The organism is Pseudomonas sp. LBUM1656, from assembly GCF_059716065.1.
This window is the reverse complement of sequence record NZ_CP166800.1, coordinates 6,180,518-6,293,188: the sequence shown is the minus strand read 5'-3', so window position 1 is coordinate 6,293,188 and position 112,671 is coordinate 6,180,518. Positions and strand designations below refer to the sequence as shown.

Here is a 112,671-nt window from a genome sequence, read left to right as displayed (position 1 = left end):
GATCAACGCTCCGGCAGAGCCAGCACCCGCGCCACCGCCCAAAGCGGTCGAGCGTCAAAGTGAAGGTTTCTGGGAGCACTTCGGTGCCGCGTTGGGCGTGGACCTCAAAGGCCTCGACCACGACGCCCGCGAAGCACTGGCGCTGAACGCTGCACGCCTGCTCAAGCAAAGCGTCGGCGGTTTGCAGCAGAGCCTACGCACCCGCAGCGAACTGAAAAACGAACTGCGCCTGGCCCAGACCCTCGTTCAAGGCACCCACAAAAACCCATTGAAATTCGCCGTCGATGCCGGTGAAGCGCTGGGCATTTTGTTGCAGCCGAACAAGCCGGGTCAGTTGCCGGCCGAGCAGGCGATCTCTCGCTCCTTCCGTGATTTGCAGGCGCATCAGGTTGCCTTGCTGACCGCCAGCCGCGCCGCCGTTCGCGGCACGCTGGATCACTTCTCGCCAGAGCAGTTGACCTTGCGCTTCGAGCGCGACAACAAGCCGATTCTGGCCACATCCGGCAGCCGCTGGAGAGCGTACGGCCGTTATCACCAGGCCCTGCGCCAGGACGATGACTGGAGCGAGCGCCTGCTGGCCCGCGACTTTGCCCAGGCTTACGAAGAACAGATCCGCCTGATTTCCACCCTTCACACCGACCACCAAGGATGATGCGCATGTCTCGCTGCTCGACCGCTTTTTTCAAGACGCTGACGGCGTTCGCGGCCCTGGTGCTGCTGGCCGGCTGCTCGTCGCTGTCGCCGTATTCCCACGTCACCAAGCTAAACCTGAAGCTCACCGCCAGTGATCAGCTGAACCCGGACCTCAACGGGCGTCCGTCGCCGATCGTCGTGCGTCTGTTTGAGCTCAAGCACCCGGTGACCTTCGAGAACGCTGACTTCTTCAGCCTGTACGAGCGCGCCAAGGAATCCCTGGCCCCGGACCTGGTGGCCAGCGAAGAACTCGAGCTGCGCCCGGGTGAAACCATCGAACTCAAGCTCAGCGTGGAGGAGGGCAGCCGCTACGTCGGCATCCTCGCCGCCTACCGCGACCTGCCGGAAACCAAATGGCGCTACACAGTGCAAGTCACCCCGGTGGAAGTCACCGACGCAGACCTGACCCTCGACCAGGCCGGTATTCGCAACAGCAACGAAACGCTCGCCAAGGCGGATGACTGATCATGAATTCCCATAAAGTCATTTGGCAGGAAGGCATGCTGCTGCGTCCGCAGCACTTCCAGCATAACGACCGCTATTACGACCACCAGATGAAGACCCGCACCCAGTTGCTGGGCAGTTACACCTGGGGCTTCCTGAACCTGGACATCGACCTGCAGTTCCTCAACATGGGCAAACTGGTGATCAGCCAGGCCTCGGGGATTCTGCCGGACGGCAGCCTGTTCGAACTCGGCGGCAACACCGAACCGCTGGCCCTCGACGTGCCGCCGAACACCGGCAATACGCCGATCTACCTGGCGCTGCCGCTGGTCACCGGCAACCACATCGAAGCCCGTCGCCCGGAGCAATCCGATGTGCTGGCGCGCTACACCGCGTACGAAGCGGAAGTCGCCGACTCCAACGCCGGCGACGATTCCGCCAGCCAGGTCAGCTGCGGTCGCCCGGACTTCAAACTGTTGCTCGGCGAGCAGCAGAGCGATCAGGCCTACGTGAAGCTGAAGATCTGCGACGTGCTCGACACCACGCCCGACGGCGTGATCAGCCTCGATCCGGATTTCGTGCCGACCTACATTCAGGCGCACGCCTCCAGCTACCTGCTGTCGTGCCTGAAAGAAGTGATCAGCATGCTCGGTCACCGGGGCGACACCATCGCCGAGCGCATCCGTTCCAACGGCAAGGTCGGTGGCGCGGAAGTCGGCGACTTCATGATGCTGCAACTGATCAACCGCACCGAACTGCTGCTGCGTCACTACCTCGGCCTGGAGCAGGTTCACCCGGAAGAGTTGTACCGCACGCTGCTGACCATGCTCGGCGATCTGGCGACGTTCTCCAGCGACAGCAAACGCCCGCGTCTGGACAGCCGTTACCAGCACAGCGACCAGGGCGCGAGCTTCCGCAAACTGATGGAAGCGATTCGTCAGGTGCTGTCGATGGTGCTCGAACAGCACGCCATCGAACTGGTCCTGCAAGCACGTCAGTACGGGATCATCGTTTCGCCGTTGCACGACCACAAACTGCTGGGCTCGGCGTCGTTCGTGCTTGCGGCCAGTGCCAACTGCGACTCCGAAGAATTGCGCCACCGCTTGCCGGCGCACCTCAAGGTCGGCCCGGTGGAACGTATCCGCCAACTGGTCAACCTGCACCTGCCGGGCATCAAGGTCAAACCGTTGCCGGTGGCCCCGCGGCAGATCGCGTTCCACTCCAACAAAACCTATTTCATTCTCGAACTCAGTTCCGAAGACCTGGCACAACTCGAGCGCTCCGGCGGCTTCGCGTTCCACGTGTCCGGCGAATTCGCCGAGCTTGAACTGAAATTCTGGGCCATCAGGAACTGACCGACATGATCAAGGACATGGAACATAACCAGGACGATAAAACCGTCCTGCTCGACCGCCAGGGCCACGGCCCGGCGCAGAGTCCGCTCACCGATTTCGCTGCACCGCCGCGTTTCGAACAGCTTGAAGAACGGATGATTTACGCCGCACGTTTGCGCCCGGCGGAATCCTTCAACATCAGCCTCAATTCGCTGGTGGCCGCTGCGTCCGATCTGTTGTCGGAAGTGGTGCGGCTCAAGCACAGCGACACCCGCGAAGACATGTATGCGCTCAACGAGCGACTGACCGCCGGGCTGAAACTGTTTGAAGTGCGGGCGCTGCACAACGGCGCCGAAAGCAGCCAGGTGATGGCCGCGCGTTACGTGCTCTGCACCGTGGTCGACGAAGCCGTCGTGACCACGCCGTGGGGCAACGAAAGCGAGTGGTCGCAGATGAGCCTGCTCAGCAGCTTCCACAACGAAACCTTCGGCGGCGAGAAGTTCTTCCAGCTGCTGGATCGCCTGTCGAAAAACCCGGTCAAGCACCTGCCGATGCTGGAGCTGATGTACCTGTGCCTGTCGCTGGGCTTCGAAGGCAAGTACCGCGTGCAAGCCCGCGGCATGCTCGAACTCGAAGGCATCCGCGACGCCTTGTATCGCCAGATTCGTCAGTTGCGCGGCGACGTGCCACGCGAGCTTTCGCCGCATTGGGAAGGCTTGAACGATCAGCGCCGCAGCCTGGTGCGCATCGTGCCGGCGTGGATGGTGGTGCTGTTCACCGTGGTCTGCCTGGTGGTGATGTATTCGGGTTTCGCCTGGGTCTTGGGCGAGCAACGCGAAACCGTTCTGCAACCTTTTCAGCAGCTAGATCCGGCCGCGGTCCAGCCGCAGTCGCAGCCGTAAACAGGGACGTGTGATGAAAAAGTTTTTCAAGAAAGTCGGCGCATTCTTGCGCAAGACCTGGGTCTGGACCTTGCTGGTGGTGCTGTTTGTCGCACTGCTGGTGTGGTTCGCCGGGCCGCTGCTGGCCGTTGATGACTATAAGTTCTGGGAAGGTTCGACCTCCCGCCTGCTGACCATCAGTGTGCTGTTCCTGATCTGGGGCCTGACCATGGTCTTCGTCAGCTGGCGCGCCGGTGTGCGTAAAAAAGCCGTCGAAGACACCGAAGACGGCCAGGACCGCATCCGCCGTGACGAGCTGATCGACGAAGAGCAGAAAGAGCTTCGCGTACGCTTCAAGGATGCGTTGAAAACCCTGAAGACCTCGAGCCTGTATCGCGGTCGCAGCGAACGCTGGCGCAGTGACTTGCCGTGGTATTTGCTGATCGGCCCGCAGGGCAGCGGCAAGACCAGCCTGCTGGACTTCTCGGGCCTTGAGTTTCCGATCAACAAGATCGACCGCAAGCTGACCCGCGACACCCTCGGCACCCGTCATTGCGACTGGTATTTCGCCGACCACGGTGTGCTGATCGACACCGCCGGGCGTTACCTGACCCAGCCGGATGCCGAAGTCGATGGCAGCGCCTGGAGCACCTTGCTCGACCTGCTGCGCAAGCGTCGCCGCAACCGTCCGTTGAACGGCGTGCTGGTGACCATCCCGGTTGAATTGCTGCTGGGCAACACCGAGCAAGACCTCGACACCCTGGCTCGCCAGGTGCGTGCGCGTCTGCAAGACGTGCATCAGAAACTGCATGTGGATGTGCCGGTGTATCTGGTGCTGAGCAAGGCGGACAAGCTGCTCGGTTTCGACGAGTTCTTCGACCAACTGACCCGCGAAGAAAGCGATCAGGTGCTCGGCACCAGCTTCCGCAAAGAACAGAGCGGCACCGACGTCGCCGTCCTGCGCGCCGAGTTTGAAGAGCTGCTGCGTCGCTTGAACAGCCAGGTGATCATGCGCATGCACCAGGAGCGCGACACCCAGCGCCGTGGTCGCATCCTCGACTTCCCGCATCAACTGGGGCAGATCGGCGAGCGCCTGTGCCTGTTCGTCGACATGGCGTTCACCGGCAACCGCTACCAGCGTGTCAGCCAATTGCGCGGTTTCTACCTGACCAGCGCACCGCACCTGACCCAGGAAATGGACCAGACCACCGCCGGCATCGGCGCCAGTCTGGGCATGAGTGCCGGCATGCTGCCGACCTTGCGCAGTGGCCGTTCGCGGTTCATTCACCATTTGCTCAGCCGGGTGATTTTCCCCGAGGCCGACCTGGCCGGTCTGGACAAGCGCGAACGCAGCCGCATCCATTGGGGCCAACGTGCCCTGTACGTCGGCGCACTGGCGGCACTGGCATTGTTCGGCATGCTCTGGGCGGGCGGTTTCTCCGCCAACTACGAGCGTCTGGAAAACCTGCGCAACCTGGCCACCAACTGGACCCAACAGCGCTCGGCTCTGACCGCGCGTGATGATTCCATGGCGGTGCTCAAGACTCTCGATACCAGCTACGCGGCGACTCAAGTCTTCCCGAAAAAAGGTGATGTGTCGTACCACGAACGTGGCGGCCTGTACCAAGGTGAAGAGGTCAATCCGGTGGTCAAGGCGGCGTACGAGCGTGAGCTCGAAGCGCAATTGCTGCCGAAGGTCGCGACCCTGCTGGAAGGGCAGATCCGCGCGAATATGAAGGACCGCGAACGCCTGCTCAACAGCCTGCGCGCATACCTGATGCTGAACATGAAGGATCGTCGCGATGCGGCGTGGCTCAAGGATTGGGTTGCCACTGACTGGTCCCAGCGTTACGCCGGCAACACCGCGGTGCAGAACGGTTTGAACACGCACTTCGAGCGTTTGCTCAAGCAACCGTTTATCTACCCGCTGAACGATCAACTGGTGGCGCAAGCGCGTCAGGTGCTGCGCAGCGAGTCGCTGGCCAACGTGGTTTACCGGATGCTGCGCGAGCAGGCCCGCAACCTGCCGGAATACCGTCTGAGCCAACACATGGGGCCGCAGGCTTCGCTGTTTGTCGGCACCGACTACGTGATCCCGGGCTTCTACACCCAACAGGGTTATCAGCAGTATTTCTCGGTCCAGGGCAGTGCGCTGGTCACCGACATCCTGCGTGATAACTGGGTGCTGGGCGAAGGCTCGGGCATCAGCGGTATGGACTTGCGTCGCTTGATGGTCGAGCTGGAGCAACTGTACTTCCGCGACTACGCCAACTTCTGGAGTGAAGCGGTCGGCCAGGTTGCGTTGCCACCGATCAACGATGCGGGCGAGGGCGCCGAGCAACTGGCGGGCCTGACTTCCGCCAATTCCCCAGTGCTGCAACTGCTGGTGGAAGTACGCGAGAACACCCGTTTCCCGGCAGAAGCCGAACCGGTTGATCAAGCCGCTGATGCCGCTGCAGCGCTGGGCGAGCAGAAAGGCAAGTTGGGCAAGCTGGGCAAACTGGCGTCTGCCGCAGCGGACCAGGCCTCGGAAATGGCAGCGATGAAAAACCTGCCGGACACCGCGAAGAAATCCCTGCAACGTCGCTTCGAACCGCTGCACCGTTTGCTGGATGACAACAACGGTCCGGCCGCTGATCTGACCCCGGCACTCGCGGCGCTCAATGACCTGCAACTGCAACTGGCGAGCCTGGCGCGTGCCAGTTCCCCGGATCAGGCCGCGTTCGAAATGGCCAAGACCCGCATGAGCGGCCAGCGTGATGCGCTGAGTGCCCTGCGCAATGCATCGAATCGTCTGCCGCGTCCGGTCAGCGTGTGGTTCAACGTGCTGGCCGAAGACACCTGGCGTCTGGTGCTGAACGATTCCTACCAGTACCTGAACCAGCGTTATCAGAGCGAGCTGTACAGCTTCTACGGCAAGGCGATCAACAAGCGTTACCCGTTCAGCGCCCACAGCACCAGCGACGTCGCGATCAGCGATTTCCGCGAGTTCTTCAAGGCGCAGGGCATCAACGATCGCTTCTTCGAGACCTACATGCGTCCGTTCGTCAGTGGCGACCCAGGCAACTACCGCCTGCGCACCATCGACGGTCACAGCATGCCGATCTCCAAGGTCTACCTCGACCAGATGGCCGCGGCCCAAGTGATCCGTCAGAGCTTCTTCTCGGTCAACCCGGCCGAGCCGCAAGTGCAGTTCAAACTGGAGCCGTACACCCTCGACCCGGCCGTCAGCCGGTCCGAGTTCAAGTTTGGCGACAAGACCATCGAATACCGCCACGGCCCGATCGTGCCGGTGTCGTTCAAATGGCCGACCGACGCTGAAGACGGTCGCACCAGCCTGGTCCTCGACAAAATGGCCGGCCGCCCGATCGGTATCGAAAAGAACACCGGCCCATGGTCGCTGTTCCGTCTGTTCGACCTGATGCAGACCGAGTACCTGAGCGGTCGCGACGTGCTGGTGCTGAAAGCTGACGTGGGTGGCCTGCGCGCCAATTACCTGCTCAGCAGCCAGCGCACGCCGAACCCGTTCGACATGGGCGTGCTGCGCACCTTCCGTATGCCGGTGCAGCTCTGATGCTGGTTGCCAGTCCCTGGCGCAGCGCTGCGCGTACCGACGCCGGCAAGGTTCGGGCGCGCAACGAAGATGCTTTTCTCGACTGTCCACAGCAGGGGCTGTGGGTGGTCGCGGACGGCATGGGCGGTCATCAGGGTGGCGACATCGCCAGCCAGTTGATCGTCGCCAGCCTGGCGGAACTGCCGGTGCAGGATGACTTCGACGAACGACTCAAAGGCATTCGCCAGTGCCTGCACTGGTTGAATCGCCGCTTGGGTCAGGAGTTGACCGTCACCGCCGGGCGTCACGACAGCATCATGGGCAGCACCGTGGTGGCGCTGCTGGTGGAAGGCAATCGCGCGGCCTGCATCTGGGCCGGCGACAGCCGTTGCTACCTGTGGCGCGGCCAGCGGTTGTATCAGCTGTCCAAGGACCATTCGCTGCAACAGCAACTGATCGACGAGCAAAACATGAGCGTCGAAGACGCCCGTGCGCATCCATCGGCCCATGCCCTGACCCGTGCGGTCGGCGCTGCTGATGTGTTGACACTGGACGTGCTCGAACTCGAGGTTTACCCCGGCGATACGTTTCTGTTGTGCAGCGACGGTTTGTACCAAGGGCTCAGCAGCGATGCCTTGGGCAACGCCCTGAGCCTGACCGCGCCGCACGTTGCGCTTGAGCGTCTGTTCGACGGCGCCCTGCGTGGCTCGGCCCGGGACAACCTGACTGCCGTGGTGATCCGACAATGACCCAACTCATGCCGCCGCTCGACGACCTGCTGGTGACCGACGAGGAAGCCAATAACCTGACTTACTTTGCGTTCGCCAAAGCTCACAAGGCAGAACCCGCGCTGGCGCCGACCAAGGCCAGTGTCGGCGAAATGCCAGACGTGCTCGCAGGCCGTTACCGCATCGAGCGCCTGCTCGGTGCCGGCGGTATGGGCGCGGTTTACCGCGCACGGGACTTGCTGAGCGAACAGTTCGGCGATCCCGACCCTTACATCGCGCTGAAAATCCTCAGCGAAGAATTTGCCGAATCGCCGGACGCCAGCGCTTTGCTCTACAGCGAGTTCGCCCTCACCCGACGATTGCGCCACGACAACGTGCTGCGACCGCACACCTTTGAAGTGGACACCGATTGCCAGCGTGCCTTCATCACCATGGAACTCATGCGTGGGCTGACCCTGGACAAATTGCTCTGCGAGCGGCCCCTGGGCCTGCCGTGGAAAGAACTGCGCGACATCGCGCTGCCGCTGCTCGACGCGCTGGCCTACGCCCACGCTCGCGGCGTGCTGCACGGTGACATGAAGCCGAGCAACGTGATGCTCAGCGAAGAAGGCGTGCGCCTGTTCGACTTCGGCCTCGGCCAGGCCGAGGAGGGCATCTTGCCCGGCCTGCCACACCTGAGCCGCGACCGCTTCAACGCCTGGACCCCAGGCTACGCCGCGCCGGAACTGCTCGAAGGCCAACCGCTGTCGGCCAGTGCCGATGTGTACGGCGTGGCCTGCGTGCTCTACGAACTGGCGGGCGGCAAACACCCGTTCCGCCGCTTGTCGTCGATCGAGGCCCGCGACGCGCACCTCGACCGCGAGCTCCACGCGCCACGGAATCTACCGAAGCACTGCTGGCCAGCCCTGCGAACGGCGCTGGCTTTCGATGCGGCCAAGCGCACCACCACCGCCGCCCAACTGCGTGACGCCTTGGGCGCCACTTCGTCTTTGCTGCAACGCCTGCGACTGCGGGCGTAACGGATGACTACCGAACAGGGAGCAAGCAATGTTCAACCCGTCTAACGAAACGCATTTCAGCCTGACCGTGGAAGACTACGTGGGCGACCTGCAAGTGCTGTCGTTCACCGGCACCGAAGGCATCAGCCAGCCGTATCGCTTCGACCTCGAACTGGTCAGCGAAAACCCCGATCTGGACCTGGAAAAACTCCTGCACAAACAGGCGTTCCTGGCGTTCGATCCGCAGGGCTCCGGCATTCACGGCCAGATCTACCGCGTCGCTCAAGGCGATGCCGGCAAACGCCTGACCCGCTACAAAGTCTCCCTGGCGCCGCAACTGCAATACCTGCATCACCGCACCAACCAGCGCATCTACCAGCAGATGTCCGCGCCGAAAATCATCGCGCTGATCCTCGATGAGCACGGCATCAAAGGCAACGCGTACAGCTTCCAGCTCAGCCAACCCTGCCCGGACCGCGACTACTGCGTGCAATACGACGAAACCGACCTGCACTTCGTCCAGCGCCTGTGCGAAGAGGAAGGTATTCACTACCACTTCCAGCACAGCGAGAAAGGTCACCTGCTGGTGTTCGGCGACGACCAGACCGTGTTCCCGAAACTCGGCCAGCCAACGGCGTACGTGCAAGGCAGCGGCATGGTTGCCGACGAGCCGGTGATCAAAGGCTTCAAACTGCGCCTCGAAACCCGCACCGGCCGCGTCACCCGCCGCGACTACGACTTCGAAAAACCGCGCCTGCAACTCGAAGCCGCCTACAAGCCTGACGGCGAAAGCACCGAACCGGATCTGGAAGACTACGACTACCCCGGCCGCTTCCTCGACCGCGCGCGCGGCAAATTCCTCAGCCAACGCGCCCTCGAACGCCACCGCGCCGACTACCAGCAAGCCGAAGGCAAAAGCGATCAGACCACCCTGGTCAGCGGCCACTTCCTGGAAATCTCCGACCACCCGCGCACCGAGTGGAACGACCTCTGGCTGCTCACCGAAATCGTCCACGAAGGCAAACAACCGCAAGTCCTCGAAGAGTCCGTGACCAGCGACACCACCGACAACAAAGACGACTTCCACCAGGGCTACCGCAACCGCTTCCTCGCCACCCCGTGGGCCGTGTTCTACCGCCCCGCGCTGCAACACCCCAAACCCCGCGTCCTCGGCAGCCAGACCGCCATGGTCACCGGGCCCAAAGGCGAAGAAATTCACTGCGATCAGTACGGCCGCATCAAAGTGCAATTCCACTGGGACCGCGAAGGCCAGGCCGACGACAAAACCAGCTGCTGGATGCGCGTGTCTTCGAGTTGGGCCGGGGATCGGTATGGCGCGATTGTCATTCCGCGTATCGGGATGGAAGTGCTGGTCACGTTCCTTGAAGGGGATCCCGATCAGCCGTTGGTGACGGGGTGCCTGTACCACAAGGAAAACCAGGTTCCCTACGAGTTGCCGGCGAACAAGACTCGCACCGTGTTCAAAACCCTCAGCTCACCGGGGGGCGGCGGGTTTAATGAACTGCGAATTGAGGATAAGAAAGGAGCCGAGCAGATCTTTATTCATGCCCAGCGGGATTGGGATGAAAACATTGAGCATGATCAGAAGATTCGCGTCGGTAATGAACGCCACGATACGGTGGTCAAGAACACCTACACCGAACTCAAGGCTGAAGAGCATCGCACCACGATTGCCGACCGCAAGGTTGAAACGCGGCTGGATGATCACCTGACGATTGGGCAGAACCAGCATGTGAAGCTCGGAACTGCGCAGCTGACCAGCGTTGGGAAAGAGATTCATCTGAAGGCTGGGGCGAAGATTGTTATTGAGGCTGGCAGCGAACTCACCATTTTGGGGGGCGGGAGCTTTATCAAGCTGGATGCTGGTGGGGTGACGGTTGTTGGGCCGGTGGTGAAGATCAATGCCGGTGGTTCGGCGGGCAGCGGCACGGGGATTGGCATCAAGCCACCGGTATTGCCGGGAGCAGCGGATAAAGACAAGGCCGGGAGTTTGATGGATCAGGCGTTGGCCAATCCATTGCAGGAAACACCACCCGGACAACTGCGTCTGCGCATTGCGCCGTTGCCGAACATGCCCGGTTATGCCGATGAGCCCTATCAGCTCTACGCGGATGGCGCGCCGATCAGCAAAGGCTTCAGTGATGAGCAGGGCAACGTGGTGTTCCAGCACATACCCGGTACCCGCAACTATGTCGTGGAAACCGTCAACGGCCATCGTTTCAGCATGGACATGAGTGAAGAGTCTACCGACCAGACGCGCCACCGCACTGAACGGCTGGGGCGCGAAGGCTACCGTGATTTTCCTGAGGGAGCGGCATCGCTGGAAGCTGCGAACATCAGCGACGTGTTTCGCCATCTGTGGGCGGATCAAAGCGAGCCGAAGGCGTAAAAGGAGTTACTTGAATGACCTACCTCGATCAAAAATTATCGCTTTCGGTTGCAGAAAGCAGCGCGACCCTGAGTGCCGACTGGTTCGCGCACAAAAACAATCCGCTGAGCCCGCCACGCCCGGCGGGCAACATCGTCACCCCGCTGGTGTGTGGCGAAGAAGCGTTCGGCAAAGTGTATGAGTGCATACAGAAGGCCAAGCGCAGCATCGACCTAATCAGCTGGGGGTTTGACCCGGGCCTGCGCCTCAATCGCGGCTCGGCCGACAGCCTCAGCCTGGGCGAATTGCTCAAGAAAAAGGCTGATCAGGGCGTGGAAGTGCGCGTGCTGATCTGGAACAACCGACTGGCCCAGCTCGGGGAAAACTCGGTCATCGGTGAAGGCTGGAACGGCTCTGGCGGAACGTCGATGGGCTCGGGCATGACCCAGGGCCAGCCTGCGGACACCAGCGGACGAGAAGCCAAGCGCCAGAAACTCCTGCAAAAGCAGCAGGAAGAGCAGGCAAAGCTGGCCAAGCTTTCACCCAGCGACGAAAGTGGCAGGCGTGCTTCGCGTGACAGGTTGATCAAGATCCAGATCGACCTGGATGCGCTGGACAGTGGCTACACCAAGGGCAGTGATTCGGGCGGAACAGTGCAAGACCCGAACGAGCAGATCAAAACGCGTGACTGGCACCGCTGGGTGCACAGCAGTGAGGCACGCAATATCGAATTTCGCACGCGGGACTTCAACTGGGCGGGCGAACTGACCTACGACGACGAAAACGGCTTGCGGGTCCATTACGGGCGTCTTGCCATTCTGTGGCGGTTGATGAAAAGCGAGTCCCCGGATGTGCCTTTTATTCAGATGCTCGCACTCGGCCTGTTCCCCAGCCATCACCAGAAAACCCTGGTGATCGACTACATGGACCCGCAAACGGCCGAAGGCTTCGTCATGGGGCACAACCTGCAACGCAACTATTGGGACACCACGGAGCATGCCTTCGACGACCAGAACGGCAAGCGCGACCAAGGCTTCGGCCCCTGGCAGGACCTCTCCCTGCATGTGCGTGGCCCGGTGCTGTTCGACCTCAACCACAACTTTTGCAATGCCTGGGACAAGGGCACCAACTGGATAAAACGTGCCTTCAGCGGCTCCTTGATCGACCAGCGAAAAGTGGTCAAGCCATTGAGCCTCATCTGCAATGGTGGCGAGCCTGCACAAATCTGCCGAACCCAGCCAGAAGAAGGGCCGGAAACCACCATTCTCGAAGTGTATGAAAAGGCACTGGGCAACGTGCACCAGTACGCCTACATCGAGAACCAGTATTTCCGCTACAAACCCCTGGCCGAACGCCTGAAAAAGACTGCGGCGGACTACACTGCCGCGGGCAAGCTTCAAGATCTGTACCTGTTTGTGGTGACCAACAACCCGGAAAGCGGTCACTTCTCAAGCACCACTCACGAGACGCTGGATACCCTCGGGCAGGGAGAGCTGATGCCCTTGGCTCACCGCGATCTCAAATACGACCAGCGCCAACTCGCCCTCCGCGAACGTGAGTTGACGGCCCGTCCCAGCTCACCTCAGCGCGATCGGGACCTGGCAGACGTTAAAGCGCAAATGGCCAAGGAGAACATCGACTCCAGCCGCGCCGACGACCTGATCGAAACGGATCCCAACAAGCACTACAAGCAGGCAGCGGCGCGTGAGCGGGAACCCGAACTGATCCCGCCGAAGGGGCTCAAAATCATCGTTGCCACGTTGGTCAGCTGCAAGGACGGTGGCGCTCCGGTGGCCGCGAAAAACAGTGCAGAGCGGCAAACGGATAAGGCCATCGAAGAACACCTCGGGCCTGAACAGGGCACGGCGCAGTACAAGTCGATTTATGTGCACAGCAAATTGCTGTTGGTTGATGACCTGTTTTTCACGTTGGGTTCGGCGAATATCAACTTACGCAGCTTGCAGACTGACTCTGAATTGAACATCGCCATGCCTAGTCCGAAAACGACGCGGACTTGGAGAGAACGGTTGTGGGCTATGCATTCGGGGAAGGCAATTCAGACCAACAAAGGCAACTTTATCGAAAATATCTCAGACGATTACGATAATTGGGAGCAGGTGGTTACCGATAATTGGAGAAATCAAAAAAGTAACTTACCACTCAAAGGGAATTTGGTCAGATTTTGGGATGTGGTGACACCTTATGCAAAAGCAGTTGATTAAATCGATTCTAGTTTTATTTTTTTGGTTTTTTGGAGTTGCAGCCATGGCTGAAGAATTCAAGTGTACCCACGAGCTAGATATCGCTCCATCTCTCGATCCTCAAGCGGATCAATTGTTCAAACAAGCTAGATCTATTAGCAAAGAGCGTCTTCCAAATTGGTCTGAAGTTGCTAGGCTCTATCAGCAGGCGGTTGAAAAAAATCATTGGAAAGCCATGCATAACTTGGCTGAGCTATATCTGCGTGGGGATGGGGTGAATAAAGATACTAATAAAGCTGTAGATCTATACATGGATATGGTGAAGTTGCAAGTGCCGCTAGGTTACTATGATATGAGTGTGATGACTCAACGTGGTATCGGTGTAGTTCAATCCGATAAAGATGCCATGATGTTCTTGCTAAAAGCCGGAGATATGGGTAGTCCGCTGGCGCAAAGTAGGCTGGGTAGCATCTACATATACGAATTAAAGAAAATTAAGCTTGGTGAGTCTTATCTGCGTTGCGCTGCACATCAGGATGATGCGGAGGCAAACTATGAACTTGCTGCATACTACAAAATAGTTGATAGAAACTACCCTGTTGCCATGCATTACTATCAGCGTGCCGCTTCTCTCGGTATGAAAAAAGGAGCGTTGCTGATTGAGAATACTTTTACGGATGGCGAATTTGGCTATGCGAAAAACGAAAAAGTAGCGAAAGCTTATAGCAATATCTCTAGTCAGCTATACAAAAATCCAGATCTGCGGTTTCCTGATTTAGCGAAAGATTATCCACTGCCGCCACACCCTGTTCAGGGCTATCACGGCGATAAAGACATCAACTGGAAACCTACTGGGCGTGATGACGATTATTAAAGCATTCCTGGCTGCGGCCTTTTTAAGTGCCAGTGGACTTGTTGTGGCTGACGAATTCAAGTGTGTCCATGAACAAGATACTGCTCCTCCTTTGAATCGACAGGCGGAGCGGTGGTTTCAACAAGGGCGCTCTATCAGTAAAGAGCGCCCTACAAATTGGACGGAAGTCGCTAGGCTCTATCAGCAAGCGGTAGCAAAAAATCATTGGAAGGGTATGCACAATCTTGCCGAGCTTTATTTGCGTGGCGACGGGGTTGTCAAGGATACAAATAAAGCTATCGACCTATATATGGAGATGGTGAAGTTACAGGTGCCCTTGGGGTATTACGATATGAGTGTGATGACTCAGCGAGGAGTGGGGCTGGGCCAATCGGATAAAAATGCGATGATGTTCTTGTTAAAGGCAGGAGATCTAGGCAGCCCTCTGGCCCAACTTAGACTGGGAAACATATATATATATGATCTGAAGAAATACAAGCTAGGTGAGTCTTATTTACGCTGCGCTGCGCATCAGGGCGACGCAAAAGCAAATTATGAACTGGGTGGCTATTATGAGGTGGTGGATAGGAACTATCCCGTGGCAATGCATTACTATCAACGCGCTGCTTCCTTGGGGGAACGTAAAGGAGCAATGGAAATCAAGGATACATTTCGCGAAGGTAAGTTTTCTTATAAAAAAGATGAGAGGCTAGCCAAGGCGTACTACGAAGTGTCGAGCCAATTATCAAAAAATCCAGAACTTCGTCTTCCTAATCTAGCCAAAGATATTCCTCTTCCTCCAAATCCGGTTCAGGGTTATCACGGCGATAAAGATATCAATTGGAAACCTACTGGACGTGATGACGATTATTAAAGCATGGCTGGCGGCTGGCTTATTATCTGCCAATGGACTTGTGCTGGCTCACGAATTCAAGTGTGTCCATGAACAAGATACTGCTCCGCCTTTGAATCGACAGGCGGAGCAGTGGTTTCATCAGGGACGTTCTATTAGTAAAGAGCGCCCTGCAAACTGGACGGAAGTCGCTCGGTTCTATCAACAAGCGGTAGAAAAAAATCATTGGAAGGCTATGCACAACCTCGCCGAGCTTTATTTGCGTGGCGACGGGGTAGTCAAGGATACAAATAAAGCTATAGACCTATACATGGAGATGGTGAAGTTGAATGTGCCCTTGGGTTATTACGACATGAGTTTGATGACCCAGCGAGGTGTAGGCGTTGTGCAGTCCAATAAAGATGCCATGCTATTTCTGCTAAAGGCAGGCGACATGGGAAGCCCATTGGCTCAGACTGTGTTGGGGAATACATATATTTATAAGCTGAAAAAAGTTAGTTTGGGCGCAGCATATTTGCGCTGTGCAGCTCATCAAGATGATGCGAAGGCTAACTATGAGCTGGCTGAGTATTACGAAGTCACTGATAGAAACTATCCAGTCGCCATGCATTTCTACCAGCGTGCGGCTGCATTAGGATATGCGAAAGGGTTCTTGGCAATTGAAAATACTTTTAATTTTGGAAAGTTCGGATATAAGAAAGATGAAAGGCTAGCTAGCAATTACAGTGCGGTGTCTAGCAAGCTTTATAGTAACCCCGAACTGTTGTTTCCAAATCTCGCCAAAGATTATCCACTTCCGCCACACCCTGTTCAGGGCTATCACGGTGATAAAGATATCAACTGGAAACCGGCTGGGCGTAATGACGATTATTAAAGCATTGCTAGCTGCGGCCTTATTAATTGCCAGTGGATTTGTTGTCGCCGACGAATTCAAGTGTGTCCATGAACAGGATACTGCTCCGTCTTTGAATCAACAGGCGGAGCAGTGGTTTCAACAGGGACGCTTTATCAGCAAAGAGCGCCCTGTAAACTGGGCGGAAGTCGCTCGTTTATATCAGCAAGCAGTAGTGAAAGACCACTGGAAAGCCATGCACAATCTGGCAGAGTTATATTTGCGCGGTGATGGTGTACTGAAAGATACCAATAAAGCTATTGATCTTTACATGCGGATGGTTGATTTGAAGGTCCCTCTAGGTTTTTACGATATGAGCGTAATGACGCAGCGTGGCGCAGGCGTTGTGCAGTCCGATAAGGATGCGATGTTGTTTCTTGTTAAGGCTGCCGATTTGGGTAGTCCGCAGGCTCAAACCAGGATTGGCTATATATATATCTATGATAAGAGAAAAGAAGCTGCTGGACTTGGTTATTTAAAGTGTGCTGAAAAGCAAGATTATGCGGATGCAGCTTACAAGCTGGGGTCGTATTATGAAGTTGTGGATGAAAATTATCCTGTTTCCATGCACTACTACCAGCGTGCTGCTGCACTAGGAGAGCCAAAAGGGGTAACAGAAATCAGAAATGTTTTTGAACAAGGTCTGAACGGTTATCCGAAGAATGCCAAATTAGCGAAAGTCTATGATGATATATCGAGTCGCTTTTACCGTGATTCTGACCTACGTTTACCTAATTTAGCAAAAGACTACCCGCTCCCACCGCATCCTGTTCAGGGCTATCACGGCGATAAAGATATAAAATGGAAACCTACTGGGCGTGAAGACGATTATTAAAGCATTGCTGGCTGCGGGCTTGTTAAGTGCCAGTGGACTTGTTGTGGCCGCCGAATTCAAGTGTGTCCATGAACAAGATACTGCTCCGTCATTGAATCAACAGGCGGAGCAGTGGTTTCAACAGGGACGCTCTATGAGTAAAGAGCGCCCTGCAAACTGGGCGGAAGTCGCTCGGCTCTATCAACAGGCGGTAGAAAAAAATCATTGGAAAGCTATGCACAATCTCGCCGAGCTTTATTTGCGCGGTAACGGGGTTGTCAAGGATACAAATAAAGCTATAGACCTATATATGGAGATGGTGAAGTTACAGGTGCCCTTGGGTTATTACGATATGAGTGTGATGACCCAACGAGGCGTTGGCGTTGTGCAGTCTGATAAGGACGCCATGCTCTTCCTAATCAAGGCGGCTGATCTAGGAAGCCCACAGGCGCAAACTAGAATCGGATACATATATGTATATGATAAGAACAAAGATGCCGTCGGCCTGGATTATATAAAGTGCGCTGCTAAGCAAGGTTATGCCGATGCTAATTACAAATTGGGCACGTACTATCAGGGGATAGATAAAAATTATCCAGTAGCCATGCACTATTATCAGCGCGCTGCTGCCTTCGGGGAGGATAAAGGAGCTATGGAAGTTATGGATGTTTTTCAAGAGGGGCTAAACGGTTATCCGAAGAATGCCAAATTGGCGAAAGTCTATGATGATATATCGAGTCGCATCTACCGCGATCCTGACCTGCGTTTGCCTAACTTGGCAAAAGACTACCCACTCCCCCCGCATCCTGTTCAGGGCTATCACGCCGATAAAGACATCAACTGGAAACCCACGGGACGTGATGACGACTACTAATCCTGCGACGAAATGAGAGACTCTGCGTCAGAAAAAAGCATCCCGCTCAAACTCGCGGTGCACAGGTTTTCGACTCAAGCATGTCCATGAAGGACTCGACGAATGAAGGAGCACTGTAATGCGTAAAACCTTAGGGATTTTGGCGGGTGTGTTGTTGGCCCTTTCGATATTCAGTACGGTGCTGGGGCTGGGGGGGATTGCTGCCGGAGCGACCGGCAGCGGAAGCGTATCCAGCGGCCTTGATGTTGCCTTCACCGTGGCGTGGGTGTTCTTTGTCTTGAGTCTGTTAAGCGGAGTAGTCGCTGTTTTCTGCCCGAAAGACAGTCGTCCGTAGAGCGGGGAAGGGATGGGTTTTTTAGGCTGAACTCATCCCCCCCAGTTTGCTATTTCGCGTTGGTCCGATGCTCCGTCGGATTCGGCGAATCAATATGATCCAGCGCTCGCTCCACCAATAACCGAACCCCATCCGCCAATCTGCTTAGCGCCAAGGCTAAGGAGCGCCGTGCTCCGTCCACATCGTCGGCCAGGTTGGCGGCGATGGCGCTGATGGACAGCAGGTCTTCCGAGGCGTTGGCCAGGAGGGCTTCGGTGTCGATGTCGGGGGAGACGGCGAAGAGGTTGCCTTTGCGAGGCTTGGGTTTATCGCCGGGTGGTGGGGCGAAATGGTGGTCGAGGGCGCGTTCGGCGGCTTCGTGGAGTTTCTTCGAATCGAGGGATTCGTAGGGGGATGTGGCTTCGTTTTGTGGTGGATTAGGTGTTGGCTTGATCATAGATGTATCTCCTGGAATTAAGAGACCGACACCGTTTCGCTTTGCACTTCGAAAGTGGTGGCAGCTGTGCGTTGGTGTGCAAGACCGATCCAGGAACCGGCAGACCCGAAGATCTCCGACGCACAGCTGCCATAACGATCCGCGAGCATAGGAAAACGCTCGACGAATAGCCATAAGCAATTGCGCACCTGGATTCGGACTTGCACGTCCGTGTCACCGATTTTGCGGTGACGAACAAAGCCTATCGATGAAGCCAAACCCTGCCTAGTTCACGAACAGCACCACGTGTTGAAGGAAATATCCGATGGAGTCGAGCGTAGAAAAATCAAAACCTTCACGCTTTTAAACACCCTCGTTTCGTCAATGACTTGGTAGTCATCAGCGTCAAAAACTACGGCATCTTCTTCTATCGCTGCACAACAGTGGCGTTCTCGCTTGAAGCCGCTACACTGCGCCGGCCGTTCACTTTTCTCTTGAGGCTGTGCGCATGAAATTTCGTTTTCTTCTGTGGATGCTGGGTTTGTTGATGGGTAAGGCCAGTCGGACTAATCCTGCGTTTCAGCAGCAGTTGGGTGACAAGGAATTGGTGTTCCAGCTACAGACCCTGGACGGGAAAGTGGCGCGGCATTTCTTTGTGAAGGATCAGCGCATTACCAGCAAGTCGGGCGTGTATGCCGAGCCGGCGTTTGCGATTGCGTTCAAGGATGCGGCGTATGGCTTTGCCACGATGCAGGCGAAGAACAAGCAGTTGGCGTTTATGACGGGGATTCAGGACAAGTCGATTCAGATCAAGGGGAATCCGGCGTTGGTGATCTGGTTTCAGGGGTTGACCAAGTATTTGAAGCCTCGGAAGGCGAAGGCTAAAGCCAAGGTATGAAGTCTTTCAGGTAGACCGGGTTGGATTCATCGCGAGCAGGCTCGCTCCCACAGGGTTTAGGCGATCCCCTGTGGAGCGTCTTCAGCCATCCGACTCAGAAGGCTCGCGGGCGTCGAGTGGCTGGGCCCGGTAGGTCTTGTAGATCTGCTGGACTTGCGGGTTGTCCAGGTTCTCGTAGGTGATGTCTTCCTTGTCCAGGCCATCCAGGCCCCTGATACCACCGATGGTCTCTGGCCACTCGTCGCGACTGGATATATCGACTACGAACGGGTTGAGGTAGTTATCGAGATGCCTCTCGCGAGGCTCTCGGATTTCGTCGCTGAGTGCCCGCAGGTAGTCGTCTTTGCTTGTTTTTGACCAGTCGATGGCGAACCCGGCTCGATAACAGAGTTCCATGAAGACTAATAGAATCGTGCGCCCATTGCCGTCCAGGAAGGGGTGGGCGAAAGCCAGCTGGCCCATCACCCCGCCGGGATGGTCTCTGAAGCGTTTCTTGTCAGCTGCTAGCTTGAGCGCATAGTCGACAGACATTTTGATGGAGTCCGGGCGCTCGAAGACGGTACTGCGGGGATCGTCGAGCGAGCCCTTGAAGACTGCCAGATGAGGAACAAGCTCGTTCCGGTCTTTTCCTGCCCAGTGATAGAAGCCGGAGAACAGGATTTCGTGAACATTGAGTACTGTCTTGTAATCGATTGGCTTTTTCTTGGCCAAATAGGCAAGCGCATCTTCGATACTCAATTCGAACGAAAGATGTTCTGACTCTTTTACTTCAGTGGGATCTTTCAGTTGCAGCGAGTTTTGAAGTTATCCAGCCGTTTCGAAGTCGCCGAACGGATCAAAACTCATGCGCTACGTTTCTGTGCGCGCCTTTCCTGAAGATAGCGCCCTTGGAGCGCCAGGATTTCAGACTTGCTCAGAACGCCCTTTCTCTTGAGATTGACGAGCAATTGCTCGATGCCATCCAACTCGACGACATCGCCAGCCAAACGGGTAATGCTCACGGCCATACGGCTCATGCCGTCACGTCCAGCGGTGACCTTGTTTTCTTTCGCAAGCTTACGGACTTGGCTTGCAACACTGACAGCAGCAGTTTGGGTCATCGGAAAGCCCTCTATTTGCAGTCAAATCATAGCAGGGCGCCTGCTTATTGTCCTCGCTGGCTCATAGCCAACGATCAGGTGAAAAGCGTGCCTTCCATACCGCCGAGCCGGCGTCTGCGATTGCGATTGCGTTCAAGGATGCGGCGTATGGCTTTGCCACGATGCAGGCGAAGAACAAGCAGTTGGCGTTTATGACGGGAATTCAGGACAAGTCGATTCAGATCAAGGGGAATCCGGCGCTGGTGATCTGGTTTCAGGGGCTGTCCAAGTATTTGAAGCCTGGGAAGGCTAAGGCTAAAGCCAAGGTTTGAGGTGGTCAGGTAGACCGAGTTGGATTCTTCGCGAGCAAGCCCGCTCCCACATTTGATCGAGTGTGGGAGCGGGTTTTTTTATGCTTGGCTGAATTGCGAAGCCAGTTCGCGCAGCAGCACTTCAGCCTCAAGCACTTTGCTGACGACGTCGTTGGCCTTGTCGCGGGTCAGGCCTACGCGTTCCAGCAATGCGTCGGGGATGTCTTCGTCGGGGCCGGAGCCGATGCCGCGGCTGCGCAGCAGGCGTACGGCCAGGCAGACGAGGTTCGGGTATTCAGCGTAGGCGCCGTCGTAGGTTGGGTCGTGCTGGAAGCGCAGAGCGGTGGCGAGTTCGTCGGGCATGTCCCAGTAGCGCATCAGCCACGAGCCGATCTGTTCGCGGCTGATGCCGAGCAGGTGTTGCTCGACGTAGCTGTGGCACAGGTGCGGGTTGACTTCGAGGTGGCGGCAGATCAGCGAGAAGTGCGGCGGGAAGACGTGGGCCAGCAGCAGGTAGCCGAAGTTGTGCAGCAGGCCGGCGAGGTAGGTCAGGCCGGCTTCCGGGCGCTGGGCGCGGGGCATGGCGCGGGTCAGGCCTTCGATGACGGCGGCGGTGTAGATCGATTGCTGCCAGTACGGCGTGGTGTGTTGCGGGTGGTCTTTGGGCAGGCTCAGGGTTTTGCCCAGGGCCAGGCCCAGCGCGAGGTTGATCACCAGGTCGAAACCCAGCACGCGCACGATTGCGTCTTCCACTGAACGAATTTTGCCCGGCGACGCGTAGTACGGCGACGCAGCCCAGCTGACGACTTGGGCGGCCAGCGCCGGGTCGGTTTCGACCACGCCGGTAATGTCGTCGATGGTGGCGTTGGGGTCGACGCGCAGTTTTATGATCTTCTGTGCGGTCTCGGCCAGCGGCGGAATTTCGATGGTCGCTTCCAGGCGTTGCTGGATGCGTCGCGCGGTGAACGCCTGGACGGCCTGGGTGATTTCCTCGCGGTCATCGTCGGGGCGGTCGAGGTTCGGACGGATGCTGGTCAGGTTCTCGCCGAAGTTGGCGGCGCTGGCCTTGGTCAGCATGGTCTTGAAATCTTCGCTGGTGATTTCCAGCAGCAGGCCCGGCTCGCCCGAGTTGATCAGCAACTTCGGTACGCGCAGCAGGCTTTCTTCGTACAGGCACGGCGAACTAGTCAGCGCCGGCAGGCCGGGCAGCAGGCTCAGGTTGTGCTTGCCGAGCATTTTCACCAGCCGTTCGGTGGGCACGGCGGTGAGGCGGCGGCCGGTCAGTTCGGCGAGTCGATTGAGGTCCAGCAACTGGCTTTGCGGGAACAGCACCATCAGGGCGCCGACCGCGTCGTCCACCAGCACCGCCTGCACTTTGCGCGAGGCGTTGAGGCCGTGGTGGTCGAGCACTTCTTCGTAGGCAATGCCCAATTTGCCCAGCAGCAGCCGAATAACAGACGGAGCGTGCAGGGTGTCGGGGGCGAGGGCAGCTTCTGTCATGGTCTGTATCCGTATTCAAACAATTGCAGGAGTATAACCAGCTTGTTTAAAAGCATCGTCGACAAACTGCGACGGTGCTCACACTTGGCCGTATTGCTGCCCATGGCGCAGCCAGCGGTCCAGCAATGGGCTGACGTGGTCCGGCCAGCGCTCCAGCAAGGCCTGGGCGGCATCGCGCACGGCGGGCAGCAAGTCGGCGTCGCGCATCAGGTCGGCGACCTTGAATTGCAGCAGGCCGGTCTGGCGCGTGCCGAGCATTTCGCCGGGGCCGCGCAGTTCGAGGTCTTTTTCGGCGATGACAAAACCGTCGTTGGTTTCGCGCATGATGCCCAGGCGCTGACGGCCGATCTGCGACAGCGGCGGATGGTAGAGCAGCACGCAATGGCTGGCGGCGCTGCCTCGACCGACGCGGCCGCGCAATTGGTGCAGCTGCGCGAGGCCGAGGCGTTCGGGGTTTTCGATGATCATCAGGCTGGCATTCGGAACGTCGACGCCGACTTCGATCACGGTGGTGGCGACCAGCAGTTGCAGGTTGCCCGCTTTGAATTCGGCCATCACGGCGGCTTTCTCAGCGGGCTTCATGCGACCGTGGATCAAGCCGACCTTCAACTCGCCGAGGGCTGCGGTGAGGTCTTCGTAAGTGGTTTCGGCGGCCTGACAGGTCAGCTCTTCCGACTCTTCAATCAGCGTGCACACCCAATAGGCCTGACGCCCTTCGGCACAGGCGCCGCGTACGCGCTCGATGACTTCCACGCGCCGTGTATCGGTGACCAATACCGTGTTGACCGGGGTTCGGCCGGGCGGCAGTTCGTCGAGGATCGAGGTGTCGAGGTCGGCGTAGGCGCTCATGGCCAGCGTTCGTGGAATCGGCGTGGCGGTCATGATCAGCTGATGCGGACACATCCGCCCGCCGACGCCTTTCTGGCGCAAGGCCAGGCGCTGCTGCACGCCGAAGCGGTGCTGTTCGTCGATGATCGCCAGCGCGAGGTTCTTGAATTGCACTTCGTCCTGGAACAGCGCGTGAGTGCCGACCACCATTGGTGCGCCGCTGGCGATCTGCTCCAGCGCGGCCACGCGATTCTTGCCCTTGAGCTTGCCGGCCAGCCACGCGACTTCAATGCCCAGCGGTTCGAGCCAGCGCTTGAAGGTGATGAAGTGTTGTTCGGCGAGGATTTCGGTGGGCGCCATCAGCGCGACCTGGTAACCGGCCTCCAGCGCCTGAAGCGCGGCGAGGGCAGCAACCACGGTTTTACCCGCGCCGACGTCGCCCTGAATCAGGCGTAGCATTGGCTCGTGCTGACTGAGGTCGTAGGCGATTTCGTTGCCGACCCGTTGCTGTGCGCCGGTTGGCGTAAAGCCAAGATTGGCCAGGTATTGCGCCGGCAGCCTGGTGGCTTTCGGCATCGCCGGTGCGCGCAAGGAACGCATGCTTTCGCGCAGGCGTTGCTGGGACAGCTGATGGGTCAGCAGTTCCTCAAAAGCCAAACGGTGCTGCGCCCAATGATGACCGAGGGCGAGTTCGTCGACGTCGGCATCGGCGGGCGGGTGATGCAGGTAGCGGATCGCATCGGCCAGCGGCGCGAGTTGATAGTCGCGAGCGAGTTCGGTCGGCAGCCAGTCGGGCAGGCTGGTCGGGCCGAGCATCGTCAGGGTTTGCATGCACAACTGGCGCAAGCGCTGCTGGGTCAGGCCTTCGGTGAGCGGGTAGACCGGGGTCAGGGTTTCATCCACCGGCGGCGGCTCGTCACCGGTAATGGCGCGATATTCCGGGTGGTAGATTTCCAGTCCCGAGGCACCGGGCCGCGCTTCGCCGTAGCAGCGAATTCGCGTGCCGCGTTTGAGGCCTTCTTTCTGGGCGTTGCTGAAATGGTAGAAGCGCAGGCTGAGCCCGCCGGTGCCGTCCTGCAGACGCACGACGAGACTGCGCCGACGACCCATGACCACGTCGGCGCCGCTGACGGTGCCTTCGATCACGGCGTCTTGCCCCGGTCGCAAATGGCCGATCGGGACCACGCGAGTGCGGTCCTGATAACGCAGCGGCAGGTGGAACAGCACGTCCTGGAGATTCTCCAGGCCGACCTTGGCCAGTTTCTCGGCCATGGCCTCGCCGACACCCTTGAGTGCCGTCACCGACACTTGCGACAACTCGGTCATGACAGCGACTTAAGCCGCAGCCACCGGCGCGGGCGGCTTGGCCACCGAGCACAGGCGAATGGAGTCAGCGAGGATTTCAATCGCTTTCGGCCGCGGGAAGCTCGCCCGCCACGCAATGGCTACGGTGCGGAACGGCACCGGCGGCGACAGTGGGCGCACTTCGATCACGCCGGGGGCGTAGTGATGGCTGTCGACTGCCGACAGCGGCAGGATCGAAATGCCGAGGCCGGACGCGACCATGTGGCGGATGGTTTCCAGGGAGCTGGATTCCACCGTGGTGTGCTTGGCGCCGTCGTTGCCTTTGGCCAGGGTCGGGCAGGCTTCCAGCACTTGATCGCGGAAGCAGTGGCCTTCGCCGAGCAGCAGCAGGCTCTTGTCGTTGAGCAGGGCGGCGTCGATGGATTCCTTTTGCGTCCACGGGTGCTGGGCTGGCATCAGGACGTAGAACGGCTCGTCGTAGAGCTGCAGGGTCAGGACGTCCGCTTCGTTGAACGGCAGGGCGATGATGATCGCGTCGAGCTCGCCGTTGCGCAGTTTGTCGCGCAGCACGTGGGTGAAGTTTTCTTCGATGTACAACGGCATCTGCGGGGCGACCCGGTGCAGTTGCGGGATCAGGTGCGGGAACAGGTACGGGCCGACGGTGTAGATCGCGCCGACTTTCAGCGGGGCGGTCAGCTGGTTTTTGCCAGCCTGGGCCAGTTCGCGAATGCCTTGGGCCTGTTCCAGGACTTTCTGTGCCTGGGCCACGATGCCTTCACCGACCGGAGTCAGGCGCACGGCACTCTTGCTGCGCTCGAAAATCAGCACACCGAGTTCGTCTTCAAGCTTTTTCACGCCCACCGACAGGGTCGGCTGGCTGACATGGCAACGCTCGGCCGCGTGGCCGAAATGCTGCTCTTGGGCGAGGGTAACGATGTAGCGTAATTCTGTGAGAGTCATAGCAAGCGTCCATGAAGTTGCGAGCCAAGCATACCGGCTGCAATCGATAGACGCACGTTATCAGAGTGCATGTGGTGAGTGACACTGGGTAATGCCGGTTTGCCGCTGGCGGATATGCAAAAGGCACCTTTCGGTGCCTCTGTGGCTGGAATCTTCCGGCTGGTAGATAACCTTGTGGGAGCGGGCTTGCTCGCGAACAGGGTGTGTCAGTCAAAGTTGATGGCGACTGTCACACCGCTTTCGCGAGCAAGCCCGCTCCCGCATGGGATCAGCGGTGTCTTAACGGCGGCGTTTTTCCAGGGAGTAGAGGAACGGCGCCGTGATTTCGATGGTGCCATTGGTCAGCATGTCGGCCGGTGGCTTGGGCAGCGGTTGGGCGCGGCGGATCATGTCCAGGGTGGCCCGGTCCAGATCGGCAGTGCCGGAGCGGCCCACCAGTTCGAACGACAGCACATTACCTTCGGCATCAACGACGAAGCGCAGACGGTTGGTGCCTTCCTTGCCCCGATTCTGTGCGCTCGCCGGGTACTTTTTGTACTTGCCCAAATGCGCGAGCAGGGTGCCTTCCCAACTGGCTTTGGCCGCCTGTTGCGCGGGCGATGGGCCCGGTGCCGGTTGCGCGGATTTCTCCGTCGGTGCCTGGGTCGGTTGCGCGTCGCTAGGTTTCTCCTCGGACGGCTTCTCCTTCGGCGGCTCCGGCTTTTTCTCCACAGGCTTGGGCGGTTGCGGCTTCGGCTTGGGTTTGACCGGTTTCGGCACAACGATCTCGGCCTTCGGCACTTCGGCCAGTTTCGGGATCGGCAGTTCTTCCACCGGGGCCGGTGGCTGTGGCGGCGTTATGACCTTCGGCGGTGCCGGCGGTGGCGGTGCCGGAACCGGTGCCAACTCGACCATCATCGCCTGCGGAGGCAGCTCGATGGGTGGGCGCGCGGTCCAGTTCATCGCCAGCGCAATGGCCAGCGCATGGACGCCCAGCACCACGGCCAGGCTCCCGCTGTAACGCGTCAGCTTATGGCGCGTCGTGATCATTTCTTGACTGCCGTCTCGAGCCCGACCAGACCGACCTTCAGGTAACCGGCGGAGCGCAGGTTGTCCATCACGCTCATCAGGTCGCCGTAATCCACGCCTTTATCGGCCTGGAAGAAGATCGTCGTGTCTTTCTTGCCTTTGGTTTTGGCGTCGAGGGTGGCGCCGAGTGCTTCGGCCTTCACTTCTTCTTCGCCGAGGTACAGGCGCTGGTCAGCCTTGACGCTGAGGAACACCGGCTTCTCCGGCCGTGGCGCCGGTTTGGCGCTGGAGGCGGGCAGGTCGACCTTGATGTCCACGGTGGCCAACGGAGCGGCCACCATGAAGATGATCAACAGCACCAGCATCACGTCGATGAACGGCGTGACGTTGATTTCGTGGTTCTCGGCCAGATCGTCGTCTGCGCCTTCTTTCAAATGCAAGCCCATGGCTGATTACCCTGCTTTGACCATGTGGGGTTGCGCGGAACGCTCGGTGGTCGGCAGGTGATCGAGGTCACGGCTGACCAGCAGCAGGACTTCAGCCGAGGCATCGGACACTTGTGCCTTGTAGCCAGCGATGGAGCGAGCGAAGACGTTGTAGATCACAACGGCCGGAATCGCTGCAACCAGACCCAGTGCGGTGGCCAGCAGGGCTTCAGCGATGCCCGGTGCTACGACGGCGAGGTTGGTGGTCTGGGTTTTGGCGATGCCGATGAAGCTGTTCATGATGCCCCACACGGTACCGAACAGGCCCACGAACGGCGCGGTGGAGCCGATGGTGGCGAGGACGCCGGTGCCGCTGCTCATGTTGCGGCCGCAAGCTGCAACCAGGCGCTCGAGACGGAAGGCAACACGTTCCTTGATGCCTTCTTTCTCGCGGCTGTTGACCGACAAGCGCATCTCTTCCAGGGCGTCATGCACCAGCAGATTGGCGAGAGTGCCTTGCTTGGTCGCGGTCACGCTGGCTTCTTTAAGGGTGGTGGCTTTTTTCAGGTGGACGATTTCAGTGCGCAGACGACGCTTGGCGCCCATCAGCTCGAAGCCCTTGGCGATCCAGATGGTCCAGGTGATGATCGAAGCGATGGCCAGACCGATCATCACGATTTTCACGATAATGTCGGCGTTCTGGTACATACCCCAAGGCGAAAGGTCGTGGGCCATGCCCAGGGTATTGTCGGCTTCGAGGACTTCAGGAACGTCTTCGGCATCTACTGCCTGGGCCGGGTCGGTGGCGGCTGGCGCTACGGCAGGAGCGGCATGATCAGCCGGGGCTGGAGCAGCGGCGGCGGCCGGAGTAGCCGGAGTGGCTGGCGCTTGTGCATCAGCGAAAGCGGCGGTCGGTGCCAGCATCAGGCTGAGCAGCAGGGCGGCCACTGCGCTCCAGGCGCGAGGTCGTTTGGTTGGCGAAGCGGGGAATTGATTGCGTGTCATGCTGGCCGGACCTGAAATAGAAAAACGGTAAATGCTCTTCCAGGCCTCGTAAGGCCGAGAACAAAAGTGGCGTGCATTATTGCAAGTAATTCTTGTTAACAAAAGTAATAGAGTATCTTTTTTTCCTTGATTGCTAGCCGCTCGTCCTTTACCGGCGCTAGTCTGTGCCTTTCTGATGGGAGTTTTCTGATGTCTGCGCCTTCTGTTTTGATTGCCGGTTGTGGTGATGTCGGCAGTCGTCTGGCCACGCAATTGCTGTCTTGCGGGTGGGAGGTTCATGGCCTGAGGCGTGACGTCTCGCGCCTGCCCGAGGGGGTCATTGGCGTTGCCGGCGACTTGTTCAATAAGGACTGTCCTGAGACGTGGCCCATCGGTGCGGTGGATTACCTCGTGTATTGCGCGGCGGCTACCGATCACGATGAGGCGGGTTACCGTGCCGCCTATGTCGAGGGCTTGCAGCATGTACTGGAATGGCTGAACGACTATGGGCAGGTGCCAAATCGCTTGCTGTTTGTTTCCAGCAGCAGTGTGTATGGGCAGCAGGAGGGCGAGTGGGTTGACGAGACTTCGCCGACCATTGCAGCAGGCTACTCGGGCCGATTGATGCTGGAGGCTGAACAAGTGGCACTCCAGAGCGGCATCCCGGCGAGCATCGTGCGCTTGACCGGCATTTACGGCCCCGGCCGCGAATGGCTGCTGACCCAGGTGCGTCGCGGCTATCGCGTGGCCGTTGACCCGCCGCTCTATGGCAACCGCATCCACGCCGATGACGCGGCGGGGTTGATGGCGTTTCTGCTTGAAGCGGATAGGCGCGGGGTCGCGTTGGATGACGTCTATATCGGTGTGGACGACGCACCTGCGCCGCTGGCCGAAGTGGTGGGCTGGTTGCGTGAGTATCTGGGTGTGACTGAATGGGCTGAAGATCAGAGCGTGCGGCGTACGGGCAGCAAGCAATGCAGCAATGCGCGGGCGAAGGCCTTGGGCTGGACGCCGAAGTACCCAACCTATCGCGAAGGCTACGCCGCGATTCTCGAAGGTCGCGGCTGACTCCCTGTCCCCACATACAACTGTAGGAGCCGGCTTGCTGGCGATGAGGCCGTAACATCCAACATCTCTGTTGGCTGATACACCGCCATCGCCAGCAAGCCGGCTCCTACATTGGTTTTGCGTGGGGCTTGCGGGTTACTGCTTTTCCAGCAACCACTTGCGCTCACCCGGCGTGAACTGAGGCATTTCATCCGCCTGCGCCGTGTTCACCGCCTGCACAATTTCCAGCTCCTTGCCCTTGCGCGCAAAGATCCAGGTATTGCCTTGGCCGTTCACTTGCAGCCACATGTTGTCATTGCCACCGCTCATCGACGCGCAATCGCCCGCCAGGCACAGGGCATAACGATCGGCACCCGGCAGGCCGGCAACTTGGCCGTCAGCCTGGAACTGCACGGTATTGCCTTCGCCCGGACCGTTGACGATTTTCCAGCTGCCGCCCATGTAGGCGGTGTACAGCGCGCGTTCGAAGCTCGCGCCAATCGGTGCGCCATCGGGCACTGGAATCAGCGCGCGATCGAAGACCTGCTCCGGCTCGTTTTCGCTGGCGGCCTGGCTCAGTTGCTTGCCGTCGCGCTTCAGCTCGCTGGCGGAGCTGCCATAAAAGTCGACTTTCCAGGCGCCGGACTCTTCGCCCAGCAGCTTGCCGTCGACGTTTTCAAAACCGTTGGTGTAGCGGGCCTGAGCGGCCTTGGTGTTGACGTCCCATTCCAGGTTCGGGCCGTAAGCCTGGAGCGCTTCACGCAGGGGGCCGCCTTTGGACGCAGCGTCGATCGCCACCTGATTGATCCAGGTGCCGCTGATGTCACGGTCGGCAGGGTTGCTGGCACAACCGCCCAAGAGAAGGGCGACCAGCGAGAGAGCTAGCGCTTGGCGCATGGTGGAATCCTTTCAGAAACGAAGTCGGCGCAACCTGAAAGGCTGCGCCGGATGTATTACTCGATGACCAGAATGGCATCCATTTCAACCTGCGAACCCTTTGGCAGGGCAGCTACGCCGATGGCGGCGCGGGCAGGGTATGGCTGGTCAAAGTACTTGCCCATGATCTCGTTGACCTTGGCGAAGTGGCTCAGGTCGGTGAGGAAGATGTTCAGTTTGACGATGTCCTTGAACGAACCGCCAGCCGCTTCGGCTACGGCTTTGAGGTTCTCGAACACCTGGACGGTCTGGGCTTCGAAGCCTTCAACCAGTTCCATGGTTTTTGGGTCCAGAGGAATTTGACCCGACATGTAGACGGTATTGCCAGCCTTGATCGCCTGGGAGTAAGTACCGATGGCGGCCGGGGCCTTGTCGCTGGTGATAACAGTCTTGGTCATTGATGACTCCTTGTAATAGGTTGGCTGTGTGGGCGAGCTATGCACGCATGCGGGTGATGCGAATCACTCCGGTCAGTGCGCGCAGTTTCTTGATTACGCGGGCCAGGTGCACGCGGTCGTGCACGCTGACCACCAGTTGGACCACGCTGATGCGACCATCGCGTTCGTCCATGCTGATTTTCTCGATATTGCCGTCGGCCGCGTTGACGCTGCTGGCCAGCAGGGCGATCAGGCCGCGCTGGTGTTCCAGTTCGACGCGCAGCTCGACGTTGAATTCGCCGGTGACATCCTTGGCCCACGAGAGCTGGATGCATTTTTCCGGGTTGTGGCGGATTTCGCTGATGTTGCGGCAGTTGTCCAGGTGCACGACCATGCCTTTGCCCGCAGACAGGTGACCGACAATAGGGTCGCCCGGGATCGGTGTGCAGCACTTGGCGTAGCTGAGCACCAGGCCTTCGGTGCCGCGAATCGCCAGCGGGCCTTCCGGACTTGGCAGCTGTTCGCCTTCGCCGAGCAGGCGGCGCGCGACCACATAGGCCATGCGATTACCCAAGCCGATGTCTTCGAGCAAGTCTTCGATCAGTTCGAGACGGTATTCGGTGAGCATCGCCTTGACGCGGTCGGCCGGTACTTTTTCCAGCGAGCTGTCGAAACCGTTGAGCACCTTGTTCAGCAGGCGTTCGCCAAGGCTGATGGATTCGGAGCGGCGCTGCAGTTTCAGCGCGTGGCGGATGTGGGTCCGCGCCTTGCCGGTGACCACGAAGTTGAGCCACGCCGGGTTTGGCCGCGCGCCGGGAGCGCTGACGATCTCGACCGTGGAGCCGCTTTGCAGCGGTTCGGACAGCGGTGCGAGACGACGATTGATCCGGCAGGCAATGCAGCTGTTGCCCACATCGGTGTGCACCGCGTAAGCGAAGTCGACCGCCGTGGAGCCCTTGGGCAGCTCCATGATCCGGCCCTTGGGCGTAAACACGTAGACCTCGTCCGGGAACAGGTCGATCTTTACACTCTCGATGAATTCCAGCGAGTTGCCAGCTCGCTGCTGCATTTCCAGCACGCCCTTGACCCACTGGCGGGCGCGGGCATGCGTGCCTTTGGGCTGCTCGTCGCCGCTGGATTTGTACAGCCAATGGGCAGCGATGCCGTTGTTGGCCATCTCTTCCATTTCACGGGTGCGGATCTGGATCTCGATCGGAACACCGTGCATGCCGAACAGAGTGGTGTGCAGCGACTGGTAGCCGTTGGCCTTGGGGATCGCGATGTAATCCTTGAAGCGCCCCGGCAACGGTTTGTACAAATTATGCACAGCACCTAGCACGCGGTAGCAGGTATCGACCTTGTCGACGATGATCCGGAACGCATAGACGTCCATGATCTCGTTGAAGGCCCGACGCTTGCCGCGCATTTTCTTGTAGATGCCGTAGAGGTGTTTCTGACGACCGCTGACCTCGCCCTGGATGCCATCGATGGCCAGGCAGTGGCTGAGGGATTCTTCGATCTTGTTGACGATTTCCTTGCGGTTGCCCCGGGCGCGTTTGACTGCCTGGTTGATCCGCGCGGAACGCATCGGGTGCATGGCTTTGAAGCCGAGGTCTTCGAATTCTATGCGGATGGCGTGCATGCCCAGCCGGTTGGCGATGGGCGCATAGATTTCCAGGGTTTCCTTGGCGATCCGCCGGCGTTTTTCACCGGACAGGACTTCCAGCGTGCGCATGTTGTGCAGGCGGTCGGCCAGTTTGACCAGGATCACGCGAATGTCGCGTGCCATGGCCATGGCCATTTTCTGGAAGTTTTCGGCCTGGGCTTCGGCTTTGGTCTCGAAGTTCATTTGGGTCAGTTTGCTGACCCCGTCGACCAGCTCAGCCACGGTTTCGCCGAACTGCGCCTGCAGCGCTTCCTTGGCAATACCGGTGTCTTCGATCACGTCATGCAGCATCGCAGCCATCAGGCTCTGATGGTCCATGTGCATGTCGGCAAGAATATTCGCCACCGCGAGAGGATGCGTGACGTACGCCTCACCGCTGCGGCGGCGTTGGCCGTCGTGGGCTTGTTCGGCGTAGAAATACGCTCGGCGGACCAGATTAACCTGGTCCTTGCCGAGGTAGGTCGATAAGCGATCGGCGAGGGCGTCTATGCTCGGCATGATAACTCCTGCCGTTCGCTGTGACCCCGCGCCGTGCTACGTCGACCAGGCATAGGCTTAGACGGCCTCGTTGGACTCGTCCTCGAACGCTGCGAACAGCGGTTCGTCTTCGACGATTTCAGCATTGGCGATGAACTCGTAGCTCATCAGGCCTTCAGCGATTTCACGCAAGGCTACAACGGTAGGCTTGTCGTTTTCCCACTGAACCAGTGGCTCTTTGCCGCCGGTGGCCAGTTGACGGGCACGCTTGGTGGACAGCATGACCAGCTCAAAACGGTTTTCCACGTGGTTCAGGCAGTCTTCAACGGTTACGCGGGCCATGGTATTCCTCGGAGCGAATGCAATATGCGCGCTGCCCGGGTGGGCGAGCGGACTGAACAGTTTAAAAAATCACCAGCGATTAGGGAAGCGCTGATTTTTTGACCAAGCCCTTCAACGCGCTGCAAGTGCCAATGTAAAGCCCTTGCAGCGGTTTTGGGAAGGGCTGATTAGCCGAGCAATTCAGCCAAAAGTTTTCCGTTACGCTGCTGCTGACGCTTCTGATGCAGCTGATTGGCACGGAAAATCGCCTGCAAATCCTTCAGGGCGTGGGCGAAATCGTCGTTGATGATCAGGTAGTCGTAGTCGACGTAGTGACTCATTTCGCTGACGGCTTCGCGCATCCGGCCTTCGATGACTTCGTCGCTGTCCTGACCGCGATTGTTCAGACGTTGATGCAAGGCTTGCAGCGACGGCGGCAGAATGAAGATCGAGCGGGCCTGGGGCATCAACTTGCGCACCTGCTCGGCCCCCTGCCAGTCGATTTCCAGAATCAGGTCGTGGCCTTCGTCCAGGGTCTGCTGCAGGTGGCTTTGCGAGGTGCCGTAGAGGTTGCCGAATACCTCGGCGCGCTCAAGGAAGTCTCCGTGCTCGATCATCTTCACGAACTCGCCGCGTTCGACGAAGTGATAGTTCACGCCGTTCACTTCACCGGGGCGCATGGCGCGGGTGGTGTGGGAGACCGAGACGCGGATCTCCTGGTCAGCGTCGGTCAGGGCCTTGACCAGGCTGCTCTTGCCCGCACCCGAGGGGGCGGAAATGATGTACAGGGTGCCGGTGCTGTGGGTCATGTCAGGGTTGCCTTACTCAATATTCTGCACTTGTTCGCGCATCTGCTCGATCAACACTTTGAGGTTGACCGCCGCTTGGGTGCTGCGCGGGTCGAAGGCTTTGGAGCCCAGTGTGTTGGCTTCGCGATTGAGCTCCTGCATCAGGAAGTCCAGGCGCCGACCGGCAGCGCCGCCGGATTTGAGCACCCGGCGAACTTCGATGATGTGAGTGCTCAGGCGATCCAGTTCTTCGGCGACGTCGCTTTTCTGCGCGAGCATGACCATTTCCTGCTCCAGCCGCTGCGGATCCATCTCGGCCTTCATGTCGGCAAAGCGGTCGAGGACTTTCTGGCGCTGGGTGGCGAGCATCTGCGGGACCAGTTCACGCAGGGTCACCACGTCTTCTTCAATGGAGGTCAGGCGATCGTTGATCAACCGTGCCAGCTCCGCGCCTTCGCGCTCGCGGCCAGCCTTGAGTTCTTTCAGGCCTTCATTGAACAGCGCCAGTGCTTCGGCATTCAGGGCTTGCGGGTCGGTGGCGTCGCCCACCAGCACGCCGGGCCAGGCCAACACTTCAAGCGGGTTCAGCGCCGCCGGATTCTTGATCAGGCTGGCGATGGTTTCGGCAGCGGCAACCAATTGTGCGGCGCGCTCGCGGTCCACTTGCAGTGGTTTGTCGGTGTTTTCTTCGGTGAAGCGCAGGGTGCATTCGAGCTTGCCCCGGGAGATGCCCTGGCGCAGCGCTTCGCGGACCGCACCTTCGAGGTCGCGAAACGACTCCGGCAGGCGCAGGTGGGGTTCCAGGTAGCGGCTGTTGACCGAGCGCAATTCCCAGCTCAGGGTGCCTTGGGCGCCGGCTTTTTCAACGCGGGCGAAGGCGGTCATGCTGTGCACCATGGAGGTACCTCGCAATTCAGGTTTGCGTTACCAAAGGTTTCGCAAGACCCGATATCTGTGAATTAAAGCCGACAGGCAGCAAAGGCGCAGGATTGTAGCGCAGTGGGGCGGATGCGCCCAAACACACGGAGTGACAAAGGGCTGCAGGCCGTCGGTAAAGTGCTGTTCTAAGCTCTAGTCAGCGCCTTCAATCGTCGGGCAGATTTTTTAGAAGTGCCCAGTCTTGGCGCGCGGCTCTATAATGCTCGGCAGTTTTCCGTCCCCGTACAGGTATTCCCTATGAAACGTCCAAGTGGTCGCGCTGCCGATCAGCTCCGCTCGATCCGCATTACCCGCAACTACACCAAACACGCCGAGGGATCTGTACTGGTCGAGTTCGGTGATACCAAAGTCATCTGCACCGTCAGCGTCGAAAACGGCGTGCCACGTTTCCTCAAGGGGCAGGGCCAAGGCTGGTTGACCGCCGAATACGGCATGCTGCCGCGCGCCACTGGCGAGCGTAACCAGCGTGAAGCCAGCCGTGGCAAACAAGGCGGCCGCACCCTGGAAATCCAGCGTCTGATCGGTCGCTCCCTGCGCGCTTCGCTGGACATGTCCAAGCTGGGCGACGTCACCCTCTACGTTGACTGCGACGTGATCCAGGCTGACGGCGGCACCCGCACCGCGTCCATCACCGGCGCCATGGTTGCACTGGTCGATGCCTTGAAAGTGATCAAGAAGCGCGGCGGCCTGAAAGGCGGCGACCCGTTGAAGCAAATGATCGCTGCTGTTTCGGTGGGCATGTACCAGGGCGAGCCGGTGCTCGACCTCGACTACCTGGAAGACTCGGCTGCCGAGACTGACCTGAACGTCGTGATGACCAGCACTGGCGGCTTCATCGAAGTTCAGGGCACTGCCGAAGGCGCACCGTTCCAGCCGGAAGAGCTGAACGCTATGCTTGAACTGGCGAAGAAAGGCATGACCGAGATCTTCGAACTGCAAAAGGCCGCACTGGCCGACTGATCGGATGTTCCACGCAAGGAGGACACCATGAGTGACGAGCAGCAGCTACTTCCCATCCCGAGCAAAGAAGTTCGGCAGTGGGCAATGTTTTGTCACTTGTCCGCCTTGCTGGGGATCTGGATTCCGTTCGGAACGCTGATCGGCCCGTTGATTCTCTGGCAGATGAAGCGCGAGATGGACCCGTTTGTCGATGCCCAGGGCAAGGAGGCGCTGAACTTTCAGATCACCGTCGCCATTGCCTCCGCCATCTGCTTCCTGCTGATGGTGGTGATCATCGGGTTCTTCCTGTTTGGTCTGGTGGCGATTGGTGCGTTGGTGCTGACGATCATCGGTGGCGTGAAAGCCAATGAGGGGGTGCCTTATCGGTATCCGTTCACCTGGCGGTTGATCAAGTAAGCCCCGACACAGATCTCTATGTGGGAGCGGGCTTGCTCGCGAAAGCGGTGGGTCAGTCAACTTCAATGTTGAATGTTAAACCGCCTTCGCGAGCAAGCCCGCTCCCACAATAGAAAACCAGCGCGCACAAAAAAGCCGACACTGCTGTCGGCTTTTTTGTGTCTGCGAAATAACGCTTAGATGGTCAGCGTCCAGTCGTAGTCCACGATCAGCGGTGCATGTTGCGAGAACCGTGGCTGACGTGGCAAGCGTGCGCTGCGTACGAAGCGACGCAGGCCCGGAGTCAGCAACTGATAGTCGAAACGCCAACCGAGGTTGAGCATTTCAGCCTGTTCGTTATCCGGCCACCAGCTGTACTGGTCGCCTTCACGGCTGACTTCACGCAGGGCATCGACATAACCCATGTTGCCGACAATCTCGTCCATCCAGGCACGTTCAGGTGCCAGGAAGCCCGGGGATTGCTGGCTGTCACGCCAGTTCTTGATATCCAGCTTCTGTTGCGCCACGTACAGCGAGCCACAATAAATGTACTCGCGACGTTTGCGTCGCTGTTTATCCAGATAACGGGCGAAGTCGTCCATTAGCTTGAACTTCTGGTTCAAGTCTTCATCGCCGTTCTGCCCCGAAGGGAGCAGCAAGGTCGCGATGCTGACCTTGTCGAAATCGGCTTGCAGGTAGCGCCCGTAGCGGTCGGCCGTCTCGAAGCCGAGACCGCTGATGACTGCCTTCGGTTGCAACCGCGAATACAAAGCCACGCCACCCTGGGCGGGAACTTCGGCTTCGCAGGCATAAAGGAAGTAGCCATCCAGTTGGAAGGCTGGATCGTCCAGTTCAAAGGCGGAGGCGCGGGTGTCCTGCAGGCAGATGACGTCGGCATTCTGTGCTTGCAGCCAACTGAGCAAACCTCGCTCCACTGCAGCCTGAATACCATTGACGTTCACACTGATGATCCGCATAAATGGCCCCAAAAATCGCGTGCGTGTATGATACACGGCGTCAACCTAATTAGCTAAATCCGTGGTATTTGGGGTTTTTTTCATGCAAGCGTATCAGCGCGATTTCATTCGTTTTGCCATCGATCGCGGCGTTTTGCGCTTCGGCGAGTTCACCCTGAAGTCCGGACGCACCAGTCCTTACTTCTTCAATGCCGGCCTGTTCAACTCGGGTTCGGCCCTGGCGCAGCTGGGTCGTTTCTACGCGGCAGCCATCGTCGAGAGCGGTATTTCGTTCGACGTACTGTTTGGCCCTGCGTACAAAGGCATCCCTTTGGCGGCGACCACTGCGGTGGCCCTGGCCGAACACCACGACCGTGACCTGCCATGGTGCTTCAACCGCAAAGAGGCCAAGGCCCACGGCGAAGGCGGCAGCCTCGTTGGCGCCCCGTTGAGCGGCGAAGTGCTGATCATCGACGACGTGATCACCGCGGGCACCGCCATCCGCGAAGTGATGCAGATCATCGCTTCCCAGGACGGCGCCAAGGCTGCGGGCGTGTTGATCGCCCTGAACCGTCAGGAGCGTGGCAACGGCGAGTTGTCGGCGATCCAGGAAGTGGAGCGTGATTTCGGCATTCCGGTGATCAGCATTGTTTCGCTGAACCAGGTGCTCGAATTCCTGGCAGATGATCCACAACTCAAGCAACACCTGCCAGCGGTTGAAGCCTACCGCGCCCAGTTCGGCGTTTAACCGCTATCCCCCTGTGGGAGAGGGCTTGCTCGCGAAGAGGTCATCACATTCGACATCTTCGTTGACTGCTACACCGCTTTCGCGAGCAAGCCGCTCCCACAGGGGATAAAAAAGACCCCGCTCAGGCAGGCTGAGCGGGGTCTTTTGTTTTTACCGTTAGCGAAGCCTTCGCCATTTTCCAATCAGCTTTAGTGCCAATCCCAAGTTGAACAACGCAAACACCAGCAGCGCCAGGACGACCATCACGTAAAGCGTTCGATCCACGTCGAAATCCCACAGATCCAGTGTGCTGCTGCTGATGACTCGCACGGCGGCCGGTAGATTGACGTAGAACAGCGCCATGAACGCGCTGGTCATGGGCAATGCGCAGGCGAGCAAGACATTGATCACCTTTGCCCTACTGCGTTTTCTGGCCTGCTGGCCTGATTGGCTTTCATCCAGCTCCAGCGCTTCATGCAGCCTTGGCCAAGCCAGGTTGAACATGAAGGTGGTCAGGGTCAGCAGCAAGCCGCTGACCGCGACGATGTCACTGAACGGCATTCAGGCCGAGTGTCTGGCACAACAGCGCGTGGGAGTCTTCGCTTATCTCGAATTGCCCGGCACTGCCTTTACGCTTGATGATGGGTTTGAAGGTCGGCTCGTTCTGTGTGATCAGCATGTTCAGTTCATCGCGGATGACATCCGAACTGATCACCACCAGATACACCGTCTGAGCATGTTCCGCAGACTCGATCACTGCTCGCATGCTGTGTCGCAAGATCTCGTCCAGTTGGTTGCGAAAGCGTGAGACCGTGTTTTTCAGCAGGGTTTTGCTTTGGCTTTGGGTCAGCTGGAAGATCGTCGATATCTGCGATTCAGTCGGCAAGGTCTGCCCGAAATAGCTCTGAATCAGATACAGCAGGCGATCCTGCTTGGCCTCATCCGCTCTGCTGGGCATGCCTCCTTCGACCAGCATTTTCAAGTATTCGGTCAGACTCGCCTTGGCTATTCGCTGTAGGGCGTGAGCGATTTCGCTGTCGGAAATCCTCAAAGTCTTTTTGACCGGTTCCTTTTGCTCCTGCTCGAAAGCCTGGGCGTCGATCGTGAACGAGATCTGCATGGCTCAGCCTCCCGTGGTTATTTGGAAGGCTCGTCTGGGTACGGATCTGCGACGGCGTCGCCTTGGCCTGTGAGGATATTCCAGCCATTGAGGACGTGAGTGCTTGGTTTGAAGTCTGGGCACGGCGGAAGCGAAGTCTTCGACTGATTGGTGTATTCACGTCCGCAGTCTGCGCACTCATAAGTGCCTGCGGATACATCGCTGCCGTAGGGAACGTGGTCTTTTTGCATGGGGAAGATCTCCAGTGGATTCACGGAAGATCCTAAGCGGATGTATGCCGGCGGGATGTCGGACGTTTCGCTGAGTCAGGTCGGACGTTTCCGGCGCGCATAAAAAAGATCGCAGACTTCGTCAGCGCCTACAGAATATTCGTACATCCGTAGGTGCCGGCGAAGGCTGCGATCTTTTGCCGTTCTTGAATCAGTGACGCTTGCGATTGCTGATCAAAGTTCCCACACCGGTATCGGTGAAGATCTCAAGCAGAATCGCATTCGGAACCCGACCATCGATGATCAACGAACTGCCGACGCCGCCCTGAACCGCTTCCAGCGCGCAACGGATCTTCGGCAGCATGCCGCCGTAGATGGTGCCGTCAGCGATCAGGTCGTCGACTTGCTGGGTGGTCAGGCCGGTGAGGACCGTGCCCGACTTGTCCATCAGGCCGGCGATGTTGGTCAGCAGCATCAGCTTTTCAGCCTTCAGCGCTTCGGCCACTTTACCAGCCACCAGGTCAGCGTTGATGTTGTACGACTCGCCGTTGGCGCCGACGCCGATCGGCGCGATCACCGGAATGAAGTCACCTTTGACCAGCAGGTTCAGCAGGTCGGTGTTGATCCCGACCACTTCGCCCACCTGGCCGATGTCGATGATTTCCGGTTGGGTCATCTCTGGCGTCTGACGGGTAACGGTGAGTTTCTTAGCACGAATCAGCTCGGCATCTTTACCGGTCAGGCCGATGGCGCTGCCGCCATGACGGTTGATCAGGTTGACGATGTCCTTGTTGACCTGGCCGCCGAGGACCATTTCCACCACGTCCATGGTTTGCGCGTCAGTCACGCGCATGCCATCGATGAAGTGGCTTTCGATCGACAGACGCTTAAGCAGGTCGCCGATTTGCGGGCCGCCGCCGTGAACCACCACCGGGTTGATGCCAACGGCTTTCATCAGCACGATGTCGCGGGCGAAGCCGGTTTTCAGCTCCTCGCTTTCCATCGCGTTGCCGCCGTATTTGATCACCAGCGTCTTGCCGACATAGCGGCGAATGTAAGGCAACGCTTCGGACAGGACCTTGGCGGTGTTGGCGGCGGCTTCGCGTTCGAGGGTCATTCAGGGCTCCGGCACTTCGATAAAAGGCGCTTCAATAAATCAAAACGGTAGTTGGAGATCAGGTGCAACACGCTTCAACTGGACTTTGAAAACGTCCTTGATGCGCTGCAATTCCGCCTCGTCATCAGCCTCGAAGCGCAGCACCAGCACCGGTGTGGTGTTGGACGCGCGCACCAGGCCCCAGCCTTTGGCGTAGTCGACTCGCACGCCGTCAATGGTGGTCAGGTCGGCGCCTTCGCCCCACTTCGCGTCGTGCAATGCATCAATGATGCTGAATTTGCTCTCTTCGGTCACATGGATATTGATTTCCGGCGTAGAAATATCGTTCGGGAAGGTCGCAAACAGCTCTTCCGCGGTGGATTTTTCCTTGCTGAGGATCTCCAGCAGACGCGCAGCGCTGTAAATGCCGTCATCAAAACCGAACCAGCGCTCCTTGAAGAAGATGTGCCCGCTCATTTCGCCGGCCAACAGGGCGCCGGTTTGTTTCATTTTCTTTTTGATCAACGAGTGACCGGTCTTCCACATTAGCGGACGACCACCGTATTCCTTGATCAGCGGCGTCAGGCGACGGGTGCATTTGACGTCGAAGATGATTTCCGCGTCAGCGTTGCGCGCCAGCACGTCGCGGGCGAACAGCATCAGCAGGCGGTCCGGGTAGACGATGCTGCCGGTGTTGGTCACCACGCCGACGCGGTCGCCGTCGCCGTCGAAGGCCAGGCCGAGGTCGGCGTCGGTTTCCTTGACCTTGGCGATCAGGTCGACGAGGTTTTCAGGCTTGCCCGGGTCCGGGTGGTGGTTCGGGAAGTTGCCGTCGACATCGCAGAACAGCGGGATGACTTCGCAGTTCAGGGCTTCGATCAGTTGCGGGGCGATCACGCCGGCGGCACCGTTACCGCAATCGACCACGACTTTCAGGCGGCGAGCCAGTTTGATGTCCTGGACGATTTCGGTGTTGTAGCGATCGAGGATCTCGACCTGGGTGACGCTGCCCTTGCCGCTGCTCAGGTTGTTGGTCTTGAGGCGTTCGTGCAGGGCCTGGATCTGTTCGTTGGCCAAGGTGTCGCCAGCGATGACGATCTTGAAGCCGTTGTAGTTCGACGGGTTGTGGCTGCCGGTGAGCATCACGCCGGATTTGCCGGCCAGGACGTTGGCGGCGTAGTACAGCGCTGGCGTTGGCACAAGGCCGACGTCGCTGACGTGGCAACCGCTGTCGGCCAAGCCTTTGATCAATTGTTCAACGAGTTCCGGGCCGGAAAGACGGCCGTCGCGGCCAACGGAAACGTTCGGTTCGTTTTGAGCGAGGCTCTGGGCGCCGATAGCGCGACCGAGCCAGTAAGCCGTCTCAGCGTTCAGGAATTCCGGGACGGTGCCGCGGATGTCGTAGGCGCGGAAGATGCTGTCGGGGAACTTGGGGGCGACTTGGGCTGGGGTGCTCATTACTGGAAATGCTCCATCTCGAAGGTGGCTGTACCTGTCTGCGAAGAACTCGTCAGCAGGCGCAAACTGAAGGGTATGACGGCGTTTTCCACTGAGAGTTCGTGGTGTGTAAAGGCCATGCCACCTGCGTTTGCGGGGTAATGACCGGTCAATGCCTTGATTTTGGGGGGCAAACCTTCCAGATGAACGTTGTGCGAATTGTGACGAGGAGGCTTGCTTGCGCTTGGGTGCGCGGCACTCACAAAATCTTGGGGCCGCTTCGCAGCCCAGCGGGAGCAAGCTCCCTCGCCACAGGGTTTTTTATCGGATCAATGGCTGCCGGAATGCCCGAAACCACCGGCGCCGCGCTCGGTTTCAACGAACTCTTCGACCATCTCGAAATGCGCTTGAACCACAGGCACCAAAACCAGTTGAGCCAGACGCTCACCGACCACCATGTTGAAATCAGTCTGGCCACGGTTCCAGCACGAAACCATCAGCGGGCCCTGGTAATCGGAGTCGATCAAACCGACCAGATTACCGAGCACGATGCCGTGCTTATGGCCCAGGCCGGAGCGCGGCAGGATCAGCGCGGCCAGACCCGGATCGCCAATGTAAACGGACAGGCCGGTCGGGATCAGCACGGTTTCACCCGGCTTGATCACAATGTCTTTTTCCAGCATGGCGCGCAGGTCGAGGCCGGCGGAGCCTGGCGTGGCGTACTGCGGCAGCGGGAATTCGGTACCGATGCGGGGGTCGAGGATCTTGGCTTGCAAAGCGTGCATGTAAATTAAACCTGGTTCAGACGTTCGGCGATAAAAGTGATCAGCTGGCGAGCAATCTTGCTCTTGCTGGTCTGGGCGAAAAGTGTGGCGTGTAGCTGGCGGTCGATCACGCTGCATGCGTTTTCTTCGCTGTTGAAGCCAATACTCGGGTTGGCAACGTCGTTGGCGACGATCAGATCGAGGTTTTTGTCTTTCAATTTGCGGGCAGCGTAGTCGAGCAGGTGTTCGGTTTCGGCGGCGAAACCGACACTGAACGGACGGTCGGGGCGCGTGGCGATGGTGGCCAGAATGTCCGGGTTGCGCACCATTTGTAGCAACAAGCCGTCGCCGTTCGTAGGGTCTTTCTTGAGTTTCTGTGGGGCGACGACTTCCGGACGGTAATCCGCGACCGCTGCCGAGGCGATAAACAGGTCGCAAGGGATCGCGGCTTCACAGGCGGCGAGCATGTCGCGAGCGCTGACCACGTCGATGCGGGTGACACGATCCGGCGTCGGCAGGTGCACCGGGCCGGTGATCAGCGTGACGCGGGCGCCGGCTTCCACCGCGGCTTCGGCCAGGGCGAAGCCCATTTTCCCGGAGCTGTGGTTGGTGATGTAGCGCACCGGGTCGATGTTTTCCTGGGTCGGGCCGGCGGTAATCAGCACGTGTTTGCCGGTCAATGCCTGACGTTTGAAGCAGTCCGCCGCGCACTGCGCGAGGTCGGTGGCTTCAAGCATGCGGCCGAGACCGACGTCACCGCAGGCCTGGCTGCCGGACGCCGGGCCAAAGGCTTTGATGTCGCGGCTTTCGAGGATTTGCAGGTTGGCCTGGGTCGCCGGGTCGCGCCACATGGCCTGGTTCATCGCCGGGGCAACGGCAACCACGGCGTCGGTGGCCAGCACCAGCGTGGTCAGCAGATCGTCGGCAATGCCTTGGGCCAGACGGGCGATCAGGTCCGCCGTAGCGGGGGCGATCAGCACCATGTCGGCCCACTTGGCCAGCTCGATGTGGCCCATCGCGGCTTCGGCCGCCGGGTCCAGCAGGTCGAGATGAACCGGGTGGCCGGACAAGGCCTGCATGGTCAACGGGGTGATGAACTCGCTGCCACCACGGGTCATGACCACGCGCACTTCGGCGCCCTGGTCGATCAGGCGGCGAACCAGGTCGGCGCTCTTGTAGGCAGCAATACCGCCGCCGACGCCCAGAACGATGCGTTTCCGATACAGCCGCTGCATAGGTCTGCCTTTCATTTCGTTGATGACTGCGTGGCGATACCCCCTCCCCAGGAGTGAAATCGCTCGCAAAAAAGATGGGCTACGATATCACAGCGACCGCTATGGAACAGCGGCGCCCACAGACCAGGGAGGTGCAATGAGTATTCGCGATTGGCCAGCGGCGGAACGGCCGCGGGAGAAGTTACTGGAGCAGGGTTCGGCGAGCCTTTCGGACGCCGAGTTACTGGCCATCTTTCTACGAACCGGCGTATCCGGCAAAAGCGCGGTGGATCTGGCGCGACACCTGTTGCAGCAGTTTGGCAGCCTGCGCACGTTGCTGGAGGCCGACCTTCGGACCTTCAGTGGTGAACTCGGGCTTGGGCCGGCAAAGTTCGCGCAGTTGCAGGCGGTGCTGGAAATGGCTCGCCGACATCTGGCAGAACGGTTGCGGCGTGATTCGGTGATGGAGAGCCCGCTGGCGGTGCGTGACTATCTCAAGTCGATGCTGCGTCACGAGCCGCATGAGGTCTTCGGCTGCCTGTTTCTGGATTCCAAACACCGGGTGCTGGCGTTTGAGGTGCTGTTTCGCGGCTCCATCGACAACACCAGCGTGTACCCGCGACAGGTGGTCAAGCGCGCATTGGCCCACAATGCCGCTGCATTGATCCTCTGCCATAACCACCCGTCGGGCAATCCCGATCCCAGTCAGGCCGATCGGCTGCTGACCAAGCGTCTGCAAGAGGCGCTGGAGCTGATTGATGTGCGGGTGCTCGACCATTTCATCATCGGCGACGGTGATCCGCTGTCGATGGCGGAGTATGGGTGGATGTGAGGGGATAGACGCGGACTCTGTAGGAGCCGGCTTGCTGGCGATCCAGGCGACGCGGTGTGGCTGATTAACCGCGGTGATGCCATCGCCAGCAAGCCGGCTCCTACAAAGGTTTGCGGTGTTATTTGATGTTGACCTTGGAGTAGTCCTGGCGGCCGAACGGGCTGACCGAGTAACCCTCAACATCCTTGCGCGTCAGCGCGAAGGCAGTCGGGTGCGCCAGCGGCAGCCACAGCGCTTGCTGTTGAATCTGCGCCTGGGCCTGTTCGTAGAGCTTCGTACGCACCCCTTGCTCGCCGGTGGTCTTGCCGGCGCTGATCAGCTTGTCCAGGTCCTGGTTGCAGTAACGGGCGAAGTTGGTGCCGGACTTGACCGCGGCGCAGGAAAACTGCGGCGTGAGGAAGTTGTCCGGGTCGCCGTTGTCGCCGGCCCAGCCCATGAACAGCAAGTCGTGCTCACCGGCCTTGGCGCGGCGAATCAATTCGCCCCATTCGATCACCCGGATTTCGGCCTGGATGCCGATTTCCGCGAGGTCCGATTGCAGCATTTGCGCACTGAGGCTCGGGTTCGGGTTCAGCAGACTGCCGGAAGGTCGGGTCCAGATAGTGGTCTGGAAACCGTCCTTCAGCCCGGCCTTCGCCATCAAGGCCTTGGCCTTCTCGACGTCATGCGGATAACCCGGCAGGCCTTTGGCATAGCTCCAGGTGTTCGGCGGGTATGGGCCGTTGGCAGGTTCGGCGGTGTCTTCGAACACGGCTTTGACGTAGCTGGCCTTGTCGAACGCGAGGTTGATCGCCTGGCGCACTTCAGGTTTGTCCAGCGGCGGATGCTGGCTGTTGATGCCGACGAACGCAGTCATGAAGGCGTCAGTCTTTTCGACTTTCAGGGTCAGTTCTTTCAGCGCTGCCTGTACGTCCAGTGGTTTTGGCGACAGGGCGATCTGGCACTCGTTGCGACGCAGTTTCTGCAATCGCACGTTGGCATCCGGCGTGATGGCGAAGATCAGCGGGTCCACCGATGGCTTGCCACGGAAGTAATCCGGGTTGGCCTTGTAGCGGATCGAGGCATCTTTCTGGAAGCGCGTGAAGATGAACGGGCCGCTGCCGATTGGCTGACTGTTGAGCTTCTCGGGCGTGCCGGCCTTCAGCAGCTTGTCGGCGTATTCGGCGGAATAGATCGAGGCGAAGCCCATGCTCAGGGTCGCGAGGAAGGTCGAGTCCGGGTGATCGAGGGTGAAACGCACGGTCAGCGGGTCCAGTGCGTCAATCTTCTTGATCAGCGCCGGCAGCTGCATCGACTGGGCATGCGGGAAGCCGCTCTGGGCGACTTTGTGCCAAGGGTTCGCAGGGTCAAGCATGCGGTCGAAGCTGAATTTCACGTCTTCGGCGGTCAGCTCACGCGTCGGGCTGAAATATTCGGTGCGGTGGAATTTCACCTGCGGGTGCAACTTGAACACATACGTCAGGCCATCGGGCGTGACTTCCCAGCTGTCCGCAAGGCTGGCGACCACTTTGCCGCTGGCCGTATCGAAGTCCACCAGACGGTTCATCAACACGTCGGCCGAGGCATTGGTGGTGGTCAGCGAGTTGTATTGCACCACGTCGAACCCTTCCGGGCTGGCCTCGGTGCAGACGCTCAGCGCGGCGGCATGGGCCAATGGGCTCAGCAGAAGAGGGGCGAGCAGCAGCGGTAGGGCAGCGAGGCGCATGGTCGGATTCCTTTACAGATCGAAGGCCCATCTGCAAGTGCAGTCTGGAAAAGGCCTACCCTAGTGGGCTCTTTTGCAAATGACTATCCCCTTTTTCATTTTCAGGGGACTATGTGCGCTTGTTTTCGGTGAGGCGGGCCGAGGAAAACCCGGAATCGGTCGGTTGGCCGATTCTCTGCGACGAGCGGTCTTAATCGACGACAGCCTTTATCCAAGGCGCTTGGCGCCGGAAAAACGGGGAATTTATCAAGTCCGCGCACACGGAATGTTGTTGCTCTTCAGTCTTTCTGGTATAAAGCAGCGCTCTTTTCTAGGGGCCCGGTTCCTTCACTGTAGGTGTAGCCGGTAAGACCTCTAAAGAAACGCGGCGCCTGGCGCCAAATGACTGAGAGATTAAGCGGCCAACCCATGCCGGGTTGGGCATGTGGTTTTAGAGGGCTGAGGCATGTCGAGAGTATGTCAAGTTACCGGTAAGGGTCCGGTGACTGGGAATAACATTTCCCACGCAAACAACAAAACCCGTCGTCGTTTCCTGCCGAACCTGCAGCATCACCGCTTCTGGGTTGAAGAAGAGAAACGTTTCGTGCGTCTGCGCGTATCTGCCAAAGGCATGCGTATCATCGACAAGCGTGGCATCACTGTCGTGCTGGCCGAAATCCGCAAAGCCGGCAAGATCTAAGGGAGCTAATCATGCGTGAATTGATTCGTTTGATTTCGAGCGCCGGTACTGGTCACTTCTACACTACCGACAAGAACAAGCGTACTACTCCGGACAAAATCGAAATCAAGAAATTTGATCCGGTTGTTCGCAAGCACGTGATCTACAAAGAAGGCAAAATCAAGTAATTGATTTTTCCCTCTTACGAAAAAGGCCCGTATCGCGAGATACGGGCCTTTTTTGTTGCCTGCGGTTTATGCGTTGCCTGTTAGTGCCCCTTCGTCGGAACGCCGCCCGGAGCAAGCCCGCTCCCACATTGGATCGCGGTCTAATGTGGGAGCGGGCTTGCTCGCGAAAGCGTCGGCCCAGACAACAAAAAGTCCTCAAGCCTTCTGTTCAAACGCCACATAGATCTTGCGGCAAGTCTCCAGCACTTCCCAAGTGCCGCGGAACCCGGCCGGAATCACGAAGCGATCTCCGGCGCGCAAGGTCTTGCCGTTGCCTTCGTTGTCACGCAGCACTGAAACGCCCTGAATGATTTCGCAGTACTCATGCTCGGTGAAGTTCACATGCCACTGGCCAACAGCGCCTTCCCACACGCCCGCATTCAACTGGCCGCAAGGGCTGTTGTAGTGGTTGTAGACCACTTGCTCGGGATCGCCCTTCAGGATTTTCGCCTGGTCCGGTTTGTAGCGCTCGGGCTCGGTAGTGGCGAGGCTGAAGTCGACGACATCCTGGATATTCATTGTTGTAAGTCCCCGTGTTTGCGGCGCGATGGCTGGAAAGACCCAAAGTCTATGTTTATTAAAATGAACATCGCAAGGCCGTTTGCCGGCCTTATGTCAAATATATTGAAACATGAGGGGCGGCTGGTTTAGGGTGGCGGTTGCCTTGGGCCGAAAAATCAGGCTGGCGGGGCAGAATTCCTGACAGCGCCCGCGAAGATCGCAGGGCGCTCGTATTCAACAAGAGGAGGACACTCGAATGACCACCCTGACTCGTGCCGATTGGGAACAGCGGGCTCGCGATCTGAAGATCGAAGGCCGTGCGTACATCAATGGCGAATACACCGATGCCGTCTCCGCCGAGACCTTCGAGTGCATCAGCCCGGTCGATGGCCGTCTGCTGGGCAAGATTGCCAGCTGTGACGCCGCCGACGCCCAACGTGCCGTTGAAAACGCTCGCGCCACGTTCAATTCCGGTGTCTGGTCGCGCCTGGCGCCGACCAAACGCAAAGCCACCATGATCCGTTTCGCCGGCCTGCTGAAACAGCACGCCGAAGAGCTGGCCCTGCTTGAAACCCTGGACATGGGCAAGCCGATCAGCGATTCCCTGTACATCGACGTTCCCGGCGCGGCGCAAGCCTTGAGCTGGAGCGGAGAAGCCATCGACAAGATCTACGACGAAGTCGCCGCGACCCCCCATGACCAGCTGGGTCTGGTGACCCGCGAGCCAGTCGGCGTTGTCGGCGCGATCGTGCCGTGGAACTTCCCGTTGATGATGGCCTGCTGGAAACTCGGCCCGGCGCTGTCCACCGGTAACTCGGTGATCCTCAAGCCGTCGGAAAAATCGCCGCTGACGGCTATTCGCATCGCCGCGCTGGCCGTTGAAGCCGGCATTCCGAAAGGCGTGCTCAACGTGTTGCCGGGTTACGGTCACACCGTCGGCAAGGCCCTGGCCCTGCACAACGACGTGGACACCCTGGTGTTCACCGGTTCGACCAAGATCGCCAAGCAATTGCTGATCTACTCCGGCGAATCGAACATGAAGCGCGTCTGGCTGGAAGCCGGCGGCAAGAGCCCGAACATCGTGTTCGCCGATGCCCCGGACCTTCAAGCCGCCGCCGAAGCGGCGGCCGGTGCCATCGCCTTCAACCAGGGCGAAGTCTGCACCGCCGGTTCGCGTCTGTTGGTCGAGCGTTCGATCAAGGACACTTTCCTGCCGTTGGTGATCGAAGCGCTGAAGACCTGGAAACCGGGCAACCCGCTGGACCCGGCGACCAACGTCGGCGCGCTGGTGGACACCCAGCAGATGAACACCGTGCTGTCCTACATCGAATCCGGCCATACCGATGGCGCCAAACTGGTGGCTGGCGGCAAGCGTACGTTGCAGGAATCCGGTGGCACCTACGTTGAGCCGACGATTTTCGACGGCGTGACCAATGCGATGAAAATCGCCCAGGAAGAGATCTTTGGCCCGGTGCTGTCGGTCATCACTTTCGACACCGCCGAAGAGGCCGTTGCGATTGCCAACGACACGCCTTACGGCCTGGCCGCTGCGGTGTGGACCAAGGACATCTCCAAGGCTCACCTGACCGCCAAAGCGCTGCGCGCCGGTAGCGTGTGGGTCAATCAATACGATGGCGGCGACATGACCGCACCGTTCGGTGGCTTCAAGCAGTCGGGCAACGGCCGCGACAAGTCACTGCACGCGTTCGACAAGTACACCGAGCTGAAGGCGACCTGGATCAAGTTGTAAGCACCACGCAACGAAGATCCCCTGTGGGAGCGGGCTTGCTCGCGAAGGCGCCGTAACAGCCAACGACGATGTTGGATGTGATGACCTCTTCGCGAGCAAGCTCGCTCCCACATTTGTTTTGTGTCGTCTGTGAAAAATAATATCCACAGGAGCGTGGAACATGCGGTGGGCGACTTATTTCGCCGTGTTGGCGTCTGTCTTGAGTGTCGGCCTGGCCCTGGGTGTCAGCATGCCGCTGGTGTCGTTTCGCCTGGAAGGCTGGGGTTACGGTTCGTTTGCCATCGGCGTAATGGCCGCCATGCCAGCAATTGGCGTATTGCTGGGGGCGAAGATCTCGAGCCATCTGGCCTCGCGGCTTGGCACAGCCAATCTGATGCGCCTGTGCTTGTGGGCTGGGGCTGTATCCATCGGCTTGCTGGCGCTGTTGCCGAGTTATCCGGTCTGGCTAGTGTTGCGGCTGATGATCGGAGTGATCCTGACCCTGGTCTTCATCCTCGGTGAAAGCTGGATCAACCAGCTCGTGGTCGAACAATGGCGCGGGCGGTTGGTGGCGCTATATGGCAGCAGCTATGCACTGAGTCAGCTCGCCGGGCCGTTGCTGCTGGGCGTTCTGGGCACCGAACACGATTACGGATTCTGGGTCGGCGTCGTATTGCTCACGGCGGCGCCGTTTCTGTTGCTGGGCCGTAGCGGCGCACCGACCAGCGAAGCCTGCAGCGTGACCTTCAGCGACTTGTGGGGCTTCTGCCGAGGCCTGCCGGCGATTGCCTGGGGAGTGGCGCTGTTCGCCGCGTTCGAAGCGATGATTCTGACCTTGTTGCCGGTTTACTGCCTGCGTCAGGGCTTCACCACCGACATCGCGCTGGCGATGGTCAGCACCGTGGTGGTGGGTGATGCCTTGCTGCAACTGCCGATTGGCGCACTGGCGGATCGTCTGTCGCGACGCACGTTGTTTACCGGTTGCGCTGTGGTGCTGATGCTCTCGAGCCTGGCGATTCCGTTGCTCATCGACACGTTGCTGATCTGGCCGTTGTGGGTGCTGTTTGGCGCCAGTGCCGGAGGATTGTTCACCTTGTCGCTGATCCTGATCGGCGAACGTTATCGTGACGATGCGCTGGTGCGGGCCAACGCGCATATTGCGCAGCTATGGGGCATTGGTTGTCTGATCGGGCCGCTGGCCGCCGGTGCGGGCAGCCAGTGGATCAGCGGGCATGCGTTGCCGTTGCTGATGGCGGCGGGGGCGTTTGGATTGGTGATTTTGCTGAGGCGCCAAGGCGCGTTTGGCACGGTTGCCGAGCCTGCCTGACTCCAAACTGCCAGTCACTTAAATCCCCCTGTGGGAGCGGGCTTGCTCGGGTAGAAACCGGAGACATCCTTTACGTTTTAAACCGGAGACATCGTTTACAGGTATGAAATACGGTCAGGAGGTGCCTGACCATGCCCTGGAATCGAGAGTCCCCAATGGATCAGAGAGTGAAACTCGTAGGCGACTGGATGTCCGGCGCCTACTCCAAATGTGAGCTGGCACGGCATTACGGTGTCAGCCGGCCCACTTTGGACAAGTGGTTGGCTCGCTATGCTGAATGTGGCATCGACGGGCTCAAAGAGCTGTCCAGACGTCCGCACCACAGCCCCCATCAAATCAGTGAGCATGTCCTTGAGTTGTTGATCGCTTATAAGCGCGAGCATCCGAGTTGGGGGCCTGAGAAGTTGGTTCACAATCTAAAAAAAGCGCACGCAGAGCTGTCTTGGCCGGCGCTGAGCACCGCTGGCGAATGGCTCAAGCGTGCAGGTCTGGTGCAAAAGCGACGATTCCTTAATCGCCCACCGACGGGCCCTATTCCGTTACGCGAAGCCACGGAGCCCAATCAAACATGGGCGGCGGATTTCAAAGGCGACTTCGCCCTGCAATCAGGTCAGCGCTGCTTTCCCTTGACGATCTCCGATCATGTCAGCCGATTCCTGTTGCTTTGTCGGGCGCAAAGCAGTGTGGCTGGGGCGCGTGAAGGATTTGACTGGGCCTTTCGAGAGTATGGGTTGCCCAATGTCATTCGCACGGATAACGGCTCACCCTTTGCCTCGACCGGCGTGTCGCGCATCTCCAGTTTGGCGGCCTGGTTCATACGCTTGGGCATCTATCCTGAGCGTATCCAGCCCGGACGTCCTGACCAGAATGGCCGCCATGAACGAATGCACCGAACCCTCAAGGCTGCGCTGCTTAAGACACCTGAACATAACTTGGTACAGCAGCAGTTGGCGTTTGAACGGTTTCGCCACGAATACAACTACGAGCGCCCTCACAAGGCACTGGCAATGAAGGTTCCAGCGGATGTTTACGTGCCATCCAGCCGCCTCTACGACGGACATGTGCCGGAGGTGAATTACCCTTCACAGTTGCTGGTCAGGAAAGTCCGGCAAAACGGCTCAATGAAGTGGAAAGGCAGAATGGTATTTGTCAGCGAATCGCTGGTGGGTGAGGCACTGGGGCTGAAGGAGGTGGAAGATGAAGTCTGGGAAGTGTATTTGTGCGATTACCTTTTAGGTCGTTTGAAAAGCGGTGAAAACCGCCTTTCAAACTCACAAAAACGTAAAGGATGTCCCCGGTCTCGATTGTAAAGGATGTATCCGTTTCTACATCGCGAAAGCGGTGGGTCAGTCGACATCATTGTTGGATGATCCACCGCTTTCGCGAGCAAGCCCGCTCCCACAGGGTTTTTTATTGTCTATCAGAGCATCCGTTCCAGGCCCACGGCGGTGCTCATCCACGCATTGAACCGGCGCCACAAGCTCCCCGGTTCCTTGGTTAACGTGTGCATTTTGCCGTCGTCTTCCGTCTCCCAGACGACCCGGTCATTTTCCAGTTTCACCTGATAACTCAAGGGCGGCGCCATACCCTCCATGGCCGCTTTGCGCACGTGTGCAGCGAGTTCGGGGCTGTCCACCAGCACCCCGACTTCGGTGTTCCACAGCACCGAGCGCGGGTCGAAGTTGAACGAGCCGATGAAGGATTTCTGCTGGTCGAAGATCATCGCCTTGCTGTGCAGGCTGGAATCGGAACCCCGGTAAGACTTGCTGTAGAAAATATGGGGCCCGCTGCCGCCTCCTTCGCCCGGCTGGCGGCGCAGTTCGTACAACTTCACGCCGTGTTCCAGCAGCGCCCGGCGATAGGGCGCATAACCGCCGTGCACGGCCGGCACGTCCGTGGCTTCCAGCGAGTTGGTCAACAAGTGCACCGACACCCCGGCATCGGCCCGTCCAGTGAGATACACCAGCCCGGGCTGCCCCGGTACGAAGTAAGCCGAGATCATGATCAGCTCCTTGCTGACGCCCGTGAGCTCAGGCGCCAGTTGCGTGGTCAGCAGCAAATGCGGGTCAGGCTCGCCGTCTGACAGGACCTTGCTCGGTGCATCCCACAACGCCTGGTTCCACGCCCAGATCAGCTCCCGGCGCCAGATGTCCATGCGTGGGTGTGTGGTGTAAGTCATGAGCTGCTGATACAGCGCGTGATTCTGCTTACGGGTCTCTTCCAGCGATTCTTCCAGGCGCGTGCGGGTATTCTGCAGGTCCTTTTGCGTCGGTTTGCTCGACAGGAATTCGTCGATCGGTTTACTCAGTGCGCTGTTCCAGTACTGGTCGAAGCTGTGACCAAGCTGTTCCGCCACCGGCCCGACGCCGAGCATATCGATGTCAGTGAAATTCAGGTTGGGCTCGGCATCGAAGTATTCGTCCCCGAGGTTACGGCCGCCGACGATGGCCGCGCTGTTGTCTGCCAGCCACAGCTTGTTGTGCATGCGCCGGTGTTGCAGCGACAGATTGAACAAGCGGCCCATGGCGCGCGTCACGCCCGTGGCGCGGCCCAAGTGCAGCGGGTTGAACAGGCGGATCTGGATCTGCGGGTGCGCAGCGAGGGTCGCGATGATCCAGTCCAGACCGTCGCTGGTGGTGTCATCGAGGAGGATTCTTACCCGCACGCCGCGGTCGGCGGCCTTAAGCAATTCGTCCACCAGCATTCGCGTACTGATGCCGTCATGCACGATGTAGTACTGCAAGTCGAGGCTGCTTTGGGCGTTGCGGATCAGCTCGGCGCGGGCCATGAAGGCTTCGCTGCTGTTGGACAGCAAGCGAAAACCGGACCGGCCCTCATGGGGTGCGGCCTGAGCCTGGATTGAACGACCGAAGGCCGAATCGCTGGCGGGCAAGGCCTGGCTCGGTTCGCGCGGAACATCGAAGCTGGCGCAACCGCCCAGGAACGAGGCGAGTAGCAGAAGAGCGAGCAGGGGCTGTCTGACTCTCACGTGGGATCGTTCCGATTGGCGGCAAATGTCGGCATATGGACGCTGGATTCCTGAGAAAGGTCAGTCAGTGACGTATTCCGATTCCGCCAGCAGTTTGATCGCCGCGGCACCGACCTTGCGCACCGCCTCTTCGATCAGCGGTGTTGGCTTGGCAGCGTAGTTCATCCGCAGGCAGTTGCGGTACTTGCCCGAGGCGGAAAAGATGCTGCCGACGGCAATCTGTACGCCCTGATCGTGCAGGGCGCGATTCAGTTTCAGGGTGTCGAAGCCGTCCGGCAGTTCAACCCACAACATGAAGCTGCCTTGTGGGCGACTGGCGCGGGTGCCGGCGGGGAAGTAGCGTGTCACCCAGTCGATCATCAGGTCGCGACTGCGCTGGTATTGCGTGCGCATCCGCCGCAAATGCGGTTCGAAATGCCCGGCCTTGAGAAATTCGGCAATCGCAATCTGCGGTTGTGGCGCCGTGGAACCGGTGCTGATGTATTTCATGTGCAGCACCCGTTCCAGATAGCGGCCCGGCGCGACCCAGCCAATGCGCAGGCCGGGCGCCAAGGTCTTGGAAAAGGAACTGCACAGCAGTACGCGCCCGTCTTCGTCGAAGGATTTGATCGTGCGCGGGCGCGGGTAGCTGTAGGAAAGCTCGCCATACACATCGTCTTCGATAATCGCCACGTCGAAACGCTGTGCGAGCAGCAACAACGCGCGTTTGCGCGACTCCGGCATGATGTAGCCCAGCGGGTTATTGCAGTTGGGCGTCAACTGTATGGCCTTGATCGGCCACTGCTCCAGGGCCAGTTCGAGGGCATCGAGGCTGATCCCGGTGATCGGGTCGGTGGGGATTTCCAGGGCTTTCATGCCCAGGCCCTTGAGGGTCTGCATGGCGCCGTGAAAGCTCGGCGAGTCCACCGCCACAATGTCGCCCGGCTCGCAGATGGCGCGAATGCTGGTGGACAGCGCTTCGTGGCAACCCGTGGTCACCACCAGGTCATGGGCCGTCAACTGGCAGCCGGAATCGAGCATCAGGCGGGCGATCTGTTCGCGCAGTTCGAGGGTGCCGTAGATGTTGTCGTAATACAGGCCGGGCATGTCCTGCCGGCGGCTGATCCGCGCCAGATTGCGCAGCAACGGTTTCATGGTCGGCGTGGTGATGTCCGGCATGCCGCGCCCGAGTTGCACGACGTCCTTGCGCGGGACCGCGCGAATCAATTCGAGCACCTGATCCCACTGCGAAATATCCACTGGACGCTGGGCCGGGCGGCCTATGGCCGGCAGCTCCGGCAGTTCGCGACCCACCGGTACGAAGTAGCCGGACTTGGGTTTTGGTGTTGCCAGCCCGCTGTCTTCGAGCACGCGATAGGCCTGCTGCACCGTGCTCAGGCTGACCCCGTGCTCGACACTCAACGCCCGCACCGACGGCAGCCGGTCACCGGGGCGATAGAAGCCCTGTTCGATACGCGTGCCGAGCAGTTCGGCGAGGTTGACGTAAAGGGTCATGGCGCAGTCTCGGGGTGGGTGATTCGGTTAACCAGTACAGATGGGGCGAAATTATAGGATTCAGACGCTAAAGTGGAAAATCTGTATGGAATTAATACAGATACTTTGAATCTGTAACGCTTTTCGCCGTCCGCGCATCATGAAAGCTCTGGCTACCCAAGTAAACAGGAGCAATCAAAATGAACGGCTTGAGCGATGTGCGGCTGACGATACACAGTCAGGAACTGGCGGCAGGGCAAATCAACGGCGCACGCGAGGCGGTCATGCGCAACGCACCGGCCGGCCTGAGTCGCTGGGGCCTGTTCTGGCATCGTCTGCACACGCGCAAGGCGTTGCTGGAACTGACGCCGCAGCAGCTCAAGGATGTCGGGCTGAGTCGGGAACAGGCGCGGGAGGAGGGGCTTAAGCCTTTCTGGCGGATCTGAGTCTTGTACACTCCTTGATCGTTCCCACGCTCTGCGTGGGAATGCCGCCCCGGACGCTCTGCGTCCGCTGTGACGCAGAGCGTCACTGGATGCATTCCCACGCGGAGCGTGGGAACGATCAACAGGCGCTGAAAATTTTTCAGACCAGTTCTTTCAGCCGATGCCACAACATCCCCAGCGCCAACAATGGCGAGCGCAAATGCTTGCCCCCGGGGAAGGTGATATGCGGCACCTGGGCAAACAGATCAAACCCGCCACCCTGCTGCCCGCTGATCGCCTCGGCCAGCAACTTGCCCGCCAAATGCGTGGCATTCACCCCATGGCCAGAGTAAGCCTGGGCGTAATACACATTCGGCTGGTCCTTCAGCCGGCCGATCTGCGGCAGTCGGTTGGCGCCGATGCCGATCATCCCGCCCCATTGATAGTCAATCTTCACCCCGCCCAGTTGCGGGAAAACCTCCAGCATCTTCGGCCTCATGTACGCGCCGATGTCCTTCGGATCGTGGCCTGAATAGTGGCAGGCGCCGCCGAACAGCAAGCGTCGATCTGCCGAGAGGCGGTAGTAATCCAGGGCCACCCGTTGATCGCAGACCGCCATGTTCTGCGGCAGCAGTGAGTGCGCCAATTCTTCACTCAATGGCTCGGTGGCAATGATATAGCTGCCGGCGGGCAGCACTTTGCCGCTGAGTTCGGGGTTGAGTTCGTTGAGGTACGCGTTGCAGCCCAGCACCAGCGTCTTGGCGCGAACCGATCCTTGGGCGGTATGGACTTTGACCTCGGGGCCGTAATCGATGCGGGTCACCGCCGAGTGTTCGAACAGCTGCGCGCCGAGCTGCTGCGCGGCGGCCGCTTCGCCCAGCGCCAGATTAAGCGGGTGAAGATGGCCCGAACCCATGTCGATCAGGCCGCCGACGTAGCGGTCCGATCCCAGCACCGTGTGCATTTCATTGGCTTGCAACAGCCGGGTTTCGTAGCGGTAGCCGAGGCCGCGCAGCTCTTCGGCATCTTCGGCGAACCCCTCGAGGTCGCGGGGCTTGTTCGCCAGGTCGCAGTAACCCCAGGTCAGGTCGCAAGGGATCTGAAAACGCTCGACGCGCTGGCGGACGATTTCCACCGCTTCCAGGCCCATGAGTTTCATCTGGCGCACGCCGTCTGCACCGATCACGCTGGCGAACTGATCGAGGCCATGGCCGACGCCACGAATCAACTGCCCGCCATTGCGTCCGCTGGCGCCCCAGCCGATCTTGTGCGCTTCCAGCAGCACCACACTGAAGCCACGCTCGACCATTTCGAGCGCCGTGTTCAGTCCGGAAAACCCGCCGCCGACCACGCACACGTCCGCCTGCAGGTCGCCTTGCAGCACCGGATAATCGGGCTGCGGCAGGCTGCTGGCGGCGTAGTAAGAGGCGGTGTGCTGGGCACGGGCATTCATGTGAGCGTCCCTGATTCGTGTGTCTGGAAAATTTGACGGAGCATAAGCCGGACCTTCCGACGCGGGCAACATTGGTCGGTTGATGCTGTCTGGATCGCGGCTTTTGCGTCAGAATCCCGGTCTATCCCGCTTTTGGTTACCGCTTCGATGAGCTGCAACAGTCAGAAAATCCGCACGCTGCGCCAGCAGATCCCCTCGTTCGAGTGCGTGCCCGGCTGCCATGACTGCTGTGGACCGGTGACCACCTCGCCGGAAGAAATGTCCCGTCTGCCGCGCAAGACCCGGGCCGAGCAAGATGCGGCGATGGATGAGCTCAATTGCGTGCACCTTGGGCCCAACGGCTGCACGGTGTACGACGAACGGCCGCTGATCTGCCGGTTGTTTGGTACCACCAAGACCTTGCCGTGCCCGAATGGGCGGCGGCCGGTCGAGCTGATTCATCCTCGGGTGGAGAAGCAGATTCATGAGTACATGGCTTCTACCCGGCAGGTCCTCGTCTGAGGGAAGACCGAGTCGCCTGTAATCGCTAGCAGGCTAGCTCCCACACTGGCTCTGTGTCGTACACCGAATTTCTGACCACTGAAGATCAACTGTGGGAGCTAGCCTGCTAGCGATGGGGCATGAATAGACACCACAAAGTCTCAATCCGGAATCGGCAGGCACAAACTCTCCTTCACCTCTTCCATCACGATATAGCTCTTGGATTCGCGCACATGCGGCAGCTTGAGCAGGATATCGCCCAGCAACTTGCGGTACGAAGCCATCTCGGAAATCCGCGCTTTCACCAGGTAGTCGAAATCCCCTGACACCAAATGGCACTCCAGCACATGCGGAAGCTTCAGCACCGCACGTCGGAACTCTTCGAAAGTGTCGCCGGATTTGTAGTCGAGGCTGATCTCGACGAACACCAGGAGACTACCCTTGAGATGCTGCGGATTGAGCCGGGCGTTGTAGCCCATGATGATTCCTTCGCGCTCCAGCCGCCGGACCCGCTCGGTACACGGCGTGGTCGAGAGCCCGACCTTTTCCCCAAGTTCGGTGAAGGAAATGCGCCCGTCCGCTTGCAGGATCCGCAGGATGTTGCGGTCGATCTTGTCCAGCTCACGTTTGGTCTGAGTGTTGGTACGCATAGGGGATGCGCCTCCGTGAAAAGGGTTTTTGCCGAGAATTCTCGCCAAATATAGGCAGTTATATAGTGAAAAGCACTGCCTAATCTTTTTTACACTGCGCACATCAATGCTCTACAACTACGAACGTCAGCGGCAAGCCGCGATGAGGGATATGAAAATGCGCGTTATGGTCTTGGGTAGCGGCGTCATCGGTACCACCAGTGCTTATTATCTGGCGCGTGCCGGGTTCGAAGTGGTGGTGGTGGACCGTCAGCCAGCCGCTGCCATGGAGACCAGTTTCGCCAACGCCGGGCAGGTATCGCCGGGTTATGCCTCGCCGTGGGCCGCGCCGGGCGTGCCGCTGAAAGCCATCAAGTGGCTGCTGCAGCGCCACGCACCGCTGGCGATCAAGGCCACCGCCGACATCGACCAATACTTGTGGATGGCGCAGATGTTGCGCAACTGCACCGCCAGCCGTTACGCGGTGAACAAGGAGCGCATGGTCCGTCTGTCCGAGTACAGCCGTGACTGCCTCGACGAACTGCGTGCCGAAACCGGCATTGCCTACGAAGGCCGCAGCCTCGGTACGACCCAACTGTTCCGCACCCAGGCTCAGCTCGACAACGCCGCGAAAGACATCGCCGTTTTGAAAGAGTCCGGCGTGCCGTTCGAACTGCTCGACCGCGCTGGCATTGCTCGGGTTGAACCGGCGCTGGCCGGCGTCACCGATATCCTCGCCGGTGCCCTGCGCCTGCCGAACGACCAGACCGGCGACTGCCAGATGTTCACCGTTCGACTGGCCGAAATGGCCGTGAAACTGGGCGTGGAATTCCGTTTTGGTCAGGACATTCAGAAACTCGACTTTGCCGGTGATCGCATCAATGGCGTGTGGATCGACGGCAAGCTGGAAACGGCCGACCGCTACGTCCTGGCACTCGGCAGCTACTCGCCGCAACTGCTCAAGCCGCTGGGCATCAAGGCCCCGGTGTATCCGCTCAAGGGTTACTCCCTGACCGTGCCGATCACCAACCCAGCGATGGCCCCGACGTCGACCATTCTCGACGAGACCTACAAGGTCGCGATCACTCGTTTCGACAACCGCATCCGCGTCGGTGGCATGGCTGAGATAGCCGGTTTTGACCTGTCGCTGAACCCGCGTAGACGCGAAACCCTGGAGATGATCGTCAACGACCTTTATCCTCAGGGCGGTGATCTGGCCCAGGCGAGTTTCTGGACTGGTCTGCGTCCGACTACCCCGGACGGCACGCCGATTGTTGGTGCCACACCGTTCAAAAACCTGTTCCTGAACACCGGTCACGGCACACTCGGCTGGACCATGGCGTGCGGCTCCGGTCGCTTGCTGGCTGACCTGATGGCGAAGAAATCGCCGCAGATCAGCGCCGAAGGCCTCGATATTTCTCGCTATGGAAACAAAACCCAGGAGTCCGCAAAACATGTCAATCCAGCGCCAGCTCACCAATGAGCGCATGAGCCAGATCGTTGTCCACAGCGGCACCGTCTATCTGGCAGGGCAAGTCGGCGACGACATGAGTGCCGGGATTGAACAGCAGACCCGTGAAACCCTGGCCAATATCGAGCGTTTGCTCGACCTGGCAGGCACCGACAAGAGTCGTTTGCTGTCGGTGACGATTTACCTGAAAGACATCGACGCGCATTTCGAAGGCATGAATGCGGTGTGGGACAAGTGGCTGCCAAAAGGTGTCGCCCCGGCCCGCGCAACCGTTGAGTCGAAACTGTGCGAACCGGAAATCCTGGTTGAGCTGTCGGTTGTAGCCGCTCTGCCATAAGCCTGTCAGAAAGATCCCTCTCCCGGTGCGGTTGGCGGTTCACGCCGTCAGCCAGCGCCGGTTTTTATTTCCATGACCGCCTAGAAGTCTGCCGCCATGCGTCCAGCCCGTGCCCTGATCGACCTTCAAGCCCTGCGTCACAACTACCAGATCGCCCGTGAAGTCTCGGGAGCCAAAGCCCTCGCCGTTATCAAGGCGGATGCCTACGGCCATGGTGCGGTGCGTTGCGCCCAAGCGCTGGAAGCCGAGGCGGACGGGTTTGCCGTCGCCTGTATCGAAGAGGCTTTGGAGCTGCGCGCCGCCGGCATTCGTGCGCCGGTGTTGTTGCTGGAAGGTTTTTTCGAAGCCGATGAGCTGGCGCTGATCGTCGAGCATGATTTCTGGTGCGTGGTGCATTCCTTGTGGCAGCTCGAAGCCATCGAGAACGCCGCGTTGAGCAAGCCGATCACGGTCTGGATCAAACTCGATTCAGGCATGCACCGGGTTGGCTTGCATCCAAAGGATTATCAGGCGGGTTATCAACGGCTGCTGGCCAGCGGCAATGTGGCGAAAATCGTTTTGATGAGCCACTTCGCCCGTGCCGATGAGTTGCACGAGCAGGCCAGCGCCGAGCAGGTTGCGGTGTTTGAAGCGGCGCGTCAGGGGTTGTCCGCCGAGGTCAGCCTGCGCAATTCGCCGGCGGTGCTGGGATGGCCTCAGATCCCGAGTGACTGGGTGCGCCCGGGCATCATGCTCTACGGCGCCACGCCGTTTGAAGAAGCCAACGCCGTGGCGTCCCGTCTGCAACCGGTGATGACCCTGGAATCGAAAGTGATCTGCGTGCGTGAACTGCCGGCCGGCGAGCCGATCGGTTACGGCGCCAAATTCATCACCCCCAAGCCGATGCTCGTCGGCGTAGTGGCCATGGGTTATGCCGATGGTTACCCGCGTCAGGCACCGACCGGCACGCCGGTGATGGTCGCCGGGCAGCGCAGCCAGTTGATCGGCCGGGTGTCGATGGACATGCTTTGCATCGATCTGACCGATGTGCCGCAGGCCGGCCTGGGTTCGACCGTCGAGTTGTGGGGCAAAAACATCCTCGCCAGCGAGGTGGCTGCCGCCGCTGACACGATCCCCTATCAGATCTTCTGCAACCTGCGCCGGGTGCCAAAGCTCTATTCCGAGGGTTAGCGGTCAGCAGGCCGTACCGGAAGTCGTTTGGCTGAACAGGATTCAGGCCAAAGTGTTGTAAATACTGAACGCTGTCGCCATGATAACGCTCAATATTTCTACAACCTGAATCCCTGGAGGCTCCAGCATTGGACGTCGGTGAACGACTGCAATCCATCCGTAAGCTCAAAGGTCTTTCCCAGCGTGAGCTCGCCAAGCGCGCGGGCGTCACCAACAGCACGATTTCCATGATCGAGAAGAACAGCGTCAGTCCCTCGATCAGTTCGCTGAGGAAGGTACTGGGCGGGATTCCCATGTCCATGGTCGAGTTCTTTTCCGAAGAAATCCTGCAGGAAAAACCGACGCAGATCGTCTACAAAGCCAACGAGCTGATCGATATTTCCGATGGCGCAGTGACCATGAAACTGGTCGGTCGGGCGCATCCGAGCCGGGCTATCGCGTTCCTCAATGAAATCTACCCGCCTGGCGCCGACACCGGTGACGAGATGCTTACCCATGAGGGCGAGGAAACCGGCATTCTGGTGGAAGGGCGACTGGAACTGGTGGTCGGGCTCGAAACTTTTGTGCTCGAAGCTGGCGACAGCTACTACTTTGAAAGTACCAAGCCACACCGTTTCCGTAATCCGTTCGATGCGCCTGCGCGACTAATCAGCGCAGCTACTCCAGCGAATTTCTAAGAAAAGAGGCGTCCCGCCAGTATTGCGGAGGTGCCCGAGTTGTTTTTCCGCCACGCATAAGACCCCTTCGACTTTGGGGTTGTTTCAGTGCGGCGGGCTTACCGTTATACTTGCGCCCGCCTGCGAACCGTGGCCGTGGGCGTGACTAGCCACCATTGAGGGTGAACGCGTGAACCTAATTATGAAAATGCTGGCTGCACCAGCAACCGTATTGGCCCTATGGGCTGTCAGCGCTCAAGCTGCGACGAACGACGATATTGCCAAACGCCTTGAGCCCGTCGGCCAAGTCTGCGTTCAGGGTAAAGAGTGCAAGGGGATGGAAGTCGCTGCTTCGGCGGGCGGCGGTGATGCCAAAACCCCTGACTCAGTGATTGCAAAACATTGTAACGCTTGCCACGGTACAGGCCTGCTGAACTCGCCAAAAATCGGTGATGCCGCAGCTTGGGGCGACCGCGCCAAGAAAGAAGGCGGCCTTGACGGCTTGCTGGCGAAGGCGATCTCCGGCGTCAACGCGATGCCCCCTAAAGGCACCTGCGCCGACTGCACTGATGCCGATCTCAAAGGCGCGATCCAGAAGATGTCCGGCCTGAAATAAGCCTTCATCTTCAGCAAAAAAGCCGCTTGCGAGCGGCTTTTTTGTGCCTGCGATTTGTGTTCGAGGACTATTCTTTGCAGCAAAGGCCCGGCAAGCTCGGTCCAACCCCAATTCACGGAATGTAAGGGAGGATCAGATGGTGCAGCTGTGTTCTATCGAGCAGGCGGTTGATGATGTGTTGGCACGGTTGCCGGCGCATATCCACATGGGCCTGCCCCTCGGTCTGGGCAAACCCAACCACTTCGTCAACGCGTTGTTCCAGCGCATCGCGCAACTGCCCGAACGGCAGCTGACCATTTACACCGCCCTGTGCCTGGGTCGTCCTGCCTTGGGCGACGGTTTGCAAAAACGCTTTCTCGAACCCTTCATCGAGCGAGTGTTCGGCGATTATCCGGAGCTGGATTTCCTCGCCGGCCTGCACAAAGACAACCTGCCGGCGAATATCCATGTTCAGCAATTCTTCATGCAGCCCGGCAGCCTGCTCCATAGCGCGTCAGCCCAGCAGGATTATGTCAGCAGCAACTACAGCCACGCCGCGCGGGACATCAACGGGGCCGGTTTGAACTTGGTCGCGCAACTGGTGGCCAGCCATTCCGAGCATCCCGATCGCCTCAGCCTGAGCTGCAACCCGGACATCACCCTCGACCTGTTTCCGATGATCGCCAAGCGCCGGGAAGCGGGGGAGACGATTCTGTTGGTAGGGCAAGTCCACAACGACTTGCCCTACATGCCGGGAGACGCCGAAATCGGCATCGACGCGTTCGACCTGTTGATCGACGAGAAGGACAACACCACGCTGTTCTCCACGCCGAACATGCCCGTGGGTTTCCAGGATCACTTCATCGGCCTGCACGCCAGCACACTGGTGCGCGACGGCGGCACCTTGCAGATCGGCATCGGCGCCATGGGCGATGCCTTGACCGCAGCATTGCTGGCGCGCCAGGCCGACAATGACGGTTACAAGGCGTTGCTGGCTGATATCAATCTCAGCCAGTGGGCGCAGTTGATTGACCGCGAGGGCGGCATCGATTCGTTCGCCAAAGGCCTTTACGGTTGCAGCGAGATGTTCGTCAACGGCTTGCTGGTGCTGGCTGACGCCGGGATCATTCGGCGCAAGGTCTACCCGGACGTCCCGACCCAGCAACAGGCGAATGCCGGCACCCTCGACGAGGCCGCACAAACCGACGGCATCAGCGTGCATGGCGGGTTTTTCCTCGGGCCGCGCAGTTTCTACGAGCGCTTGCGCGAGCTGCCGCAAAGCAAGCGGCTCGAATTCAACATGACCCGCATCAGTTACATCAACGAGCTCTACGGCCAGGAAGAACTCAAACGCTTGCAGCGCCTGGATGCGCGCTTCATCAACACCGTGTTCACCATGACCTTGCTCGGTGCGGGCGTGGCCGATCAGCTCGAAAGCGGGCGAGTGCTCAGCGGTGTTGGCGGGCAATACAACTTCGTTGCCCAAGGCCATGCGCTGGGAGGCGCGCGGTCGGTGCTGCTCCTGCGTAGTTGGCGCGAGGCGGGCGGAGAAGTCAGTTCGAACATCGTCTGGGAATACGGCCACTGCACGATCCCGCGGCATCTGCGGGACATTGTGGTCACTGAATACGGCATCGCCGATCTGCGCGGCAAGACCGATGCGGCGGTGATCGAGGCGTTGCTGAATATCAGTGACTCACGCTTCCAGTCGGGGTTGATCGAGCAGGCACAGAGCGCTGGCAAGTTGCCGAAGGGTTTCCGTATCGATCCGCGTTTTGCCGACAACAGCCCGGAGCGCTTGCAGGCGATTCAGGCGCTGCATCCGAATTTGTTTCCGGAGTATCCGCTGGGGTGTGATTTCACCGCTGAAGAGCGGGACTTGTTACGGGCGCTGAACTGGCTGAAGAGCAAGTTCAAGCTCACGGAGATTCTGGAGCTGGGCAAGGCTGCGCTGGATGCGCCTGAGGCTTCGCAATACCCGGAGCATCTGGAGCGGATGCAGCTGACGAACCCGGAAGGGCTGAAAGAGGATTTGTTCCAGCGTTTGCTGCTCACCGGCCTCAAAGCCACCGCGCAATAACAGCCAACACAAACCAACTGTGGGAGCCAGCCTGCTGGCGATGGCTGTCTGTCAGTCATGAAGATGTTGACTGACACGACGCCATCGCCAGCAGGCTGGCTCCCACAGGGGAAATGCGGTGTTGCGGGTTATTCGATGAAGGTGACAACGCCATCCTTCAGCGACTGCACACGGGCCAACGACTCAACCCGATAACCCTGTGCATCCAGTTCCGCACGACCACCCTGGAACGACTTCTCGATCACGATCCCCAAACCGGCCACGGTCGCGCCGGCCTGTTTGATGATCGAGATCAGCGCCTGGGACGCCTTACCGTTGGCCAAAAAGTCATCGATGATCAGCACGCGGTCGCTGCTGGTCAGGTGGCGCGGGGAGATCGCCACAGTGCTTTCGGTCTGCTTGGTGAACGAGTAAACGGTCGCCGACAGCAGATTTTCAGTCAGGGTCAGGGACTGATGCTTGCGGGCGAAGATCACCGGCACGCCGAGGTTCAGGCCGGTCATGATCGCCGGGGCAATGCCGGAGGCTTCGATGGTGACGATCTTGGTGATGCCCGAGTCCTTGAACAGCGCAGCGAACTCGTCGCCAATCAGCTTCATCAGGGCCGGGTCGATCTGGTGGTTCAAAAAGGCGTCGACCTTCAGGACCTGATCGGAAAGCACGATGCCTTGTTCGCGAATTTTCTGGTGCAGTGCTTCCATGAAGCGTTCCTCTACTGGCGCCGGGTGCGCCCAGCTTGTAAAAAGTGTTTGGTTAAAAAGTAGGCAATTCTAGCGCTTTAACATCGCGCGTATATCAGCCAATGCGGTATTTCCGCGAACCGCTTTAACTTCGACCGGCGTGTCATCGTTGCCTTCCCACGCCAGGTCGTCCGGCGGCAGTTCATCGAGGAAGCGGCTCGGCGCGCAATCGATGATCTCGCCGTATTGCTTGCGCTTGGCGGCGAAGGTGAAGGCCAGGGTCTGACGTGCGCGGGTAATCCCGACGTAAGCCAGGCGGCGTTCTTCTTCGATGGTGTCGGCTTCGATGCTGGAACGGTGCGGGAGGATTTCCTCTTCCATGCCCATGATGAACACGTAAGGGAATTCCAGACCCTTGGAGGCGTGCAAGGTCATCATCTGCACCCCTTCGGCGCCGTCTTCCTCTTCCTGCTGACGTTCCAGCATGTCACGCAGCACGAGTTTGCCGATGGCGTCTTCAACGGTCATCTCGCCTTCTTCGTCTTTCTCCAGGGTGTTTTTCAGCGCCTCGATCAGGAACCACACGTTGCCCATGCGGTAATCGGCGGCCTTGTCGCTGGAACTGTTGGTGCGCAGCCAGTTCTCGTAATCGATGTCCATGACCATGCTGCGCAGCGCGGAGATCGGGTCTTCGCCGGCGCACTGCTCGCGGACCTTGTCCATGAAGCGCTTGAAGCGCGACAGGCGATCGGTGAAGCGCGCATCCAGATGTTCGCCCAGGCCGATTTCGTCGGTGGCGGCATACATCGAGATTTTTCGCCCGGTGGCGTAGTTGCCCAGCTTCTCCAGCGTGGTCGAACCGATTTCCCGGCGTGGCACGTTGATCACCCGCAGGAAGGCGTTGTCGTCGTCCGGGTTCACGATCAGGCGGAAGTAGGCCATCAGGTCTTTCACTTCCTGACGTCCGAAAAAGCTGTTGCCGCCGGACAGTCGATACGGAATCTGGTGGTGCTGCAGCTTCAGTTCGATCAGCTTGGCCTGGTAGTTACCGCGATACAGGATTGCGAAATCGCTGTACGGCCGGTCCGTGCGCAAGTGCAGAGTCAGCAGTTCCACGGCCACACGCTCGGCTTCGGCGTCTTCGTTGCGGCAGCGGATCACGCGGATCTCGTCGCCGTGGCCCATCTCACTCCACAGCTGCTTTTCGAATTCGTGGGGATTGTTCGAGATCAGCACGTTGGCGCAGCGCAGGATGCGGCTGGTGGAGCGGTAGTTTTGCTCGAGCATGACGACTTTCAGGGACGGGTAATCGTCCTTGAGCAGCATCAGGTTTTCCGGGCGGGCGCCGCGCCAGGCGTAGATCGACTGGTCGTCGTCGCCGACCACGGTGAACTGATTGCGCGTGCCGATCAGCAACTTCACCAGCAAATACTGGCTGGCGTTGGTGTCCTGGTATTCGTCCACCAACAGGTAGCGGACTTTGTTCTGCCATTTTTCGAGGATGTCGGCGTGTTCCTGGAACAGCTTCACCGGCAGCAGGATCAGGTCGTCGAAGTCCACCGCGTTGAACGCCTTGAGCGTGCGCTGATAGTGGGTGTAGACGATGGCGGCGGTCTGTTCCTTGGGGTTGCGCGCGTTTTCCAGGGCTTCGGGCGGCAGGATCAGGTCGTTCTTCCACGAGCCGATCATGTTCTTGATCTCGTCGACGCCGTCGTCGCCCGAGTATTCCTTCTGCATGATGTCGGTCATCAAGGCTTTGACGTCGGTTTCGTCAAAGATCGAGAAGCCCGGCTTGTAGCCCAGGCGCACATGTTCCTTGCGGATAATGTTCAAGCCCAGGTTGTGGAAGGTGCACACCGTCAGGCCACGGCCTTCGCCGCCCTTGAGCAGGGTGCCGACCCGTTCCTTCATCTCGCGCGCGGCCTTGTTGGTGAAGGTCATGGCGACGATGTACTGGGCGCGGATGCCGCAGTTCTGGATCAGGTGCGCAATTTTGCGGGTGATCACGCTGGTCTTGCCGGAGCCTGCACCGGCGAGCACCAAAAGAGGGCCGCCGACGTAGCTCACGGCTTCTTGCTGCCGGGGATTGAGTCGGGACATACGAAATCAGGGAGTCGTTTGTGAAATGGGCCGGCATTTTAACAGGCTCAGCGAATTGTGCTGCTCTCTCCGACTTGTGACGCAACACGCTTTCTCTAATTGCCGGTTTTGATACTTTCAAGCAGGATGCGCGGTGTATTTGCGGCTAATGTTCGTATTCCAGACACAAAGCCACGTTTGATAACTGATGTCATTTGGTCATTGGTTGATGGCGCGGCATAATGCCTGCCGCCTACATCTTTGCAGAGTCTAGGGAGCTAGCTTGTCTACGCCTGTCGAACCCTTGCGTTTGCTGCTACTGGCTGAAGAGCCGGCGTGGACAGCGTTGTTGCGCGAGTGTCTGGCTCCGATGGGGAGCTCGGCCGTGCTCATCAGCGCGCCGAGCTGGGAGTCGGTCAGCAGTCTGTTCGATGACAACCGCAGCGCGGTGTTGTTGACGATTCCTGCGCTTCAGCCGCTTCCTGGCCGTTGCAGCTTGCCGACGGTGTTATTGCTGGAGCACGAGCCACTGACGCCGCCCGATGGCGTGAGCGACTGGCTGGTGCGTGATCATCTCGATCCTGGCATGTTGCGTCGCTGCCTGCGCCATGTGCGTGAACGCGGCTTGCTGGAACACACCCTGCAACGCCTGGCCGAGCAAGACCCGCTGACCGGCATCGCCAACCGCCAGGGTTTCCAGACCTTGCTGGCCGCGCGTCTGGCGGAAAACGACGGCCGTGGCCTGGCCCTCGGTCACCTTGACCTCGACAACTTCCGTCACGCCAACGATGCCCTCGGCCACCAGGCCGGCGACCGCTTGATCCTGCAAGTGGTCGCGCGGCTGAAAAGCCAGCTGGAGGCCGGCGATCAACTGGCGCGGCTGGGCAGCGATGAATTCGCCCTGCTGATCGACACCCGCCGTGCGCCTCAGCGTGCCGAATGGATGGCCGAACGCATCACCGAAGCCCTGGCCGAGCCTTACTGGGTCGATGGCGAAAGCCTGTTGATCGGCTCCAGCCTGGGCATCGCCCACGCCCGGGCCCAGGCCGGTGCCGACCCGTTGATGTGGCACGCACACATCGCCATGCAGCAGGCCAAGAGCACTCAGGGCTGCACTTTTCATATCTTCAACGAACGCATCAACCGCAATGCCCGCAGCATGGCCGACCTCGAAAGCGAGCTGCGCCGGGCTTTGCGTCGCGACGAGCTGGAATTGCATTACCAGCCTCGCATGAACCTTGAGGACGGTCAGATCGTCGGCCTCGAAGCCCTGGTGCGCTGGCGGCATGCCGAGCGCGGCTTGCTGGCGCCCAGCGAGTTCGTGCCACTGGCCGAGCAAAGCGGCTTGATCGTGCCGCTGGGTTACTGGGTGATTTCCCGGGCCCTGCGGGACATGCAGGCGCTGCGCGAACGCGGTTTGCCGGCGCTGCACATGGCGATCAACCTGTCGTTCCGGCAGTTTCAGGACAGCCAGTTGCTGTCGACCCTGAGTCGGCTGATTGCCGAACGCGGCGTCGAGGCGCAATGGCTGGAATTCGAACTGACCGAAACCGCCGTGATGCGCCGCAGCGATCTGGTCAAGCAGACCATGGACGCGCTCGGGCGCCTGGGCGTGCGCTTCTCGCTGGATGACTTCGGCACCGGGTTCTCGTCGTTCGTGCACCTCAACAGCCTGCCGATCGCCTTGCTGAAGGTCGACAAGAGCTTTGTCGGGGGCATGGAAGAGCGCGAAGAGAACCGCAAACTGGTGCACGCGATGATCAACCTGGCGCACAACCTCAATCTTGAAGTGGTGGCCGAAGGCGTGGAGACGGCCGAGCAACTGGATTTGTTGCGCGGGTTTGGTTGCGATCAGGTGCAGGGGTATCTGATCAGCAAGCCATTGCCGTTGGCGGAGTTGGTTGAATATCTGACGTTTGGCAGCAGCCAGCAGCCCGCTCTGGGAGTGGTGGTTTAACCCGAATCCAATGTGGGAGCGGGCTTGCTCGCGAAAGCGGTGTGTCAGTTAACGTAGATGTCGACTGACACGCCCCCTTCGCGAGCAAGCCCGCTCCCACAAGGGGATCTCAGTCTGGCTGGGCGATCTGGAAACTTGTTCCTGACGACGGCTCCCGCCGAATCATCCGCTTCATTTTCCACTCAAACGCCAGCGTCAAACTCACCGCTGCGCACGCCAACCCCAGCGCCAATCCCCACCAGACGCCCGTCGGCCCCCAGTTCATATTGAACGCCATCCACCACGCCGCCGGCGCACCGATCAGCCAATAGCATCCCAGCCCGACCAGGAACGTGGTCTTGGCGTCCTTGAGCCCGCGAATGCAGCCCATGGCGATGGTTTGCGTGCCGTCGAACAGCTCGAACCATGCGGCCACCGCCAGCAGGCTCACAGCCAGATTGATGACGTCTCGGAACGCCGGGTCGTTGTGGTCCAGGAACAAGCCGATCAACTGATTCGGCAGGAACCAGAAGACCATGGCAAAGCCCAGCATCGACGCCGCGCCAAAGGCGATCCCGACCCGACCGGCCAGGCGCGCATCCAGCAACTGCCCGGCGCCGTAATGCTGGCCGATGCGCATGGTGATCGCGTAAGACAGCCCCGCCGGGATCATGAACGCCACCGAAACAATCTGCAGGGCGATCTGGTGCGCCGCCAGTTGCGTACTGCCCATGGTGCCCATGCACAGCGCGGCGAACGCAAACAAACCGACTTCCACCGCGTAGGTGCCGCCGATGGGCAGGCCGAGGCGCCACAGTTCTTTCAGGTACTGACGGTTAGGCCGCGACAGACCCTGACGCAGTGGATACGCGTCGTAAGCCGGATGCCGACGGATGTGCAGCGCCAGCGCCACGGCCATCAGGTTGGCGACAATCGCCGTGACCAGCCCGATACCCACCAGGCCCATTTTCGGCAGGCCGAACATCCCGGTGATCAACGCATAGTTGAGCAGGAAGTTGGCCACGGTGCCGCCGAGGCTGATGACCATTACCGGTGTCGCCCGGCCGATGGCGCTGGTGAAGCCGCGCAGGGCCATGAAGCTCAGGTAGCCGGGCAGGGCGAACGGCAGGATCAGCAGAAACTGCCCGGCGGCCTGGACGTTGGTTTCGGTCTGGCCGAACAGCAGCAACACCGGTTTGAGGTTCCACAGCAGCAGACCGGCTACCAGCGCCATCAACCACGCCAGCCACAGTCCGGCCTGGGTCAGTCGCGCGGCGCCGACGATGTCGCCCGCGCCCTGACGGATCGCCACCAGGGTGCCGACCGCCGCAATCACGCCGATGCAGAAAATCGACACGAACGAATAGGTCGCTGCGCCCAGGCCACCACCGGCCAGCGCTTCCGGACTCAGGCGCGCCATCATCAAGGTGTCGGTGAGGACCATCAGCATGTGCGCCAACTGCGAGGCAATCAACGGCCCCGCCAGCCGCAGGATGGCCCAGAGTTCGGTACGTGCTGGATGCTGCATGGTCATCACGCCTCGATTTCAGTGTAAACAGGAGAGAGCCGATTCTCGGCGCTCCGCGGGCTTTTCACAAAGGGATAAAAAGGATGGGTGGCATGAGTCAGACTCATGCTGACAAGTTTCTGCTAACGTGGCGTGACCGCGCTATAGGAGCTTTCCGAATGTCCCGTCGTCTTCCTCCCTTGTATGCCCTGCGCGCATTCGAAGCGGCGGCGCGGCATAGCTCGTTTACCCGTGCCGCTGAAGAATTGTCGATCACCCAGAGTGCGGTGAGTCGCCACATTCGTACCCTCGAAGAGCATTTTGCCTGCCGGCTGTTTCATCGCAGCGGACGCAACCTGCAACTGACCGAGTCGGCGCGGCTGATCTTGCCCGGCATTCGTGAAGGTTTTACCGCGCTGGAACGTGCCTGCAACACCTTGCGCGCCGAAGACGACATCCTGCGCATGAAAGCCCCGTCGACGTTGACCATGCGCTGGCTGTTGGCGCGGCTGAGCCGTTTCCGCCATTTGCAACCGGGCAACGAAGTGCAATTGACCAGTGCCTGGATGGACATCGACACCGTGGACTTCAACCACGAACCCTTCGACTGCGCCGTCATCCTCAGCAACGGCCATTTCCCGCCGGATTGGGAAGCGACGTTGTTGTTTCCAGAGGAGCTGATTCCAGTGGGCGCGCCGAATCTGCTGAAGGATCAGCCGTGGGACGTGGCGCGTCTGGCGAGCACCGAACTGCTGCACCCGACGCCGGACCGCCGCGACTGGCGAACGTGGCTGGCGCGCATGGGGTTGGCCGATGAGGTATCGCTCAAGGGTGGCCAGGTGTTCGACACGCTGGAGCTGGGCATGATCGCCGCTGCGCGGGGCTACGGCGTGTCCATGGGCGATTTGCTGATGGTGGCGGAGGATGTCGCTCAGGGTCGCCTGAGTTTGCCCTGGCCGACGGCTGTCGCCAGCGGAGAGAATTATTACCTCGTCTGGCCAAAAACCCGCCCGGGAGGTGAACGTTTGCGCCGCCTCAGCGATTTCTTGCAAGGCGAGGTCCGGACCATGGATTTACCGGAGGTCGAGCGCTTGAGCTGAATCGTTAGAGCCTCTGCAATAGAGGCATTGCGCCATATCCCCGCTAATTGCTCAAGTATTCAGGTTTGCCGCCGAAAATCTGCAGGTGGGACCTTCGTGCTGGTTCCAGGTAATTCCCCTTATTAGAATTTTGCCGAGTGCGCATCGTGATCAGGATGATCCGGTCACTCGGCCAGGAGCTGTCATGTCTCAACCTCGTGCCCGGATCGCCTCACAGCTTGGTCTTGCGCTTGCCGTGATACTGGCGATTGTCATCACTGGCAGTACCGTGTTCGCTTTGCGCTCGCTGGACACCGCCAACCTCGCCACCCGCGAAGAGCACCTGGCCAGTGAAGCCCGGTTGCTGGCCGATCAGTTGAGTACCTTTCACGGCACGTTGCGTGAGAGCACCCAGCGTCTGGCCGGCCTGTTCGAGAAGCGCTTCAGCGCGGGCTTGAGCGTGCACCCGGACGAGCCGGTGGCCGTGGCGGGCGCGCAGACGCCTGGATTGCATCTGGGCAGCGAAGTGTTGAACAACAACTTCAAGGAAGTGGACGAGTTCAAGCAAATGACCGCGGGCGTTGCGACGGTGTTCGTGCGCAGCGGCGAAGACTTCGTTCGGGTCAGTACCTCCCTGACCAAGCAGGACGGCAACCGGGCCATCGGCACCTTGCTGGATCACGCTAATCCGGCCTATGCGCGCTTGATGGCGGGGCAGAGCTACGTGGGTCGCGCCTTGCTCTTCGATCGCTCCTACATGACGCAGTACACGCCCGTGCGCGACAGCAGCGGTAAGGTGATTGCCGTGCTGTTCGTAGGATTCGATTACACCGACGCGCAGAACGCGCAGTTCGAGAATCTGAAGCGCTTCCGTATCGGCCAGACTGGCTCCCTGGCGTTGCTCGACGAGCAGAAAAAGTGGCTGGTGCCGATTGCAGGCGTGCAAGCGCTGGATCAGGCAGTCCCGGCCATCGTCGATCTGGCGAAAACCCCGGGCAAGGGTGACTTCTGGAGCGACAAGTCCGAAGACTTCTACAGCGTGGCGGTGCCGTTCGAAGGCGGCCCATGGTCGGTGGTGGCGAGCATGCCGCAAGCCGAAATCAGCGCCGTGACCTGGAGTGTCGGCATTCAATTGGCGATCGGCAGTCTGCTGGCGATGTTGATCGCGGTCGGCTCGGCAGTCTGGCTTTTGCGTAGCAAACTTGCGCCGCTGGGTGATCTGGTGCGTCAGGCGGAAGCCCTGGGTGCCGGTGATTTGAGCGTGCGCCTGAGCGTATCGAGCAATGACGAAATCGGTCAGCTGGCCCGTGCCTTCAACCAGATGAGCCAGGCCTTGTCGACCATGGTCGAGCACATCCGCAAGGCCTCGGGCGAGGTCAACAGCCGTGCCCAGGCGTTGTCCGGCCTGTCCGGTGGGGCCTATGAAGGGATGGAGCAGCAGTCGGGCGAAATCACCAGCATGGCCGGCGCCGTGGAAGAGTTCAGCGCGACTTCGCTGAACATCGCCGACAACATGGGCAACACCCAGCGTCTGGCGCAGGAAAACGCACAGCAAACGCAGATCGGTCGTACGTCGATGGATGAAGCGTCTTCGTCGCTTGAGCAAATTGCTGGCGCGTTGAACAGCACAGCAACAGTGATCAATACCTTGGGTCAGCGTTCCCAGGAAATCGGCGGCATTGTCGGGGTGATTACCTCGATCGCCGATCAGACCAACCTGCTGGCGCTGAACGCGGCCATCGAAGCCGCCCGTGCCGGTGAGCAGGGTCGTGGTTTTGCGGTGGTCGCCGACGAGGTTCGCAACCTGGCTTCGCGTACGCGTCAGGCCACGGATGAAATCTCCGGGATGATTCAAAGCATCCAGCAGGAAACCGGCAACGCCATCAGCACCATGGAACAAGGCAATGTGCTGATGCAGGAAGGCTTGTCACGCAACGCCAACGTGGCCTCGGCCCTGGCGCGGATTGATGAGCAGAGCCGTTCGGCGGGCCAGCAATTCGCGGCGATCACCACCGCAACTCAGGAGCAGAGCAGCACCGCGACGTTGCTCAGCAGCAACCTGCAAAGCATTGCGCTGGCGAACAGTGAGCAGCGCGAAGTGGTGTCGAACCTTGCCGTGACTGCCAAAGAGCTGGAGAAGCTGGCGGCAGACTTGCGCCAAGAGGTTGACCGGTTTCGTTGAGTCGCTGCTGAAATAGCCTTCGCGAGCAAGCCCGCTCCCACATTGAATCTCCAGTGAACACAGAACATGTGTACGACAGAGATCAAACTGTGGGAGCGGGCTTGCTCGCGAAGGGCTCAACTCAATTCTCGGACTTATCCCCAAGCCCCGGATCAACCCGCTTGCCGATATCCTTCAATCGCGCCAACTGATCCACCATCGACGGCGCTTCATCCAGACTGCTGACAAACGTCCACAGATACGTCATCACCGCATACACATGCCCCGCCTTCACCGCCGGCGACAGTGCCAGCTGACTGATGGCGATCACAAACAGCACCGCCGCCACCGAGCCTACGAACAGATAGGCGATTGCCTCACGGTCCGAGAGCCAGATTCGCAGCCGCGACAGCACTCGATAGTGGCGCTGCAACGTATCAGCGCCGACTTTCTCGACCAGCCCGATCTCTTTCTCCAGCCGATCATTCAACCGCTCATGCAGCGCCTGATTGCGCCGGGCGAACCGTGGGAGCAAGGTCATGCACAACAGCAACGCCACCAGGCAGGCCAGACCAATCCACGGCTCGATCACCAGCAGCATCACTGCCGCGCCGACAATCGACACCAGCGCCGTGGCAATGGTCGGCACGTGCTTCTCGAAGAAATCCACGAATTCGCGCGCCAGCACCACCCGCGCCGCCGATGTGGAAGTGCTTTGGTTTTGCAGGCGCTGATTGAGGATGACCGGCACGGCGAGGTCGGCGTAGATTCGCGTAAACGTGCGCGTATCCACCGCCCTGCGTGCGGCCCCAACCACCCAGAACGCCAACACCACCAGCGCGTAGAACAGCGCACTGGTGGCATCGCCGCGGATGATCGAGTCCACGGCGAACCCGGCGAACAGCGGATACGCCAGCAGCAGCGCGTTCTCCAGCGCCACCAGCGATAACGTGAAAAACAGCTTTCCAGGATAGGCTCTGGCAATGGCCTTGAGCGTCTGGCTGGCGGATTGCTGACCGAGTTTTTTGCTTTCATCGATCAGGATGTGTGGGGTGACGGCTGTCATGGGTGCACCGAAAGGAAGATAAACGCTACTATTGAGCGACTGCTCAAGTATCCTTGAGCGACCGCTCAAGAAGCAAGCGCCGTCCATCTACCCGGCGTCACGAGGTTATTTCCAAATGTCGCGCACTGAACGCAAAGACCAGATCATCGCCGCCGCCCTGGAGCTGTTTCGCAGCAAAGGTTTCGCCGATGTGTCTACCCGTGATCTGGCTGAACACGCCGGGTTGTCACGCAGTCACGTCTATCACTACTTCACGGACTGGAAGGAGTTGCGACGCGAAGCCTTCGTACGTTTTGCCAACGAACAGCTGGAAGAGGTCCGCGCACCGCTGACGGGCGTTGCACCGCTGACGGCTCTGCAGGGGTTTCTGAAGGATTGTCTGCCGGCCTCCGCCGACGATGGCTGGGCGCTGTGGCTGGACGCGTGGGATGAAGCGATGCACGACGCCGAGCTGGCCGCTGCTTACCTGGTCGTCAACAAACAATGGCAGGCGATGCTGGCGCAGATCATCGAGCACGGTGTCGTCACTGAGGTGTTTCGCTGTGCTTCTCCGGAACGGGCAGCGCGGCAGATCTTTGCGCAAGCGATGGGCTACGCCGATGACCTGTTGTTGCAACCTTCAGCCAAGGCCGCCGAAGCGGCCCTGGATGAAGTCTTGGAAGTCGCCGCGTTGTTACTGGGGTTTGCCCAGGCAGACGACTAATCGCACTTGGCGTTGCTCGACACTTCCTTGCTCGCCAGTTTCAACTGTTTGCCCAGCTCCGCCGCGTTGGTGCTGCTGTAAACCCGGCCGCCGGTGTTTTCAGCGATGCAACGTGACGGGCCACCGGCACCGATTTTCACCACGTTGACCCGCAAGCGCGGTTGTTCCCTGGCGATTTGGCGCGAGACCGCGCAGACGTCTTTCTGGCAACCGTCCTCACCGTCGACGAACATCACGATCACCGCATCGTTATTGCGCCCGTCGACGGTGCTCGCCGCGTGGGCCAGGCTGTCGGCCAGCGGTGTGCCATCGTTGGGCACCAGGCCTCGAATCCCGTTGATCAGCCGCTGGCGGTCGCCAAACTTGAACACGCCCTGGTCCGGTGTGCTTTCGCAGCCGGCGAAGGTGATCAGGCGCGTGTCGATCTTCGGATCGAGCCCGTTGATCATGCCGGCCAATGAGTCCTTGGCGACGTCCATGCGGCTGGGCTTGGCGAAGATCTGCGTGGTGCGGTTCACATCCAGGTACTTATTGAGCTCATTGCCGAAGAACCAGTCCTCGTCGGCTTTCACTGACTTGATGTTCAAATCCATCGAGCCCGAGGTGTCGAGCACCACCACGAATTGCGGAATCTCGGCGTTCGGCGCTTTTTTGCGGCAAGCGAAGTTGTCCAGCGTTGGTGCCGGTGGCGGGGCGACGACCACTGGTTTTGGCGGCGGAACAGGCTTGGGTGCCGGTACTGGTTCTGGCACGGGTTCCGGTTCTGGTACCGGTTCCGGCACTGGTTCCGGCTCAACGACAGGCTCGGGAACAGGCTCAACCGGTTTCTCGACCGGTGTCACCACCGGCGCTACAGGTGGGACCACGACGACGGGTTCACGGTGCATAAACCACCAGTAAGCCCAGAGCGCCAGAAGCAGCAACAGCAGCGCCAGCAAGGCCGCCGCGATCCACCAGCCACGGCGCGACGGCGGTACGACGGGCACCACCGGAACAACCGGCGGCACGATCGGTTTGGGCGGACGCTGGTTCCAGCGCACCACCAGCGGCTCGCCGTTGAGGCTGTAGAGTTTGTCCAGCTCGGGGGTGCCGAGCAGGCTGCGCAGGTCATCCGCTACGGTGGGCTGACCGCGTTTTTGCAGTTCGTCCGCCAGCTGTCCCAAGGACGTCTGACGCACTTCATAGGTTTCCAGCAAGCGTCGTTGCGCGTCCTCGTTGAGGTCGGCATAGGGCGTGGGTTGGCCACCCAGTTCGGTCCACCATTCCAGCACGTCACCGCTGCCCATCCGCGGGATGGCGAAGAGGCTGGCGACGGTCGGCGGAAAGTGTTTCTGGATGAGGGCGACTTTGGCTTGCAGCGCACTCATCCCCTCCGGTGTGGCTTGCGCATCCCTGATAACCCGCTGCATGACGACGATTCCTGAAAAGGGTGCAGGCCTCCATCGGAAGGCCTGCGGGGTGAAAAGTTACTCTTCGTAACCGAGGCTGAATTGCAGCTGATTCACTTTCTTCTGCAAGGCCTTCAGTTGTTCCTGCTTGGCGGCCAGCGTCGCGGGCGAGGCCTTGGTCACGGGCGCCGCCTGCGAGGCCTTGAGCTGCTGTTCGAGCCCGGCAATCTGCTTCTGCACCTGGCTTTGATTGCCATGGCGGGCCTTGAGCGAGGACAGCAACTGGCCGAGCGACTGGTTCAGCGCCGCCTGGGATTTCTGCTGGCTGGCCAGATCAGTCTTGGTGCTGAGCTGCTGGGCCTGAATGTTCTCGTACACCTGGCGGAACATCGCGTTTTCCTGCCGGGACGCGGTCAGTGCCAGTTCCTTCTGCTTGACCTGATCGCTGTAACCACCAGAGTAGTCGCAGTTCATCTTGGTCAGCATGCTGCTGTCGCGATTGGTCGCATCGCATTCGCCTGGCTTGGTCGCGCAACCGCTCAAAGCCAGGACGGCGGTGAGGACCGCCAGCTGTCGTAGAGTCATGTGCTTAGCCCAGAGTGATCGCGGAGCGCTGGTTGTACAGACCGTCGACTTCCTTTTGCAGGGCGGCGACTTTCTGGTTCATTTTCATAATGCTCACGTCCACTTGCTTGATCTCGGCGCCGGCGCCTTGCGCACGCTCGGCGTCGGCCACTTTGGTGTACTCGGTGACCTTGTTGCGCATGTTGCCAAGGTCTTTACGCAGGCGCGCGATGTTCGAATCGATCTCGGCGATTTGCACTTGGGCCTTGGCCTTGTCGACTTTTTTGTTGGCGATGTCCTTTTTGATCTGGGCGATTTGCGCCTGATCATCACTGATCACTTGCTGAGCGGTTGCGGTACGGGCGATCACGTTCTGGGTGTCTTGCTCGACGTCGCTGTTCATCTTCGCCAGGCGGGTGGTGGTGTCGGAGTATTCGCTGCGACGCTGATCCAGGTAGTAGTTCGCGCCCATGGCCACGCCACACGCGGTAATACCGGCGGCAATGGCGCAGACCGCCTTGTTGCTGCTGTTGGACAGTGCGCAACCGAGGATGCCGACACCGGCGCCGACCGCACAGGCCTGGTAACCGGATTTGCTGAAGAACTCTGCGTCATTGCCCTGGGTCAGGCGCGGGTCGGCACCCTCGCTGCCACCGAGCATCGAGCTGCCGGTGTTGGCGCAACCGGTCAGCAGCAGGCTGCCAGTGAGGACTAAAGCGATCTGAAGCTTGAAGCGAGTCCAAAGGCTGCGCGACATGGTGAAACTCCTTGGTGACGATGTTGGCTGTTGTTGAGAGTTATTGAGTGACGGTTTTGCAACTGGTCAGCCAGGCGTCAGTGTCAATCTTCTGCTTTTGCAGGAAGGTTTTCTGATTGGCCCAGTGGGTGCGCAAATAGGGTTTGAGTTCTTGCAGCTGTTTGTTGCGGGTGATGATTTCTTCCATCACCGGCACCTGCGCTTCCAGCAGCGGCTGGCCATACAAGGTCGCCGATTCCACCAGGCTGCTGGCGTAGTAACGGCTGAGTTTGTGCAGGCGATCCTTCTGCTCGTCGAGCTTGCCTTTGCGCATGTCGCAACTGGCATCTTTGTCGGCGGATTCGCAGTTGAGCTTGTAGTTCTTCTGCAAGAAGTCCACGTATTGGCCGTCGTCGAGCATCTTGGTGCAGAGGAACGCACCGAGATTGAGGCTGGCGCGGATCGCCTGATCGCGGGTTTCTTCCTGCTGCTGATTGCTGGCGCGCAGTTGGTTTTCCAGGGCCTGGAGTTTTTCCTTGAGCGCTTTGTCCTCGACGCCCGAGGCCAGGGTGTTCAGGGATTGAACCGTGCCTTTATCGGCGGATTCGGTTTCCTTGCTGCCGGTGCCGAGCTTCTTCCAGCTGCTTTCAATGCTGGCGACACGCTCGCGTGACGTCAGGGTCGGCGATACCAGGACCAGTCGCAGGCCGGTGGTTTTGTTTTTCACCTGGCCTTCGGCGTTGTAGTACGGCTCTTCCTTGCGCAACCCGGTGCGCAAGTCGGCCTGAGCGGTCAGGTAGTTGCCGCCACGGACCACGTAGCCACCGGCCTGGCCGTGCTGGCGGTCGAGTTTGTTCAGCCGGAACGGCTCGAACATCATCTCGTCGACGTTGCCGAGCATGTCGTGCAGGCCCAATGGATTAGGTTTTTGCAGGCCGGACAACTGCAGCTTGCCGTTGGACGATTGCGCCCCGGCGAACCATTCGTAAGCGTTGATGCCCTCGGCCATCGGATAGCGCGTATCGCGAAATTCCGCCGCGCCGACTTCCAGGCCACCGCGCGCCGCGAACTCCCACTCGACTTCCGTCGGCAGGCGCAGGAAACCCAGTGCGCCGTCTTCTTTCGGCAGCTTGGCCGCGGCGTTTTTGCGCAGCCACAGGTTGTACTTGTCAGCCGCCTCGACGGCTTGCACCCAGCTCACGGACACTTGCGGCAGGCGCATCTTGGTGGCAGCGGTGGGGCAGGTCTCGTCGGTCAGCGCGGCGTATTGGAGCTGACTCATCTCGTACTTGGCCATCAGGTAGTAGCGGGACTTGTCGTTCTTCGCGCCGGTGAAACTGCCTGCGATAAACGTCGGCCGGGTTTGTTCAACGTAGCCGTATTCCGCGCCGTCCTGACCGATGTTGATCGGGTAGTCGTCAAGTGGCCCGGCGACCGGAATGAACACCTTGCGGAACACCATCGAACCTTCGCACGGCATCGGCAGCACGACGTCGCTGGCCTCGGGCATCGGGTTGTAATACTTCTCTTCCCAGCCCGCCGCCGAGGCGTCGAGCAGGTAGCCGAGGCTCAGGGGCAACAGCAAGCCCAAACGTTTATAGCTCACGCAGACTCTCCGCAGGTTGGATGTTGATCGCTCGCACGGCACCGATCACGGCCACCAGTGCAGCGACCAGAAAGGTCAGGAGCAGGGCGGCGAGGCCGTGCCAGAGTGTGATGTGGCAGACAAAGGTGCCGGTGGTCTGGCTGCTGCCGAGCAAGTAGTCGAACAAATGACTGCCGACGGCATAAAAACCCAATCCGCCGAGGTAGCCTGCAAGGCTCAGCACCAGCGCTTGCAGGACCACGAAACCGGCGACCGCCGTGCGTTTGAAACCCAGCAGGCGCAGGACCGCGAGGCTTTTGCGCTTGCGGTCGATGTTGGCCAGAAAGGCCCCGACCATCGACGCCACACAACCGATCAGCGCCGCCAGGGCAATCACCCCGAAGATCAGCCCCAGCACATGATTGATGGCTTTGACGTTGTCGATGTCGGCCAGTCGGCTCGACGTTTCGATGTGTTGTTCGTTGAGCCAGCGTTCCAGCGGCGCTACCTGATCGATGTCGCGGGCATAGAGTCGGGCGCGGGCGTACAGCGGTTGCAGATCGCCCAGAGGTTTGCCGGTTTCGAGGCCGAAGGCGCTGACCTGATAGCCGTCGCGAAAGCGCTCCAGGTCCAGCAGCAACGGCGGGGCGACAAACCCGGCCGCGCGGCCGAAGCGCGCACCGTCGAGTACTTCCAGCACCGTCAGCGTCATCTCACCGCGTTCATTCACACCTTCCAGACGACGCAATACACGCATTTGCACACGGTCGCCGACCTTGGCCTGCAAGCGTTGCGCGGCGCGCTCGCTGAGGATTACCTGGTTGCCGGTGGGATTGAGTTGCGGCAGGTTCAGTTGCGGGTCGCCGGGTTCGGTGGCGATGATTTCAGCGCCTTCGACAAAGCGCTGCATGCCGATCAGCAAATCCGCCTGGGTGTTGAGCGAGCGGGTCTGGCCGAGGGCAAAACCGGTCTCGGGACGGTGGCGCACGCGCTCGATCCAGGCGCTGTCGTAGTTGCCGTTGCTGAGCATCTTCACTTCAAGGTTGCGCGGGTCGCGCAGCAATTCGTCCTGCAACTGGCTGACCACGCCGTGTTTGAGGCCGAACAGCAGCAACAGAGGCGCGATCACCGCCACCAGCGAGGCGGCGATGCACAACGACACCTTGCGGTCGTGCCAGAGGTCTTGCAGGGCCAGCGTTCCGAGCAGGCGCAAGCGGTCAGTCCATCGGTTCAAACAGTGTTTCTCCCTGACGGCTGATAGCGCCGAGTCGCGGCAAGCCGAAATCCTTCAGCAAGGCCCAGTCATGGGAAACCACCAGGGCACTCAGGCCCATGCTCGACACCAGACTCAGCAGCAATTCGAACAAGCGTCGGGCGCTGTGCGGGTCGAGCGCGGCGGTCGGCTCGTCGGCCAACAGCAGCAGCGGTTCGTGGGCAATCGCCCGAACGCAGGCAACGCGCTGGCGTTCACCGATCGACAGCGCCTGTGGCTGTTTATCCAGCAACCCTTGCAGGCGCAGCACCTCAACCGCGTGATCGATGTGCGCGCTCTTTACCGGCATGCCGAGCAAGCGGCGCGGCAGGCTGATGTTGTCGCGCACGCTTAGAAACGGCAGCAAGCCGCCGCTCTGCAAAATGAACCCCAGATGACGCGAACGCACGGCCGCCAAGGCTGGCTGGTCGTCACTGGCCAGCAGTTGGGCGATGTCCTGATCGTCGGTTGCGCCCAGCCGAAAGCGCTCGAGCTCCACCGGCGCCAGCAACAGGCCGATGGCTTCGAGCAACGTGCTTTTGCCGCTGCCGCTCTCACCGGTGATGGCAAGGATTTCCCCGGCACCGACCTGCAAGTGCGGCAGGCGCACGTGGTGGGCCAGCGCGCCTTCACCACGGCGCACCAGCAGGTTCTTGATATCGAGCATCGGCGCCTCGTTAAGGCATCATTTCCAGTGGCACGGGATAGACGTTGTCCCGTGCATCGCTGTCCTTGGCTAACGCCACCCAACGGTCGACGTCAGCGTTGTAGCGCTGGTAGTGCCGCAGTTTGGTATTGAGCGTGCGGATGAATTTCTCCTGCGCCAGGCCATCCCAGCTTTTCCAGGTTTCTTCGTCCAGGTTCAGCACTTCGCTCTGGTAGGGCAGGTCTTCGAGGTACTCGCCGAGCACGCCCATGTCCGCCAGTTTGGCGCTGCCGTTCTGCTTGAGCTGGTTCGGATCGGCGCCCATGGTGGCGGCGACCGAGCGCAGACGCTCGAACATTTCCGTCGGCGAGATCAGGCCTTCGTTGGCCGCGTCGAGAATCTTCTTCATCACGTCGCTCAAGTCGCTGAGCTGGGACTTGGTCAGCAGCACCCGCACGTCGGTGGTCGGGATGTTCTGCTTGATCAGGTCACGGTCGGTGATCCACGCCTTGAACACCGGCGGTGCCTTGCTGTTGGTCTTCTCGCCCAGATAGGCGAGCTGCATCGCGTGGCCGATCAGCGCCGCGTCTTCGAGCATTTTCTTCTCGGCCGGGTCCTGCTTGGCGTTCACCGCGCTACCGATGGCGTCTTCGCCCATGTAGGCAGCTTTCACCTGGGAAGTGATCGCGGTGGCCAGCGAATCCACCTTGCGCCCGAACTCCTGAATGTCGCCCGCGTTCACCGGGTAATACAGCGAAGTGTTGGTGCCCGGGTAGGTCGACAGATTCTGGTACTGCGCCTCGGCCTTGGCGTGGTCCTTGATCCCCGCCGGGGTTTTCAGGTGCAGCGTGTAAATCGCCACGCCCGGATTGGCCGCTTCGAGACGAACCTGCGAGGCGCTCAAACCGGTTTTCGACAGTTTGTCATCGCCTTCGATGGCGCCCGCGTCGGTGATCAGCACCACGTAGCGCGCGCCGAACTGGCTCCAGTCGACCTTGTCGATGCTGTCCATGACGCCGGCAAACGCGTCTTCGTCGAAACTGCTGCTGGAGACTTTGGCCTGTTTGAGGTCGGCGATCTTGGCAAAAAAGTCGGCGCTGTCTTTCACCTTGGTAGGGTCGGCGTACATCTTGGTGGTGTATTCCAGCCCCGGCACCGCTTGGGTGTTGGAGCGGAACGCCACCAGGCCGAATTTGACCTGCTTGCCGAGGTTCTGCGATTCGATCTGCTGGTAGACCTTGCGGATCGCCTCGCGGGTGCGGTCGATGTACGGGTCCATCGAGATCGTCGAATCGATGACAAACACCACCGCCGCACTGAACTCCTTCAGCTGGCTGGCTGCTTTGTCCTCGGCTTCCTTGCCGCCGGCCGCGCCGCTCGCAGCACCCCCTTTGGCGTTTTTGTCATCGGGCTTGCTGACCGATGCGACGTTGAGCAGACGCGTGCGGAAGCCGCCTTCGGTCATCACTTCTTCGCCGCTGATCACCGGCAACAGGTAGAACTGCTTTTGCAGGTCGACGAAGTATTCAGGTTCTTCGGCCAACACGCCGGGGGCTTGCTTGCCCTTTTTCAGCGTGGCCCGCAGCGGCGCGACTTTGCTCACCGGGTCCGGCGCATCGAGAATGCCTTCGACCGTGGCGCGGTCCTTGAAGAACAGCAGCCGGTCGCGGTTGGCCGGGTTGGTGAAGGCCAGCGTCAGCTGCATTTTCCAGTCGGTGGTGCAGCTGGCCGGCAGCCAGCCAATGGTTTTGCCGTAACTGTCGGGGCCGACTTTCAGCCACTCGGCGTTGGCGGCTTGCGCGCGTTCGTACACATAAAAACGGCTGAACACCGGTTGCTCATCACCCGCAGCACCGCCCGCCGTCGGGCTGATTTTGCAACCCGGCGTGGTCAGCACGCGCTGAAACAGGGTTTTCTTGCCGGCCTGTATCAGCGGCTTGTCATCCGCCTGGGACAACGGGCTGATGCACAACGCCAACAACGCAGCGCCGCTCAGCAGAAAACGACTCAGGGGAGAACGCATCACTTCTGCAACTCCTCGAAACGCTGCTTGGCTTCGGCGTTGTTCGGGTCCTGGGTCAGGATGGTTTCGTACCAGTAGGCGGCGGTGGCGTTGTCCGCGGTCGGGAAGCACTCGCTGGCCTTCAGGTATTTCGGGTCGTATTCGCGGGCATAGGCGTTGGCAATCAACGCGTCACCGGCCTGGGCACGGTTGGCGTACAGACGCTGGGCGACGCCGCAGTGCTTGCCGGCCTTGGCTTCGTTGATGATCTCCAGCAATTTGGCGCTGTCGGGCGCGGCCTTGATGCAAGTCTGGACGAAGGTCAGCTCGGGCAGGCTGTTCATGCTGTCGAGGGTGCAGGCTTGGGCGTCAGCACCGGCCGGTGCGGCGGCAGCAACCGCCGGGACAGGCGTCGGAGTGCGTTTGTAAAACCAGAATCCGGCCGCTGCGGCCACCAGCAACAGCACGACAAGCGCGAGGCCGATGAGGCCTTTGTTGCTTTTCTTCACCGGGGCCGGAGGCGGGGTATAAGCGGGTTCGTTGGGCACCGATTCCAGTTCGATTTCTGGCTCGTCGGTGGAGAGGACCAATTCCGGCAGCTCCGGGATTTCGGGTTCTGGCGCAGTTGGCGCTGTCAGGTCTGCGCCGCCATAAGTCGAGCGCGTCTGGCCGCCGGCCGTGGATGGCAGCAGGCCGACGCCTGGCTTGACCACACCTTTATCAGTGACCTCATTTTGTTTCTGCTCGCGCAGTTCGATCAGGAATTGCGAGTTGGCCCCACCCTCTAGCAGCGGATCGACCACTTCCGGGCCGAGCAGGGTTTCAATGGCTTCACCACTGGCCGCAACCGTGAAGCGCGAGACCTTGAACCAGAACGGGTTATTGCTCCAGGCCTTCTGGTCCTGGAGGTAAAAACCGTCCTGGTTACGCTGAATGGAGAACTCCAGCTGTTCTTCGCCACCCTGCCATTTCTTCACAGTGAGGCACGCCTGGCCAGGCACGTTGGGTTCTAAGGCGAGCAGGTCGACACGAATTGGCATTGCTTATCTCGCTGTGAAGGCTGTGAGCACATGGCCCAGCCGTTCATTCTGTTCAGGGGTGATTTCGCGACCGGCACCATGGCCGGCGTTGTCCTGCGTGATGTAGGCCAGGCCCGAAAGCCAGTCGCCCAGATAACGCTGCGCCTGGTTCGCCGGTTGTGGCGGCAACACCGGCACTTGTCCCGGACCGATGTCGGTGTAGAACGAGAACAACGGCGCCTTGGCACCGGCGCGGCTGTTCGGGCGTTCGTTGACCGGTTTTTGCAGGTAGCCGAACCAGGACACGAAATCGCGCAGCACCCGTTGCACTTCCAGCACTTGGCGCTCAACCAGCTGATCGCGCCGCGCGCCGCTTTGCGCGCGCTTGAGCACCGCACGGCTCAGTTGCCCCGGCAAGTCCTGGCGGTAACCGGCGGTGATCAGTTCGTCGACCACCGCTTCGATCAAGGCCTTTTCCAGCCCCAACAGGTTGAGCAGGCTTTGTCGGGTGGTCAGCTCGCGCAGGTGCGCAATCCAGGCCTTGAAAGCGGCTTTGGCAAAGCGGTGTTCGTTGCTTTGCAGTTCCGGCGCCGGGGTGTTGGTTTTGCTGCTGACCGGTGCTTCGTGGCTCAGGTCGTCGCCGAAATCGAAGTCGAATCCGGCGTCGTTGCCGTACAGGCTCTGGCTCGGTGTCGGCGCGGCCGGCTCATCGCTGGCGGCGGGCGCGTCATCGGTTTCGTACACACCGCTGAGGTACAGGTCGCGCACCGATTCGCTCGGCATGTCGAGTTCATCGATGAACTCGCCGAGCACGGCTGGGCGACGGCCCAGACCGGTCAGAATCATCTGCGCCTGGGCTTTCTTGGCGGCTGCGGCGCCGTCACCGTCGGCGTGATACCAGGTGCTCAGGCCGTGAGTGGTCAGGCCTTCGAGGCATTCGTTCAGCTGCTCGCGGATGCGTTGCAGTTTGAATTCGATGTTCGCCACTCCCTTGAAACTGCCGCTGAAGTGGCTGATGCCACCGTCATCGTTGCGCAGCATTTCTTTCCAGGCGTTGGCAGGATTGTTGATGTGTTTGCACACCAGCTCATTGCCGGCAAAGCTTGTGCCCAGGGCGTCGACGCGCTCCTGGTAGCTGGCGTTGAGGCCGGTTTCGGCGCCGCTGGCGTCTTGCACAATGAACGCCGCATCCATACGCGGTTTACGCACCAGGAAGGTGTTCTGGAACGGCGTGCCGGCCCAGTCGTTCATCCAGCTCAGGCTGCCGAAGCGTTCGAGCATGGTCAGCTTGACCATGCCGTTCCAGCTCTCGTCGTACTGATCAGGCGTCAGGCTCAGGGAGTTGGTGATGCGCAGGTCGAGCATGGTCAGGGCCCAGATCAGGCCGGTGTCGCGTTTGCTTCGGGCGGCCGCGTCGGCGCCCTGGGTTTTCTCGATCCAGCGCGTCAGCACCGGGCCGACGTCGTTGACGTCGCTCTGTTTGGTCGAGCCGGTGCAGACCACCAGCGCGTTCATTTCCTGGTTGTCGGTGTAGCGTTCGAACAGGTAAGCGACCTTGCCGCGCAGAATCAGCTGCGAGACGGAGTTGTCCTTGGTGGCGGATTCCGGGTCGTTTGAGTTGGCGATCTCATGGAGCTTTTTGCGCCCGCGATAACCAGGAAAGTCCAGCAAGTCGACCTGATTGACGATGTCGTCCGCCGGGGCTTCGATCAGGCCGAAGGTCATCTCGGCGGTCAGTGCCGCCAGTTGCGCAACCGGGATGCCCTGGCTGTTTTGCAAGCGTCCGTCGACCTGAGGCCGCACGTCGATCGGCAAGTCCCGCGGGCTGCCGAAGCGCTCGAGGATGTCGACGTTCATAATGCTGTCGCGCTGGCTGTAAGTGTCGTTTTCGAAACTCACCAAGGCTTTCAATGGCGCGAATACGGTTTCGGGAAGGCCCAGCTTGTGCAGCGCACCGGCCAGTTGCTGGTACACGCGCGTCAGTTCGCTTTGCTCACCCCAGAGGATGGAAAACAGCTCGGCACGCTCCTGGAAATTCAGGCGTGGTGCCAGTTGCAACGCCGTGGGCCAATACAGGTGCTCAAGCTTCTTCACCGAGTTGCGGAAGTTGTCCCGCAGGTAATCCCACAGCGACACCAGATCATCGGCGCTGACGCCCGGCTGCAGCGGCCCGGTCTCGCGTCCTTCGAAGGGTTTGAGTACGCGCTGGATACGCTCTTCGTCGATCTCGTAGGAGATCCGCTCAAGGTCGAAGTCCTTGAACCAGGAGTTGGCGAGAATCTTCGCCAGCTCGATTTCCTTGAACAGCGTCAGCTCGACCGGGAACTGCGGATCCTGGCTCGGCGTGGCGCGACGGCTGAAGCGCGTTACCAGACCGGTGGCTTCCTTGCCGCCACCCACCGGGTTGATGTGCTTGATGAAGTCCAGGCGCTGGCCACCGAAATCGGTTTCCAGTTTGCCGTTCTGACCGGCCGCAAGCGCTGAAATCAGGTAGGACTTGCCGGCCTGGGACAAGCCGAAAAAGCCAATGGTCATCGGCGTGCAGGCCACGCGACCGAGGCTGTGAGCCAGGTTGCGGGCGCGGTGCAGGCGAATGTTCAGGTTGTCGGCTTCGCTGTCCAGGCGCGGCGCGTTGCCGCGCGTCTGGCCAATCCACTCCAGCGCCTGACCGGCACCTTCATAAACAGCGGCCCAACTGGCTGAAAGCTGAGTTTGTTCGGGGGTCAGGTCATTCATTTGCGTTTCACACTTCCACTGTCGAGCCAGTACTTGGTCTCGCTCAGGCCGGCGTCGAGCATGGTGTTGAGTTCCAGCTCGAGGTCGCTGCGCGGGTTGAAGTTGACGTTGCTGCTGTTGGATTCGATGTCGCGAACCGAGAGACGGTCGCTGACCAGATCCTGCTTGCGCGTGTATTTGTCGGCGGCTTTGACCTCGAAGCGCACCTTGAGCAGCGGTGCGCTGCCGTTCTCACCAATCGCGCGGGAGAACTTCTCCCGACCGGCCTTGGTGAAACGCAGGGTGTACAGCGGCGAAGCGGCCCAGCGATCGGCGGCCAACTGACGGAAACCGAGGCGCAGATCGCCGCGCATTTCCAGCTGCGGCGTGTCGGCGTCATCGCCCGTGCCGATTTCCGGCAACTTGATTTTGTAGTCTTCGGACTGGATGTCGCGGTACAGCACGTCGGCATCCTTGATCACGTTGTTCAGATCGATGACGCCGATGTGCTTGACCGTCGAATACGGTTTGAGCGCCGAAGAGCGGAAGTAGAAGTTCGGCACGCTGTGGTTGGCGCACAACAGGCACAGCATGGCGCCCACCGAAGCGGTGCTTTTCGGGTCGTCGATGCGGCCGTTCTTGTGGAACGGGTACCAGCCGCCGGTGCGGTAATTCTGCAACGCCAGAATGCGCCCAGGTGGCAGCGGCAGCACCTTGCGGATAAACGCCTGGATGCCCGGCAGCCGCGAAGGGCGGCCGGTCAGCAGCAGGACATCGCACGGATAGTGGGCGACCACTTCACACAGCGCGCCGAGGATCTTGGTGATGTTGATCTGATCGTTGAGGAACGCGGCGTGAAGCTTTTGCAGGTCGAAGCCGATCAGCGCTTCGTACAGGTCGAAACCGCTCTGGCCGCCGACATCGCGGCGCACGGCGGCGTTGACGTAGTCGAGCACGGTCTGGCTGATCGCGTTGTCGCCCAGCAACTGGCGATAACTTTGCGGGCTGACTTCCTGCGGAACTTGCGGGTCGTAATGCTCGTAAGCCTTGAGCAACGCCAGGCCCAGCGGTGCGAACACCTGCAGGTTCAATTGCTGGCGCAGGATCATGTCCTGGGCGCTGACCGATTCATCGCCGCACAGCCGCGACATCAGCGAATCCGGGGCTCTGACGCCGGCATTCTGCAACGCCTTCTCGAAGCTCGGCAGGATGAAGTCCTGGATCACGTCCAGCAGGATGTCGTCGCCGGCTACTTTGAAACCATCGCGAAAACGCTGTTCGGGCACGATGTGCACGTTGCTGCCGCTGCCCGTGTTGCCGGCGCGGTCGAGGCGGTAATCAGTGATGACCAGGTCGGTGGTGCCGCCGCCGATGTCGATGGTCGCCAGGGTGATGCGTTCGCGGTCGGTTTTGTCCGGGCGGGCGATGGTGTCGAAAAACTCTTCCGGGTGACCGGCGAAGTTCTCGTTGACCTCGGTGTACAGGTACACCAACTGGCCGCAGGAGGCTTCGTCCCACTCCACGCGGATGCTCGGGATCGGCGTGCGCGGGCTGACGGCCTGATCCTGATGCGGATCTTCCTCGCCAGCGTGCCAGCCGAGGCTTTTCCACACCAGGCCGATGGCTTGCAGCATGCGTTCGTTGAGAATGCTGCGCTCGGCCTGCGGCATGCCCGGCGGCACGGTCAGGGTGATGCTGTTGAGCTGGCGCGGCACACGGGTGTGACCCTGGCGGGAGCGTTGGGCCGGGCTGTTGATTTGCGACAACGCCTGGGCCAGTACTTCGGCGAGCATGAAGGTCATCAGCGAACTGCGCGAGTAACGCGGCATGAACACCGGCAGACGATCGTCTTCTTCGAGGCTGTAAAGCGCCTCGCCGGTTTCATTGATCAGGTGCGAGAACGGCGCGGCCGTGGCGTACGGCTCGTTGTCGCTCTTGATGTAGGAGCAGTTGAAACGCCAGCCGTGGCCGTAGGCGTTCTCGTCCCACAGATAACGTTTCGGGCTGGACAGGCCAGTGGAACCTTCGGTGCCGCGACGACGGCTGGCCAGACGGCTGGCCTCATTGCCGACGCGGGCGATCGTTGCCCACTGGAACGCATCGTGACGGCCGCTTTTGACCGAGCAGTGGTCCTTGCCGAAATACGCCTGGGCGAACTCGACGCGGCTTTCGAACGGCAGGTTGTAGGTGTGTTCGGGGGTGATCAGGTCGCGCAGTTCCAGCACGTAGTTCTGCTTCAGCCCGGAGCCGGCCTGGCCGTGATTCTCGATCAGGATGCCGCAGGTGCGCGAGTTGCCGACGTCCAGCACCAGGTCCACCGGTATCGGTTTGACCAGGCCATTGCTGTCGTTGGCGACCACTTTCAGTTCAGGAATTTCCACCTTCGGCCTGGCGGTCGACTGCGCTGCCGCGGACGGCGTGCTCAACAGGCTCAGCAGGTTGAGGTAGTGCGCCAGGTGGTGGTTGGCGCGAATATCGATGTCCAGCTCTTCGCGCGAACGATGAGCGTTGCCCTCGTTGAACACTTCCAGCAGCCATTCGTTGACCCACGGCTGGGCCAGGAACCAACGGGTTTCGCTGGCCTTGGTCGCCAGTTTGAAGGACACGCCGGAGCTGATGTCTTCTTCGTTCGGCGCCAGGTAAGCGGTGCCGTCACGCTTGGGCATGACGCGGCTGTCGAACGCCATCGTCAGGCGGTGGGTGTTGCCGTCGATGTCGGGTGTCGCCAGTTTCACCAGGCGCATCCGCGACCAGTTGGTCGGGCCTTCGTCGAAACGGTGCGGCGGCATGAAACGGAAAAACGGCGTCGGCAGCCAGACACCGTCCAGCAGCTCGAGGCTGCTTTTCATGTCGACGCTGAATGCCGGTTTGGCCTTCTCGACCTTCTCCGGCTCGGGCTCGTAGAAGTAGAAGTCTTTCTCTTCGTTGTACATCAGGCGGCAGATCAGCCCGCTGATCATCGGCGCGAACTCGCCCGCCGGTTCCTTGCGGGGATCCAGGCGCAGGGCGAAATCCATGAACTGGATACCGGTGTCACTGACAAGCGTGACGGTGTCTTCGAATTGGGTGACTTCAGGCAACATGTCGGGTTATTCCAGTCTTATTCGCCCATCTGCCGCATGGACATGGGGAATTGTTCTTTACCGTAACCGCCGGTGCAGTCCGCGACCGTGGTCGCCCCTTTGCGGCAGTTGACCTTGGGCATGTCGTACGTGCTGCCATCGCCGCACACGGCCTGGCCCTGGCTGTCGATGGCGAGGCTGCCGCCCTTCATGGTGGCGCTGACCGGGCCGCTGCATTTCGAACCGTCGGCCTGATGCACGGTGACTTCGCCTTTACCGTCCTTCAACTGGTATTCCAGACGCAGCGGCTTGCCGGTGCGGCGATCCTGGATGCCGGCACCGGCGCGGTACTGACCGTCTAGGAACTTGGCCGCGCCGTCGGCGGCGTCAGGCGGAATGCTCAGGGGCGGGCCCGGTTTTGCGGCGGCGGATTTTTGCGCGTCGGGCGGTGTGGTGACAGACGGCGCCTCGGTTTTATTTTCGGGTGGCGTGGTTGGCGTGGTTGGCGCGGTTGGTGATTCGGCGGCCGGGTCTTGGGTGACGTCGGCGGGTGCGGCATCAGCTTCGTTACCTGCGACGGCCGGAGCTTCCACGCCCTGAGTGCCGGTCACGGCTGTACCAGTAGTGGAACCTGCGACGGTGCCGGTCACGGGAACGCCATTCAGTGTGGTGGCATTGCCGGTCAGTTGTGGTTCTTCCAGCTGTCTTTCCACCGGCACGATGCCCTCAGGCAGCAAGTCCACCGCCACCAGCGGAATCGGCACGCACCCGCGCAAGCCGAGCAACAGCCACAACAGCAGCAGCAAGAACGGCAGCAGCAACAGCCACCACCAGCGCCGCCACCAAGGGCGAGCCACCACCGGCACGACGGGCGCCACAACCGGTTCTTCGACCACGGGTGGCAGCGTGAATACCGGCGGAACCTGATAGAGGCAGTGCAGAGGATCGCGATTGCCGGTACCGGCGTGCTCGAAACCCCAAAAGGTCAGTACCGGCTTGCCTTGCACCAGGTAGACGAAATTTTCGTCAGGGAAATGAATGACACGCTTGAGCAACTTGCCGAACACGGCTTTGTCGCCTTGCTGCTGTTCGCCCGAATCCGTGCCCAGGAAACGCTGGCTCAATTCATCGAGCGCAGTCTTCAGGGCTTCAAGTTGACGACGGGCCGGTGCGCGTTCTTCTTCGGTCGCGCTGCTCCACGGGATCACATCGCCGTCGAGACCGCTGTACCAGTCGATCTGGTTGCCCAGTTCGTCGCTTTGAGGAATGGCCAGGTGATCGACCATGTCGGGGTTCTTGCGGCGAATGGCTTCGCGCAATTGCAGGGCAGCCCGGTAAACCGGTTGACCTGTTTCGCCCAGGGCTGTGAATGACCCGCTCTTACCGCTGCGTAATAGTGCCCCGCGCATCCAAACTCCATATGATCCGTTGCGCAAATGACAGGCAAAAGTGCCTGTTCTTGCTCCTGCAATTAGCTGGCGACCTTAGTGTCATAATGATGTCGCCGTCAATCGGCCGTTAGGCCAAAACCGTATGAGATTAGCGTAACAAAGCGGGCGTTGCTTGGGGTCGTTGAGTATTTGCGAGGGACGGTTGGCGCGTGTGTATTTTTTAATCTTGCTGAAACGTTTCATCAGCGCTATAAAAAAAAGCACAACTCCAAGAAAGGCTTCCCTCATGACCCCGCTCAAACTCGCCATCGCCCTCGGCGCGCTGACCACTGCCTCCCACGCCATGGCCTGGGATTACGTGCTGCTCGACACCGACAAGGCCGCTCAGAACTGGCAGATCACCAGCCAGCAACTCGGCGTAAAAACCGACAAACCCTTCTCCGTCACCCTGCGCACCCTGCACGGCGGCCGGCAGGAGGGCGTCAGCATCGTCGACATCGATAACGGCACAATGAAACTCTCGGTGGTGCCGACTCGCGGGATGAACGTCTTGCAAGCGTCGGTCGGCGATGTGCGCATGGGTTGGGATTCGCCCGTCAAGGACGTGGTCAATCCGTCCTTCATCGAACTCAATGGCCGCGGCGGACTTGGCTGGCTCGAAGGCTTCAACGAACTGGTCGCCCGTTGTGGCTACGAATGGGTCGGCCATCCCGGTATGGATAACGGCGAACTGCTGACCCTGCATGGCCGGGCTGCCAACATCCCGGCCAGTAAAGTTACCCTGCATATAGATGAAAGACCGCCGTACGCCATCAGCCTGCGTGGCGAACTGAAAGAGCAGGCGTTCAAGAAAGTCGACTTCTCGGTGGTGACTGAACTGGTCACGGAGCCCGGCAGTGCAGCGTTCGCCCTGAACGACACTCTGACCAATAACGGTGATTATCCGAAGGAATATCAGGCGCTGTACCACAGCAACTTCAGCACTCCATTCCTGGAGCAGGGCGCGCGTTTTGCTGCGCCGGTTAAACAAGTGTCGCCGTTCAACGACAAGGCCAAAGGGGATTTGCCGGACTGGCAGACTTACCGTGCACCGACCAAGGACTACGACGAGACGGTGTACAACGTGGTGCCGTACGGCGATGCCAAGGGTGACACGTTGACCGTGCTGCATAACAAGGCCGGGAGCCTTGGGGTATCGGTCGGGTTTAACACCCAGCAGTTGCCGGTGTTTTCGTTGTGGAAGAACACCGATACCCAAGGCCAGGGCTATGTCACCGGTCTCGAGCCGGGGACCAGCTTTTCCTATAACCGGCACTATCAGCGGCCGCTGGGGCTGGTGCCGACGATTGCGCCGAAGGAGCACAAGCAGTTTCAGATCAGTTACAGCTTGTTGGCGGACAAGGGCGCTGTGGATAAAGCGTTGAAGCGGGTGAGTGACATACAGAACGGGCGGGAAACCGAGGTTCGGCAGACGCCGTTGGTGGATCTGACGAAGGAGTGATTTCATCAGCTGGAGGTTGGCCGGTATTGCAGCGCTTCAGCCAGATGACCACGGGTGATGCCATCCACCTGCTCAAGGTCTGCGAGGGTTCGCGCTACCTTGAGCAATCGATGCGCGGACCTCAGCGACAAGGTCAGTCGTTCACACGCTGTTTCCAGCCAGGTTTCGTCGATTGTGGATAACTTGCAGTGTTTGCGCAGGCCTGGCAGATCAAGGAAGGCGTTCGCGCAGCCCTGGCGTTTGTGTTGTCGCTCCCTGGCGTCGGCGACCAGCAACGCGGCGGTGGCGGTGTCATCACCGGGTTTGAGCGCAGGATTCAGCGCGGTGGCTTCCCGAGCGACGGTCAGGTGCAGGTCGATACGATCCAGCAGTGGCCCCGACAGCTTGTTGCGGTAGCGCTGGACCATGTCCGGTGTGCAACTGCATTTGCCACTGGGTTCGCCAAGATATCCACAGGGGCACGGGTTCATCGCTGCCACCAATTGAAAACGGGCGGGAAACCGCACGCGATCCTTGGCGCGGGAAATCAAGATGTGGCCGGATTCCAGCGGCTCCCTTAAAACCTCCAACACTTTGCGGTCGAATTCCGGAAGCTCATCGAGGAATAGAACGCCATGATGGGCAAGGGTGATTTCGCCGGGTTGCGGCTTCGAGCCACCGCCCACCAACGCCGGGCCTGAGGCTGAGTGATGGGGTTGGCGAAAGGGTCTTTGCGGCCAGTGGCTCAAGGGCACGCAACTGGTGACGGATTGAATGGCTGCGACTTCCAGTGCCTCATTTTCGGCCAAAGGAGGAAGGAGTCCCGGCAAACGACTCGCCAACAGTGTTTTCCCGGTCCCCGGCGGGCCGCTGAACAGCAGGTTATGAGCGCCAGCCGCCGCAATCAGTAAGGCGCGCTTGGCCGAAAGTTGGCCCTGCACTTCATTCAGGTCGGGATAGGGCTTGCTGGCGTAGAGCAACCCGTTGGAAACATAGGGCTCGACGGGCGTATGTCCATTGAAGTGCGCGACCGCTTCCAGCAGATGGTCGACGGCAATCACCTTCAATCCCGACGCCAGGCACGCCTCCTCGGCATTCGCACGCGGCACCATCAGCGAGCGTCCGGCCTTGCGCGCAGCCAGCGCAGCCGGCAACACACCTCTTACGGCACGTACCGCGCCTGACAACGCCAACTCTCCCAGGCATTCAATGTCATCCAGCGTCAATGTCGGCACCTGCACGCTGGCGGACAGAATCCCCAGGGCGATCGCCAGATCAAACCGTCCGCCGTCCTTCGGTAAGTCCGCAGGAGCGAGATTCAGGGTGATACGCCGCGCTGGAAATTGCAGGCCCGAATTGATGATCGCGCTTCGCACCCGGTCCTTGCTTTCCTTTACTGCCGCTTCGGGCAAACCGACCATGGTCAGTGATGGCAGGCCGTTGGCCAGGTGGACTTCGACGGTGACGGCGGGCGCATCCACGCCGATTTGGGCGCGGCTGTGGACGATGGAGAGAGACATGGTCGTTCCTTGAGCTGAAGAGCACCGCTTCCTGCGGGGTTTTTGAAGGGTAGTCGGGGAGGCCGATTTGAGCCTGGCTGGAAAGGAGAGAAACTTTCGCAGGATGTTGCGAGTACGGGGCGAAATAGTCACGTAGAACAAAAAAAACCGCCATTCAGGCGGTTTTTTTAAGAATTGGTATTTAGGTTCTTCCTCCGGCCAACCATCCGCCGGGCTCAAGTTCTTTGCCGCGCGCGATACCGACTTCAATAAAGCGTCGTTGATTAGCCGATAAATCACCAGCCAAGCGACGTGCTTCGGCGTGAAACTCAGCAAGCTGTAACAGCTTAGCCTTTCGCTTTTTGGGGCTCATGTACACCTCCTGCGATTCGTTTACCTGGATGTTATTGGTCGCTCAAGTAGATGACAAGGCGGTTGGTCTGGTCAAAGTCGAACCCGAGTTCTTGATAGTAAAAAACAACATTTGGATCAGGATCTTGGATTTCGATCTCTCTGCACTCCAGCATACGCGCATAGAATTCTGCGGCCAGTAGTGCGACTGGAGCTATCAAGCCACGAATCGGATGGGATTTGTCTGGATCCCCCTGCAAAAGTACTATTTTCAGACAGATAGCGCTTCGTCGCGGTGTTGCATAGCACAAGCCGCAAAGATTCTGCTCATACCAAATTGCCAAATCCAAACCCTTGGCATCTTTCCGCTTCCAGTCGGGGATGCGTTCCCACGGGTAGTTTGCTGCTCCTTCCCATAAATGACATTTCTCTATCGCTGCGGCAGTAATCGGCTCAATCCTGACAACTGATATGTCGATGTTTGAAGCGCGAGGCGCGATTTTTTTAATAAACGCCTTGTAGGTGAGCTTCCTTACATCCGATTTAATAGTTTGGTTACGGAGGTCCGTGCCTTTTCCTTTTCTTCTCATTATTGGTGTCTTTCGAAAATCAGAAAGAAAAGGTTAAAGGAGCAGGTGTGCATCGATAAATCAGGCGATGGAGCCGCTTTTTGTAGGACCGTGCCTAGATAGGTGAAGGACGTCAGTGAAAGCTCCCGGATGGTTTTACCAGATCAAGGTTGCTGCTTATGATCACGGATAAATGAAGCCATAGGAGGCGTAAATGAACCGGATTGGAATGCGGCCGATTCATCCAGGTGAAGTTCTCAGCGAGGAGTTTCTGAAGCCGCTGGGCATTACAAGCGCGGCTTTAGCTTGCTCGTTGGACGAGCCGGAGGCTGAATTGATCGACGTAGTAAAGCAGCAGAGCGATGTCAGTGCGGGTCTGGCAAAAAAGCTTTCCATTCTGTTGAACACCACGCCCGAATTTTGGCTGAATCTGCAATCGACCTACGATCTGCGAAGCGCCGAAATCGAGCGTGGATGAGCGCTTAAAGAGAATGCAACGCTCGCGAAGCTTTTTTCCACCATGGCACGTTGACCGGGCGCTGCGTCTGCTCTCCGCTCGGCAACAGTTGCGGAGCATCTTGCAACCGAATCCACGGCTGATTATTCCAGTGCAGCAAACTCAGCGACATCTCCGGCCAGTTCAACAGACTCAGGATCGGGCGTTCGCTTGTGGTCGGTTGTTGGGCATCTCTGAGGGCTGGCACTACGTCGTGGGTCAGCCATTCGCGCAGGCCCCGGTATTCGGGGCAGTAGTGGTAGACGAGCAGGGCGTAGACGCCGGATTCGCTGATCAGCAGGGTGTCTTCGATGTTGCCGTGGATGACGACTCGTGCGGATTGATGTTGATCGGGGTCGAGTTTCCGGACGGCGCGTTCGTCGAGGAAAAGGCGAAGCAGACGACCCAGATCTCGGGCGCTGAACCAAGGCTGGTTTTCGATCAAAAGCGCGTGGAGGTGGAGTTTATGGCGGGTGAAGACGTGGGGGATTAGATAAGAGTCATCGCTATTCATTGATACAGCTCCTTTTGCTAAAGGGGCTGCCGTCAATCGTCGCCAAACGATTGGGTGGCAGCTGTACGCGGGTTGGCGAACCGGAGCAAAAGGAACCCGGCAGACCCGAAGGTCTCCCACGCACAGCCGCCATGACTCGAGAGATGGTCGCCGTGCGCCTTAAGCTTCCAGGTCGCCAAACCCAGTGCTGAATATTCAGCTGAGAATGAGCTTAGGAACCTGGGCTTCGCTGCGCTATCGGACGGCGGTGGTGATCTTTGTAGGACGTTGCCGAGATTGTGGCGAGGCGGTAGATCAGAAGATTTGCAGCCTTCGGCAGGTCCTACAGGGTGGTCTATCCAGTGTGGGATGGCTGGAGACCGAGGTGACTCTAATCGCGAGCAGGCTCGCTCCCACAGGGGACCGCATTGTCAGATGGGTTACTCGGTGGGCGGATTCAGCTTCGCTTCCAGCTCCGCCACCTTCGCCTCAAGACTCTCCAACCGTGCACGGGTCCGTGCGAGGACAACCATCTGGCTATCAAACTCTTCCCGGCTCACTAGGTCCAGCTTGCTGAAACCACTCTGCAACAACGCCTTGAACTGGCTTTCGATTTCGCTTTTCGGCAACGGGGTTTCGCCGCTGAAGAGGCGGGAAGCGGTGCCGGTCAGGGCGTCGAGGAAGTCTTTGGGTGCGAGCATGGGAAATGTCCTGTCAACAATGGCGGGCAGTGTATCACGCAGTGTCTATAGTCAATTCCGACTGCAGGGATGCACGCTTTTCGCGCATGGAGACGGACGGCCGCGCACTGTTGTTGTGCGTATCCGTCGGGCCGTTTGCGTGAAGCGGCTGTCGGAAGCGTTCAAGGGATTGAATTCAGTGGGTTTTGGCGAGATGGCAAGCTTTCTGCTTAGTCGGTAGTGACCCATGCACTGATGCAGTCGCTGTGACGAATGCAGTGCGCCAAGCGGAACGGGGGAAGTGTTTCGTGCGGAGTGGTTAGCAGGCGTCGGACGGGCAATCAAAGGCCGACGATGCGTTACAAAGCCAGGCACTGCGCTTAGACTTGAGACGGGTTTGTTTTCCTGGGGCAAGTCCACCAATTCGGGAGAGAGTTTTCATGAAGCTAGTCACTGCCATCATCAAGCCGTTCAAGTTGGACGACGTGCGCGAGTCGCTGTCCGAGATCGGCGTGCAGGGCATTACCGTTACTGAAGTCAAAGGCTTCGGTCGGCAGAAGGGTCACACCGAGCTGTATCGCGGCGCGGAATACGTGGTCGATTTTCTGCCCAAGGTGAAGATCGATGTCGCCATTGACGACAAGGATCTGGACCGGGTTATCGAGGCGATAACCAAGGCCGCCAACACCGGCAAGATCGGTGACGGCAAGATCTTCGTGGTCAATCTGGAACAGGCGATTCGCATCCGTACCGGCGAAACCGATACCGACGCGATTTAAACGCCGCCACAAACCCAACGCCCCAGGAGAAAACAATATGACTCTGCGTAAATTCGCAGGGCTAGGAGCCCTGTTGTCCCTCGTAATGCCCAGCCTGGCTATGGCGGCAGACGAAGTGGCGGCCCCAGTCCTCAACTCCGGCGACACCGCCTGGATGATGACCTCGACAGCCCTCGTGCTGTTCATGACCATTCCCGGCCTCGCGCTGTTCTACGGCGGCATGGTTCGCTCCAAAAACATTCTTTCCGTGATGATGCAGTGCTTCGCCATTACCGGTCTGATCAGCATTCTGTGGGTCATTTATGGCTACAGCATCGCGTTCGACACCACCGGCATGGAGCAGGGCGTCGTCAACTTCAACTCGTTCTTCGGCGGCATGGGCAAGGCATTCCTCGCCGGTGTCACGCCTTCGAGCCTGACCGGTCCTGCGGCGCTGTTCCCTGAGGCGGTGTTCATCACCTTCCAGATGACCTTCGCCATCATCACCCCTGCGCTGATCGTCGGTGCCTTCGCCGAGCGGATGAAGTTCTCCGCCATGCTGATCTTCATGGGCGTGTGGTTCACTCTGGTTTACGCACCGATTGCGCACATGGTCTGGTCCGGCAACGGCGGCCTGATGTGGGACTGGGGCGTACTCGACTTCGCTGGCGGCACCGTGGTGCATATCAACGCCGGTGTGGCCGGTCTGGTGGCGTGCATCGTGCTCGGCAAGCGTAAAGGCTTCCCGACCACCCCGATGGCACCTCACAACCTCGGTTACACCCTGATGGGCGCCGCGATGCTGTGGGTGGGTTGGTTCGGTTTCAACGCCGGCTCCGCTGCTGCGGCCAACGGCACTGCCGGCATGGCGATGCTGGTGACCCAGATCGCAACCGCCGCCGCTGCATTGGGCTGGATGTTCGCTGAGTGGATCACCCACGGCAAACCCAGTGCACTGGGTATCGCTTCGGGTGTAGTGGCCGGTCTGGTCGCCATCACTCCGGCCGCTGGCACCGTGGGCCCGATGGGCGCTCTGGTCATTGGCCTGGCAGCGGGCGTGGTGTGCTTCTTCTGCGCCACCACCCTGAAGCGCAAACTCGGCTATGACGATTCCCTGGACGCCTTCGGTGTGCACGGTATCGGCGGTATCCTCGGCGCGATCCTGACCGGTGTGTTCGCCGCACCGTCCCTGGGTGGCTTCGGCACCGTCACTGACATCGCCGCTCAAGTCTGGATTCAGTGCAAAGGCGTGGGCTTCACGGTGATCTACACCGCGATCGTCACCTACATCATTCTCAAGGTCCTGGACGCTGTCATGGGTCTGCGTATCACGGAAGAAGAAGAGGCCGTCGGCATCGACCTGGCACTCCACAACGAACGCGGCTACAACTTGTAAGCACGCGCATAAAAAACTTGCCCGGCTTGCCGGGCATTTTTTTGTCTGGAGTTTGTCCGTGAAGGGACTGCTGAAAGGTTTTTTCGTACACGTTTAGTGGCGTTTACGACGGGCGTTTTTCTGCGGCCAATGGCTTACATGATTGAAGGAATATTAGGGCCTTTGTTTTTTCCCAGAGCGCGCTAGAATGCGCCCCGAACGTGCGGAGAACTGTATGTGGCAACAGACTCTGATTACCCTGCGGGCACGGCCCCGGGGCTTTCATCTGGTAACGGACGAGTTACTCGCCGGCCTGCCTGAAATCAGGGCATGTCGGGTCGGTCTGTTGCATTTGTGGCTGCAGCATACCTCGGCTTCGTTGACCATCAACGAGAACGCCGATCCGGCGGTACGTCGCGACTTCGAACGATTTTTCAATCGTCTGATCCCACAAGGAACAGACGGCTATGAGCATAACGACGAAGGCCTGGACGACCTCCCGGCGCACTTCAAGGCCAGCGTGCTTGGCTGTCAGGTCAGTTTGCCGATTTCGGCAGGCCGACTGGCGCTGGGGACCTGGCAAGGCGTTTATCTGGGCGAGCACCGTGATTTTGGCGGTGCCCGTAAAGTCCTCGCCACCGTGCATGGTGAAGAGGCATGAACCGCTGGTCACCAGCGGTTATTGAATTTTTCCGGCGACTGTCGACAGACGGTGAAGCTGGGCTATAACTAATCTGCTTTTCGCAAGTCATGAGGTAGAACATGAGCGACGATGATCTGGAAAACGACGACCTCGAAGTAGGCGACGAAGACGAGGCCGAAGAAGGTCTGGAAGCGGCGACGGACGACGTCGTTGAAGACGACGGTGGCGAAGATACGCCGGCCCCTACCGCCAAAGGCAAAGCCAAGGCAGCGGTATCGGTCGATGAACTGCCGAGCGTCGAAGCCAAGAACAAGGAACGCGATGCTCTGGCGCGGGCCATGGAAGAGTTTTTGGCCAAGGGCGGCAAGGTGCAGGAAGTGGAGGCCAATGTGGTCGCCGATCCTCCCAAGAAGCCTGACAACAAGTACGGCAGCCGGCCTATCTAAGCGTCTGCCCTTGCTTGCGAAAAAGCCCGCCGTCGCTGCGGGCTTTTTCATGTCTGAAACAAATTTTTTCGGCTTGGCACTTTCCCTGTGGGAGCGGGCTTGCTCGCGAAGAGGCCGTGTCAGTCAGCATTGGTGTGACTGACACTCCGCTTTCGCGAGCAAGCCCGCTCCCACATTGGATTGGTGTACTACGCAGGATCAGTGCCGGGCGTTCCAGAGGGCCAACAACGCCGGCAACTCGGTCAAGCTGCGAATCTCCGCATCCGGCGTCTTCTCGGTTTCCCAAACCTTGCCCGTCGGGTTAAACCAGATCGCCCGCAACCCCGCCTGCTGCGCCCCGGCAATGTCATCCCCCGGATGATCGCCGATATGCACCGCCGTCTCCGCCGTCGCCCCGCCACGCTGCAACGCCTCATGAAACAGGCGCGCATCGGGCTTGGCGATGCCGATGTCTTCGGCGCACAACGCAAACTTGAAGTAATCCGCCAGCCCCAGACGGCGTACATCGGCGTTGCCATTGGTGACTACGCCCAAGGCGTAATGCTTGGCCAGTGTTTCCAGTGTCGGCTCGACTTCGGGGAACACCTCAATTTGATGCCGGGCATGCAGGAACACTTCAAAACCCTTGTCAGCCAGGTCCGAAGCCTGACCGTGGTCGTAACCGGATTCTTCCAGTGCATGGAACAACACTCGGCGGCGCAACGCGCTGATACGGTGTTTGAGGCTCGGTTCGCTGGTCAGGATCCGTTCACGAATGGCCCACAAATGCTCCACCGGCACCGCGCCCAGGTTCGGTGCATGTTCGGTCAGCCATTCACGCAGTATGGCTTCGGCGCTGACGATCACCGGGGCGGTGTCCCACAGGGTGTCGTCGAGGTCGAAGGTGATCAATTGGATGGTCATGAATCATCGCCCTTAATGCGTTTGGCCCGTGGATGGGCGCTGTCGTAGACCGTCGCCAGATGCTGGAAGTCCAGGTGGGTGTAGATCTGGGTGGTCTTGATGTCCGAGTGGCCGAGCAATTCCTGAACGGCGCGCAAGTCCTGCGAGGATTCGAGCAAATGGCTGGCAAAGGAGTGCCGCAGCATGTGCGGGTGCAGGTTTTGCCCCAGCTCGCGCTCGCCGGCGGCCTTGACCCGCACCTGAATCGCCCGCGGGCCGAGGCGCCGGCCTTGCTGGCTGACAAACACCGCGTCATCCGCCGGGTTGGTCATGGCCCGCAAGGGCAGCCACAATTCCAGGGCTTCGCGGGCTTTTTTGCCCACGGGAAGCAGTCGAGTCTTGCTGCCCTTGCCGAGTACCTGAACCATGCCGTCGGCCAGATCCAGCTGATTTAGATTGAGTCCGGTCAGCTCCGACAGCCGCAAACCGGAGGAATAGAACAGCTCCAGAATCGCCTGGTCTCGACGTGCCAGGAAATCATCCTCCACCGCGCCTTCAAGCAGTTGCAGTGCACGGTCGGTATCGAGGGTTTTCGGCAGGCGCCGTTCGCCCTTGGGCGGCGCCAGGCCGTTGGCCGGATCGTGATCGCACAGGCCTTCGCGGTTCAGGTAGTGATAGAGCCCACGCACGGCCGACAGCAGCCGCGCCAGGCTGCGGGAAGACTGGCCCTGTGAATGCAGGCGTGCGATCAGGCTGCGCAGACGCTGAATATCCAGTGCGGCCCAGCTGCTGATGTTCTGTTTGACGCACCAGCCCAGCACTTTGTCGAGGTCGCGGCGGTAGGCGTACAGCGTGTGGGGCGACACCTGTCGCTCACTGCGCAGGTGTTCGCAGTAAGCGTCCAGTTGCCGTTCCATGGTCAGCGTACCGAGCGCAGGGAGCTGTTGACCCGAGGCAGGACGCGGCCCATGACTTCGGCGATGTAGCTGAGGAACAGCGTGCCGACCGAGCTTTTATAGTGCTGCGGGTCGCGACTGGCGATAGCCAGGACGCCGTGGATGCCTTGATAGCTGATGGCGACGACGGCGGTGGAGCCGATCTGCTTGCGCTGTTCTTCGCCGAACAGGAAGTCCAGTTCGTGCTCACGCAGGCTGCCGCTGACGCTTTTGTCTTCCGAGAGCAAGCCGCCAATGGCCGTTTGCGCGTCGGCATGGGTGACCCAGCGGCCCACCGGCATGGGATTGTCGCCCAGCAGGATCAGGCTGACAAAAGGCACCTGGAAGTCCTGGCGCAGACTGTCTTCGACGCTGATCACCACGTCTTCCAGGCTGTTGGCGTCCATCAGCGCGAGAATCAGGCGGCGGGTCTTGTCGAAGAGGCGGTCGTTGTCGCGGGCCACGTCCATCAAGTGCGAGAGGCGATGACGCAGCTCGATGTTGCGGTCGCGCAGGATCTTCATCTGGCGCTCGACCAGCGAAACGGTATCGCCGCGCTGGTGCGGAATGCGCAAGTCCGGGAGCAGTTCTTCGTGCTCGACGAAGAAATCCGGATGAGCCTCCAGGTACGCGGCAATCGCCGCCGCCTCAAGGCTTTCGGAAGAGGATTCGTCGGGCTGTTGGGCGGGAACCTGGGGCTTATCTTTCATGGATTCAACTCTCTCAAAGACGCACTTGTCCTTCATAAACGCGGACTGCCGGGCCGGTCATCATGACCGGCTGGCCAGGGCCTGCCCATTCAATGGACAAACGCCCGCCGGGCAGGTCGATCAATAGCGGCGAATCCATCCACCCCTGGCTGATCGCGGCCACTGCGGCAGCGCACGCGCCGGTGCCGCAGGCCTGGGTTTCCCCGGCGCCACGTTCCCAGACGCGTAACTGCGCACGGTTGCGGTCGATGACCTGGAGAAAACCGACGTTGACCCGCGCCGGGAAGCGCGGGTGGTGTTCGATTTTCGGCCCCAGTTCATGCACCGGTGCGTTGTTGATGTCGCTGACCCGCAGCACGGCATGGGGGTTGCCCATGGACACGGCGGCCAGTTCAATCGTCGCACCCTCGACATCGAGCTTATAGCTGAGTGCCTGTTCTGGCGCCTCGAATGGAATCTCGGCCGGCACCAGGCGTGGTGCGCCCATGTTGACACCGATCTGGCCGTCGCTGCGGATATCCAGTTCGATAATGCCGCTTTTGGTCTCGACGCGAATCTGCCGCTTGGCGGTCAGGCGCTTGTCGAGCACGAAGCGGGCGAAACAGCGCGCACCGTTGCCGCACTGTTCCACTTCTGAGCCGTCGGAGTTGAAGATCCGATAACGGAAATCCACGTCCGGGTTGCTCGGTGCTTCGACGATCAGCAACTGGTCGAAACCGATGCCGGTGTGCCGGTCGCCCCATTGTTTGGCGTGCTTGGGCAGGATGTGCGCATGCTGGCTGACCAGGTCGAGGACCATGAAGTCATTGCCCAGGCCGTGCATCTTGGTAAAACGCAGCAGCATGGGATTACTCCGGCAGCAGGCTTTCGCCAGCAAACAACTCGGCTACCGTCTCACGGCGACGCACTTCAAATGCCTGATCACCGTCCACCAACACTTCAGCGGCGCGGCCGCGGGTGTTGTAGTTGGAACTCATGACAAACCCGTAGGCACCGGCCGAATGCACAGCCAGCAGATCGCCTTCTTCCAGGGCCAGATCACGATCCTTGGCCAGGAAGTCGCCGGTTTCGCAGATCGGGCCGACGATGTCGTAGGCGCGAGCCACAGTAGTGCGCGGGCGCACGGCGGTGACGTCCATCCAGGCTTGATACAGTGCCGGGCGGATCAGGTCGTTCATGGCCGCGTCGACGATGGCGAAATCTTTGTGTTCGGTGTGCTTGAGGTACTCGACCTGAGTCAGCAGCACGCCAGCGTTGGCGACGATGAAGCGGCCCGGCTCGAACACCAGCGCCAGATCGCGACCGTCGAGACGCTCGCGCACGGCTTTGATGTAGTCAGCGGCCAATGGCGGCTCTTCATCGCGATAACGCACGCCCAGACCGCCACCGAGATCAATGTGGCGCAGGTAGATGCCGCAATCGCCAAGGCGGTCGACGAGGCCCAGCAGGCGGTCGAGGGCGTCGATGAAGGGGGGCAGGGTGGTCAGTTGCGAACCGATGTGGCAATCGACACCGACCACTTCCAGGTTCGGCAGCTGCGCGGCGCGGATGTACACGTCCTCGGCGTCGGCGATGGCGATGCCGAACTTGTTCTCTTTGAGACCGGTGGAAATGTACGGGTGCGTGCCGGCGTCGACGTCCGGGTTCACCCGCAGCGAGATCGGCGCGCGAACGCCCAGCTCGGCGGCGACCACTTGCAAACGCTCCAGCTCATCGGTGGATTCGACGTTGAAGCAATGGACGCCAACTTCCAGGGCGCGACGCATGTCGTCACGGGTCTTGCCGACACCGGAGAACACAATCTTGTCGGCGCTGCCGCCAGCGGCCAGTACGCGTTCCAGCTCGCCACGGGAAACGATGTCAAAACCGGCACCCAAGCGCGCCAGGACATTCAGTACACCCAGGTTGGAGTTGGCCTTGACCGCAAAGCAGACCAGGTGCGGCATGCCGGCCAGCGCATCGGCGTAAGCCAGGTACTGGGCTTCGATGTGGGCGCGGGAGTAGACGTAAGTCGGTGTGCCAAAGCGCTCGGCGATGGCGGACAGGGCAACACCTTCCGCGAACAGCTCACCGTCACGGTAGTTAAAAGCGTCCATGGCGTTCCCTTATTGGTAGACGTCGTGCTTGTGTGCTTTGGAAGCAGGCTGCTTTTGCGACGACTTGGCTTGCTCGGCAGGGTCCTGGGAGTCGTCAGGCAGGTACAGCGGGCCTTTTTGACCACAGGCCGACACAAGGCAGGCAACCGCGAGGAGCGCGGCAAGGGAAGAGATCAAGCGCTTCATGGCGAAATCCTTGAAAATACGTTAATTGCGCCGGAGTATACCGGCCACCCGGCGGATTGCCTATGCGACGGGGCTCCCGTCCGGCGGGGCTACGCTCGATGCCAGTCAGTTATGTGCAATCCATTGTGGGAGCGGGCTTGCTCGCGAAAGCGGTGTGTCAGTTGATATCAATGATGACTGACACAGCGATTTCGCGAGCAGCCCGCTCCCACAGGTTTCGTGATCTGTCGGTTATCCTTTGCAATCACCGGGGCTCGCCCGTATCTTGCGGCGCTTGAGCGTGAACAGACACTTTTTGAGGTTGCCGCAATGAGTTTGACCGAAGCCCGTTTCCACGACCTGGTCGATGCCACCCAGCAAACGCTGGAAGATATTTTCGATGACAGCGACCTGGATATTGATCTGGAGAGCTCGGCCGGTGTGCTCACCGTCAAGTTCGAGAACGGCAGCCAGTTGATCTTCAGTCGCCAGGAGCCGCTGCGTCAGCTGTGGCTCGCGGCCGTCTCGGGTGGTTTCCACTTCGATTACGACGCCGAGAGCGAGCGCTGGATGTGCGACAAGAGCGAAGAGCAGTTGGGCGAAATGCTTGAGCGCATCGTCAAGCAGCAGGCTGGTGTCGAACTCGATTTCGAAGGTCTGTGAGATCGTGACGCAACCTGCACCCGTCCGTCCGCCCAAACCGCTCTACAGCAATGTCAGCCCGGCGGTGCCCTCGCCGTGCAGCGGTGTGTGTCGGCTGGACGAGCAGAAGGTCTGCCTCGGGTGTTTTCGCCATGTCGAAGACATCCGCGAGTGGCGCTCGGCGGATGATGATCGCCGTCGTGTGATCTGCGCCCAGGCCTCACAGCGCAAATCCTGCACCTGACGCTGCGCGCGATCTGTAGCAGCTGGCGAAGCCTGCGTTCGGCTGCGCAGCAGTCGTTAGATCAGGCGATAAGGTGTATCAGGAATACCGAGCACTCAGGTTTTACGACTGCTGCGCAGCCGAACGCAGGCTTCGCCAGCTGCTACAGATGTGTGTGGTCGGCCCTGACTTGTATATTTATTGAGCTGTGATAGTGTCCAGAAACGCCTCAACCCATCGAGGCTCGTGAAAACCCCGCCTTTTTCTGGCGGGGTTTTGCTTTTTCTGTGCAGAAGAAAGGAGTCTGCCTCAATCATGACCGCACCTTCCATCACCCTTACCCGTCTGGACGTGCAACGTCTGGAGCGCCTGATCGACAGCCTGGATGACACGCTGCCGGGCGTTATCGCGCTGCAAACCGAACTGGACCGCGCCGATACCCTGGTCGGTCACGATGAAGTGCCCGCCGATGTCGTCACCATGAATTCCCGTGTGCATTGCCGCGAAGAAGGCAGTGGCAAGGACTATCACCTGACACTGGTCTACCCCAAGGATGCGAACGCCGACGAAGGCAAGATTTCCATCCTGGCGCCGGTCGGCAGTGCGCTGCTCGGTCTGAAGGTCGGCCAGCACATCGACTGGCCAGCACCAGGTGGCAAAACCCTCAAACTGACCCTGCTGGAAGTTGAATCCCAGCCGGCCGAGGGCGGTCATTTTCCGGAATAAACCGTTTAGACCTGCTGGAGCGCCTCATTCAACGCGCGCTCCAGGTCAGCCTTGTAGCGCAAGTACAAATTGCTTGAACTCTGAGCATCACCGAGCAGGCCCGACAAGTCCAGGTCGGTGATGTAACAGCGATAGCGCTCGGTTTCCCGGCGCTGTTCGACGATTTCCTGGGCAACCACGCTGAACAACTGGTCGCCATATTCCAGCTCTGAAAACTCCCGCTGATTGCAATACAACGTGACTTGCACCTGTCCCGGCGCGGCTTTGCCGATGATCGCCTGCACGTCGTAGAACGGTTTGTTGATCGGGGTTTGCGGTGCCGGCCGGGCTTCGACCCGTCGCGCCCGGCCGGGGCCTGACGGCAATAGTTGGTAATACAACGTGTCGAGGTTCAGGGGCTGGGCGGTATTCATCGGCAACAAGGCGTCGCGTCGATACTGGATCGATTGCAGGAACCGTTGCAGCGGCACCAGCAGGCTTTGCTCGTCGTGATACGGCAAACGCTGCTGCCACAAGGCATTGAATTCATCCAGGACGTACAGATCAGCCTGCTGTTCGGTGATGCGGTAGAACACCTGAATGCATTCGGGCTGTCCCATGGGCAGGAGCAGCGCGAGGTCGTGGTCTTCCAGCGCCATCGGGTCCAGGTGCAGCGGGCTGTAGCTCGCCAGTTCTTCACCCAGGTAATCGAACAGCGCAGGCAGCGTGGCGAGGGCGACGTGATTGACATGGCCGGGCACCAGCTCCAGCACGTGATAATGCTGCTGGACCTGAACCAGGTAACGATGATTGAGCTTGCTCAGCAACAGGTTCTGCGCCGTATCGAGGACCTCTTCGACCCGTCGGGCAATGAATTGCGCGCGGTTGTGGCAGAAACAGCGAACCCGCAGCTTGGGCTGTTGGGGTCCGCTCGGCAGGTTGTTGAGGTAATCGCGCAGGCAGTCGAGCAAGGCATGAGGGCCGTCGTAACGGTTGACCAATACTTCGTTCCAGCTGTTGAGTGTGACCTGGTCCAGGGTCAGCACGAGGTTTTCCCGCACGCCGGCGTAGCTCAGGGAATCGGTGCGTTCGGTGGTCATCAGGATATTCAAGTCGCGATGGTGCTTGAGCGGATCGACGCCGACGTTCACCAGAATCAGCACTTCACTCGGCACACTGGCACGCAACAACGGCTCTTCGGCGACGGTCGCCAATGGCAGGGCAATGCTTTGTTGCAGGCTGCCGAGCAGGTTAAACAGTTCAAATTCGCTCAGGTCGCTGGTGCCGGGGTGCAAGGCGAGGCGGGTGCTGCTGTCGATCACACCGTTGCGGTGGCACCAGGTCAGTAGCTCCAGCAATTGGCGGCTGCGCTTGATCGGCGCGAAATGTTCCCACTCGTGGGCGGTCAGGCTGCCGTTATACAAGCCCCACTGGGTTTGCCCGGGTTCTTTCTTATTGGGCGCTTGCACCAGGGTCAGGGTGTCTTCGGCCAGGTCCGGGGCAATGCCGGGGTTGATGAACTCGACCTTGTCCGCTTTACGCTCAAAGGCTGCATACAGCCGCCGACCCAGCACGTTGAGGTCGCGTTTGTTGATCAGGCTGACGGTTTGCTCGTTGCGGGCGAACTGGGTCAGAAAGCGGTAGCTGTGGTTCAGCTCGTTGACCAGGGCCCGGCGTTCGGTGCTGACCTGGCGGACTTTCCATTGGCTGCGACTGTCGAGCAGCGCCAGTTGCCGTGGATCCCAGTTCCATTCGTGAGCCAGTCGCTCAAGCAATGAACGTTGCCAGCTCTGGGCGCGGCTGCTGCCGGTGAGCTTGCGGTTGACCTTCAGGTACAACGCGCGGCGTACCAGCTCCAGGCGCTCCGGCTCGCCACGCGCGGTGAGGTATTCCTCGATGCGTCGGTAAACGACGATGTAGGGGTCGAGCTCGTCGAGGTCCAGTTGATTGGCAAACACCGCCTGCTTGAAGCGCAGGCTCAGGCAATGAACCTTCGGGTGTTCGCTGGCGTAAACCTCGATCAGCAGCAGTTTGAGCACGGACTTGTATGGCGATTCGATCCCCTTGAACAACTGCCAGAGCCCGGCGCCGATAAATTCCCCTGGCGGGATATAGGCCAGATGTCCCAGGTCCAGCGACTCGTCGGCTCGAATGAAACGTTTGGACAGCAGCGTGTGCGTGTATCGATCGTAAGCGGATTCTTCATAGACCGGCACCAGCCACCAGATCGGTGTGCGACCGGCCAGCCAGATTGCGGTGCGGTAGAACTCGTCCAGCAGCAGGTAGTGCTGGGTCGTGCCGCAATCTTCCGAACTCAGTTGAGTATCGCGTTCGCCGAGGATGAAGCGGGCCGGGTCGATCAGAAAGAAATGCGCCTCGGCGCCCTGGCTGGCGGCCCAGACCTCGAGCAACTGGCACTTTTTACGCAGCTCGGCGAGTTCGTTCTCGCTCAAGTCCGGTCTGTGACAGACCCACACGTCCATGTCGCTTTGATCGGCCTGGGCCAGGGTGCCGAGGCTGCCCATCAGGAACAGACCGTGAATCGGTCGCGGTGGATTGCTGCCGTGGCGCGGCTTATAGGAAAACGATCGGGTCAGGCGCTGGGCTTCAGCGAGGGCATTGGCGTCAGGCTCGAAATTCGACAGCCCGGCCGGCGTGCTGCCCGACACATAGCCTGGCAACAACGGGTGATTGACGTGGAAGAACAGCGGCAGCAGCGTCAACACCGCTTGCTGGCGAGTCGACAACCCCTCCATGGCGCGGGCCATGCGGCCTTCGTTGAGCTTCAGAAAACGTGCGCGCAGCTGGCTGAGAACCTTGCGGTCGATTCCCTCGTCCAGATCGGGGCGGATTTCATGGGTGCGGGTCATGTCAGCTCAAACCGGCTCGCGAGGCACGGACGTGGGGTCTGCGGATGAGGGGCAGTTTAGCGCCTCGGGCCCGGGACTTTTAAGCTGATTTTGTTTTTTGACGTCAGATTTACACCGTGCGGCGACCGCAGGTCACAAAGTGTGCCCGCGGAAATCCCGTAGCAGGGGTTTCCGTGGGCGATGCGCTAATACTCAGGCTGTTTCCTGGACGCTCAGAATCGTCAGAACGGTTTGTACATTTTGCGCGGCGTCACGACCCAGACTGGTCAGATAACCGCCATCGGGCTGATCGATCAGTTCTTTTTCGTACAGGCGTTGAGCGGCGGCAATGGCTTTCGGGGCAGCGGTTTGATGAATTTTCAAACCTTCCTGGGAACTGTCCAGGTTGAAGAGGGCGAGGATTTCCAGTTCGGCAACCAACTCAGGGGTAAGCGACATAAGGACTCCAGACTTTCTAGGAATTGGACGACAGCGCCCCTAAGGTGAGCCCACTCGTGCGGCATGTCCAGTGCCTGCATCAGGGTTTTTTCACCTCGGGATGCGTTCCCCGGCGGGTGGCGCGGCAGCGGGGTGGATTCAGTGTAGTCAGCGGCAGAGGGAAGGCGGGAGAGATTGGTGACAATCTGTGTGGAGAGCGGGTTGTGAAGTGAGTCAGCTTCTGTGGCAAAGGAGCTTGCTCCCGCTGGGGCGCGAAGCGGCCCCAAGCTTTGCGACTGCTTCGCAGTCGAGCGGGAGCAAGTTCCCTCGCCGCAGGAATCTGCGCCCTTGAGGTCTGGGTTATTTCTTTTCCGGTGGCAGCTCGGGCAACGCGCGCAGTGCTGTTTCGTACCATTCGGTGTTGAACGCGCGGTCTTCTTCGAGGATCGCGTCTATTTCTACCGCTAACACGTGGGCCATCAGGTTTAGGATTTCTTCACGCTCGTAACCCACCAGCGTCAGCTTGTTGAAGGTGGCCTTGGCCGCCGGCGGGTTGTCGCTTTCGATCTGGTTTTCGATGGCTTCGATCAGGGTGTTTTCGGCGAACTCTTCTTCGTCGATTTCGATATCGGTTGGCTCGCTCATGGCAGGCTCCTCAAGTTTAAGGCGGCCAGTTTACCTGCATTCAGCGCTGTGATGCTGCTGGCAGGAATTGCTCCGGCGTTCTATAAACAGGCACTGCCAACCCCGCACGGCCTGGAGGCTATGTGATGCTCAAGCTTTATGGTTTTTCCGTCAGCAACTACTACAACATGGTCAAGCTGGCGCTGCTGGAGAAGGGCGTGCCGTTCGAAGAAGTACCGTTTTATGCGGGGACAAGCCCGGAGGCGCTGGCCATCAGCCCGCGCGGCAAGGTGCCGGTTCTGCGCGCCGAGCAAGGCTTCATCAACGAAACTGCCGTGATCCTCGAATACATCGAGCAAAGCCAGAAAGGCACGCCGCTACTGCCGAGCGATCCGTTTGAACGGGCGCAGGTGCTGGCGCTGGCCAAGGAAATCGAGCTGTACATCGAGTTGCCGGCGCGCGCCTGCTACGCCGAGGCGTTTTTCGGCATGCAGGTGCCGGAGGCGATCAAGGACAAGACCAAGGCTGAGCTGTTGTTGGGGTTTGCGTCCCTGGGCAGGCATGGCAAGTTCTCCCCTTATGCAGCGGGGGACAATCTGAGCATTGCGGATTTGTATTTCCTGTACAGCGTGCCGCTGGCCTGTGCGGTGGCGCAGAAGTTGTTCGATCTGGATTTGCTGGCCGAGATGCCGGCGGCCAAGGCGCTGTTGAAGCGGCTGGAGCAAAACCCGAACGTGCAGCGGATTGCGGCGGACAAGGAAGCGGCGATGCCGGCGTTTATGGCGATGGTCGCGTCCAAGAAGTAGGTTTTTATAGCGTTTGTAAGATCGCCTTCGCGAGCAAGCCCGCTCCCACAGGTTTCTCTGTCGGCCATACATTTGTGGCTGATCAGAGATCCTTGTGGGAGCGGGCTTGCTCGCGAAGCTTTTGGCTTTTAGCGGCTGGCGAGTAGCGCCTGACCGCGAGCCACTGCCTTCTTGACCTGCGCCGGCGCAGTGCCGCCGATATGGTCACGGGCGTTCACCGAGCCTTCCAGGGTCAGCACGGCGAACACGTCCTGATCGATCTGGTCGCTGAACTTGCGCAGCTCTTCCAGGCTCATTTCCGCCAGGTCCTTGCCGCTTTCCACGCCGTACTTCACGGCATGGCCAACGATTTCGTGGCAGTCACGGAACGGCAGGCCACGGCGTACCAGATAGTCAGCCAGGTCGGTCGCGGTGGAGAAACCCCGCAGCGCCGCTTCGCGCATCATCGCGTGCCTGGGCTTGATTGCCGGGATCATGTCGGCAAAGGCCCGCAGCGAGTCGCGCAGCGTATCGGCCGCGTCGAACAGCGGTTCCTTGTCTTCCTGATTGTCTTTGTTGTAAGCCAGTGGCTGGCCCTTCATCAAGGTCAGCAGGCCCATCAGCGCGCCGAAGACGCGACCGGTCTTGCCGCGTACCAGCTCTGGCACGTCCGGGTTTTTCTTTTGCGGCATGATCGAGCTGCCGGTGCAGAAACGGTCCGGCAGATCGATGAACTGGAACTGCGCGCTGGTCCACAGCACCAGCTCTTCGGAGAAGCGCGACAAGTGCATCATCGCGATGCTCGCGGCCGAGCAGAACTCGATGGCGAAGTCGCGATCGGACACGTTGTCCAGCGAGTTGCCGCCGACCGCATCGAAGCCCAACAGTTGAGCGGTGTATTCGCGATCAATCGGGTAAGTGGTGCCGGCCAGTGCGGCGCTGCCAAGCGGCATGCGGTTAGTACGCTTGCGGCAGTCGACCAGACGCTCGTAATCGCGGCTGAGCATTTCGAACCAGGCCAGCATGTGGTGCCCGAAGGTCACCGGCTGCGCGGTTTGCAGGTGGGTGAAGCCCGGCATGATGCTGCCGGCTTCGCGCTCGGCCTGTTCCAGCAAGCCTTTTTGCAGACGGGTGATTTCCGCCAGGATCAGGTCGATCTCGTCACGCAGCCACAGGCGGATGTCGGTGGCAACCTGGTCGTTGCGGCTGCGACCGGTGTGGAGCTTTTTACCGGTCACGCCGATGCGGTCGGTGAGGCGCGCCTCGATGTTCATGTGCACATCTTCGAGGTCGATGCGCCAGTCGAACTGGCCGGCCTCGATTTCACCCTGGATGGTCTTCAGGCCATCGGTGATGCTGTCGCGCTCGGCTTCGGTCAGCACGCCGACCTTGGCCAGCATGGTGGCGTGGGCGATCGAGCCCATGATGTCGTGGCGATACAGGCGCTGGTCGAAAGTGACGGAGGCGGTGAAGCGGGCGACGAAGGCGTCGACGGGTTCACTGAAGCGGCCGCCCCAGGACTGATTGGTCTTGTCAGTGCTCATGAATTCGCTCGT

The 112,671-nt window shown here is 59.8% G+C and carries 106 protein-coding genes and 2 pseudogenes (1 of these 108 running past the window's edge); 49 read left to right on the top strand and 59 right to left on the bottom strand.

The window, feature by feature from the left end; translation table 11 throughout:
- The 15 genes from tagH to ACA072_RS28555 all read left to right on the top strand — a co-directional run.
- Positions 1–652: the 3' portion of a type VI secretion system-associated FHA domain protein TagH gene (tagH, locus tag ACA072_RS28625; RefSeq protein WP_497622115.1), read on the top strand. Its footprint begins 545 nt before the window's first position; the window shows 652 of its 1,197 coding nt (coding positions 546–1,197); its start codon lies off the left edge, out of view; it ends in the stop codon at positions 650–652.
- 5 nt (positions 653–657) lie between these two features.
- Positions 658–1,158: a type VI secretion system lipoprotein TssJ gene (gene tssJ / locus ACA072_RS28620; RefSeq protein WP_461956334.1), complete on the top strand. Its 501-nt coding sequence runs from the start codon at positions 658–660 to the stop codon at positions 1,156–1,158.
- 2 nt (positions 1,159–1,160) lie between these two features.
- Positions 1,161–2,492, top strand: a complete 1,332-nt coding sequence (gene tssK / locus ACA072_RS28615; protein ID WP_462029267.1) for a type VI secretion system baseplate subunit TssK — start codon at positions 1,161–1,163, stop codon at positions 2,490–2,492.
- Positions 2,493–2,497: 5 nt separating this feature from the next.
- Complete coding sequence (gene icmH / locus ACA072_RS28610; RefSeq protein WP_461977899.1) at positions 2,498–3,373, top strand: type IVB secretion system protein IcmH/DotU; 876 nt, start codon at positions 2,498–2,500, stop codon at positions 3,371–3,373.
- A gap of 13 nt (positions 3,374–3,386) precedes the next feature.
- Positions 3,387–6,926: a type VI secretion system membrane subunit TssM gene (gene tssM / locus ACA072_RS28605; RefSeq protein WP_497622114.1), complete on the top strand. Its 3,540-nt coding sequence runs from the start codon at positions 3,387–3,389 to the stop codon at positions 6,924–6,926.
- Entirely contained in the window at positions 6,926–7,654 is a 729-nt protein-coding gene (locus ACA072_RS28600; RefSeq protein WP_494375616.1) for a protein phosphatase 2C domain-containing protein, read from the top strand. The genes tssM and ACA072_RS28600 overlap by 1 nt, the downstream gene beginning before the upstream one ends.
- Entirely contained in the window at positions 7,651–8,652 is a 1,002-nt protein-coding gene (locus tag ACA072_RS28595) for a serine/threonine-protein kinase (RefSeq protein ID WP_497622112.1), read from the top strand. Before ACA072_RS28600 ends, ACA072_RS28595 begins: the two co-directional genes overlap by 4 nt.
- Positions 8,653–8,680: 28 nt before the next feature.
- Positions 8,681–11,041 carry a type VI secretion system Vgr family protein gene (locus ACA072_RS28590; protein WP_497622110.1) on the top strand — a complete coding sequence of 787 codons (2,361 nt, stop codon included), beginning with the start codon at positions 8,681–8,683 and terminating at the stop codon, positions 11,039–11,041.
- Between the two features lie 14 nt (positions 11,042–11,055).
- Positions 11,056–13,242: a phospholipase D-like domain-containing protein gene (locus ACA072_RS28585; RefSeq protein ID WP_497622109.1), complete on the top strand. Its 2,187-nt coding sequence runs from the start codon at positions 11,056–11,058 to the stop codon at positions 13,240–13,242.
- Positions 13,223–14,095, top strand: coding sequence for a tetratricopeptide repeat protein (locus ACA072_RS28580; RefSeq protein ID WP_497622107.1), 873 nt, complete (start codon positions 13,223–13,225; stop codon positions 14,093–14,095). Before ACA072_RS28585 ends, ACA072_RS28580 begins: the two co-directional genes overlap by 20 nt.
- Positions 14,082–14,948 carry a tetratricopeptide repeat protein gene (locus ACA072_RS28575; RefSeq protein WP_497622105.1) on the top strand — a complete coding sequence of 289 codons (867 nt, stop codon included), beginning with the start codon at positions 14,082–14,084 and terminating at the stop codon, positions 14,946–14,948. Before ACA072_RS28580 ends, ACA072_RS28575 begins: the two co-directional genes overlap by 14 nt.
- Positions 14,935–15,801: a tetratricopeptide repeat protein gene (locus ACA072_RS28570; RefSeq protein ID WP_497622103.1), complete on the top strand. Its 867-nt coding sequence runs from the start codon at positions 14,935–14,937 to the stop codon at positions 15,799–15,801. The genes ACA072_RS28575 and ACA072_RS28570 overlap by 14 nt, the downstream gene beginning before the upstream one ends.
- Entirely contained in the window at positions 15,788–16,654 is an 867-nt protein-coding gene (locus ACA072_RS28565; RefSeq protein WP_497622101.1) for a tetratricopeptide repeat protein, read from the top strand. The genes ACA072_RS28570 and ACA072_RS28565 overlap by 14 nt, the downstream gene beginning before the upstream one ends.
- Positions 16,638–17,507: a tetratricopeptide repeat protein gene (locus ACA072_RS28560; RefSeq protein ID WP_497622099.1), complete on the top strand. Its 870-nt coding sequence runs from the start codon at positions 16,638–16,640 to the stop codon at positions 17,505–17,507. The genes ACA072_RS28565 and ACA072_RS28560 overlap by 17 nt, the downstream gene beginning before the upstream one ends.
- Positions 17,508–17,625: 118 nt before the next feature.
- A complete protein-coding gene (locus ACA072_RS28555) occupies positions 17,626–17,841 on the top strand; it encodes a hypothetical protein (protein ID WP_497622098.1) in 216 nt (71 codons plus the stop codon).
- Between the two features lie 49 nt (positions 17,842–17,890).
- Here ACA072_RS28555 and ACA072_RS28550 read toward each other — a convergent pair whose 3' ends face one another.
- The gene (locus ACA072_RS28550) at positions 17,891–18,277 is read right to left on the bottom strand and encodes a DUF6124 family protein (protein WP_497622096.1); all 387 of its coding nucleotides are present in this window, start codon (positions 18,275–18,277) and stop codon (positions 17,891–17,893) included.
- Between the two features lie 487 nt (positions 18,278–18,764).
- Here ACA072_RS28550 and ACA072_RS28545 point away from each other — a divergent pair, with 487 nt between their 5' ends.
- Positions 18,765–19,154 (top strand): hypothetical protein, encoded by a 390-nt coding sequence (locus tag ACA072_RS28545; protein ID WP_008030620.1) that lies wholly within the window; start codon positions 18,765–18,767, stop codon positions 19,152–19,154.
- 81 nt (positions 19,155–19,235) lie between these two features.
- Here ACA072_RS28545 and ACA072_RS28540 read toward each other — a convergent pair whose 3' ends face one another.
- Both ACA072_RS28540 and ACA072_RS28535 read right to left on the bottom strand, forming a co-directional pair.
- Entirely contained in the window at positions 19,236–19,946 is a 711-nt protein-coding gene (locus ACA072_RS28540) for a Fic family protein (RefSeq protein ID WP_497625052.1), read from the bottom strand.
- 50 nt (positions 19,947–19,996) lie between these two features.
- Complete coding sequence (locus ACA072_RS28535; protein WP_123357408.1) at positions 19,997–20,254, bottom strand: hypothetical protein; 258 nt, start codon at positions 20,252–20,254, stop codon at positions 19,997–19,999.
- A gap of 101 nt (positions 20,255–20,355) precedes the next feature.
- Between ACA072_RS28535 and ACA072_RS28530 the strand changes: the two are divergent.
- A pseudogene (locus ACA072_RS28530) lies at positions 20,356–20,565 on the top strand (helicase); the annotation flags it as partial.
- Between the two features lie 78 nt (positions 20,566–20,643).
- On the opposite strand, the gene ACA072_RS28525 reads toward ACA072_RS28530, so the two are convergent.
- The 6 genes from ACA072_RS28525 to exbB all read right to left on the bottom strand — a co-directional run bounded on the left by ACA072_RS28525 (position 20,644) and on the right by exbB (position 27,575).
- Complete coding sequence (locus tag ACA072_RS28525) at positions 20,644–22,044, bottom strand: aminoacyl-tRNA deacylase and HDOD domain-containing protein (protein ID WP_497622093.1); 1,401 nt, start codon at positions 22,042–22,044, stop codon at positions 20,644–20,646.
- 78 nt (positions 22,045–22,122) lie between these two features.
- Complete coding sequence (gene recG, locus ACA072_RS28520; protein WP_497622092.1) at positions 22,123–24,198, bottom strand: ATP-dependent DNA helicase RecG; 2,076 nt, start codon at positions 24,196–24,198, stop codon at positions 22,123–22,125.
- 9 nt (positions 24,199–24,207) lie between these two features.
- Complete coding sequence (locus ACA072_RS28515) at positions 24,208–25,137, bottom strand: hydrogen peroxide-inducible genes activator (protein ID WP_497622090.1); 930 nt, start codon at positions 25,135–25,137, stop codon at positions 24,208–24,210.
- 279 nt (positions 25,138–25,416) lie between these two features.
- Positions 25,417–26,166, bottom strand: coding sequence for an energy transducer TonB family protein (locus ACA072_RS28510; RefSeq protein ID WP_497622088.1), 750 nt, complete (start codon positions 26,164–26,166; stop codon positions 25,417–25,419).
- A complete protein-coding gene (gene exbD / locus ACA072_RS28505) occupies positions 26,163–26,591 on the bottom strand; it encodes a TonB system transport protein ExbD (protein ID WP_149416169.1) in 429 nt (142 codons plus the stop codon). Before exbD ends, ACA072_RS28510 begins: the two co-directional genes overlap by 4 nt.
- A 6-nt stretch (positions 26,592–26,597) precedes the next feature.
- Entirely contained in the window at positions 26,598–27,575 is a 978-nt protein-coding gene (gene exbB, locus ACA072_RS28500) for a tonB-system energizer ExbB (RefSeq protein WP_497622086.1), read from the bottom strand.
- 189 nt (positions 27,576–27,764) lie between these two features.
- Between exbB and ACA072_RS28495 the strand changes: the two genes are divergently transcribed.
- Positions 27,765–28,622 carry an SDR family oxidoreductase gene (locus ACA072_RS28495; RefSeq protein ID WP_497622084.1) on the top strand — a complete coding sequence of 286 codons (858 nt, stop codon included), beginning with the start codon at positions 27,765–27,767 and terminating at the stop codon, positions 28,620–28,622.
- Between the two features lie 135 nt (positions 28,623–28,757).
- Here ACA072_RS28495 and ACA072_RS28490 read toward each other — a convergent pair whose 3' ends face one another.
- The 6 genes from ACA072_RS28490 to ACA072_RS28465 form a co-directional block, all read right to left on the bottom strand.
- Positions 28,758–29,498, bottom strand: a complete 741-nt coding sequence (locus ACA072_RS28490; protein WP_497622082.1) for a hypothetical protein — start codon at positions 29,496–29,498, stop codon at positions 28,758–28,760.
- Positions 29,499–29,554: 56 nt separating this feature from the next.
- A complete protein-coding gene (locus ACA072_RS28485; RefSeq protein ID WP_003229509.1) occupies positions 29,555–29,935 on the bottom strand; it encodes a RidA family protein in 381 nt (126 codons plus the stop codon).
- 37 nt (positions 29,936–29,972) lie between these two features.
- The gene (spoT, locus tag ACA072_RS28480) at positions 29,973–32,078 is read right to left on the bottom strand and encodes a bifunctional GTP diphosphokinase/guanosine-3',5'-bis pyrophosphate 3'-pyrophosphohydrolase (protein WP_438658591.1); all 2,106 of its coding nucleotides are present in this window, start codon (positions 32,076–32,078) and stop codon (positions 29,973–29,975) included.
- Positions 32,079–32,135: 57 nt separating this feature from the next.
- Positions 32,136–32,399 (bottom strand): DNA-directed RNA polymerase subunit omega, encoded by a 264-nt coding sequence (gene rpoZ, locus ACA072_RS28475; RefSeq protein ID WP_007894670.1) that lies wholly within the window; start codon positions 32,397–32,399, stop codon positions 32,136–32,138.
- Between the two features lie 167 nt (positions 32,400–32,566).
- Entirely contained in the window at positions 32,567–33,187 is a 621-nt protein-coding gene (gmk, locus tag ACA072_RS28470) for a guanylate kinase (RefSeq protein WP_010465215.1), read from the bottom strand.
- A gap of 12 nt (positions 33,188–33,199) precedes the next feature.
- Positions 33,200–34,063 carry a YicC/YloC family endoribonuclease gene (locus tag ACA072_RS28465; protein ID WP_033059347.1) on the bottom strand — a complete coding sequence of 288 codons (864 nt, stop codon included), beginning with the start codon at positions 34,061–34,063 and terminating at the stop codon, positions 33,200–33,202.
- Between the two features lie 279 nt (positions 34,064–34,342).
- Here ACA072_RS28465 and rph point away from each other — a divergent pair, with 279 nt between their 5' ends.
- Positions 34,343–35,065, top strand: a complete 723-nt coding sequence (gene rph, locus ACA072_RS28460; protein WP_010465211.1) for a ribonuclease PH — start codon at positions 34,343–34,345, stop codon at positions 35,063–35,065.
- 27 nt (positions 35,066–35,092) lie between these two features.
- Positions 35,093–35,461 carry a DUF4870 domain-containing protein gene (locus ACA072_RS28455; protein ID WP_102594927.1) on the top strand — a complete coding sequence of 123 codons (369 nt, stop codon included), beginning with the start codon at positions 35,093–35,095 and terminating at the stop codon, positions 35,459–35,461.
- A 176-nt stretch (positions 35,462–35,637) separates the two neighbouring features.
- On the opposite strand, the gene crc is transcribed toward ACA072_RS28455, so the two are convergent.
- On the bottom strand, positions 35,638–36,417 hold the full coding sequence (crc, locus tag ACA072_RS28450; protein WP_007934608.1) for a catabolite repression control protein Crc: 780 nt from the start codon (positions 36,415–36,417) through the stop codon (positions 35,638–35,640).
- A gap of 82 nt (positions 36,418–36,499) precedes the next feature.
- On the opposite strand from crc, the gene pyrE reads away from it, so the two are divergent.
- On the top strand, positions 36,500–37,144 hold the full coding sequence (gene pyrE, locus ACA072_RS28445; protein ID WP_497622078.1) for an orotate phosphoribosyltransferase: 645 nt from the start codon (positions 36,500–36,502) through the stop codon (positions 37,142–37,144).
- Positions 37,145–37,300: 156 nt separating this feature from the next.
- Here pyrE and ACA072_RS28440 read toward each other — a convergent pair whose 3' ends face one another.
- The 7 genes and pseudogenes from ACA072_RS28440 to coaBC all read right to left on the bottom strand — a co-directional run bounded on the left by ACA072_RS28440 (position 37,301) and on the right by coaBC (position 42,984).
- Complete coding sequence (locus ACA072_RS28440) at positions 37,301–37,684, bottom strand: hypothetical protein (protein ID WP_497622076.1); 384 nt, start codon at positions 37,682–37,684, stop codon at positions 37,301–37,303.
- A complete protein-coding gene (locus tag ACA072_RS28435) occupies positions 37,671–38,243 on the bottom strand; it encodes a hypothetical protein (protein ID WP_497622075.1) in 573 nt (190 codons plus the stop codon). The genes ACA072_RS28440 and ACA072_RS28435 overlap by 14 nt, the downstream gene beginning before the upstream one ends.
- A 17-nt stretch (positions 38,244–38,260) precedes the next feature.
- Positions 38,261–38,473, bottom strand: coding sequence for a hypothetical protein (locus ACA072_RS28430; protein WP_497622074.1), 213 nt, complete (start codon positions 38,471–38,473; stop codon positions 38,261–38,263).
- 190 nt (positions 38,474–38,663) lie between these two features.
- Positions 38,664–39,569 carry an acetylglutamate kinase gene (gene argB / locus ACA072_RS28425; protein ID WP_008007602.1) on the bottom strand — a complete coding sequence of 302 codons (906 nt, stop codon included), beginning with the start codon at positions 39,567–39,569 and terminating at the stop codon, positions 38,664–38,666.
- Between the two features lie 39 nt (positions 39,570–39,608).
- Positions 39,609–41,012: pseudogene (locus ACA072_RS28420) on the bottom strand (phosphomannomutase/phosphoglucomutase); the annotation flags it as partial.
- Between the two features lie 302 nt (positions 41,013–41,314).
- Entirely contained in the window at positions 41,315–41,770 is a 456-nt protein-coding gene (dut, locus tag ACA072_RS28415) for a dUTP diphosphatase (RefSeq protein ID WP_109626720.1), read from the bottom strand.
- A gap of 5 nt (positions 41,771–41,775) precedes the next feature.
- On the bottom strand, positions 41,776–42,984 hold the full coding sequence (coaBC, locus tag ACA072_RS28410; protein ID WP_497625051.1) for a bifunctional phosphopantothenoylcysteine decarboxylase/phosphopantothenate--cysteine ligase CoaBC: 1,209 nt from the start codon (positions 42,982–42,984) through the stop codon (positions 41,776–41,778).
- A 136-nt stretch (positions 42,985–43,120) separates the two neighbouring features.
- Between coaBC and radC the strand changes: the two genes are divergently transcribed.
- Complete coding sequence (radC, locus tag ACA072_RS28405; protein WP_497622073.1) at positions 43,121–43,795, top strand: RadC family protein; 675 nt, start codon at positions 43,121–43,123, stop codon at positions 43,793–43,795.
- A gap of 118 nt (positions 43,796–43,913) precedes the next feature.
- On the opposite strand, the gene ACA072_RS28400 is transcribed toward radC, so the two are convergent.
- The gene (locus ACA072_RS28400) at positions 43,914–45,500 is read right to left on the bottom strand and encodes an ABC transporter substrate-binding protein (RefSeq protein ID WP_497622071.1); all 1,587 of its coding nucleotides are present in this window, start codon (positions 45,498–45,500) and stop codon (positions 43,914–43,916) included.
- 445 nt (positions 45,501–45,945) lie between these two features.
- Here ACA072_RS28400 and rpmB point away from each other — a divergent pair, with 445 nt between their 5' ends.
- The gene (gene rpmB / locus ACA072_RS28395) at positions 45,946–46,179 is read left to right on the top strand and encodes a 50S ribosomal protein L28 (protein WP_007894701.1); all 234 of its coding nucleotides are present in this window, start codon (positions 45,946–45,948) and stop codon (positions 46,177–46,179) included.
- Between the two features lie 11 nt (positions 46,180–46,190).
- Entirely contained in the window at positions 46,191–46,346 is a 156-nt protein-coding gene (gene rpmG / locus ACA072_RS28390; RefSeq protein WP_007894709.1) for a 50S ribosomal protein L33, read from the top strand.
- A gap of 195 nt (positions 46,347–46,541) precedes the next feature.
- Here rpmG and ACA072_RS28385 read toward each other — a convergent pair whose 3' ends face one another.
- Positions 46,542–46,904, bottom strand: a complete 363-nt coding sequence (locus tag ACA072_RS28385) for a cupin domain-containing protein (protein WP_109626712.1) — start codon at positions 46,902–46,904, stop codon at positions 46,542–46,544.
- 238 nt (positions 46,905–47,142) lie between these two features.
- Here ACA072_RS28385 and ACA072_RS28380 point away from each other — a divergent pair, with 238 nt between their 5' ends.
- The 3 genes from ACA072_RS28380 to ACA072_RS28370 all read left to right on the top strand — a co-directional run bounded on the left by ACA072_RS28380 (position 47,143) and on the right by ACA072_RS28370 (position 51,252).
- On the top strand, positions 47,143–48,636 hold the full coding sequence (locus tag ACA072_RS28380) for an aldehyde dehydrogenase (RefSeq protein WP_497622069.1): 1,494 nt from the start codon (positions 47,143–47,145) through the stop codon (positions 48,634–48,636).
- Between the two features lie 160 nt (positions 48,637–48,796).
- On the top strand, positions 48,797–49,942 hold the full coding sequence (locus tag ACA072_RS28375) for an MFS transporter (protein ID WP_497622068.1): 1,146 nt from the start codon (positions 48,797–48,799) through the stop codon (positions 49,940–49,942).
- Between the two features lie 131 nt (positions 49,943–50,073).
- Positions 50,074–51,252, top strand: coding sequence for an integrase core domain-containing protein (locus ACA072_RS28370; RefSeq protein WP_497621054.1), 1,179 nt, complete (start codon positions 50,074–50,076; stop codon positions 51,250–51,252).
- Between the two features lie 110 nt (positions 51,253–51,362).
- Here the strand turns inward: ACA072_RS28370 and ACA072_RS28365 are convergent, their stop codons facing one another.
- Together ACA072_RS28365 and ACA072_RS28360 are read right to left on the bottom strand one after the other, a co-directional pair.
- Positions 51,363–52,931, bottom strand: coding sequence for a phospholipase D family protein (locus ACA072_RS28365; protein ID WP_497622066.1), 1,569 nt, complete (start codon positions 52,929–52,931; stop codon positions 51,363–51,365).
- 60 nt (positions 52,932–52,991) lie between these two features.
- Positions 52,992–54,425, bottom strand: a complete 1,434-nt coding sequence (locus ACA072_RS28360; protein WP_497622065.1) for an aminotransferase-like domain-containing protein — start codon at positions 54,423–54,425, stop codon at positions 52,992–52,994.
- A gap of 179 nt (positions 54,426–54,604) precedes the next feature.
- Here ACA072_RS28360 and ACA072_RS28355 point away from each other — a divergent pair, with 179 nt between their 5' ends.
- Positions 54,605–54,850, top strand: coding sequence for a DUF1127 domain-containing protein (locus ACA072_RS28355; RefSeq protein WP_497622064.1), 246 nt, complete (start codon positions 54,605–54,607; stop codon positions 54,848–54,850).
- A gap of 139 nt (positions 54,851–54,989) precedes the next feature.
- Here the strand turns inward: ACA072_RS28355 and ACA072_RS28350 are convergent, their stop codons facing one another.
- Positions 54,990–56,282 carry an NAD(P)/FAD-dependent oxidoreductase gene (locus ACA072_RS28350; RefSeq protein WP_497622062.1) on the bottom strand — a complete coding sequence of 431 codons (1,293 nt, stop codon included), beginning with the start codon at positions 56,280–56,282 and terminating at the stop codon, positions 54,990–54,992.
- Between the two features lie 147 nt (positions 56,283–56,429).
- Here ACA072_RS28350 and ACA072_RS28345 point away from each other — a divergent pair, with 147 nt between their 5' ends.
- Positions 56,430–56,783 carry a YkgJ family cysteine cluster protein gene (locus ACA072_RS28345; protein ID WP_007894729.1) on the top strand — a complete coding sequence of 118 codons (354 nt, stop codon included), beginning with the start codon at positions 56,430–56,432 and terminating at the stop codon, positions 56,781–56,783.
- A 140-nt stretch (positions 56,784–56,923) separates the two neighbouring features.
- On the opposite strand, the gene ACA072_RS28340 is transcribed toward ACA072_RS28345, so the two are convergent.
- Positions 56,924–57,412, bottom strand: a complete 489-nt coding sequence (locus ACA072_RS28340; protein ID WP_010465173.1) for an Lrp/AsnC ligand binding domain-containing protein — start codon at positions 57,410–57,412, stop codon at positions 56,924–56,926.
- Between the two features lie 157 nt (positions 57,413–57,569).
- Here ACA072_RS28340 and dadA point away from each other — a divergent pair, with 157 nt between their 5' ends.
- The 6 genes from dadA (at position 57,570) to ACA072_RS28310 (ending at position 63,700) form a co-directional block, all read left to right on the top strand.
- Positions 57,570–58,874 carry a D-amino acid dehydrogenase gene (gene dadA / locus ACA072_RS28335; RefSeq protein WP_497622061.1) on the top strand — a complete coding sequence of 435 codons (1,305 nt, stop codon included), beginning with the start codon at positions 57,570–57,572 and terminating at the stop codon, positions 58,872–58,874.
- Complete coding sequence (locus ACA072_RS28330; RefSeq protein WP_109626698.1) at positions 58,846–59,199, top strand: RidA family protein; 354 nt, start codon at positions 58,846–58,848, stop codon at positions 59,197–59,199. Before dadA ends, ACA072_RS28330 begins: the two co-directional genes overlap by 29 nt.
- A gap of 96 nt (positions 59,200–59,295) precedes the next feature.
- Complete coding sequence (gene alr, locus ACA072_RS28325; protein WP_497622059.1) at positions 59,296–60,369, top strand: alanine racemase; 1,074 nt, start codon at positions 59,296–59,298, stop codon at positions 60,367–60,369.
- Between the two features lie 128 nt (positions 60,370–60,497).
- On the top strand, positions 60,498–61,046 hold the full coding sequence (locus tag ACA072_RS28320; protein ID WP_007947433.1) for a cupin domain-containing protein: 549 nt from the start codon (positions 60,498–60,500) through the stop codon (positions 61,044–61,046).
- 181 nt (positions 61,047–61,227) lie between these two features.
- Complete coding sequence (locus ACA072_RS28315) at positions 61,228–61,641, top strand: c-type cytochrome (RefSeq protein WP_461959406.1); 414 nt, start codon at positions 61,228–61,230, stop codon at positions 61,639–61,641.
- Positions 61,642–61,777: 136 nt separating this feature from the next.
- Positions 61,778–63,700, top strand: coding sequence for an acetyl-CoA hydrolase/transferase C-terminal domain-containing protein (locus ACA072_RS28310; RefSeq protein ID WP_497622057.1), 1,923 nt, complete (start codon positions 61,778–61,780; stop codon positions 63,698–63,700).
- Between the two features lie 128 nt (positions 63,701–63,828).
- On the opposite strand, the gene ACA072_RS28305 is transcribed toward ACA072_RS28310, so the two are convergent.
- A complete protein-coding gene (locus ACA072_RS28305; protein ID WP_109626693.1) occupies positions 63,829–64,401 on the bottom strand; it encodes a xanthine phosphoribosyltransferase in 573 nt (190 codons plus the stop codon).
- A 69-nt stretch (positions 64,402–64,470) separates the two neighbouring features.
- Complete coding sequence (gene rep / locus ACA072_RS28300) at positions 64,471–66,480, bottom strand: DNA helicase Rep (RefSeq protein WP_109626691.1); 2,010 nt, start codon at positions 66,478–66,480, stop codon at positions 64,471–64,473.
- 262 nt (positions 66,481–66,742) lie between these two features.
- On the opposite strand from rep, the gene ACA072_RS28295 reads away from it, so the two are divergent.
- Entirely contained in the window at positions 66,743–68,416 is a 1,674-nt protein-coding gene (locus ACA072_RS28295; protein ID WP_497622054.1) for a putative bifunctional diguanylate cyclase/phosphodiesterase, read from the top strand.
- A gap of 109 nt (positions 68,417–68,525) precedes the next feature.
- On the opposite strand, the gene ACA072_RS28290 is transcribed toward ACA072_RS28295, so the two are convergent.
- A complete protein-coding gene (locus ACA072_RS28290; protein WP_497622053.1) occupies positions 68,526–69,923 on the bottom strand; it encodes a NorM family multidrug efflux MATE transporter in 1,398 nt (465 codons plus the stop codon).
- A 158-nt stretch (positions 69,924–70,081) separates the two neighbouring features.
- Here ACA072_RS28290 and ACA072_RS28285 point away from each other — a divergent pair, with 158 nt between their 5' ends.
- Both ACA072_RS28285 and ACA072_RS28280 read left to right on the top strand, forming a co-directional pair.
- Complete coding sequence (locus ACA072_RS28285; RefSeq protein WP_497622051.1) at positions 70,082–71,002, top strand: LysR substrate-binding domain-containing protein; 921 nt, start codon at positions 70,082–70,084, stop codon at positions 71,000–71,002.
- A gap of 184 nt (positions 71,003–71,186) precedes the next feature.
- Positions 71,187–73,163, top strand: a complete 1,977-nt coding sequence (locus tag ACA072_RS28280; RefSeq protein WP_497622050.1) for a methyl-accepting chemotaxis protein — start codon at positions 71,187–71,189, stop codon at positions 73,161–73,163.
- A gap of 121 nt (positions 73,164–73,284) precedes the next feature.
- Here ACA072_RS28280 and ACA072_RS28275 read toward each other — a convergent pair whose 3' ends face one another.
- On the bottom strand, positions 73,285–74,208 hold the full coding sequence (locus tag ACA072_RS28275) for an ABC transporter six-transmembrane domain-containing protein (RefSeq protein WP_497622048.1): 924 nt from the start codon (positions 74,206–74,208) through the stop codon (positions 73,285–73,287).
- A 115-nt stretch (positions 74,209–74,323) separates the two neighbouring features.
- On the opposite strand from ACA072_RS28275, the gene ACA072_RS28270 reads away from it, so the two are divergent.
- A complete protein-coding gene (locus tag ACA072_RS28270) occupies positions 74,324–74,911 on the top strand; it encodes a TetR/AcrR family transcriptional regulator (protein ID WP_497622046.1) in 588 nt (195 codons plus the stop codon).
- On the opposite strand, the gene ACA072_RS28265 is transcribed toward ACA072_RS28270, so the two are convergent.
- From ACA072_RS28265 to ACA072_RS28215, 11 genes are read right to left on the bottom strand one after another with little or no spacing between them, the layout of a single operon-like run.
- Positions 74,908–76,320 carry a vWA domain-containing protein gene (locus tag ACA072_RS28265; RefSeq protein WP_497622044.1) on the bottom strand — a complete coding sequence of 471 codons (1,413 nt, stop codon included), beginning with the start codon at positions 76,318–76,320 and terminating at the stop codon, positions 74,908–74,910. The two genes, ACA072_RS28270 and ACA072_RS28265, sit on opposite strands and share 4 nt — an antisense overlap.
- Before the next feature lie 57 nt (positions 76,321–76,377).
- Entirely contained in the window at positions 76,378–76,884 is a 507-nt protein-coding gene (locus ACA072_RS28260) for a hypothetical protein (protein ID WP_497622042.1), read from the bottom strand.
- Positions 76,885–76,888: 4 nt separating this feature from the next.
- Positions 76,889–77,620 carry an OmpA family protein gene (locus ACA072_RS28255; RefSeq protein WP_497622040.1) on the bottom strand — a complete coding sequence of 244 codons (732 nt, stop codon included), beginning with the start codon at positions 77,618–77,620 and terminating at the stop codon, positions 76,889–76,891.
- Positions 77,621–77,660: 40 nt separating this feature from the next.
- Positions 77,661–79,205, bottom strand: coding sequence for an SUMF1/EgtB/PvdO family nonheme iron enzyme (locus ACA072_RS28250; RefSeq protein WP_497622038.1), 1,545 nt, complete (start codon positions 79,203–79,205; stop codon positions 77,661–77,663).
- Positions 79,195–80,418, bottom strand: coding sequence for an ABC transporter permease (locus ACA072_RS28245; RefSeq protein ID WP_497622036.1), 1,224 nt, complete (start codon positions 80,416–80,418; stop codon positions 79,195–79,197). The genes ACA072_RS28250 and ACA072_RS28245 overlap by 11 nt, the downstream gene beginning before the upstream one ends.
- Entirely contained in the window at positions 80,402–81,103 is a 702-nt protein-coding gene (locus ACA072_RS28240) for an ABC transporter ATP-binding protein (RefSeq protein WP_497449437.1), read from the bottom strand. Before ACA072_RS28240 ends, ACA072_RS28245 begins: the two co-directional genes overlap by 17 nt.
- Positions 81,104–81,113: 10 nt before the next feature.
- Positions 81,114–83,105 (bottom strand): vWA domain-containing protein, encoded by a 1,992-nt coding sequence (locus ACA072_RS28235; protein WP_497622034.1) that lies wholly within the window; start codon positions 83,103–83,105, stop codon positions 81,114–81,116.
- Positions 83,105–84,124, bottom strand: coding sequence for a hypothetical protein (locus ACA072_RS28230; RefSeq protein WP_497622032.1), 1,020 nt, complete (start codon positions 84,122–84,124; stop codon positions 83,105–83,107). The genes ACA072_RS28235 and ACA072_RS28230 overlap by 1 nt, the downstream gene beginning before the upstream one ends.
- Before the next feature lie 3 nt (positions 84,125–84,127).
- Positions 84,128–86,839: a putative virulence factor gene (locus ACA072_RS28225; protein ID WP_497622030.1), complete on the bottom strand. Its 2,712-nt coding sequence runs from the start codon at positions 86,837–86,839 to the stop codon at positions 84,128–84,130.
- Entirely contained in the window at positions 86,836–89,901 is a 3,066-nt protein-coding gene (locus tag ACA072_RS28220) for a virulence factor SrfB (protein ID WP_497622028.1), read from the bottom strand. Before ACA072_RS28220 ends, ACA072_RS28225 begins: the two co-directional genes overlap by 4 nt.
- 17 nt (positions 89,902–89,918) lie before the next feature.
- Complete coding sequence (locus ACA072_RS28215) at positions 89,919–91,289, bottom strand: SrfA family protein (protein ID WP_497622026.1); 1,371 nt, start codon at positions 91,287–91,289, stop codon at positions 89,919–89,921.
- 268 nt (positions 91,290–91,557) lie between these two features.
- On the opposite strand from ACA072_RS28215, the gene ACA072_RS28210 reads away from it, so the two are divergent.
- Positions 91,558–92,772: an aldose 1-epimerase family protein gene (locus ACA072_RS28210; RefSeq protein WP_497622025.1), complete on the top strand. Its 1,215-nt coding sequence runs from the start codon at positions 91,558–91,560 to the stop codon at positions 92,770–92,772.
- Positions 92,773–92,777: 5 nt separating this feature from the next.
- Here ACA072_RS28210 and ACA072_RS28205 read toward each other — a convergent pair whose 3' ends face one another.
- From ACA072_RS28205 to ACA072_RS28195, 3 genes are all read right to left on the bottom strand, one after another.
- Positions 92,778–94,271: a YifB family Mg chelatase-like AAA ATPase gene (locus tag ACA072_RS28205; RefSeq protein ID WP_497622024.1), complete on the bottom strand. Its 1,494-nt coding sequence runs from the start codon at positions 94,269–94,271 to the stop codon at positions 92,778–92,780.
- Between the two features lie 181 nt (positions 94,272–94,452).
- Positions 94,453–94,623 (bottom strand): hypothetical protein, encoded by a 171-nt coding sequence (locus tag ACA072_RS28200; protein WP_461956277.1) that lies wholly within the window; start codon positions 94,621–94,623, stop codon positions 94,453–94,455.
- 31 nt (positions 94,624–94,654) lie between these two features.
- Positions 94,655–95,191 (bottom strand): N-acetyltransferase, encoded by a 537-nt coding sequence (locus ACA072_RS28195; RefSeq protein ID WP_497622023.1) that lies wholly within the window; start codon positions 95,189–95,191, stop codon positions 94,655–94,657.
- A 193-nt stretch (positions 95,192–95,384) separates the two neighbouring features.
- Between ACA072_RS28195 and ACA072_RS28190 the strand changes: the two genes are divergently transcribed.
- The gene (locus tag ACA072_RS28190) at positions 95,385–95,648 is read left to right on the top strand and encodes a HigA family addiction module antitoxin (protein WP_497622022.1); all 264 of its coding nucleotides are present in this window, start codon (positions 95,385–95,387) and stop codon (positions 95,646–95,648) included.
- 4 nt (positions 95,649–95,652) lie between these two features.
- Here ACA072_RS28190 and ACA072_RS28185 read toward each other — a convergent pair whose 3' ends face one another.
- On the bottom strand, positions 95,653–96,180 hold the full coding sequence (locus ACA072_RS28185; protein WP_497622021.1) for a BRO-N domain-containing protein: 528 nt from the start codon (positions 96,178–96,180) through the stop codon (positions 95,653–95,655).
- Positions 96,181–96,599: 419 nt separating this feature from the next.
- Positions 96,600–96,860, bottom strand: coding sequence for an accessory factor UbiK family protein (locus ACA072_RS28180; protein ID WP_033060695.1), 261 nt, complete (start codon positions 96,858–96,860; stop codon positions 96,600–96,602).
- A gap of 419 nt (positions 96,861–97,279) precedes the next feature.
- Between ACA072_RS28180 and glnK the strand changes: the two genes are divergently transcribed.
- The 4 genes from glnK to sutA all read left to right on the top strand — a co-directional run bounded on the left by glnK (position 97,280) and on the right by sutA (position 100,061).
- Positions 97,280–97,618: a P-II family nitrogen regulator gene (gene glnK / locus ACA072_RS28175; RefSeq protein WP_002555808.1), complete on the top strand. Its 339-nt coding sequence runs from the start codon at positions 97,280–97,282 to the stop codon at positions 97,616–97,618.
- Positions 97,619–97,655: 37 nt separating this feature from the next.
- On the top strand, positions 97,656–98,993 hold the full coding sequence (locus ACA072_RS28170) for an ammonium transporter (protein WP_010465110.1): 1,338 nt from the start codon (positions 97,656–97,658) through the stop codon (positions 98,991–98,993).
- Between the two features lie 214 nt (positions 98,994–99,207).
- Positions 99,208–99,633: a secondary thiamine-phosphate synthase enzyme YjbQ gene (locus ACA072_RS28165; RefSeq protein WP_497622019.1), complete on the top strand. Its 426-nt coding sequence runs from the start codon at positions 99,208–99,210 to the stop codon at positions 99,631–99,633.
- Positions 99,634–99,734: 101 nt separating this feature from the next.
- On the top strand, positions 99,735–100,061 hold the full coding sequence (gene sutA / locus ACA072_RS28160; RefSeq protein WP_497622017.1) for a dormancy-specific transcriptional regulator SutA: 327 nt from the start codon (positions 99,735–99,737) through the stop codon (positions 100,059–100,061).
- 198 nt (positions 100,062–100,259) lie between these two features.
- Here the strand turns inward: sutA and ACA072_RS28155 are convergent, their stop codons facing one another.
- Genes ACA072_RS28155 through lptM form a run of 6 tightly spaced genes read right to left on the bottom strand, consistent with a single transcriptional unit; the run spans position 100,260 to position 104,870 of the window.
- Positions 100,260–100,964 carry an HAD family hydrolase gene (locus ACA072_RS28155; RefSeq protein WP_497622015.1) on the bottom strand — a complete coding sequence of 235 codons (705 nt, stop codon included), beginning with the start codon at positions 100,962–100,964 and terminating at the stop codon, positions 100,260–100,262.
- Positions 100,961–101,860 carry a tyrosine recombinase XerC gene (gene xerC, locus ACA072_RS28150; protein WP_497622013.1) on the bottom strand — a complete coding sequence of 300 codons (900 nt, stop codon included), beginning with the start codon at positions 101,858–101,860 and terminating at the stop codon, positions 100,961–100,963. The genes ACA072_RS28155 and xerC overlap by 4 nt, the downstream gene beginning before the upstream one ends.
- A gap of 2 nt (positions 101,861–101,862) precedes the next feature.
- On the bottom strand, positions 101,863–102,588 hold the full coding sequence (locus ACA072_RS28145) for a DUF484 family protein (RefSeq protein ID WP_497449421.1): 726 nt from the start codon (positions 102,586–102,588) through the stop codon (positions 101,863–101,865).
- A gap of 13 nt (positions 102,589–102,601) precedes the next feature.
- Positions 102,602–103,432, bottom strand: coding sequence for a diaminopimelate epimerase (gene dapF, locus ACA072_RS28140; protein ID WP_497622011.1), 831 nt, complete (start codon positions 103,430–103,432; stop codon positions 102,602–102,604).
- Positions 103,433–103,436: 4 nt separating this feature from the next.
- Positions 103,437–104,684, bottom strand: a complete 1,248-nt coding sequence (gene lysA, locus ACA072_RS28135; RefSeq protein ID WP_497622010.1) for a diaminopimelate decarboxylase — start codon at positions 104,682–104,684, stop codon at positions 103,437–103,439.
- Positions 104,685–104,693: 9 nt separating this feature from the next.
- A complete protein-coding gene (lptM, locus tag ACA072_RS28130) occupies positions 104,694–104,870 on the bottom strand; it encodes an LPS translocon maturation chaperone LptM (RefSeq protein WP_149630712.1) in 177 nt (58 codons plus the stop codon).
- A gap of 309 nt (positions 104,871–105,179) precedes the next feature.
- Between lptM and cyaY the strand changes: the two genes are divergently transcribed.
- The 3 genes from cyaY (at position 105,180) to rnk (ending at position 106,440) form a co-directional block, all read left to right on the top strand.
- Positions 105,180–105,512 carry an iron donor protein CyaY gene (gene cyaY, locus ACA072_RS28125; RefSeq protein ID WP_497622008.1) on the top strand — a complete coding sequence of 111 codons (333 nt, stop codon included), beginning with the start codon at positions 105,180–105,182 and terminating at the stop codon, positions 105,510–105,512.
- Between the two features lie 4 nt (positions 105,513–105,516).
- Positions 105,517–105,735, top strand: a complete 219-nt coding sequence (locus ACA072_RS28120; protein WP_497622006.1) for a DUF1289 domain-containing protein — start codon at positions 105,517–105,519, stop codon at positions 105,733–105,735.
- A gap of 294 nt (positions 105,736–106,029) precedes the next feature.
- Entirely contained in the window at positions 106,030–106,440 is a 411-nt protein-coding gene (gene rnk / locus ACA072_RS28115) for a nucleoside diphosphate kinase regulator (RefSeq protein WP_046045088.1), read from the top strand.
- A gap of 5 nt (positions 106,441–106,445) precedes the next feature.
- Here the strand turns inward: rnk and ACA072_RS28110 are convergent, their stop codons facing one another.
- The 3 genes from ACA072_RS28110 to ACA072_RS28100 all read right to left on the bottom strand — a co-directional run bounded on the left by ACA072_RS28110 (position 106,446) and on the right by ACA072_RS28100 (position 110,351).
- Entirely contained in the window at positions 106,446–109,289 is a 2,844-nt protein-coding gene (locus ACA072_RS28110) for a class I adenylate cyclase (RefSeq protein WP_497622004.1), read from the bottom strand.
- 192 nt (positions 109,290–109,481) lie between these two features.
- On the bottom strand, positions 109,482–109,727 hold the full coding sequence (locus ACA072_RS28105; protein WP_094470036.1) for a TIGR02647 family protein: 246 nt from the start codon (positions 109,725–109,727) through the stop codon (positions 109,482–109,484).
- 339 nt (positions 109,728–110,066) lie between these two features.
- A complete protein-coding gene (locus ACA072_RS28100; protein ID WP_007894899.1) occupies positions 110,067–110,351 on the bottom strand; it encodes a hypothetical protein in 285 nt (94 codons plus the stop codon).
- Between the two features lie 125 nt (positions 110,352–110,476).
- Between ACA072_RS28100 and ACA072_RS28095 the strand changes: the two genes are divergently transcribed.
- Positions 110,477–111,136 carry a glutathione S-transferase family protein gene (locus tag ACA072_RS28095; RefSeq protein WP_497622002.1) on the top strand — a complete coding sequence of 220 codons (660 nt, stop codon included), beginning with the start codon at positions 110,477–110,479 and terminating at the stop codon, positions 111,134–111,136.
- A gap of 128 nt (positions 111,137–111,264) precedes the next feature.
- On the opposite strand, the gene argH is transcribed toward ACA072_RS28095, so the two are convergent.
- Positions 111,265–112,659 (bottom strand): argininosuccinate lyase, encoded by a 1,395-nt coding sequence (gene argH, locus ACA072_RS28090; protein WP_497622000.1) that lies wholly within the window; start codon positions 112,657–112,659, stop codon positions 111,265–111,267.
- Positions 112,660–112,671: the final 12 nt, after the last annotated feature.

Coding starts and splice junctions, on each gene's coding strand:
- tssJ (WP_461956334.1), top strand. CDS start 658: ATGTCTCGCTGCTCGACCGCTTTTTTCAAGACGCTGACGGCGTTCGCG.
- tssK (WP_462029267.1), top strand. CDS start 1,161: ATGAATTCCCATAAAGTCATTTGGCAGGAAGGCATGCTGCTGCGTCCG.
- icmH (WP_461977899.1), top strand. CDS start 2,498: ATGATCAAGGACATGGAACATAACCAGGACGATAAAACCGTCCTGCTC.
- tssM (WP_497622114.1), top strand. CDS start 3,387: ATGAAAAAGTTTTTCAAGAAAGTCGGCGCATTCTTGCGCAAGACCTGG.
- ACA072_RS28600 (WP_494375616.1), top strand. CDS start 6,926: ATGCTGGTTGCCAGTCCCTGGCGCAGCGCTGCGCGTACCGACGCCGGC.
- ACA072_RS28595 (WP_497622112.1), top strand. CDS start 7,651: ATGACCCAACTCATGCCGCCGCTCGACGACCTGCTGGTGACCGACGAG.
- ACA072_RS28590 (WP_497622110.1), top strand. CDS start 8,681: ATGTTCAACCCGTCTAACGAAACGCATTTCAGCCTGACCGTGGAAGAC.
- ACA072_RS28585 (WP_497622109.1), top strand. CDS start 11,056: ATGACCTACCTCGATCAAAAATTATCGCTTTCGGTTGCAGAAAGCAGC.
- ACA072_RS28580 (WP_497622107.1), top strand. CDS start 13,223: ATGCAAAAGCAGTTGATTAAATCGATTCTAGTTTTATTTTTTTGGTTT.
- ACA072_RS28575 (WP_497622105.1), top strand. CDS start 14,082: ATGACGATTATTAAAGCATTCCTGGCTGCGGCCTTTTTAAGTGCCAGT.
- ACA072_RS28570 (WP_497622103.1), top strand. CDS start 14,935: ATGACGATTATTAAAGCATGGCTGGCGGCTGGCTTATTATCTGCCAAT.
- ACA072_RS28565 (WP_497622101.1), top strand. CDS start 15,788: ATGACGATTATTAAAGCATTGCTAGCTGCGGCCTTATTAATTGCCAGT.
- ACA072_RS28555 (WP_497622098.1), top strand. CDS start 17,626: ATGCGTAAAACCTTAGGGATTTTGGCGGGTGTGTTGTTGGCCCTTTCG.
- ACA072_RS28550 (WP_497622096.1), bottom strand. CDS start 18,277: ATGATCAAGCCAACACCTAATCCACCACAAAACGAAGCCACATCCCCC.
- ACA072_RS28545 (WP_008030620.1), top strand. CDS start 18,765: ATGAAATTTCGTTTTCTTCTGTGGATGCTGGGTTTGTTGATGGGTAAG.
- ACA072_RS28535 (WP_123357408.1), bottom strand. CDS start 20,254: ATGACCCAAACTGCTGCTGTCAGTGTTGCAAGCCAAGTCCGTAAGCTT.
- ACA072_RS28525 (WP_497622093.1), bottom strand. CDS start 22,044: ATGACAGAAGCTGCCCTCGCCCCCGACACCCTGCACGCTCCGTCTGTT.
- recG (WP_497622092.1), bottom strand. CDS start 24,198: ATGACCGAGTTGTCGCAAGTGTCGGTGACGGCACTCAAGGGTGTCGGC.
- ACA072_RS28515 (WP_497622090.1), bottom strand. CDS start 25,137: ATGACTCTCACAGAATTACGCTACATCGTTACCCTCGCCCAAGAGCAG.
- ACA072_RS28510 (WP_497622088.1), bottom strand. CDS start 26,166: ATGATCACGACGCGCCATAAGCTGACGCGTTACAGCGGGAGCCTGGCC.
- exbD (WP_149416169.1), bottom strand. CDS start 26,591: ATGGGCTTGCATTTGAAAGAAGGCGCAGACGACGATCTGGCCGAGAAC.
- exbB (WP_497622086.1), bottom strand. CDS start 27,575: ATGACACGCAATCAATTCCCCGCTTCGCCAACCAAACGACCTCGCGCC.
- ACA072_RS28495 (WP_497622084.1), top strand. CDS start 27,765: ATGTCTGCGCCTTCTGTTTTGATTGCCGGTTGTGGTGATGTCGGCAGT.
- ACA072_RS28490 (WP_497622082.1), bottom strand. CDS start 29,498: ATGCGCCAAGCGCTAGCTCTCTCGCTGGTCGCCCTTCTCTTGGGCGGT.
- ACA072_RS28485 (WP_003229509.1), bottom strand. CDS start 29,935: ATGACCAAGACTGTTATCACCAGCGACAAGGCCCCGGCCGCCATCGGT.
- spoT (WP_438658591.1), bottom strand. CDS start 32,078: ATGCCGAGCATAGACGCCCTCGCCGATCGCTTATCGACCTACCTCGGC.
- rpoZ (WP_007894670.1), bottom strand. CDS start 32,399: ATGGCCCGCGTAACCGTTGAAGACTGCCTGAACCACGTGGAAAACCGT.
- gmk (WP_010465215.1), bottom strand. CDS start 33,187: ATGACCCACAGCACCGGCACCCTGTACATCATTTCCGCCCCCTCGGGT.
- ACA072_RS28465 (WP_033059347.1), bottom strand. CDS start 34,063: ATGGTGCACAGCATGACCGCCTTCGCCCGCGTTGAAAAAGCCGGCGCC.
- rph (WP_010465211.1), top strand. CDS start 34,343: ATGAAACGTCCAAGTGGTCGCGCTGCCGATCAGCTCCGCTCGATCCGC.
- ACA072_RS28455 (WP_102594927.1), top strand. CDS start 35,093: ATGAGTGACGAGCAGCAGCTACTTCCCATCCCGAGCAAAGAAGTTCGG.
- crc (WP_007934608.1), bottom strand. CDS start 36,417: ATGCGGATCATCAGTGTGAACGTCAATGGTATTCAGGCTGCAGTGGAG.
- pyrE (WP_497622078.1), top strand. CDS start 36,500: ATGCAAGCGTATCAGCGCGATTTCATTCGTTTTGCCATCGATCGCGGC.
- ACA072_RS28440 (WP_497622076.1), bottom strand. CDS start 37,684: ATGCCGTTCAGTGACATCGTCGCGGTCAGCGGCTTGCTGCTGACCCTG.
- ACA072_RS28435 (WP_497622075.1), bottom strand. CDS start 38,243: ATGCAGATCTCGTTCACGATCGACGCCCAGGCTTTCGAGCAGGAGCAA.
- ACA072_RS28430 (WP_497622074.1), bottom strand. CDS start 38,473: ATGCAAAAAGACCACGTTCCCTACGGCAGCGATGTATCCGCAGGCACT.
- argB (WP_008007602.1), bottom strand. CDS start 39,569: ATGACCCTCGAACGCGAAGCCGCCGCCAACACCGCCAAGGTCCTGTCC.
- dut (WP_109626720.1), bottom strand. CDS start 41,770: ATGCACGCTTTGCAAGCCAAGATCCTCGACCCCCGCATCGGTACCGAA.
- coaBC (WP_497625051.1), bottom strand. CDS start 42,984: ATGCAGCGGCTGTATCGGAAACGCATCGTTCTGGGCGTCGGCGGCGGT.
- radC (WP_497622073.1), top strand. CDS start 43,121: ATGAGTATTCGCGATTGGCCAGCGGCGGAACGGCCGCGGGAGAAGTTA.
- ACA072_RS28400 (WP_497622071.1), bottom strand. CDS start 45,500: ATGCGCCTCGCTGCCCTACCGCTGCTGCTCGCCCCTCTTCTGCTGAGC.
- rpmB (WP_007894701.1), top strand. CDS start 45,946: ATGTCGAGAGTATGTCAAGTTACCGGTAAGGGTCCGGTGACTGGGAAT.
- rpmG (WP_007894709.1), top strand. CDS start 46,191: ATGCGTGAATTGATTCGTTTGATTTCGAGCGCCGGTACTGGTCACTTC.
- ACA072_RS28385 (WP_109626712.1), bottom strand. CDS start 46,904: ATGAATATCCAGGATGTCGTCGACTTCAGCCTCGCCACTACCGAGCCC.
- ACA072_RS28380 (WP_497622069.1), top strand. CDS start 47,143: ATGACCACCCTGACTCGTGCCGATTGGGAACAGCGGGCTCGCGATCTG.
- ACA072_RS28375 (WP_497622068.1), top strand. CDS start 48,797: ATGCGGTGGGCGACTTATTTCGCCGTGTTGGCGTCTGTCTTGAGTGTC.
- ACA072_RS28370 (WP_497621054.1), top strand. CDS start 50,074: ATGCCCTGGAATCGAGAGTCCCCAATGGATCAGAGAGTGAAACTCGTA.
- ACA072_RS28360 (WP_497622065.1), bottom strand. CDS start 54,425: ATGACCCTTTACGTCAACCTCGCCGAACTGCTCGGCACGCGTATCGAA.
- ACA072_RS28355 (WP_497622064.1), top strand. CDS start 54,605: ATGAACGGCTTGAGCGATGTGCGGCTGACGATACACAGTCAGGAACTG.
- ACA072_RS28350 (WP_497622062.1), bottom strand. CDS start 56,282: ATGAATGCCCGTGCCCAGCACACCGCCTCTTACTACGCCGCCAGCAGC.
- ACA072_RS28345 (WP_007894729.1), top strand. CDS start 56,430: ATGAGCTGCAACAGTCAGAAAATCCGCACGCTGCGCCAGCAGATCCCC.
- ACA072_RS28340 (WP_010465173.1), bottom strand. CDS start 57,412: ATGCGTACCAACACTCAGACCAAACGTGAGCTGGACAAGATCGACCGC.
- dadA (WP_497622061.1), top strand. CDS start 57,570: ATGCGCGTTATGGTCTTGGGTAGCGGCGTCATCGGTACCACCAGTGCT.
- ACA072_RS28330 (WP_109626698.1), top strand. CDS start 58,846: ATGTCAATCCAGCGCCAGCTCACCAATGAGCGCATGAGCCAGATCGTT.
- alr (WP_497622059.1), top strand. CDS start 59,296: ATGCGTCCAGCCCGTGCCCTGATCGACCTTCAAGCCCTGCGTCACAAC.
- ACA072_RS28315 (WP_461959406.1), top strand. CDS start 61,228: ATGAAAATGCTGGCTGCACCAGCAACCGTATTGGCCCTATGGGCTGTC.
- ACA072_RS28310 (WP_497622057.1), top strand. CDS start 61,778: ATGGTGCAGCTGTGTTCTATCGAGCAGGCGGTTGATGATGTGTTGGCA.
- ACA072_RS28305 (WP_109626693.1), bottom strand. CDS start 64,401: ATGGAAGCACTGCACCAGAAAATTCGCGAACAAGGCATCGTGCTTTCC.
- rep (WP_109626691.1), bottom strand. CDS start 66,480: ATGTCCCGACTCAATCCCCGGCAGCAAGAAGCCGTGAGCTACGTCGGC.
- ACA072_RS28290 (WP_497622053.1), bottom strand. CDS start 69,923: ATGCAGCATCCAGCACGTACCGAACTCTGGGCCATCCTGCGGCTGGCG.
- ACA072_RS28285 (WP_497622051.1), top strand. CDS start 70,082: ATGTCCCGTCGTCTTCCTCCCTTGTATGCCCTGCGCGCATTCGAAGCG.
- ACA072_RS28280 (WP_497622050.1), top strand. CDS start 71,187: ATGTCTCAACCTCGTGCCCGGATCGCCTCACAGCTTGGTCTTGCGCTT.
- ACA072_RS28275 (WP_497622048.1), bottom strand. CDS start 74,208: ATGACAGCCGTCACCCCACACATCCTGATCGATGAAAGCAAAAAACTC.
- ACA072_RS28270 (WP_497622046.1), top strand. CDS start 74,324: ATGTCGCGCACTGAACGCAAAGACCAGATCATCGCCGCCGCCCTGGAG.
- ACA072_RS28265 (WP_497622044.1), bottom strand. CDS start 76,320: ATGCAGCGGGTTATCAGGGATGCGCAAGCCACACCGGAGGGGATGAGT.
- ACA072_RS28260 (WP_497622042.1), bottom strand. CDS start 76,884: ATGACTCTACGACAGCTGGCGGTCCTCACCGCCGTCCTGGCTTTGAGC.
- ACA072_RS28255 (WP_497622040.1), bottom strand. CDS start 77,620: ATGTCGCGCAGCCTTTGGACTCGCTTCAAGCTTCAGATCGCTTTAGTC.
- ACA072_RS28240 (WP_497449437.1), bottom strand. CDS start 81,103: ATGCTCGATATCAAGAACCTGCTGGTGCGCCGTGGTGAAGGCGCGCTG.
- ACA072_RS28235 (WP_497622034.1), bottom strand. CDS start 83,105: ATGCGTTCTCCCCTGAGTCGTTTTCTGCTGAGCGGCGCTGCGTTGTTG.
- ACA072_RS28230 (WP_497622032.1), bottom strand. CDS start 84,124: ATGCCAATTCGTGTCGACCTGCTCGCCTTAGAACCCAACGTGCCTGGC.
- ACA072_RS28225 (WP_497622030.1), bottom strand. CDS start 86,839: ATGAATGACCTGACCCCCGAACAAACTCAGCTTTCAGCCAGTTGGGCC.
- ACA072_RS28220 (WP_497622028.1), bottom strand. CDS start 89,901: ATGTTGCCTGAAGTCACCCAATTCGAAGACACCGTCACGCTTGTCAGT.
- ACA072_RS28215 (WP_497622026.1), bottom strand. CDS start 91,289: ATGCGCGGGGCACTATTACGCAGCGGTAAGAGCGGGTCATTCACAGCC.
- ACA072_RS28210 (WP_497622025.1), top strand. CDS start 91,558: ATGACCCCGCTCAAACTCGCCATCGCCCTCGGCGCGCTGACCACTGCC.
- ACA072_RS28205 (WP_497622024.1), bottom strand. CDS start 94,271: ATGTCTCTCTCCATCGTCCACAGCCGCGCCCAAATCGGCGTGGATGCG.
- ACA072_RS28200 (WP_461956277.1), bottom strand. CDS start 94,623: ATGAGCCCCAAAAAGCGAAAGGCTAAGCTGTTACAGCTTGCTGAGTTT.
- ACA072_RS28195 (WP_497622023.1), bottom strand. CDS start 95,191: ATGAGAAGAAAAGGAAAAGGCACGGACCTCCGTAACCAAACTATTAAA.
- ACA072_RS28190 (WP_497622022.1), top strand. CDS start 95,385: ATGAACCGGATTGGAATGCGGCCGATTCATCCAGGTGAAGTTCTCAGC.
- ACA072_RS28185 (WP_497622021.1), bottom strand. CDS start 96,180: ATGAATAGCGATGACTCTTATCTAATCCCCCACGTCTTCACCCGCCAT.
- ACA072_RS28180 (WP_033060695.1), bottom strand. CDS start 96,860: ATGCTCGCACCCAAAGACTTCCTCGACGCCCTGACCGGCACCGCTTCC.
- glnK (WP_002555808.1), top strand. CDS start 97,280: ATGAAGCTAGTCACTGCCATCATCAAGCCGTTCAAGTTGGACGACGTG.
- ACA072_RS28170 (WP_010465110.1), top strand. CDS start 97,656: ATGACTCTGCGTAAATTCGCAGGGCTAGGAGCCCTGTTGTCCCTCGTA.
- ACA072_RS28165 (WP_497622019.1), top strand. CDS start 99,208: ATGTGGCAACAGACTCTGATTACCCTGCGGGCACGGCCCCGGGGCTTT.
- sutA (WP_497622017.1), top strand. CDS start 99,735: ATGAGCGACGATGATCTGGAAAACGACGACCTCGAAGTAGGCGACGAA.
- ACA072_RS28155 (WP_497622015.1), bottom strand. CDS start 100,964: ATGACCATCCAATTGATCACCTTCGACCTCGACGACACCCTGTGGGAC.
- xerC (WP_497622013.1), bottom strand. CDS start 101,860: ATGGAACGGCAACTGGACGCTTACTGCGAACACCTGCGCAGTGAGCGA.
- ACA072_RS28145 (WP_497449421.1), bottom strand. CDS start 102,588: ATGAAAGATAAGCCCCAGGTTCCCGCCCAACAGCCCGACGAATCCTCT.
- dapF (WP_497622011.1), bottom strand. CDS start 103,432: ATGCTGCTGCGTTTTACCAAGATGCACGGCCTGGGCAATGACTTCATG.
- lysA (WP_497622010.1), bottom strand. CDS start 104,684: ATGGACGCTTTTAACTACCGTGACGGTGAGCTGTTCGCGGAAGGTGTT.
- lptM (WP_149630712.1), bottom strand. CDS start 104,870: ATGAAGCGCTTGATCTCTTCCCTTGCCGCGCTCCTCGCGGTTGCCTGC.
- cyaY (WP_497622008.1), top strand. CDS start 105,180: ATGAGTTTGACCGAAGCCCGTTTCCACGACCTGGTCGATGCCACCCAG.
- rnk (WP_046045088.1), top strand. CDS start 106,030: ATGACCGCACCTTCCATCACCCTTACCCGTCTGGACGTGCAACGTCTG.
- ACA072_RS28110 (WP_497622004.1), bottom strand. CDS start 109,289: ATGACCCGCACCCATGAAATCCGCCCCGATCTGGACGAGGGAATCGAC.
- ACA072_RS28105 (WP_094470036.1), bottom strand. CDS start 109,727: ATGTCGCTTACCCCTGAGTTGGTTGCCGAACTGGAAATCCTCGCCCTC.
- ACA072_RS28100 (WP_007894899.1), bottom strand. CDS start 110,351: ATGAGCGAGCCAACCGATATCGAAATCGACGAAGAAGAGTTCGCCGAA.
- ACA072_RS28095 (WP_497622002.1), top strand. CDS start 110,477: ATGCTCAAGCTTTATGGTTTTTCCGTCAGCAACTACTACAACATGGTC.
- argH (WP_497622000.1), bottom strand. CDS start 112,659: ATGAGCACTGACAAGACCAATCAGTCCTGGGGCGGCCGCTTCAGTGAA.